Source organism: Brevibacillus antibioticus, from assembly GCF_005217615.1.
In the GTDB taxonomy this organism is placed as follows: domain Bacteria; phylum Bacillota; class Bacilli; order Brevibacillales; family Brevibacillaceae; genus Brevibacillus; species Brevibacillus antibioticus.
Genome location: NZ_SZNK01000001.1, coordinates 405,899 through 521,241 on the forward strand (window position 1 = coordinate 405,899; position 115,343 = coordinate 521,241).

Genomic DNA, 115,343 nt, shown 5'->3' on the forward strand with positions numbered 1-115,343 from the left:
CATTCAGAAGTCAGCTCTCGAAATCGTCGACGGTCTGTTTTTGAATCCTCTTGTGGGCGAAACGAAGGCAGATGACATACCTGCTGATGTGCGGATGAACAGCTATCAGGTATTGCTAGAAAAATACTATCCGGTTACACGGGTAGAGTTGGCCGTGTTCCCGGCTGCCATGCGTTACGCGGGACCGCGGGAAGCGATTTTTCATGCATTGGTAAGGAAGAATTACGGCTGCACTCATTTTATTGTAGGCCGGGACCACGCGGGTGTTGGTAACTACTACGGGACGTACGATGCCCAGCATATTTTCCGCCAGTTCCAGCCAGAGGAACTAGGGATTATGCCATTATTTTTTGAGAACAGCTTTTATTGCAAGACCTGTGGAAATATGGCCTCTACCAAAACATGCCCGCATGATAGCGAACATCATGTCGCGCTGTCCGGGACAAAGGTGAGGGAAATGCTGTCGCGCGGAGAGGCTCCGCCGCCTGAATTTAGCCGTCCTGAGGTTGCACGGGTATTGATCGAAGGGCTGCGATCGGTGTCCGTATAATCGGTTGGAAGAAAGCAGTTGTAAGAGAGGAGAGAGACGATGACTAGAGAGGGCACCGTGAATATCGTATGGCATCCGACGACGATAACCAAACAAGACCGTCAAAAGCGTGCAGGCCACAAAAGCTGTGTCTTATGGTTTACGGGGCTGTCTGGTGCTGGCAAATCGACGTTGGCCAATGCAGTCGAACAGGAACTCCATCAAAGAGGGCTAGCCAGTTACGTACTGGACGGTGACAATATACGCCACGGCTTAAACCGCGGATTGGGGTTTGGGGTAGAGGACAGACGGGAAAATATTCGGCGAATTGGCGAGGTTGCGAAGCTGTTCGTAGATGCAGGCGTGATTACCTTGACCGCGTTTATCTCTCCATATCGGGAAGACCGGGAGCTTGCGCGCAATCTGGTAGAGGCAGGAGAATTCATCGAGGTATACGTAAAATGTTCATTGGAAGAGTGCGAGCGCCGGGATGTGAAGGGACTATACGGAAAAGCGAGAAGCGGGGAGATTGATCAGTTTACGGGGATATCAGCACCGTATGAAGAGCCTGTTCAAGCGGAGTTGGTCATTGAGAGCGACAAGCAGACGATTGAAGAAGCTGCCCAGATTGTCCTTACATACCTGGAAAGGCACAAGATTCTCTAGTTTTATGGATATGGAAAAAAGCACGACGCGAGAGGCGCCGTGCTTTCTTCGTGAGGGAAAATATTACTTCTTAGTGGCCGTTGCTTCTTCAGCTTCCAGATCCTCAGTCATTTCTTCCATCCATTTTTGTTGATCAACCATGCCTTCAGCGATTGGACGAACAAAGCCTTTGTCGCTAAAGCTGTTGATTGCTTTTTGATCTTTCACCAGCTGTTCTACAGTCAGACCAGCATCTTTTGCTGGCGCAGCGAACTTGGTTGCTTTTCCGAAGTTGTATGCGTATTGATCAGCAGACAGACCGATTGTTACAGCTTGCTTCATTTCTGGCGCTTGGAAAGTTACGCTCAAGTCGCTTGTTTGTTTTACAGGCATTTTGTTGCTGTCGATGTAGAAGTCGAGGTTCCAAGCGAGCTTGTGGAAGCCTTCTTTTTTCATTTCTTCTACGATTTTTTCAGGTGTGTATACTTTACCTGTTTCATCCAACCATTTTTTTGCTTCAGCCATGCCTTCGTTTACCATCGCTTCCGCATTTGCGCGCTTCTCAGCTTCTGTAGTTTTCTTGCCCATTTCTGGATACAGATCTTCTGTCATGGAAGTAGTCAGTACCATCATATCGATCGCAAAATCTTTTACTTCTTTGCTAGCTACTGCATCGTTAGCTGTGAAGAAGAACATTTTTACCAATTCTTTTGCGTCGATTTTTACAGTTACATGAGTGGCTTCTACTTTTTCACCGTTCGGCAATGTAACGGATTGTTTGCCATGGTTTTTCGCGTCTGCCAATGTATAGCCGTATTTACTTACATACTTTTTCACAAAGTTGAAAGTAAGATTGTTCATTTTGTCTTGGTATTCCTTCAGCTTCGCAGCGTTAGCAGCATCGGAACCACCTAGCTGAGCCATGAAAGGATTCGATGCGTTCGAATCGATTACCAAGTATTTGCTGTCCAGTGGAGACTTCACGTAGAATTTATTTTCGTCAATGATTGTTTCTACGGATGCCTTTTTGTCACCTGTCCAGAGCTTGTTGTCGCGCAGGAGCTTGTCGTCTTTTACTTCCACTTGAAACTTCATAGTGTCCTGATCCAGCTGAGAGCCTTTTACTGTTACGCCTGCTTTCAAAGCAGACAACAACGCTTTGCCTTCTTTGTCAACTGGTTCTCCGAATGCTTCAGGCAATTTCTCAACGTCGCCTGTCAGCTTCAAGGAGCTTTCAAAATCATAGTTTGGCTTGTCGATTGTCGCTACGATAGAATCACGCACCAGGGATGCCTCGCCCGCACAACCGGTCAGCAATACTGTACCTGCTACCAGAAGGGCGCTACCTTTTTTCCACATGATGGGTTCCTCCCCTATGTATATTATTTTTTTATTCCCTTTTTCTTCTACGCACAAATAGAGAAAAGGTTTCGCAAAAACGGAAAAAAATCACAATCCGGCTAATTCTGCCCCGTTTTCATGGTAAGATGAAGGGGTAAAAGATGGTTAGTGAAGAAAGGGCGTTGCAACATGTGGTCGTGGCTTCAAAAGCTGATGAACTTTTTTCAGGGAGAAAGAGAAGAAGAGGTAGAGGAAGAAGGTCGCCCAGCAGGTACGAGTAACCCAACAGGTATTCCCGCTCCCCGTCAGCCTCAGGCGAAAACAAAAAACATATACCCAAAAGAACGGGTAAACAATCGAGATATAGAAGACAATGTGCGTCAAAGAAGAGAGCGTCAATTTCGTTTTCCAGTTGTCCCGGATGACTATTTGGACAAGAAGCGTAATCATAGCGTAAATCCTGCCGAATCGAATGAACGCAGTCGCCAGCAGGTGCCTCGTGAGCGATTCGAGCCCAAGCGCGAATCGGTGCGACCAGTAACTGAACGCGTGCTGGAAACCAAGACAGAGCCCGTTTTCGAGAAAAAGAAACCTGAGCTTGTCAAAAACAACAGCGAGATACCGCAGCGTCCAAACCGTGTGCCGCAAAAAGAAGCGGAAAAAGTAACGAGACCCGTTTTTTCTACAGAAGAAAAGCGTGCTTATCAGCCGTCTGAAATCGTTTCCCCTGTTTATGGGAAGATAACTCCGGCGACACGCGAGGCAGAGCATCGGATTCATACGACTGCGGGCATCATTTATCCGCGTCTGGAGCAAGAAGAGCATTTGCAGCAGATGAAGCAGTGGGAACAAGAGATAAGCGAGCGATATTTTCCAGAGGAGCAAGAGTCTGCTTCTTTTGAGCAAAATGAACCAAAGCATGTTGTAGTAGATGAATCTGTACATAACGAAGGAAAAGAAACTGCTTCGGAGTCTGCTGTGGAAACAGCTCTTGATTCAGAACGAGAGGTTGCTGCTTCCTTACAAATGGAAGAGACGGTAACAGAAGAAATAGCAGGAAAAATAATAGATACGGAGTCGGAGTCGCAAGCGACAGATCTACAAGATTCTGATTCTGATGCCTTTGAGCCAACAGTCGAAGAGACTGTAGCTTTGGAGAATGAGGAAGAAGAGGTACAAGCTGAAGAGATAGAGCTTGCAGATTCAATGGGGAGCGAGAATTCCGAAGAAGAGGTATCGGAGTCTATGGGGCAACCAGAGCCGACAGACTACTCTCAAACGATGGAAGAGCGACTAGCCCATGAGGAAGCCGAGCATAGACTGATCACTACACTCAGTGCGGTTGTGCAGGTAGAGAGTGAGAATGATGGCGATAACGTGGAGTCTCCTTCTGTTGGGGAGGAGAATCAAGAAGTCGAAACAAAGCTAGAGAGTGAAGGTGTCGAAGCGCCTGCCTATGCATCTGCAATTAGCCGTTTGCTAGAAAGAGCAGAAGTAGATTCATCTGAGGTGCTCAGTTCAGCAGAAGTGGGTTCGGTTTCCGAAGATACGCCAGAGCAACCAGAGCAACCAGAACCTACTGAGCCAACTGAACCTGAATCTATTGCTCAACAAATTGTGGAACCGATTGTGGAGCCTGTGGCACCGATTGTAGAACCAGTTGCAGAATCTGTTGCAGAAACGGTCCCTGTCCCTGCTCCATCCGCTGCACAGCCCGTGAACATGTCTCAGGCATCCATGACGAATCAACCGGCGTCAGCTCCGGTAATAGACTCGTCCAATGAAGCTGACCATGGAGCAGAGTCAGCACAGCCGCCATACGCCTTGCCGGATTTGGGACTGCTGAATCCGAGCCCGCCGGTCAGCGATGATGACGATGAGCATACCCAAATTCAAAAGCTGTTATTGGAAGAGACGCTCGCGAATTTCAATGTCAGCGCTCAGGTAGTAGGGATTGTCAAAGGCCCATCTGTGACACGTTTTGAGCTGCAACCGGCTCCAGGCGTAAAAGTGAACAAGATTACGGGATTGATTGACGATATCAAACTGAATTTGGCTGCCAAAGATATTCGCATCGAGGCACCGATCCCAGGACGCAATGCCATCGGAATCGAAGTCCCGAATATGTCCAGCCAGCCTGTATTAATCGAAAAGATCATCAGCTCAGACAAGTTTCAGGAGCATTCATCTCCACTGGCGGTGGCACTCGGTATGGACATTGGCGGCGAGCCAATTATTGCGGATATTAAAAAGATGCCGCACGGTTTGATTGCTGGCTCAACAGGCTCGGGTAAAAGTGTCTGCATCAACTCGATCATCGTGAGTTTGCTGTACAAAGCGACTCCTGAGCAGGTGCGATTGCTCTTGATCGATCCGAAAATGGTAGAGCTCGCCCCTTACAATCATTTGCCGCATCTGATTACGCCTGTCGTGACGGAGGCCAAGCAGGCAACGGCTTCACTCAAGTGGGCCGTGGAAGAAATGGAGAAGCGCTATGCACTGTTTGTAGATGCGGGTGTTCGTGATATTGACCGCTACAATCAGACGACAGATGATCAGCTGCCTTATATTGTGATTATCATCGATGAGTTGGCTGACCTGATGATGGTCTCGCCGCAGGATGTGGAGGATTGCATTATCCGGATCGCTCAGAAGGCACGTGCTTGCGGTATTCATTTGCTTCTGGCGACACAGCGCCCATCCGTAGATGTCATTACCGGAAACATCAAGGCAAACGTACCGACTCGTCTTGCTTTTGCCGTATTCTCCCAAGTTGACTCGCGTACGATTCTCGATCAATCAGGAGCAGAACGACTGTTGGGTAGAGGGGACATGCTGTTCCTTGAGAGCGGCACGACTCCGGTTCGTCTGCAAGGGAACTTTGTCTCGGATGACGAGATCGAGCGAATCACACACATGATCAAAAAGCAGAGAAAGCCTGCGTACATTTTCAGCAAAGAAGATTTGGAACAGCAGGTTGCATCGTTTGACAGCGGAGATGATCCGTTGTATCTAGAAGCGCTCGTGTTTGTGGCCGATCAGGGACAAGCTTCTGCCTCTGGATTGCAACGCCGTTTCCGCGTCGGATATAATCGTGCTGCCCGTCTCATCGAAATGATGGAGGCAGATGGGTACGTCGCAGGACAAAGCGGCGGTAAGGCTCGCGCTGTTCTTATTTCCAAGGAGGACGCACAAGCCGTAGTGGAGGGATCGTCGTCACTCCTGTAAAAAAACGAGGGTCTTGCATGGAGCAAGGCCCTTTCTATACGGACGAGTTGCCTAAATATTCAGTAAGGTAGTATGCTATAGGATAGATGTGAGAGGGAAAGGAACGATGACGATGAATCCGCTGGCGAAAAAGTATCAGGAGATTGACGACAAAATTGTCTTGTTCAATGAAGAGTATTATTTGAGCGTGGAGAAAATCGACATTACCGTATTGACGCTGGAAAAAAGGGAGTCGCTCTTTAACCAGCTGTACGATTTCGACAGTTCGGACATGGAGCTGGAGATCGATGTCTCCGAGGAAGACAAGGGCGTTTGGTACCTGCAATTGCTCGTACCGCATGTATTGACGCTGCCTGAGGCTGCCAAAAGACGCATCGAAAATGGAACGAATCAACTCACCCAGCATTTGAGTGAGCAGGCAGATGGGCTAGTGAGAACGCAATTGCTTGGGGAAGAAATTTATACCTATGTGAAACGATACAATCCGGATTTGGAGCGTATTGCCTAACAACAAACATCCATCTATCCCACAACGAGGGGCCAGATGGATGTTTTTCATTCCCTTTAGCTTTTGGCCGTTTTGGTCACTAACCAGGTGCAGGCAGTCTTATTTGTCGTAGTCGCAATCCATTCACAGGGTTGATTGTTTACAGGAGTGATCAAGCGCAGAGTATCGCCTTTGATACCGCCGTATTTGACGGAAGCGCTGGGGGCTGTTGCGACATACACAACACGTTCATTGATGGAAACAATTGGGGTAAAGGAAGAGTTTTCGGATTTGTAGCCGCTAGTGAGGGAAACAGGAACAGGGAGGTTTTTCATGGAGAGGGTTATTTTATCCGATGACTTGTGATAAAACATTTTTCCAGTAACCTGGCTGAAGTCGCCACCATCCACGGTGACTACCAATGGGTATGTTCCGGTGCCGTAGAGCATGATGGCGTGATCGGACCCGGAGTAACGGTTGTTTATGAGGGAGACATTTCCGCAGCGGTTCAATGAAATGTTTTGGGTCAGTCGAGGGTCAAACGAACAGTTTCTCACAGTAACTTGTCTCTCGGCGAGCACTTCCCATGGCTCCAAGCTCAAGGCATAGCCGCCGATGGAAGTCGCTGTATCATTGGCCTCGAAGCTACAGCCATCAAATACAAGCCCTACATCTGAATAATCCACGGTGAGACCAGTACCAACCGTCTTGGTACTTCCTTGTGCGGTCGTATGCAAGACCCAGCGACAATTGCTGAATGTCATGTTTTTCATAAAGTTCACCCGATTTTTCTGTTCAGGTGCCGTATAAAAAACCGAGGAGCTGATACAGCCTGTCATGCCAGTGAGACTGAAGCTAGCGAGCGAAACAAGATGACTACCTTGCACGACCATTGGGGAGGACAAATCTCCTTCCAAGTCGAGCTGTTGACGGCAAGAGATATTGGTCAGGTTTACGAACATGGGTGTGGCTCCATCGTACCCTTGATTGAGCTCGACCTCAAAACGATCACATGCTACATTCGCTGCATTCAGCCGCTCTAGGCCCCCCGTTACGGTAATATCTGAGCGTGTGCGCTTGCGGTTGTCGCTGTAAAAATCGGTAATTTGCACAGTGCGAACATAGCAGTTTTTTTCCCCGGCAAAGTAAAAATGGTCAGCGACTCCATCCGTACACCATACTTGTTGTAGTGCTACGTAATTGATATAGCTGCTAGGACCGCCACCACGAATGTAGAAATCGGTGCTATGCTCGTAATCGTAAGGGTCGGGTGGTAGCGGGTTTGCTCTTGCATTGGAATCGATCTTCAGGTTGGCGACCACAAAAGAATCAGCATCCCCACCCGCGGACGTAATCGAGAACAGCCAGCGCCAATCTGCGGCAGTTGAATTCGCTTTCCTTTTTATTACGGAAAAAGGACCGATTCCCTGCATCACTAGGCTTTTTCCTGCTCCTAGGATGACCTCCAGTCTGTTTGGCTCAATGATATAGGTGCCAGCAGGGAAAAATAATGGAATTTGCAGGTTCAGAGCAGCAGTCAATGCAGTCTGGATTGCTTGGGTATCGTCGGTCACTCCATCCCCCTTTGCTCCGTACGTTTTTACATCAATCCACATAAAAGCATTCCCCTCCAAAAAATGGGTAGACAAGATTGTCTTCTTTTCATTTCATTCAACCATTTCTCAAATGTTGACAACCATTTAGTAAAAAGGGCATGGACTCCATAAAAATGTGTTCCATAAACTTTGGGCAACGACTGGCATATTTGTCCTAGAACCTCCGTATGAATAAGCAAAGAGGTGGATAGTATGTCGATTTTGGTGACAGGTGCAGCTGGATTTATCGGTTTTCATGTAGCACGACGGCTTTTGGAACAAGGACAGACGGTGTGGGGGGTAGATAATTGCAATGAGTATTACGACCCGGTCTTGAAGAGTAACCGACTGGAAATTCTCCAAGCGTATCCATTATTTCGTTTTGTCAAAGCGGATATTGCAGATCAGAGCAAAATGGACGAGTTGTTCCGAGAAATGGAGCCGGAGACTGTCATTCACTTGGCCGCTCAGGCGGGCGTCAGGTACAGTCTGGAAAATCCTCATGCCTATACGACTTCCAATATCACCGGGTTTCTAAACATTTTGGAAGGATGCCGATGGTCGAGGGTCAAGCATTTGCTCTACGCATCCTCTAGCTCCGTCTACGGAGGGAATACAAAGCTACCCTTTGCGGAGTATGATCCCGTAGATGAGCCGGTCAGCTTGTACGCAGCGACAAAAAAAGCCAATGAACTGATGGCCTATACCTATAGTCATTTATACGGCTTGCCTGCGACGGGACTTCGCTTCTTTACGGTGTATGGTCCGTGGGGCCGACCCGATATGGCGCTTTATACGTTTACCAAGGCGATTTTGTCGGGAGAGCCTGTCCGCATTTTCAACTATGGCAACATGACGAGGGACTTTACGTATGTGGACGATATCGTCGAAGGGATGTTGCGACTGATGAATCGAATCCCCCAAAGGGAGGGGAGTAAGGCGCCGAATGAGGTCTTCAACATCGGGAATCACCAGCCAATCGATTTACTTACGTTTCTGACGATCTTGGAAGAGAAGCTGGGGAAAAAGGCAGTTCGCGACTATTTGCCCATCCAGCCGGGGGATGTTCCTGCTACCTATGCGTCAGTGGAAGCTCTGTATGAGGCGACGGGCTTTCGCCCAAAAACACCAGTCGATGTGGGGATATCTCGCTTCGTAGACTGGTACGTCAGCTATTATGGTGTGGCTCATGCGTAAAAAAGTGGGAGTAGTAGGTCTTGGATATGTAGGACTGCCTGTCGCGATTGCTTTTGGGCAAGTGCTTCCAGTGGTGGGTTTTGACATAGACATAAGACGCATACGCAGTCTGGAGAGCGGGATGGACGAAACCGGTGAGATGACTACAGATGAGCTGGAGCGAGCCAACATCACGTATACAGATGACCCTGCAAGTCTCGCGGCGTGCGATTTTATCATCATAACGGTACCCACTCCTGTCGATTCTGCAAAACGGCCCGATATGCAGGCACTCATTCTCGCGTCCAAAAGCGTTGGGCAACACCTGACTTCAGGGACCGTCGTCGTCTATGAATCGACAGTCTATCCAGGGGCAACAGAAGAAATTTGTATTCCTGTATTGGAACAAGCGTCTGGAAAGCTGGCGGGGATTGATTTTTTCGTCGGCTACTCACCTGAACGAATTAATCCGGGGGATCGGGAACGAAGATTGTCTCAGATCGTCAAGGTCGTGTCAGGGCAAGATCGCCAGACGTGTGAAACGATTGCCGAGATGTACGGGTTGATTGTAGAAGCAGGTATTCACAAAGCACCCTCGATTCAGGTGGCTGAGGCAGCTAAAGTGATTGAGAACACGCAACGCGACATCAACATCGCCTTGATCAATGAGCTCTCGATTATTTTTGACCGCTTGGGTATTTCTACGACAGATGTTCTCCAAGCCGCTCGGACCAAGTGGAACTTCCTTCCGTTCTCTCCAGGACTCGTCGGTGGTCATTGTATTGGCGTCGATCCGTACTATTTGACATACAAAGCGGAGAGTGTTGGTTATCATCCGCAGGTCATACTGGCTGGACGACGGATCAATGACGGAATGGGCAAGTTCGTCGCGACTTCACTCGTGAAGCAAATGATCTGGCAAAACATTGCGATTCAAGGCTCGCGAATTACGATCTTGGGCATCACCTTTAAAGAAAACGTATCGGATATTCGCAATAGTCGGGTCATCGACATTGTTCAGGAACTAAAGGAGTTCGGAGTAGAGGTCCAAGTGACAGATGAATTGGCTTGTCCAGAGCGGACGAGAGAGGAATACGGCATTCAACTGCGAGAGTGGGAAGACCTGCAGCCTGCCCACGGAATCGTATTGGCCGTACCTCATGAGCGATATTTGCATCTGGGATGGGAGGAGCTTGGTGGACTCTTGTATCAGGGGCAAGGTGTCATCGCAGATGTGAAAAGCGTGCTCAATCGCGAAACATGCCCGGCAGAAATTAGCCTGTGGCGTTTATGATGACCATTCTTTGAATAACGATCACCTGGAGCGGATGAATATGAGCTACCGGAAGAGAAGATTCTGGTTAAGCTTATCGGACGCAGGAATTATTAGCTTGGCTGTCTGGTTGGCCTGCCTGGTTCGATTTGATTTTTCTTTCACGGAGATAAGCGACTATCAACCTATGTATTTAATGATCGGCCACGTACTGTTCGTCGTGACAGGCATGCACTTTGCTCAGCTCTATCGACCTGTTTTTCGCTATGTTAGTGTTCGCGAACTGGTCTCGATCATTTTTGCCACGAGCTTTTCCGTTTTGGCTCTCTACCTGGTATTAAAAATGACGTACCTGCTTGGTTGGTCCGTCCGATTTCCCACCTCACTCTTTCTCATGACACTAGCCTTTGTTTTACTCGGGATCACTGGCTCCCGGTTTGTATGGAAGTGGTGGTATGAAGAGCGAGAGAAAAGAACGCAGGATCGCAGGCGCACATTAATTATCGGGGCGGGTAGCGCAGGTGTACTCGTAGCCAGAGAGATGAAAACCTCTCCTTTGTCGGAGCTGCGTCCAGTAGCCTTTATCGATGATGAGCCTGGTAAACAAAATTTGCGCGTGTACGGCCTGCCAGTTGTAGGGAATCGGGCTGACATTGCCCGTGTCGTTCAACGACTTTCCATATCAGACATCGTGATTGCCATGCCATCTGCTTCCCGGCAGACGATTAAGGAGATTTTCGATATTTGCAAAACGACGAGAGCGAGCGTCAAAATTTTGCCGCACGTAGCAGACATCATCAATGGAAAAATCACGATGAACATGATTCGGGATGTAGCGTTGGAGGATTTATTGGGAAGGGAGCCTGTTTCTGTCAATCTGGAAGAGATTACGGGGTATTTGCGGCAGCAAGTCGTACTTGTGACAGGAGCGGGTGGCTCGATCGGGTCCGAGCTTTGCAGACAAATAGCTAGATTTTGCCCGAGGAAACTTCTTCTCTTGGGGAACGAAGAGAACGGCATTTTTGAAATGGGCCTGGAGCTCTCGCGGTTGTTTCCTGAGCAGGAGACGGTCAGCTTGATTGCAGATATTCGTGACAGACAAAGAATTGCTTCGATTATGCATGAATATCGTCCCGCCGTTGTTTTTCATGCGGCAGCCCACAAGCATGTGCCGTTGATGGAGAACAACCCGTGTGAGGCATTAAAAAATAACATTCTGGGTACGAAAAACGTTGCGGAATGCGCGATGGAAACCAGCGTCTCTCATTTCATCCTGATCTCAACGGACAAGGCAGTGAATCCAACCAGTGTGATGGGTGCCACGAAAAGGATCGCTGAGCTTCTGATCCAGGGTTATAACCATTTAGGACTTACCCGGTTTGCGGCTGTTCGTTTTGGGAATGTCCTGGGGAGCAGGGGGAGTGTCGTTCCTGTTTTTCTCAATCAAATCCGGGCAGGTGGACCGATTACCATTACGCATCCAGATATGGAGAGATTTTTTATGACCATTCCTGAGGCTGCCCAGCTCGTCATCCAGGCGGGAGCACTCGCTCAGGGAGGAGAGATATTCATTCTCGATATGGGGAAACCGGTCAAAATTGTCGATATGGCCCTCGACTTGATTCGCTTGGCAGGCTTGGAGCCCGGGAAGGATATTCCGGTCGTATTCACGGGGGTTCGTTCGGGTGAGAAGCTGTATGAAGAAATTTTGACGGCGGAAGAAGGCTTGTCGTCTACTTGCCATAATCGCATCTTCATTGGGAAGCCGCTCGAATTTTCCTGGACTGAGCTCTTGGCAGGGATCGCCCGGTTGGAGCAAATTGCAGACAAGGGAGCGACGCTGGAGGACAAACAATCCATCATCGAGATTTTGCAAGGGATCGTCCCAGGCTATCAATCCACTTCTTACGTGAAGGAAGAGTCTACCCCAGTCCCTTATCCAGTGGCGATCGGATGAGCGTCAGCAAATGGAAGGAAAAGATCGCCACGTTAAAGTGGAAGCGGCTGCTGGCATGGGGAGGATTGATTTGTCTCATCAGCTTGAGTGGTTATGGTGTGTACATCTATCTGTCGGTAAAAGAAACGGCCAGCAAAATGTACCTCGATATTCGCACGAAATCTGTCGAGATACCTGTAGCGACGAAACCAGCAACTGTGAGGCAATCGCTGACCGTGAATTCCTCAGAAGCAACTACACCGCCTGCGGCACAAGTAGAGAACTCCGCTATCTTGCCCAAAGAACCGATCACCCTGCTGCTTCTTGGCGTTGATGAACGAGAGAATGACAAGGGACGCTCAGATGTCATCCTCGTACTCTCCGTCAACCCGAAAACGAAATCCGCGTTGCTCATCAGCATACCTCGTGATACGCGAACAGCTATCGCTCACAAAGGTACCCAGGATAAGATCAATCACGCCTATGCATTCGGCGGCGTGCAGCAGGCAGTAGACACCGTCGAGCAGTTTCTCCAATTTCCCATTGATTACGTGGTGACCGCGAATATGGAAGGATTCTCAGGTGTGATCGATGCGCTGGGTGGCGTGGAAGTTAACAACAAGCTTGCCTTTACTTATGCCGATTACACCTTTCCAGTAGGTCCCATCCAGTTAGACGGGAAACAAGCCTTGGTCTACGCTCGCATGCGTTACGAAGATCCGAGAGGCGACCTCGGGCGCAACGAAAGACAGCAGGAAATCATCAAGGCATTGCTGGACAAAGGGGTAACCCTTGCCGCGCCTACCCGATTGAATAACGTCCTTGCGACGCTGGAGAAATACGTGAAAACGAACATGACCTTTGATGTGATGAAACAGCTTGCCCTAAGCTATAGCACGGCAGTTACCTCGGTCGAGACGATTCGTTTGGAAGGAAAGGGTCAAATGATCAACGGAATCTACTACTATATCGTCAGCCCGCAAGAGCGTGAGAGGTTGACTGAGAGTCTTTCAACCTTTCAAAAACAAATCGAACCTCCCGTACAATTGCCGAAAGAAGGAAGTGACAGCATGGCGGGGCAAAGGGGGAAGCAGGATGAATGAGGAGCTTAATCTTCGTGAAATACTCCTGGTGCTGTTGAAGCGATGGAAGCTGATCCTTTTGATTACCTCTTTGTGCACCATCGGAACAGCGCTCGTGAGCTTCTATTTACTGACACCGATTTATCAGGCGAAGACGGAAATATTAGTGAATCGCTCGCTGGATTCCACCGTAGAGAGCATGCTATCCGTCGCGGAAATTGATTCTAATCTGAAATTAATTGAGACCTATCGCGTGATTATTGAAAGTCCGCGGGTGATGGAGCGTGTGCTCGAAGTGATCGGGGCGGGCGCTACGATGGAGGATCTGCTGCTTCAAACAAAGGTAGAGCCAGTCAAGGACTCGCAGGTCATTTCCATTACGGTAGAAGACCCGGATCAGGGCAGAGCTGTGCTCATCGCCAATACAATCGCGAAGACCTTTCAGGAAGAAGTCGTCAAAATGCTCAGCATGAACAACGTGCACATTTTGGCGGAAGCAAGAAACAATCCGGCGGCCATTCCAGTGAGCCCAAAACCGATCCTCAATTCGGTGATCGCCTTTGTCCTCGGGTTGGCAACGTCTATGGTCGTCGTCTTCTTGCTTGTGCAGATGGATACCCGACTTCAATCGGAAAAAGAAGTGGAGGAGTATTTAGGCTTACCTGTACTGGCAACGATTGCAGTGATTGACAAAAAAACACGGAAGGGATTTCGCCAGCCCAAGGTGGAGGAAGAGAGGAATGAGTATGAGAAGGCAGAAGCCTGATGATCGTTACCAAAAGCTGATCGCCCATTGGGAGCCGCTGTCTCCGCTGGTAGAGGGCTACCGTACCCTTCGCTTAAACATTCAGTTTTCCATGGGCGACAAGCTGATGCAAACGATATTAGTCACCAGTCCAGGGGCTTCTGAGGGAAAAACGATCACTGCTGCCAACCTGTCCTTGATGATGGCAAAGGATCACAAGAAAACGGTGCTGCTTGATTTTGACTTGCGCAATCCGCGGGTACATTTCACCTTTGATATGCCGAATCTGTACGGGATCAGTTCATACTTTTCGGATATGTGCCAGATTGCCGATATTATTCAACCGTCTGGGGTTTCAGAGCTGTCGATTATTACGGCAGGGCCGATCCCGCATACGCCAGCGGAAATGCTCGGGACGCCACGGCTCTTGGAATTGATGGCATACTTGCGCCACAACTATGAGTTTGTGATCGTCGACAGTCCGCCACTAATCGTAAGCGACGCAATGGTGCTGGCACGGGAAATGGACGGCTGTGTCATGGTCGTGGATGCAAGCAAGACGAAGCGGGATTCTGCTGTCAAAGCGGTAGACCAGTTAAAAGCGGCAGGAGCCAATCTGCTTGGTGTTGTTCTCAACAACAAAAAGGTAGGGAAGAGAGAAGGCTACTACGGATATGGGTACAACGCATAGCAGAAAGCGGGGCGTTTGTAGGCATGCATGCCCTCAAATTAGCTTGGCAACGACAATGGGGCCGTCTCAATAAAGATCGAGATGTTCACGAAGTGATTCGCGGCTCGGCCTTCACGTTTTTGTTTCGGCTCCTTGGCTTCGTACTGCTCTATCTCTTGCAGTTCTACATTGCCAGAGAGTATGGAGCCGAGAGCCTGGGTATCTATTCGCTGACGATCACCCTGATGAACATCGGAATGGTGCTGGCCGTTTTGGGGACGGATACAGCCATCATCCGCTTTCTCTCGGAGTTTCGCGCGAAAGGCTCGCTTTATCAGATTTCCGAAGTATTCAACAAAGTAGTGCTGTGGGCGACGTTGATTTCGATTGTGCTTGGGGTACTTTTGTATGTGTTCTCAGAGCAGATGTCTGCCTACGTGTTTGCAGGGGAGCTGCCAGCGGAGGCACTGCGAGTCGTCGCGTGGATGCTTCCGTTTGTGTCGCTCGCAAGGCTGTATGCTTCTGCGTTTCGGGCATTGCATCGGGTTGTCATCTCGATCACTGTCGATATCGTCGGTATGCGTTTTCTGCACTTGGCGTTTCTCTTCATCGCCATTCCTTTTTTTGAACCCAGTACGATGCTCTTGATTCAACTGCTCGCAGCTGCTGTACTCTTGAATGCTGTCTATGGGATGGTGCAGTGGTATGCGACGAGCCGAGGATTTCGTAACGGTATACAGCCGACCGCGGGAGAGCCTAGTGTTGGGCTGAGGGAAATTATTGCCGTCGCACTGCCCATGTATCTCAGTGCGTCGATGGAATTGATTATGACGTGGACAGATATGATCATGCTGGGTATTTTTACGGATGCCAAAACAGTTGGAGTATACAGTGTGGTCATTCGTCTGGCAATGGTAACGGGCTTTGCACTGATTTCCATCAATACGATCCTTTCTCCGAAGTTTTCTGAGCTGTACGCACGTAATGATATGGACGGCTTGAAAAAGATGATTGCGTTTGCCAATCGCCTCATTTTCTTCACCTCTGCTCCTCTCAATCTGCTGGTGGCGATATTCGCCGTTCCGTTGCTCACTTTTTTTGGCGAAGAGTTTGCGAGTGAGAGCCTCGTCCTTGTGATTCTGTGCATGGGGCAGTTTGTCAATTTTTGCACAGGCAGTGTTATCCCTTTATTGACGATGACCGGGCATCAAAAAACGGCCCGCAATATTCTTGTCTGTTCAGCTGCACTAAACATCATCGGAAACGCTTGTCTCATTCCGCTGTATGGAATTATCGGGGCTGCCATTGCTACTTCGATCAGTCTGATCTGTCGAGATCTTTGTGCTTCGTATTGGGCCTCCAAATTTTTTGGTTTTCGCACGTGGTACATCCCGTTTTTATCCGAAAAATATTCCGTCTCACTCCAGGAGACGAGGTCATGAAGAAGGTGGCTTACCGTGAAGGATGAGCTGTATCCGTCTATGCTTTGGGATAGTGAAGAGACACGCTGTTGCCGTGTGCAGGTGCAGAAGCCGTGGAGCAGGGAGGAATTTTGGTCGTACTACTTCACACGACGCCTCTCTATCTACGTGAGTTTATTGCTGACCCGAAAAACACAAATATCCCCCAACGCGATTACAATGGGGGGGATTGTCGCCGGACTCCTTAGCGCTGCAGCATTTATGTACGGAACGGCGGCATCCTTTTTGCTCGGATGGTTCTTCTGTCAGGTGTGCTACTTGGCAGATTGCGTCGACGGGGAAGTAGCACGAATGCGCAATCAGAAGAGCAAGGGAGGAGAATGGCTGGACATCGGGCTCAACTATGCGCTCTACCTGGTGTCATTCGGTGTGATATACGGGATCACGGATCATCACGCTATGCTGAGTCCATGGCTGCTTTATTTGAGCCTGCTCGCTATTTTTGCAGAGATTCTGGCGACCAATGGCTCCGATCTCGTATTCACACAGGGGAAAATCTCGCACGAAACAGTTTCCATGAGAAAGCGCAGCAAATGGATCGATGCTTTTGTCTTCCTTTTCCTTACCCAAACGGGCTATCAGTTGGGGGTGCTGGTTACCGCATTTCTGTGGGCAATCGGCGGTCAGATGCAATTTTTGCTCCTATGGACCTTCTACCACCTATTGGTCGGATTGGCCAGATCGATGTACAAGCTGAAGCTGAACATCAAATACGTCATGCCATCTCTGAAAGAAGGAGGGGACTTGGATGAAGGCACTGCTCATGGCAGCAGGTCTCGGGTCACGAATCAACGAGCAAATTGAAGGTATTCCCAAGTGTACAGTGGATATTGGGAACCAAACGCTCATTGAAAATACGATAGCGGAGCTAAAGCGTCACGGAATTGAAGAGATCGCGATGGTGGTGGGCTATCAAGCTAACGTGATTACCAAGCTCCTCAGAGATGAACCTATTCGTTTTTATCACAATCCTGTTTACGATCGGACGAATAGTATGGTATCCCTCTGGTTCGCCCGCGAGTTTTTGCAAGGAAGCGACTGCTTACTGTTGAACGCCGACGTTTACTTTGAATCAAAGGTACTGGAAGTCGTGTTGCAAGAGACCGTGAGTCCTGTCATGTTTGCTGATCCAGTCCGTCGCTATGAGGGGGATTATAAATTTGGCTATGAAAACGGACTGCTGCTCCGCCATGGAAAGGAGCTCTCGCTGGAAGAGACAACTGGCGAATACATTGGAATTGCCAAACTTCAAGAGAGCCTTCTGCCGATATTTTTGCGTCGATTACAAAGGTTGATACAGGAGAAACAGTATCATTTCTGGTGGGAAAATATCCTCTATTCTTTTTTGGGCGAAAGGAATGTGTATGTCGCACAAATACCACCCGGATTATTTTGGGCAGAGGTTGATACGTGGGAGGATTATCGGCGAATCCTGCAATTCACCAACCATCTGGCACATAGGTAAATGATGATCAAGGAAAAGCTCTCACCAGACAAGGTCCTTCTTTTTCTATACGTGGTGCTTAAGCCCTTCTACTTCTTCCCAAGTGGCAATCCGCAAATCGCCGATTTTATTATGCTCATCTTGATCGCCTACAGCTTCTTGTTTCGCCTGAGTCGCATCAACCGCAGACTCGGATTTTTTCTCTTCCTTACCCTTCTGTTTTTGTACGACATTATGATGGTGAATGGTATATGGGCGATTGCACTCGGCGGGGAAATGGATGTATTCAGCTCGACCAAGTGGTACATGTACAACGGAGCCGTGATGCTTGCCCTGGTTTTTTTGTTCAGGCGCAACGCACAAGAGTACGTCAAATGGGTCTTCCTGGCTACGTCCACTTCTTTACTCATTCAGGCATTCATTCTCGTGTCAGGACTGTCACCGGATAGCGACGAGTTCAGGCAATCGTTGTTCTTCAACAATCCGAACCAGCTCGGCTATTTTGGGCTTTTGTGCATGGGGATATGCCTGCTGTGTGCTCGCTTCGTATCTGTGAAGACCATTCCTCTCTTTATTGCGATCGGCACGGCGTTTAGCATCATTGCAGCATCCCTGTCGAAAGCAGCGATCATTAGTGCCGTAGGGATGTACCTCGTCTTTTTGCTCCTCTCCATCAAAGAACGAACGGGCTTGTTTTGGATGAATCTGCTTTGCGTGCTCGTCTCGTCCTTCGCTGTCTTCTTTATCTATTTGTACACGAACGAAAACGTGCTGAGCGACGCCTCTATTTACACACAAATCGAAGAACGAATGGTAACACTCGGTGAAGATTCGGATGACAATTTGGCAGCGCGGGGCTATGACCGGATTGCCAACCATCCGGAGTACATTTTGTTCGGAGCAGGGGAAGGGATGTACGAGCGATTTAACAGCAGTATTTCATTGGAACTCCATTCTACCTTAGCTAATCTGTTCTTTTCCTACGGCGTAACAGGGACGGTGTTGTTCATTCTCGTGATGGTGGGGGCGGTCCGTGGGCATCGATTGGTTGCTTGGTATCCACTTGTCTTCCAAATTTTGTACGGACTCACCCATAACGGAATTCGCGAAACGTTTTTCTGGATCATGCTCGCGCTGTATTTCGTGACAGCCGAAATCAATACGCGTCAGATCAAAAATGGCGGTGATCTGCTTGAAAAAAATCTTGCAAGTATGCGCAATTGACCGCTCTGTAGAAAGCTTGCTGTTTCCCCTGATTGAAAAGCTGATGGGTGAAGGCTACGAGGTGCATACCGCGTGTTCGGATACGGGGCGTTTTGATGTGCTAACAGCAAAGGGATTGACGCTCAGAAGTATCCCTATTAAGCGAAAGATCGACCCGATTTCTAATTTGGTGACGATCGGAGCATTGTATCGGTTGATGAAAAGGGAGAAGTATGATGTCGTGCATGTCCATACGCCGATTGCCGCTGTTCTCGGACGCGTGGCAGCAAGGCTGGCAGGAGTGCCATATGTCATTTACACAGCGCATGGCTATTTCTTTCATGAGGGCATGAGTAAAAGTACGTATCAGATGTACTACACGCTGGAAAAATGGTTTGCCCGGCATATGACAGACTATCTTTTGCTTCAAAGTCGAGAGGATTACGAATTGAGCGTGCAGGATGGCTTCTCCTCTCAGACGGAGCGGATTTTGCACATTGGCAACGGCGTTGATCTCACAGAACGCTTTCACCCGCGACACCTTACGAGAGAGAAGGTCCAGGCCATCAAGTCCTCACTGGGCCTGAGGGATGATGATGTAGTGATCACCTATGTAGGACGTATGGTCTCGGAGAAAGGAATTTTTGAACTGTTGGAAGCTTTTCGCAAGCTGGCGGGTGAATTTCCGCGCCTGCGCCTCTTGCTGGTGGGGGACGTGTCTTCCAGTGAACGCGATCAGCGAGGTCAAGACTTCGTGAGGCTTTGCCGACAGCATCCGCAAATCATTTTGGCTGGATTTCGCACAGACATCCCGGAGCTGATGGTTGCCAGCGATATTTTTGTTCTTCCCTCTCACCGCGAAGGGCTTCCTCGTTCCATCATTGAGGCGATGGCGATGGCGAAACCGATCGTCGCCACGAATATCCGTGGATGTCGGGAAGAAGTCAGGGACGGTGTCAACGGATTTTTAGTAGAACCGAAACAGGTATGTCCCTTGTATGCAGCCTTAAAAAAGCTCGTAGTTGATTCCAGACTCAGAGAAGCCTTCGGGCAGAACAGCCGCAGCATCGCGCTTGAGCACTTCGATGAGCGCACGGTCCTTGCGAAGCAGGCAGCGTTATTTGCCCAATTGACTAGCAACTGCGAGAAGAAAGAGAGCAGGAGAAAGGAGGCAGCGGAGAAGATTGGACAAGACGGGAGCATTCGTCATTTCCCTAGACTTTGAACTTTACTGGGGCGTCCGAGACAAGAGAACCATTCAGTCCTATCAGCAAAATTTGTTAGGTGTTCGTCAAGTGATCCCCGCACTTTTGGAGTTGTTTGCCAAGTATGAAATGCACGTCACCTGGGCTACTGTCGGTTTTTTGTTTTGCGAGTCTCGCAAGGAGCTGGCAAGTGTCGTCCCACGGCATCTTCCGGCGTATTCCAATGAAAAGCTGTCACCCTATCCCTATATGGATACAGATGCAGTTGGAGAGCATGAGCAGGTCGATCCGTATCACTTTGCTCCCTCTTTGATCAAGCTGATATCCACTTACCCACATCAATTCATCGGAAGCCACACCCTTTCCCACTACTATTGTCTAGAGCCGGGACAGACTCCCGAAGCTTTTGCTGCTGACCTTGATTCTTTTCATAGATTAACTCGCAAAAAAGGATACTCCCCTTCCAGCATTGTTTTTCCGCGAAATCAGGTGCAGTCTGCGTATTTATCATTGTGCAAGAAAAAGGGGTTTCGTTCCTATCGCGGCAATGAGCAGTCTTGGATGTACCACACAAGAGGAGCTGCCGAAGAGACATTGTTCAAAAGAGCTATGCGACTGATGGATGCGTATGTGAATCTCTCTGGCCATAACAACTATGTTTCATTGCAGCGTAGTCCAGAGGGAATGGTCGATGTTCCATCCAGCCGGTTTTTGCGTCCTTATCATCCTCGGCTACAGAGGTTGGAAAAATGGCGCATGAAAAGAATCAAATGCGACCTGACTCATACGGCCGAGCACAATCGTTTGTACCATCTATGGTGGCATCCGGAGAACTTCGGGAGCCACATGGAAGAGAATCTCTCCTTTTTGGAGGAAATCCTCCAGCATTATTCCATGTTACGCGAGAGGTACGGCATGCAGAGCCTCAGTATGGAGGAAGCGGCGGCGAAGTGGAATCATCAGGAGGTGCGGCATGAAGTGCTTGTTTGATCGTTGCGTATCCTTCCTGATGCTCGTCATACTGTCCCCGCTGATCTTGCTGGTGAGTCTGCTCATCCGCTGGAAGCTGGGGTCTCCGGTTTTGTTTGTACAAGAGCGACCAGGTTTGCATGGGAAATCGTTTTTCATTTACAAATTTCGCACGATGACCAATGAGCGTGATGAGAGTGGAGTGCTTCTCTCTGATGAGCAGAGACTGGGTTCATTCGGAACGCTTTTGCGAAAGTATAGCTTGGATGAACTGCCGCAATTATGGAATGTGCTCCGTGGTGAAATGAGTCTCGTAGGACCGAGACCGCTGCTGATGGAGTACCTGCCGCTGTACACGCCGCGGCAGTTGAAGCGACACGATGTAAAGCCGGGGATTACAGGCTGGGCGCAGGTCAATGGGAGAAATGCAATTGACTGGGAGCAAAAGTTCGAGCTGGACGTCTGGTATGTAGAAAATGGCAGCTTTTTTCTGGATATGCGGATTATCGGTCTGACGATCAAGCGTGTTTTTCAATCGACAGGCATAAATCAACAGGGCAGCGTCACGGTAGAAGACTTCAGAGGGAGTGAAAACACAGAGCGCGCTGGGAGGGAAGCATGTGAGCCTGATTGTACTGTCGGAACAGGATGATTGGACCGAATATTTGCGACGGTTTTTAAAGTTAGACGTGTCCTACACGAAAGAATTTGTGCAGCTATACGCCAAAATGGAGCAGGGCACGCCAGAGGCTGTTTTTTTCAAGAGTGGGGAGAACGAGGTTTTCTACCCGTATTTGGTCAGACGTCTGGATGGGGCGATTCCCGGCTATGCTGATTTGGTTTCGATTGGATACGGAGGGCCATTTGTCGTGGGAGGACAGACGGCTGCCCGATTGTTCCAGGAGCAATTCCACGTCTACTGTCGGTACAAAAACTATCTGACAGAAACGGTTCGCTTTCATCCGTTGCTGGGGAATGCGGAGCTGTTCGCGGATCAAATGCGACTGGATCTGGTGAGGATGGTAACGGCAGTCGATTTGCGCCCCACACTTGCCTATATTCGTGCCCACTATACGCAAAACGTCGGACGAAATATGAGGAAGGCCGTGGCAAACGACGTTCGGGTTACATTGGGCGGAATCGATCGGCTGCATTCTTTTATCCAGTTGCATCGGGAAACGATGGACCGTAATCAAGCTGCGGCGCACTACTACTATGCTCCGGAATTTTTTGGAGGACTTATGAAAAAAACAGCGCTGTGCAAGCCGCGACTTCTGCTTGCCATGCATGAGGATCGGCCGGTGGCGGGAGTGCTTTTGCTCAGTGGAAATCAATTCGCCCATTATCAGCTAGGGGCATCCCATACGGAAGACATGGCGCTTGGCGTCAACCACCTCCTCTTCGACGCCATGATCCAGCAGGCAAAGCTGGATGGAGCAGAACTGCTTCTCCTTGGAGGAGGAAATCTGGATGGAGATGGCTTGTTCCGTTTCAAGTCCTCGTTTGCAAACGGCAATCATTTTCCTTACTGGATGGGTAAGAAAGTTCACGATGAGGAAGTGTATCTGGCTTTGTGCCAAAAACTACAGGTCGATCAGGCTGGCGAGCAAGATTTTTTTCCGGCCTATCGCATTGGGGGGACGTCCAAATGAGTGCACAGCAGCGGATCTTTTTATCACCGCCACATATGGGGGAGGATGAGCGTGACTTGGTGGCAGACGCCTTTGCCTCCAATTGGATCGCACCATTGGGGGAACACGTCGATGCTTTTGAGCGAGAAATCGCCCGGTATGTGGGCGTAAAAGCTGCACTGGCTGTGTCCTCTGGTACGGCTGCTATCCATCTCGGGCTTAGGTTAGCGGGCGTCGCTTCGGGTGATACGGTGTTCTGCTCCAGCCTCACCTTTGTTGCCAGTGCCAATCCGATTCTGTACCAGGGAGCAACTCCCGTATTCATTGATTCCGAGGAAGAGTCATGGAACATGTCTCCGCAGGCATTAGAGCGAGCCTTGCGGGAAGCGGCAGGAGCGGACAAGTTGCCCAAGGCGGTAGTCATCGTTAATTTATATGGGCAGAGCGCAGATATGGGGCCGTTGATGGCGCTTTGTGAGCAATATGGGGTGCACGTGGTGGAAGATGCGGCAGAATCGCTAGGGGCTGTATATAAGGGGAGAATGAGCGGTGCTTTTGGTCATGTTGGGACCTTTTCATTTAATGGCAATAAAATCATGACGACTTCTGGTGGTGGAATGCTCGTCTCCGATGACGTTGAGACGATCGAAAAGGCGCGCTTCTGGTCGACGCAGGCGAAGGAGCCAGCAAGGCATTACCAGCACGAAGAGATGGGCTACAACTATCGGTTGAGCAACGTACTGGCCGCAATTGGCCGGGGGCAGCTGCGCGTTTTGGAGGAGCGAATCGAGGCCAGACGAGGGGTTTTCAAGCGTTATGAACAAGCCCTCGGACAATTGCCTGGTATTTCGTTCATGCCCGAGCCAGCGACAGGGCGATCCACACGATGGCTGACGGTGATGACACTGAATCCAGCAGACACAACGGTCTCTGCTGCCCAATTGATTCATTCACTGGGCAAAGAAAATATCGAAGCCCGTCCCGTGTGGAAGCCGATGCATCTGCAACCGTTGTTCGCACAGTGCCAATACTATCCGCACCAACCTGATGAGAGTGTATCCGATCGGCTATTTGCCCAAGGTGTTTGCTTGCCGTCCGGTTCCAGCTTGACCACTGAACAACAGGAGCGAGTCATCGGTGTGATCACGAACTGCCTCCTGAACCAGGAACAGGGGGTGCGCCATGTATAGTTATGAGCAGCTAGAAAAATGGCGCAGTCTCTGCTCGTCTTCTTTTTACGTACTCGATACAGTGAAGCTCTCCGAGAACTATCGTCGTTTCCAACGAGCTTTTACTCGACGCTATGAGCATGTAGTCGTCGCGTATTCCTATAAGACTAATTACTTGCCGTTTCTATGCCAAAAGCTGCATCAGTTAGGGGCGCATGCGGAAGTCGTCTCTCGATTGGAGTACGAATTGGCACGGAAGCTCGGCGTCGATCCTGCGTCCATCATTTTTAACGGTCCGCTCAAAACGGAAGAGGACATTCATCTTGCCTTGGAGCAGGGGAGCCTGATCAATCTGGATTCCTTTTCAGAAATCCCGTGGGTGGTGGCCTACGCCAAGCAGTATCCCGAGCAGACGTTTCGGATCGGGCTGCGGATTAATGTGGATTTGGCCAGGGGAGGAGTGAGTCCTCTGCAAAATGGGTACGAGGTCAGCCGATTTGGTTTTTGCGTCGAAAACGGCAATTTTGAAAAAGCCCTGAGCCAATTGGCTGTCGCCTCGAATGTGCATGTAGTCGGGTTGCATGGACACTTTTCCACCAATCGCAGTGTGGGTGTGTATCGCCAAATTACGCGCCATCTATGCCGTTTGGGGAAACAGCATTTGGGAGAGCGGCTTGCTTTTATCGATATGGGAGGCGGATTCTATGGCGAGCTCCCAGCCTCGTTCGGGATGACGGCTGCACCAACCTTTGAGGAGTACGCCGAAGTGATTACGTCAGTCATGAAGGAGGAGTTGGCAGAGCTGGATCATGCGCCAGTGCTGATTCTGGAGCCAGGTATTTCACTTGTGGCAGATGCTGTTGATTTCGTTTGCCAAGTCATCGATGTAAAAGAAAACAGAGGAGAGCGGTTTGTTCTCGTGGATGGCAGCATTCACAATATCAAGCCGACGATGCACGCGCGCACATTGCCAGCCCGGCTTGTGTGCAACCGCAAACCAGTTCCCGAAGCGAGCTATCATGTCGTCGGGTATACGTGCATGGAAAAAGATTATCTGCTTCAAGGCTATACGGGGCCTTTGCCTGATATCGGGGATTATTTTGTCTTCGGACACGTAGGGGCGTATACGCTTGTCTTTAATCCACCTTTTATTCGGGAGAGGCCACCGGTTCTCGCCATTGATGGAAAAGAAGCAGTCATTGTCAGGGGAAAAGAGACTCTCCAACAATTCATTCCCGAATCGGTTTATCGTTTTCACGTTGACAAGCAGGGGGTAGTGAACTGAATGAACGTACTTGTGACCAGTGTAGGCAGACGAGTCAAGCTGCTCCACTATTTTGTACGCGAATGGGGTGACACTGGCAAAATCATAGCAGTCGACTGCGATCCGACGGCCCCGGCCTTGTACGCTGCCCATCATCACGAGCAGGTGCCGCGTATCGATGATCCTGGTTATCTGGATGCCCTGCTGCACATTTGCCAACGATACGAGATCAAGGCAATCCTCTCTTTAATAGACCCTGAGCTGACGTTGCTGGCTGCGCATGCAGATCGCTTCTACATGCAGGGCATCGAGGTGATCGTGTCCAGCCGGGATGTAATTCAGATGTGCTTGGATAAGAGGGCAACGTATGATTTTTTGTCCGCGCACCAGATTCCCGCCATTCCCACCTTTACAAAGATGGACGAGGTACAAGCAGCGCTTTTTGCAGGGCAGATTACGTATCCATTGATCGTCAAGCCACGGTATGGAAGTGCCAGTTTGGGCATCACACGTGTGGAGAATGATCAGGAATGGTCCATGCTCATGGGAAAAACGGAGGATGTCGTCATTCAACCCTTCATACAGGCAGAGGAATACGGAGTGGATGGCTATGTGGATCTGATCTCGGGGCAGCTAGTGACACTTTTCGCCCGCAAAAAGCTGCGGATGCGGGCAGGGGAGACGGATCGCTCCCTCGCGGTAAAAGATCCGCGTTTGCTATCACTAGCGAAGGAACTCATTCGTGTCCTAGATCCGCGTGGGCCCATTGACATCGATTGTTTTTTGGTGGGAGATCAGTACGTTGTTTCGGAGATCAATCCCCGTTTTGGCGGAGGGTATCCGCATGCTCACGAAAGCGGGGTGAACAGCGTCCGTGCGCTTCTCCAAAACATAAAGGGTCTGGTGAATGTACCAAAAGTGGGGGAGTACAAGGAAGGAAGCATTCTGATGAAATACGATGAGGTCATGCTGTTGGAGTGAACGCAAAAATATATTTCAGGAGCAGGGCATGGGCAGGAAGCAATAACAAGACATAGACGGCGTACCTGCCCCCCTAAGACTCCCGTTCCCGTAATGGAAGTGCCTGTATATTCCTGAAATGTGCTACAATCGTACTTGGGCGTCTATCGCGATGCCTACTTTATCAGAAAACAGGAGTGTTACACACCATGATCATCCAGTTCATTCGTCTACGGTAATGTGAGGTACAGATCAACGTAATCCCGCATTTTTGTGAAAATGCTTGGGGTTTATTTGACTGTGCCTTTTTTCATTCACCGAAATACGAATGAATGGGGTGCTTTTTTGATGTCTACAACTATCTCCCAGCATGTGGGGATTTTTCGTTGTCCATTTTGCCAAGCAACTATGCGCAACGTACCTGCAACTAGTTTGGTATGCAACAATCATCATTGCTTTGATTTATCCAAGCACGGCTACGTTCACTTGGCTACGCGAACCTACAAAACAAAGTATGACAAGCAATTGTTTGCAGCGAGAAGGACCATAATGGAGCAAGGGTTTTTTGATCCATTGTATGATGTGTTGAGTGAAGTCATCCTGCATACGGCAGAACCTGAGGAAAGCCAGATATACGTACTGGATGCAGGATGTGGCGAAGGCTATCATTTGTCGCAGGTTCGGCAAAGAGTGATGCAAACAAGCGAAGTCCCCTTTATCGGAGTGGGTGTCGATCTCGCCAAAGAGGGAGTTATGCTCGCGGCGAAGAGCGATCCAGAAGTAGTTTGGTGCGTCGGGGATTTGACGAAGGCACCGTTTGCGGATAGACAGTTTCCTTACATTTTTAATCTCTTATCTCCATCCAATACGGATGAGTTTCATAGACTTCTGGCTGATGAAGGACGGATAATCAAAGTCATTCCAGAGGCGAACTATTTGCGAGAGCTACGGGAAGTCTTGTATCAAGAGACGCCCAAAACAAAATATGCGAATCATCGTACAATCGACCACTTCAAAACCAGCTTCCAGCTAGTCGGCAAGGAGCGGGTTCAGTATCAGTTCCGACTGGATGAAGGGAGTCTTGCTTCCCTGCTCCAGATGACTCCGTTGGCATGGGGAGCGACACCTGAGCAGTTGGAACAAGTGTCTGACTTGGTAGGAGTGGACTTGACGATCGACTTGGTTGTGTTGATTGGCAGGAAATAAAACAGCGACTGTCCTGAGCGGGAAAAATCCGTTCGGTACGGTCGCTTTCTTATTTTTAGATGGTCTTTGTTGACAGCGTTCTTTCTTTTTTTGAAAATAAGTATGAATAGTCGGAAAAATATCGGAGGGATAGTATGGGGGCTGATCAGGATAAGGCTTCCTTTTTGCGCGTAAAACCTTTTCTAGCGGATATCCAAAAGCATTGCTTGTCCCTCACGAAAAACGACTGGGATGCGGAAGATCTCCTCCAGGAAACATTGACGAAGGTGTACCGTTCCTTGCAGCAGGCTCCAGACAGAGAACTAACCAAGGCATTTTTGAGGCAAATTGCTACGAATGCCTGGATTGATCATTGCAGGAAGGGAAAGGCGAATGAGCATTCCACCCTGTTTGATGAAGCGATCTATTTGCACCAGTCCAGTTTATCCGATGCGTTTGTGCAAAGAGAGGTGTTCGAGCAACTGGCTGATCGTCTAAATGCCAGACAGATGGTGCTGATTCTCATGATGGACATTTTTTCGTTTACGGCGCAGGAAACAGCCACATTGCTGCATATGACCGTAGGGGCAGTGAAGGAAGGGGTGAAGAGGGCACGTCAGCGATTGTTCGTCTTGGCAGAGCGATCCAGGCAGGATGAAGGCCTGTCTAACAAAAAGAAATTCGACAAAGCTGGACATCGTGATTCGTCCGGATTTGTATCAAAAGAAGGGTTCGAGCAATTTTTGACTGCCTTTCGTGCAGGAGATGCCTATGCGATTTGTCAAACGTATCTGCGCCTCGCCAAACAGGGCGTGAGCGTGGAAAAGGTTTCGGGAGCGGGCGATCGCCTTTTCTTTGCTGTTCGTGACCCGGATGGACATTTGCTGCATTTTTTTCAAAAATGGTAGAGGTACCCGTTTCTTTTTGTTCTTTTCTTTCGTTTATGAGGGTGAAAGTACATATTTGAAATAAAGGAGCGAACACAAATGAGTATCCATGTGCGTAATTTTGCGGTTGTACAGCTGCCAGTCAAAAACTTGGAGGTATCCATAAAGTGGTACCGTGATGTGCTCGGCATTCCGTTTACCTTCGAATTTTCTCCTGGAGACAATGAGGCGTGGTTGAACGTAGGCGGAGTAGGTCTCGGGCTTATTCGTTGTCCGGAAGTTCCTCGTTTGGACTTTACCGATATGGCAGGACAGGCCCAGCCGATCATCTCCTTGCAGGTAGACCAAATCCATGAGGTTTATGAGGAGCTGAAAAGCAAAGGAATCGAAGTAAGTGAAATGACGTACAAACGAGGCGGAGGCTACAGCTTTCGATTTCGTGATCCAGATGGGCACTTAAATCACCTATGGGGTGGATGGCCTTCTGCTGAGGATGAGGAGAGAAACACATAGAGATACCCGATTCTATAAATGCCATCTGTGAGAGTTATGCAGGTGGTTATTCTTATCAACGGGGCTGCAGTGGGGAGAAGAATATTTCCAGTCTACGCTCCGGGCTACGTCCTGCCAGGGAGTGGGTACTGTCCGCTCCGCAGTAATTTGCGGGGAAATGCAAAAGTGGTAGCCGCTACGTCGCGTGGGCACGTTGCATTTCTTTTGCCCGCAAATCACTGCGAAGCTGGGTTGGACTTCGAAAGTCGCTAGGACTGGAAATATTCTTCTCTGGCGTAGCTAATGATTTGTCCTCAATCTTTCAAAGCCTATCTGAAAACCAACAGCTCGCAAGGAAACAGGAGAAATAAGCGAAGGTCTTTGGGGCACCTACCGAGGCGCAATGGCAAAAGCGAAACACGCCTTTAAGCGTCCACTTCTGAGAAGCATCCTTGAGTCTCTACTTTGGACGCGGTTTCGCTTTTTCCATGGTGCCGTGCAGTCAATCCCCCTAGCTGGTGACCCAAGAAGCTGGAGCGTTTTCTCCTGTTTCCTCCCACCACGACAGCCTGAAAGCGAGGCTTTTCACATGTAACTGTAGTGGGGAGAAGAATATTTCCAGTCTACGCTCCAGGCTACGTCCTGCTAGGATGTTCGTACTTTTTGACGGATGCCACTCCCAAAACAACTAACCTTGCTCTTGGGGTGGCATCCAAAACCATCTTCTCTTCTACCGTACAGTACTAGTACGTCCTTACTACTTCAAGTTCTGAAAGTCTACCGCTTTTTGGCTCATCAGGTAGGAAACAATCTCTTCCTCATTGGACACTTCGTCCGTAAACGTGACTTTGAAACAAACGTCATTTTCTCTCCAGAAATAGGAGATGAGAGTTGGATCCTCTGCCTTGCTCGACTCTCCAAAGCGCTTGTATTTCTCCGTTTTGAACACTTCATTTCCAGCGATTTTCAGCATGTTTACCTTAACTTTGTACGCTTCGTCCATAGCGTAGTGAAATGCTACATTCCCATTCTTTTTCATATCTTCGTATATTTTCGTGTCTTTGATTTGATCAAACGAGATTCTATCTTCCCACTTCAATCTTTTGTTTTTCTCAGCAACATCGTAGTTAATCCCAAGGAACAGGGTCTTATAATCTTCCTCATTTGCCGGCATGCTGAAATTTACTTTTGAGCTTATATCTGCTGCTGTAGCTTTGAACTGTCCCGGGAGCTCTAAAGGAAATTTAGGAGTAAACCCTATTGCTTTTGAGCCATGCTGTACATCTTCCGTATCGTGTAAGCCCATGACGTAACTGGAATAGCCTACATAGCGTTCTTTCATCGTTTGATCCGGGTATTTCACATTCGAGATCATTTTCACAATGTCTTCTTGAGGATCACTGGCAAAACTACCAATGTTATACTGTATTCCGTTATCTTGCCATAGATAGTAAACGTAGTTAATGTGGTTTTTGGGGCTAAGAAAAGTAACTTTCATTACATCTAACCCTTGGACATTCAAATTTTGCTCCTGTATTTTTTGTTCCTCATCCCCCTTTATTTGTTCATCCACGATTATTTTGTAAGCCGCTTCCAATCCATGTAGTCCGCTACTTGCAGAAAAGCTCACATCATTAGAGGATGGACCTCTAAATTCAATCTGAACGTGAGTTTCTTTATTGGTACGCAACTTTCTCTGATCGATATACATTCCTCTAAACTCATAGTCCATAGCAAGCACATCAGGAACTTTAAAGGCAAAACCAGTTGTCTGCATTCCTTTTGATAAACGGTCGTATGTTCGCTCATCCGAATCAAACAAAAGTCTAGCCTCTTGCTCTGTATTAGCCTGATCGGAAGCGACTGGCTTGACGGTACTCTCTACCTTCACTGCTGCATTCGTAAGGGTCACCGAACTCATCAAAGCTACGCACAAAACGGCAGCAACCGAGAGCTTGTAAGATCCTGCTTTAAAGCTTTTTATCATTTGAATTCTCCTTATCAGTTGATTCTTGTTATTTGCTTCGGTAAAGGGAAGCAAGTGAAGCGGCTGGCGCTTGGTAGAAAAACGCTGCAAAAATTGAATGATCGTCATCCCGTAGGGCACTGACTCATCTTCACCCAGAACATTCAACACATAAGCGTCACACGCAAGCTCCCGGTCGGACTTCATCTGTTTGACACACATCCAAATAAAAGGGTTCATCCAGTGAATGGCGAGAGCAAGTAGACCCAGCAGGTTCCACGCGATGTCTTTTCTTTTGTAGTGGGCAAGTTCGTGGGAGAAGACATGGGTAAGCGCAGAGGTGTTCGATTCCTTGCATATCTCTTCGGGACAGTAAATCCATGGATGGATCAACCCTGAGATATGCGGGCTTTTTCTATCGCTTCCTGAAAAGATAGGGATTGGTTTGGTGATGCCAAATCTTTTTCGGCAATCATCTAGGATGGAAATGACTTGTGGGTCGGTCACGACTTTGAGGCTACTCATTCTGCTTCTGGTTCGCAACAGGTAAGCACACATAAATCCAAGCAGGGAAATACATCCGATTAGCCAAACGATGGCTGCTATTTTAACGCCAAGGGTGTGAGTGTCCTCGATAGGGTCTGGATCGATTTTGATTGGGTGGGATATGGAGGGATCCAGAAGTTTTTGATTTTCTGGCTGTTTTGTCTTATCATTTTGAGGTGAGTTTGTTTGTTTGCTGTTTTGCTCTATCTCTTTTTGTGACGCGTCATTCGCAACAGGGGAGTGGGGGGGAACAGCATTTTTTATGCTGTCTACGCCTAGTTGCCAGATATTGAAGATGCTTACCGGACTGTCAGGGAGAAAAGGGAACAGAAGCCGTATTAACACAATCAGCCAAAGCGCGTGGTGAAGCCGAGCGCTTATTCGGTGATGAAAGAATTTCTTGATGGCTATCACCATGAAAGCGACGAGGCTAGCTCCAATGGTGGCATCAAAAACCCATAAAAAAATATCACATAGCATATTCATGCCTTCTACCTCTTTACAGTAAGATCTGCTGCTTTGTCATTCTTCTCATCTGTCATCGCCTCTACTGCCCATGTCTCTCTGCTTTTCATTCAGAATCTTTTGGAGATGCTCGATGTCCTTCTGGGACAACTTGACGTCTTCTAAAAAATTGGTCATCATCATGTCTGCCGCCCCGCTAAAGACTCTTTTCAAAAACGACTGGCTCTCTGCCCGGATGCATTCTTTTTCGGAAATCAATGGAAAATACTTATAGCCCCTTCCCGATTTTTCAAAACCGATCACCTTTTTCTTCAAAAGTCTGTTGATGAAGGTACGAACAGTTTGATCGGTCCACTCGATTTCATCAGGCAAGAGGAGTGCGATATTCTCAGCGTTTATAGGGTTGTTCTTCCAAATAATCTTCATGATTTCCCACTCTGCTTCCGAAATTTTCGGGAGATTGTGCATGTACTCACCTCCTAATCCATCTTTTGATTTACAAATGTAAATATAATCTGTTGGGTTAATATTACAAACGTAAATGGAATGTGTCAAGAGTTCTTTTCCATTTTTAACCATCTGTTGCTATTTACGTGTGTGGGCTCAGCAGCAAACTCAAAAATGGCCATTCCGCAAAGGATGGCCTTAAATCATGCTATCAACATTCATTCAGTAATCGCGTGCTGCGTCGAACCAGCTTTGAGCCATCTCCTCCGTGATAGGCTGGCCGATTTGGTGGTCAGACTGGCTTAGTTGCCATACAGCTTCACCAAGGTCTTCTCGTTCAGTGGTTTCGATACCTTTGAGGGTGTTGAAACGCACGGTGAAGGTGGTAATGGCTGCCTCCGCATCAGCAAGGCTGCGGGCTTGGGCCAAGGCCGCTTGTGCAACGTCATAGGTTTCATTAGCTAGCTTGGCCAGACGTTTCGGCCAGGACGAAAATGGGCGGCCAAACTCGGTCGTCCACCACTCAGGCTTCCGTAATTGGCTCACGGAAGCGTAGCTAGTCCACGGGCGGGTGTTAGCTCGCGCTTTCATTTGCTGCCTCAGCCGCTTGCCCGTAATCTCCTCCACGTTATAGGCGATAAATCTGTCAAGCGACGGCCACACATTTAGTGGCGGTAAGTCACCCAGATCAGGCATGAAGCGCAGCTCCAAATTCATTAACTGGGTCTGACGAGCTAGCAGCTCCAAATCGCAGAAATTCCCCCACAAACTCAGTGATGTAAGATTTTGAAATTTATTCAGGCATTCCAGCGAGATAGGCTGCGCTAGCGGTTCATTTCGAAGCGTCAGGCTCGTGACCTGGTGCAGCTCGCCCAGATCGGGTAGCAAGAAGGGCTCATGATTCTTGCGGCGGCTTGTGCGCGGTTTCAGTGTCAGAGAGGATGGCATGTCGCCATCGACGGAGAAACGCGATAGATCGCCAGCTACACTCAGACGGAAATATTCAGAGACCCGGGTCTTCGGGAGATTCAGATGCAAACGGCTATCAAACTGGTCCAGTTCGATATGCAAGCCGTGCAATTTGGACTGGCTGGCGTCGACGTCTATGTCTTTGGGCAGGATCGGAAACCATGCCATTTCTTCAATAGGGCGTTCTTTGGCCCAGTCGAAGAAGCTCGTGTCACTCCCTGCGTAGTACAGGACTCGCGGCCAAGGCGAGCCAGCTGGCGTGGCGAAAGAATCGAATACGTGCCAATTGATAGGCGTATAAGGATCGACGTGTAGGTCTGTTTTATTGCCCGCTTGTGACGGTCCAATGGAGAGGCTGCCTACGCCGGGCTTGAGAACAAGTGTGTGGCTGTGAGGGCCAGTCAGGTCGATAGGATAACGACCATCCTCTATGATAGAACCAGCAGGAGAACGAACTTGTTTATGAATTGGCATTTAACTCATCCTTCCTTCTTAACTCCTGACTTATCCACTATGTATCAACGATATCAATACCTTGGGGCATACTAAAAATATAGCATAGAAAGGGCAGTTACCGCGGTGGAGAGAAGAATATTTCCAGTCTACGCTCCGGGCTACGTCCTGCTGGGATGTATAGACTGTCCGCTCCGCAGCGATTTGCGGGGAAATGCAAAAGTGGTAGCCGTTCCGTCGCGAGGGCACGTTGCATTTCTTTTGCCCGCAAATCACTGCGAAGCTGGGTTGGACTTCGAAAGTCGCTAGGACTGGAAACATTCTTCTCTGACGTTGCTGTTCAATGATTCTCAATCTTTAAAAGTCACTTGAAAACCCAACAGCTCGCAAGGAAACAGGAGAAATAAGCGAAGATCTTTGGGGCACCCACCGAGGCGCAATGGCAAAAGCGAAACACGCCTTTAAGCGTCCACCTCTGAAAAGCATCCCTGAACCTCTACTTTGGACGCGGTTTCGCTTTTTCCATGGAGCCGTGCAGTCAATCCCCCTAGCTGGTGACCCAAGAAGCTGGAGCGTTTTCTCCTGTTTCCTCCCACCACGACAGCCTGAAAGCGAGGCTTTTCACATGCAGCTGCAGTGGGGAGAAGAATATTTCCAGTCTACGCTCCGGGCTACGTCCTGCTAGGATGTTTCGCATCATCGATGACAAGCCGGATTTTCCGTGATCAGGGCATTTTTGAAACCGTACTTTTTGACGGATGCCACTACCAAAACAACTAGACTTGCTCCTGGAGTGGCATCACAAACCATTTTCCGTTCTACGGTACAGCACTTGTACGTCCTTACTACTTCAAGTTCTGAAAGTCTACCGCTTTTTGGCTCATCAGGTAGGAAACAATCTCTTCCTTATTGGACACTTCGTCTATAAACGTGACTTTGAAACAAATGTCATTTTCTCTCCAGAAATAGGAGATGAGAGTTGGTTCTTCTGCATTGCTCGACTCACCAAAACGCTTGTATTTCTCCGTTTTGTACACTTCATTCCCAGCGATTTTCAGCATGTTTACCTTAACTATGTTCTTATCGTCCGCAGGGAGGAGAAATGCTACATTTCCATTCCTTTTCATATCTTCGTATATTTTCGTGTCTTTGATTTGATCAAATGTGATTCTATTTTCCCCGCTCAATCTTTTGTTTTTCTCAGCAACATCGTAGTAAATCCCAAGGTACATGGTCTTATAATCTTCCTTATTCGCCGGCATGCTGAAATTTATCTTTGAGCTTATATCTGCTGATGTACCTTTGAACTGTCCCGGTAGCTCTAAAGGAAATTTAGGAGTAAACCCTATTGCTTTTGAGCCATGCTGTACATCTTCCGTATCATATAAGCCCATGACGTAAAGGTATAAGCCTACATAGCGTTCTTTCATCGCCTGATCCGGGTATTTCACATTCGAGATCATTTTCACAATGTCTCCTTGAGGATCGCCATCGAAACTACTAATGTTATACTGTACTCCGTTTTCTTGCCATAGATAGTAAACGTAGTTTATTTGAGAGGAGTGTTGGCTAAGAAAAGTAACTTTCTTTACATCTAGCCCTTGGACCTTCAAATTTTGCTCCTCTATTTTTTGTTCCCCATCTCGCTTTTTTTGTTCATCCACGATTATTTTGTAAGCCGCCTCCAATCCATTTAGTCCGCTACTTGCAGAAAAACGAACATCAGGGAATGGACCTGGTTTTCTAAATTCAATCTGAACGTGAGTTTCTTTATTGGTACGCAACTTTTTCTGATCGATAAACATTCCGATAAACTTATAGTCCATAGCAAGCACATCAGGAACTTTAAAGGCAAAACCAGTTGTCTGTATTCCTTTTGACAAACGGTCGTATGATCGCTCATCCGAGTCAAACAAAAATCTAGCCTCTTGTTTGGTAGTAGCCTTATCGGAAGCGACTGGCTTGACGGTACTCTCCACCTTCACTGCGGCATTCGTAAGGGTCACCGAACTCATCAAAGCTACGCACAAAACGGCAGCAACCGAAAGCTTGTAAGATCCTGCTTTAAAGCTTTTTATCATTTGAATTCTCCTTATCATTTGAATTCTCCTTATCAGTTGATTCTTCTTATTTGCTTCGGTAAAGGGAAGCAAGTGAAGCTGCTGGCGATTGGTAGAAAAACGCTGCAAAAATTGAATAAACGTCATCCCGTAGGGCACTGACTCATCTTCACCCAGAACGTTCAACACATAAGCGTCACACGCAAGCTCCCGGTCGGCCTTCATCAGTTTGACACACAACCAAACAAAAGGGTTCATCCAGTGAATGGCGAGAGCAAGTAGACCCAGTAGGTTCCACGCGATGTCTTTTCTTTTGTAGTGGGCAAGCTCGTGGGAGAAGACGTGGGTAAGCGCAGAGGTGTTCGATTCCTTGCATATCTCTTCGGGACAGTAAATCCATGGATGGATCAACCCGGAGATATGTGGGCTTTTTCTATCGCTTCCTGAATAGATAGGGATTGGTTTGGTGATGCCAAATCTTTTTCGGCAATCATCTAGGATGGAAATGACTTGCGGGTCGGTTGTGATTTTGAGGCTGCTCATTCTGCTTCTGGTCCGCAACATGTAGGCGCCCATAAATCCAAGCAGGGAGATACATCCCATAAGCCAGGCGCTGGCAGCTATTTTTACGCCAAGGGTGTGATTGCCCTCGACTGGGTCTGGATCGATTTTGATTGGGATGGGGGGATCCAGAAGTTTTTGATTTTCTGGCTGTTTTGCTCTCTCTCTTTTTGTAACGCGTCATTCGCAACAGGGGAGTCGGGGGAAACAGCATTTTTTATGCTGTCTACGCCTAGTTGCCAGATATTGAAGATGCTTACGGAACTGTCAGGGAGAAAAGGGAACAGAAGCCGTATTAACACAATCAGCCAAAGCGCGTGGTGAAGCCGAGCGCTTATTCGGTGATGAAAGATTTTCTTGATGGCTAGCTCCAATGGTGGCATCAAAAACCCATAAAAAAATATCACATAGCATATTCATGCTTTCTACCTCTTTACAGTAAGGTCTGCTGCTTTGTCATTCTTCTCATCTGTCATCGCCTCTGTTGCCCATGTCTCTCTGCTTTTCATTCAGAATCTTTTGGAGATGCTCGATGTCCTTCTGGGACAACTTGACGTCTTCTAAAAAATTGGTCATCATCATGTCCGCCGCCCCACTAAAGACTCTTTTCAAAAACGACTGGCTCTCTGCCCGGATGCATTCTTTTTCGGAAATCAATGGAAAATACTTATAGCCCCTTCCCGATTTTTCAAAACCGATCACCTTTTTCTTCAAAAGTCTGTTGATGAAGGTACGAACAGTTTGATCGGTCCACTCGATTTCATCAGGCAAGAGGAGTGCGATATTCTCAGCGTTTATAGGGTTTTTCTTCCAAATAATCTTCATGATTTCCCACTCTGCTTCCGAAATTTTCGGGAGATTGTGCATGTACTCACCTCCTCATCCATCTTTTGATTTACAAATGTAAATATAATCTGTTGGGTTAATATTACAAATGTAAATGAAATGTGTCAAGAGTCGTTTTCCATTTTTAACCATAGGCTACTATTTACGTACGCACGGCTCAGCTGCGGCTCAATTCGGCCGGAATCGCAAGGGAATGTTCGTAACAATTTTTACAGTCCTTCACAGCAGCTTGAAAGAGAGGTGGTTCACATGTAGCTGCAGTGGGGAGAAGAAGATTTCCAGTCTACGCTCCGGGCTACGTCCTACTAGGAAGTGTAGACTGGCCGCTCCGCAGCAATTTGCGGGGAAATGCAAAAGTGGTAGCCGCTACGCCGTTTGGGCACGTTGCATTTCTTTTGTCCGCAAATCACTGCGAAGCTGGGTTGGACTTCGAAAGTCGCTAGGACTGGAAATATTCTTCTCTGGCTTAGCTATTCGATGATTTTCAATCGTTCAAAGCCTATTAAAAAACCAACAGCTCGTAAGGAAACAGGAGAAATAAGCGAAGATCTTTGGGGCACCTACCGAGGCGCAATGGCAAAAGCGAAACACGCCTTTAAGCGTCCACCTCTGAAAAGCATCCCTGAACCTCTACTTTGGACGCGGTTTCGCTTTTTCCATGGAGCCGTGCAGTCAATCCCCCTAGCTGGTGACCCAAGAAGCTGGAGCGTTTTCTCCTGTTTCCTCCCACCACAACAGCTGGAATAATGAGTATCAAAAGAAGACTAAAAGTATCGAAATGATACATTTAAATCTCATTATGATACGATTGCTACCAAAATAATAATCCTTCCACGCCTCGCACAGTTGGCACGATTCTTGCTTTATCAAAGTAGGATGAAACCACCCGAGGAGGAACCCATCGATGGATAAACGACCACCAATCTACGTTGTGAAAAATAAGAGAAAAAATAGCGAGAGTTCTCGCATTCCTACCTATTTGAGCGAAAAAGAAACCCGTTTTGCCAAAGCCTTTCATCAATCTCTCGCAAACTACGAGCCGACTCCCCTCGTTACATTGCCTGCATTGGCACGTGAGCTGGGAGTAGAACAGGTCCTTGTTAAAGATGAGTCCAAGCGATTTGGCCTCAATGCTTTCAAGGTTCTGGGAGCCTCTTACGCGATGGCTCGTTTCTTGTGCGAAAAGCTGGGGAAATCGACAGAAGAGATGACCTTTGAAGCACTGTGCTCCCCAGAAATGAGAGAGCAAATCGGAGAAGTCACGTTCGTCACGGCAACAGATGGCAATCACGGAAGGGCCGTTGCATGGGCTGCCAAGGCGCTCGGACAGCATGCCGTTGTATACTTGCCCAAAGGCTCCGCCCAGCAACGGGTAGATGCGATACGCGAGGCGGGCGCAGAAGTCCACGTCATTAATGGAAACTACGATGAAGCCGTGTGTCTCTCTGAACAAATGGCCAAGGAACGTGGTTGGCAAGTGATTCAAGATACGGCATGGGAAGGCTACACGACCATTCCCATGTGGATCATGCAAGGCTATACAACGATGGTTACAGAAGCCATGGAACAACTCTCAGCCCTCACTGACACCAAACAGCCGACGCATCTAATCTTGCAGGCAGGAGTCGGTTCCATGGCCGCCGCAGTCTTGGGACATTTCGTAGCGGCGCAAGCAAACAAGGACCTAATAACCGTGATTGTAGAGCCGCATAGTGCCAATTGCATGGTCCTCTCAGCAGAAAAGAATGACGGACAACCACATGCAGCTACGGGAGAGCTCGGAACCATCATGGCAGGTCTGGCATGTGGCGAGCCGAATCCAATGGCATGGGAGATCTTGCAGGAGCATGCAGACTTCTTCGTCAGCTGTGCCGATTACGTGGCGGCAAACGGCATGCGTATACTTGCGGCACCGACGGGAGGCGACCCTTCTATTGTGAGCGGGGAAAGTGGAGCAGTCGGGGTAGGGCTACTCGCTGCTTTGATGAGCAAGCCCATGTATCATCAACAGCGTGAGCAGCTTGGCTTGAATAAAAATTCCGTTGTTCTGTGCTTTAGTACGGAAGGTGATACGGATCAGGATATATACAGACGCATTATCTGGGAAGGAGCATGCCGAGAAGAGGAGGATATGACAAAATGAACGTGGCGATCAATCGAAACGAACTAATTTCATTGGTTGCAGAACTTAATCCGTATCGACTCCGTAAATCTGAAGATGAGACGTTTTAAGCAAGCGCCGAGCTGTCATTTTTGCGAGAGCCGTTTGAAGTCGGGCTGGCTTCTCCTGTGATGCGCTATAATGTAGGCAAGAGATTGACGGGAGGGGAAGCCAAATGCCCTTGCGAGATATTCAAGAAAGTGTGCAACAGATTGCTTCGGCTGTTGCATCCGTTCTGCGCGTAGAGGTAGAGATTGCGGACAGTCAGTTTTTGCGGATCGCAGGGACGGGGAAGAATGAGGCTGGGGTTTTGCGGACGATGGCAGGAGAGGATCATATATACCGAGAGTCGTTGCTCGCCGGGCATCCTGTTGTGATTAGGCATCCGGGGCAGGATGAGCGGTGTCGTCCCTGTATGCATTATGGAAATTGCACGGAGACGGGAGAGATTTGCTGCCCGATACAATTAGACAATGAAAATATAGGTGTGATCGGCCTGCTCGCTTTTGATGAGGAGCAGCGCGAGCGGTTGTTTACAGATGTGGATGCGATATTGACCTATTTGCAAAAAATGGCCGAGCTGATCGCCATTAAGCTAAAAGAGCACTATTTGTACGTCGAGCAGTTGCATACGGTAGAAAAGCTGCGTGTCGTCATGGATGAAATGGACAAGGCTATGTTTCTCGTCGATCAAGACAATCGGATCATTCAGGCGAACCAGCGTGCCCGTCAATATTTGCTGCTCGATCACGACGACAGTCAGGCGGTAGAATGGATCGATGCTATTCGTCGTGCAGATGTCGCGCAGTCTGCGCCAAAGCAGGTCGTTTTGTCTATCGGTCAGGAGGACAAGACATTTTTGTTTGCCATCAAGCCCATTCTACTGGCAGGAACGGTCAAAGAATGGGTGATTACGCTAGATGATGTACAGGAAGTCGTGCAAATCGCTAGGCAGGTGAGTGGATACTCGGAGCCCGACCCTTTTCGGATGATTGGTGGAAACAGTCCTGCGATTGTACAGGCAAAGGAAGTGGCAAGACGTGTAGCAGCCAGTGATTCGACGGTCCTGCTCCAAGGTGAAAGTGGAACTGGAAAGGAGCTCTTTGCCAGAGCGATTCATAAGGCAAGCCCGCGCCGTAACGAGCCGTTCCTTTCGATTAATTGCGCCGCAATCCCTGAGCATTTGATGGAAAGCGAGTTGTTCGGTTACGAGGAAGGCTCATTCACAGGAGCACGAAAAGGTGGAAAACCGGGTTTGTTTGAGGTCGCAGGAAAAGGCACACTGTTCCTCGATGAAATCGGGGATATGTCTATGCATTTACAGAGTAAGCTACTGCGCGTCTTGCAAGAAAAGGAACTGTACCGAATAGGAGGAAACGGCAAGCCCATACGCTTTGCGGCAAGGATCATTGCAGCGACCCATCTGGATTTGCAGGAGCGGGTAGACGCGGGGGTGTTTCGGTTGGACCTGTACTATCGCTTGCATGTGATTCCCATCCACTTACCCTCGCTGCGAGAACGTAGAGAGGATATACTGCCTTTGGCGAATGATATCCTATTGGGGCATGGGAATCGGGTGGGGAAAAAGTTGCTCGGCTTTTCCCAAGAGACGCAAAACGTCCTGTTTCATCACGATTGGAGAGGAAACGTCCGAGAGTTGGAAAATGTAATCGAATATGCGGTCAATATGGAAGCAACCTCTTGGGTTCAGCCCGCGAGCTTGCCCATTCGAACAGGAATGCTGCGTGAATCTTCCCCACATTCTTTAGAGGAAAGTCAGGGGCCATTTGACTGGCAAAAGCAAGGACTTATCCTGAAAGAATTGGAACGAGCAGCAATCGATACGGCGATGCAACAAATCCGCGATAGAAACGGAAGAAAAGAAGAAGCAGCTGCGCTATTAGGCATAAGCCGGGCAACGCTGTTTCGGAAACTGCGCGAGTACGGTATCACCTGATCTTTGCTGCTGGCCGATTTTTTGGGATTGGGCGGATAATGTGTTATGATGGTTTCGATACAAAAAATAGAATGGTAAAAGGAAGGAGTGCCAAAAGAAAATGAAAGAAGTTTTGGGATGGATTCGATCGATAACCTTTGCTGTCGTTTTCGCTCTTGTCCTCGGAATTTTTGTATTTCAACCGTTCAAAGTTGATGGGCATTCCATGGACCCTACCTTACAAGACGAACAGCGCATATATGTGTCTAAACTATCACACACGTTTTCTTATTTGCCAGATTACGGCGATATTGTCGTGATCGACAGCCGGGTAGAGCGAAACCGTACATTGATGGACGATATCATGGGGCATCCCTTGGTGTCGCTGGCCACAGGTCAAGGCGATGATCACACGATGTATGTCAAGCGGGTCATTGGAAGACCAGGCGACGTACTGGAGTTCAAAGACAACAAGGTGTATCGAAACGGTGAGGCATTGAACGAACCGTACATCAAAGAAACGATGGATTATGTAGCAGACGGAAAGATCACGGTTCCAGCCGATCATGTTTTTGTCATGGGAGATAACCGGAATCACAGCACAGATTCCCGCGATATTGGTTTTATTCCTCTGGATCATGTGATGGGAACCATGATCGAAAATCCTCTCAATAAGTAAAACGTGAAGGAGAAAAGGTTGTCCATTTATGGGCATCCTTTTTTCGATGAAACAAAACTCTTCTGTCCACGTCTTACGGGTAATGAATACGAGGGGGAAGAGGTGTAGTCCTTGAAAAAACAGTTTATCTTCACCAAGCTTTTATTGATAGGGATGCTTGCTTGTGCAACTACTGTAAGTGCACACTCTTCAAGTAACTCAAATGCGGGGTCCCAGCATCAGTTCATCCCGAACGCGAAACCAACAGACTGGCAAGACGCCAAGATCATGCCACTTCCAGGTCCCGATGAGTGGAAGACTCATGTAAGGCTTTTGAAGACGGACTGATAGCAGTCAATATGGTAAACTAATACCAGCCCATTCTCTTTAGGCTGGTATTTCTTTTGCTAGTTCATTAGGTAATGGTCGAGGAGGACGGCTTATGCCCAGCATTTTGATAGCAGATCGAGACCAGAACGAACGAATCGGGATCGGATGGCTCGTCAACAGCTATGCCATTCCGTATGACAGGGTGCATAGTGCCGGAACCATGGAAGACGTTTTCGAAATGATGGAAGCGCATACACCGGAAGTACTCTGTATTGAACTGGACATGATCGGGCGCGGGCAGTGGGACCGGCTGAAGCTTCTGGTGGATCAGTATCGTCCGACCGTTGTGGTGAGCACATCAGAGGCGACGTTCGAGCGTGCGATGCAGGGGATTGGACTTTTTGCACGTGATCTATGGCTGAAGCCACAGACACCGGAATACATCAGGAGAATCTTGACGAGATGCTGTCAGGAGCGCTTGGATCGGAAGCGAATGAACGAAGTGAAGGGAACGGGATCAGACAACAACAGGGATGTCTCATATCTTGACCTGTTTTTCCCTGGGCATACACAAGCCAAGTCTTATTCGCTCATGCTGGCTCAATTGGAGGATCCGAAGCGGCATCCGGAACTGCTGCGCTTTTTTGAGGAATATCCGTTTCGCGACAAACCAAATCTTTTGCCGTTAGGGGAGACCATTGTGGGTGTTTTTCCCATGGATGCTGCGGTCTCGCCTTCTACGCTCCACCAAATGGGCAAGCGTTTGCTGATGGACTGGGAAGCAAACAATGATGCGCCGCTCTTTTTGGTTATGTATGACGCAAGCAACCATGAGCAGAGCTTGAACGAAACGTATGCGGAAGCGAGCCAAGCCCTGCAAGTGCGCTTTTTCAAAGGATATCGGCAAGTGACGATCGTTGACAATCGTGTGAATTGGACGATGATTGACCCATTTTTGACACCCGCCGAACAGCGCACGTGGGTTGAAATGCTGGATGAAGGAAATCGGGAGGAGTTGAAGCAGTGGCTGTATACACACTTCTTTTACAAGGAAGAGCCTTATCCAGAGCCAGGACTGTTGCGTATTCGGCTGACGAGTATTTTGGCCCAAGTCAGACGGTACATGATATCACGTGGTCTTGACTCTGCACCTTTGGAAGAAGAGTATCACCGGGTTTTCGAAACGATTCTGTACTCGCCGATCTTGTATCGGATCGTAGTGGAACTGCTGCTGTTCATCAATCAGCTTCTTGATGCCGCTCATACTCCCATCGACGAGTCCCGTGTAGATGTCGTGGAACAGGCGATTCGCTATATAGAAGGACGTTACACCGATCCTGCGTTGCGTCTGGAGGAAGTCGCACGCTATATCGACCGTAGCCCTTCCTATTTCAGTACGCTGCTCGCCCAAAAGCAAGGAAGCTCTTTTCGCCAGATACTCACATCGTTGCGGGTAAAAGAAGCACGCCGATTGCTCCTTGAGACATCCATGTCTGTTCAAGAGGTGGCAGAGCGGTGCGGATTCATTAACGCCAATTATTTCAGTAAAATTTTTAAGGAAAAGACAGGGACAACTCCACGTTTGTTACGAAATCAGAAGAAAAGATAGAAATCGAAAGAAAAGACAGATTTTTTTGTCAAACCATGAATGCGGTTGCAAGTGAATCGAAATTAGAGGCACCAAATCGAAAGCGCGGTGCCTTTTTTGTCTTTCCGTGCTTTTTTACAATGGAGCTAAGAAATACATCCTTTTAGAAAAGCAGGTGGAAATGATGACGACGACACAAACCGTTGAGCAAATGATCCAAGCTTTTTCAGGTACCCAATTACATACAAAGGGATGGGTGCAGGAAGCGGCGCTGCGCATGCTTTTGAACAACCTCAATCCTGATGTAGCTGAGCGTACAGAGGATCTGGTCGTATACGGTGGGATTGGCAAGGCGGCACGGAACTGGGAATGCTTCGATGCGATTGTCAAAACATTGCAAACGTTAGAGAGCGATGAAACACTCCTCATCCAGTCTGGGAAGCCAGTTGCTGTATTCAAATCGCATACCGATGCGCCGCGTGTGCTGCTGGCAAACTCGAACCTGGTGCCTGCCTGGGCAAATTGGGAGCATTTCCACGAGCTAGACAAAAAGGGTTTGATGATGTACGGACAAATGACAGCGGGAAGCTGGATTTACATTGGGAGCCAGGGCATCGTACAAGGAACGTATGAGACGTTTGCAGAGCTGGCACGCCAGCATTTTGAAGGCACGTTGACCGGAACGATTACCGTCACAGCAGGCTTGGGCGGCATGGGTGGCGCGCAACCGTTGGCCGTATCGCTCAATGGCGGTGTGAGTATCAATATCGAGGTGGACCCGACCCGTATCCAACGCAGACTGGACACGAAATACCTGGATGTAATGACAGATAGTCTGGATGAAGCGATCCGTTTGGCGGAAGAAGCGAAACGCGACAAAAAGGGCATTTCCATCGGTTTGTTGGGCAATGCTCCCGAAGTGTTGAATGCCATGCTGGCTCGTGACTTTATCCCGGATGTGCTGACGGACCAGACCTCCTCGCATGATCCACTCAATGGCTACATTCCCATTGGCATGTCAATGGAGGAAGCAGCCGAACTGCGTACACGCGATCCGAAAGCGTACGAATCCCGCGCAAAAGCAAGCATCGCTGAGCATGTTCGCGCGATGCTTGCCATGCAGGAAAAGGGAGCAGTCACTTTCGACTATGGCAATAATATCAGGCAGGTGGCAAAAAACGAGGGTGTGGAGGATTCGTTCCGTTTCCCTGGCTTTGTGCCAGCTTACATTCGTCCGCAATTTTGTGAGGGCAAGGGGCCATTCCGGTGGGTAGCACTGTCCGGTGACCCTGAGGATATTTACAAGACAGACGAAGTCATTCTGCGCGAGTTTTCCTACAACACGCATCTTTGCAACTGGATTCGCATGGCGCAGGAGCGTATTCAGTTCCAGGGACTGCCTTCCCGCATTTGCTGGTTAGGCTATGGCGAGCGTGCGCGTTTTGGTCAAATCATCAATGAGATGGTGGCGCGCGGTGAGCTTTCGGCCCCTATCGTCATTGGGCGTGACCATCTGGACTCCGGTTCTGTCGCTTCGCCAAACCGCGAGACGGAAGCAATGAAGGATGGCAGCGACGCGGTTGCAGACTGGCCGATTCTCAATGCCATGATCAATGCGGTAGGTGGAGCGAGCTGGGTATCTGTTCACCACGGAGGCGGCGTTGGTATGGGCTACTCTCTCCACGCAGGAATGGTCATCGTGGCTGACGGAACACCAGAAGCAGCACGTCGTCTGGAGCGCGTCCTCACGACCGATCCAGGCATGGGCATCGTCCGACATGTCGATGCAGGGTATGAACTCGCGATTCAAACAGCCAAGGAAAAAGGCGTTACCATTCCGATGATGAAGGAGTAAGAGCCATGACAAAACCTGTATGGATTCGCCACGCCAGTCAGCTTGCCACGCTGGCTGGCGGCTCCTCTTCCCCGGTAGTAGGAGCGCAAATGAATGAGTTGTCGATCATCGAGGACGGAAGCATCTGGCTGGAAGACGGCGTTATCCGACGTGTGGGAACAGATGAAGAGCTGGCGTTTCACTATCGAGACCGTGCGCATGAGGCACAAATCATCGATGCTTCGGGCAAGCTGGTCACGCCAGGGCTGATCGATCCGCATACACATCTGGTGCACGCGGGCAGTCGGCAAAACGAGTTTAACATGCGGCTAAATGGTGCGACCTATATGGAGATTATGAACAATGGCGGCGGCATTCACTCGACCACCGCAGCAACGCGCGCAGCTACTCACGAAGAGCTGTTTGCCCAGAGCAAGCATCGTCTTGATCAATTTCTGTTGCATGGGGTCACAACCGTCGAGGCGAAAAGCGGTTACGGCCTGACTTTGGAAGATGAGCTGAAGCAGCTCGAGGTCGCCAAGCAGTTGCACGAGGAGCATCCCATCGACATCGTCAGTACCTTCATGGGTGCACATGCGGTGCCACGTGAATACAAGGAAAATCCGGAAGCGTTTGTAGATGTGGTCATCGAGGAAATGATCCCGGAGGTCGCTCGACGTAAGCTGGCTGTTTTTAACGATGTATTTTGCGAAAGAGGCGTATTCACCCCGGAGCAATCCCGCCGCATTCTCGAAGCAGGGGTCCATCATGGGCTATTGCCAAAGATTCATGCGGACGAAATCGAACCGTACGAAGGGGCAGAACTAGCAGCTTCGGTTGGAGCGGTATCTGCGGATCATTTGTTGCGTGCCTCAGACAAGGGGATTGAACAGATGGCAGAAGCGGGTGTTATCGCTGTGTTACTGCCCGGTACGGCGTTTTTCCTGATGGCAGAGTCAGCAAATGGCAGGAAAATGATTGATCGTGGCGTAGCTGTCGCGATTTCAACGGATTGCAATCCGGGCTCGTCTCCAACGGTTTCGCTCCCACTCATCATGAATCTGGGTTGCCTAAAAATGGGGATGACCCCAGCCGAGGTGCTGACAGCAGCTACCATCAATGCTGCTCACGCAATCCGTAGCGGGCATGAAGTCGGTAGCCTTGAGGTGGGGAAAAAAGCGGATGTTACGATTTTTGATGTTCCTGATTTCATGACCTTGCAATATCGGTATGGAATCAACCACGTAAACACGGTCATCAAAAACGGAACGATTGTCGTTGCCGAGGGCAGACTGGCGTAATACGAAAGAGAACAAAAGAAAAACGGATAGAAGTGGAGGGGGCCGGCTTGTCTTTGAAATGGGGGGACATGTATGGGCAATATGTCGAACAGCAATCTTGCGCCGCATCCTAGTCAGCAAGCCGTATCCACCACACATGCTTGGAAGTTTTTTGTTTGTAGCCTCATTGGTATCTTCGTCTTTTTTATTCCTGTTACCGTTAATGACACAAGCTCAATTATGCTCGATCACATCGTGACATGGGTTCGGCAATTCATGCCGGGTGCAATACCCGTGTACGCTTTGCTTGTGATTGTGCTTGGGGCCATTTATCCGTTTGTGACGGGGAGTTGGAAGCAGAGCAAAGTAAACCTCGTCTTTTCGGCGCTAAAAGTACTGGGTGTGCCTATCGCTCTGTTGATTTATTTTCAGGCGGGTCCTGCATGGCTGCTGGACAAGAATATGGGGCCATTTCTCTTCGAAAAGCTGGTGATTCCCGTAGGCATGGTGGTTCCAATCGGCTCCGTGTTCTTGGCTCTGTTGGTTGGCTACGGCCTTTTGGAGTTTATTGGGGTTCTGGTACAACCGATCATGCGCCCGATTTGGAAAACACCTGGCCGCTCTGCAGTAGATGCGGTGGCATCCTTTGTGGGAAGCTATTCGATCGGTCTTTTGATCACGAACCGGGTATTCAAAGAAGGCAAATATACGATTAAAGAAGCAGCCATTATTGCAACAGGCTTTTCCACTGTGTCCGCGACATTTATGATCGTCATCGCAAAAACATTGGATTTGATGAATTACTGGAATCTTTACTTCTGGGTGTCGCTCGTGGTGACGTTTCTCGTAACCGCAGTGACTGTGCGTATTTGGCCGCTGTCCAACATGAGCGATGCGTATTACCAGGACAACGGTGATCCTGAAAAAGTAATCAAGGAAAAACGGCTGAGCCAGGCGTGGATGGAAGCAATGGATGCAGCGGGAAAAGCACTGCCGCTTACACGGAACATTTGGGAGAACTTGCGGGATGGTTTTATCATGACCATGAGTATTCTTCCGTCCATCATGTCGGTCGGTTTGCTCGGGTTGGTGCTGGCCGAATTTACCCATTTGTTTGACTGGCTGGGCTACTTGTTCTATCCAATAACATGGCTCTTGCAAATACCAGAGCCAATGCTGGCTGCAAAAGCGTCAGCGATCGAAATTGCCGAAATGTTTTTACCCGCACTACTAGTGGTAAAAGCGCCTCTGGTCACCAAGTTTGTCATTGCCGTTGTTTCGGTTTCTACTATCCTGTTCTTTTCCGCTACGATTCCTTGCATTTTGTCTACCGAGATTCCGATTAGTATTCCAAAGCTTCTAGTGATTTGGGTAGAGCGTACAATCCTGACGCTGCTGTTTGTTACCCCACTGGCTTTCCTGCTTCTGCCATAATCATAAAAAGCGAATGGACAATTATGGTATGATGGTGGCAGGTTCGAACAAGCAGAGAAAAGAGGGGCTAGTCATGTCAGGATTCGGAATTTTCCGTGATGTTATTACGTCAGAGCAGCAGCTGCGCGAAATGGTCGGAGAGCCAAGTCGTCTCGTACAGAACAAGGCGATACCCCAACTGGATGACCATAGCCGCAATTATATTGCCCAAGCGCCATTTCTCATCATTGCCACAGCAGACAAAGATGGTCATTGCGATGCTTCGCCACGCGGAGATGCACCTGGGTTTGTGCATGTCATCGATGATCACCATCTCGTCATCCCTGAGCGCCCAGGAAACAAGCGGATGGACTCCATCACGAACATTTTGGTCAATCCGCATATTGGGCTTATCTTTTTAATTCCTACGTTGGAAGAGACGTTCCGGGTGAATGGCAAGGCTTGCATTATTCGCGATGAAGAAATACTCGCGAAGATGGCGGTAAACGGGAAGGCGCCTACGCTTGGGATTGGCGTAAAGGTAGAGGAGTGCTTCGTCCACTGTGCGAAGGCATTTATGCGCTCTGGTCTATGGAAGCCGGAGTCCTGGCCGGCAGAAGGGACGACTCCTAATGTCGCACAAATGCTGGCGGATCATGTGAAGCTTCCGGGTGTGACGGCAAAAGAAGTGGCAGAGGGCTTGCAAGACAGCTATACGAATCGATTGTACTAATGTCAAAAGTGAAACGACAGCCATTTATTTTGCGTGGCTGTCGTTTTATCATGTTATTCGCGAACAGGATCATCTACCAGCCACCCTGCCCCGATTTCACCCCAGTAGTAACACGCCAACGAATACGATTGCATATTCGAATAGCGGATGTGTTCCGGGATAATGAATGCAGGATTTACGCCACCTGTTCCGCCTGTGGGTGTACCTTTGGTGATGCCGCGGAATATAACCTTGATATTATAGTTGGGCAGATTGGTCATGCTCCCCAATCTTTGAATAGCCCTTTGCTTGAGATCGCCTAGTTCGGCAGCCGCTCGGTTTTCCATTTTGGTGTACGGCCAAGGATTTTCTGGATGATACTTTTGAATGACGATGACGTATTCATCATATTGACCGGTATCGCGTCGTTTATCCAATTGACCGATCGCCTCGTGAATACGTGCGTTAATTTGTAAATCATCATGGGAGCTGATCGTCTTGATCTCCATCGCAACGCGTTTTTCCACGTGTAAAACATTTGAATTCTCTTCGTCTTCGTCCATCATGTGGACTGTCTCATCGTTGTCGTTTTCTTGCTCCTCCCAGTAGCTGTAATCGATGTCAGGATCATTGTCCTTATCCTGACCGAAAAAAGGCGTGATTTCCTCTCCCAAAAGGCGCTGAGCCTCTTCAAGTTCTGTATAGTTCCCGCCTGTAACTGAAAAAATATCGGAAATTTTGGAATGCAGACTATAGCTGAAGCGCACTTTGTCATTGAAGGTTAAGTAGTCAACATTATCAAAAAGTTCACTGACTGTGCCGTCATGCAAGTCATTGGTTTTATCCACATGCTTAACCCACATTCTTCGTGCATCTTTTAAAGCTTCATCCCAAGTACCTTGTATAATGGGGGATGAAATAGAACCAGAAGCATCCGTACCTGTACCATCCGTCATGGTACCAGCAGCAGCCAGTGACCCATAGCGATCCGCTTCCGCTTCGAGAGCAGGATCGTCATTGATCGGCAAGCTGGAATCAGGAACGTTCGCTTTTACCCGTCCTTGTCGTTGCTGAACCACGTGTGTCAGCTCATGACCGAGTAGCTGCTGACCGCTTTGCGTCTCTGGCTGATACGTCCCCGGGGCAAAGTGAATGTCATTCCCTTGGGCAAAGGCAACCGCCCCGATTTGGGAGGCAACAGACGATTCTGGATGAATCTGTACATCTGAAAAATCAGTGTGAAAAGCATTCTCCATTTTTGCTTGGACGGAATCAGGGAGGGAGCGACCGCTGCCGGAAGAGAGATTCTCCGATTTTTGTAAGGGAGTCTTCGCGAACATGCGCTGCACAGCCTGATTGCCAAGAGTCTTTTGCAGAGAAAGGATGTGGGAAGAGTGACTCGTCTTTCTTTGGACCTGATTCATTTGGAGCATGGGCCTGGAAACAGGTGCACCCGATTTTTCATGGGTCGCACCCATAGACGGCTTGCTAGTTTCATAGCGTCGCATGATTACACCCCCTCTACTTTTGTCACGTCCAATTGTACGGGTTCTTTTTGCTGTGCTTGATAGAAATAGAGATACAGAAACGGGTCGATTAAATAGCTCGTGATAGCGCCAGTACGGTTAGCGTACGTGGAGGATGTCTTAGGCAAAATGGCCGCTTTGCTGTCGAGCTCGTTCCGATCTTCTTTGACGATCGAGATGACCTGTGGGTGATAGACGTGGACAGCAGTGACAATTTGCTTGCTAGGGTGTCCAGGTGCTGGTTCAAGTGTAAAAGCCATGTTCATTTCACGATAGGCCAGCTTTTGCGGCGATAGGGTGGTAATCTTCGCTGGTGGAACTTCGGGTGCTTTTTGTTCGGCAGGAGGAGGGACAGCACCTTCGACTTCCTTCGGTGTGTCATCGTCGGGCTTGCCCATGATTTCCTCCAGCTTGCTCCGGGAGATACCAATGAATCCTGGCAAATAAATGCGCCCCTCGCGAAAAAAACCTTTATATAGAGGCAAGCCTTCCTTGTCGTAGAGCACCCCGATGCCGTCGTAGGCACCTGCCCGAAATTGCCCGTGATACAACAGAGCGTCTTCAGCAGAACGAAGCTCTCCCGTTCCGTGATAATGCCCTTCGGAAAAACCGCCTTTATACAGTGTTACGCCACTTGCTTCTTTCAGCTCGCCCTGTCCGTGATACACACCCAGCAAAAAATCACCTTGATAGACGATGCTGCCACTGGTGGAGAATTTGGTTCCGGCTCCATTGAAGTGCCCGTTTCGAAAATGACCTTCATACACGAGCTTGCCATCCCGATCAAAAAGACTTCCGGCCCCGTTGTATCTGCCGTCCACAAATTGCCCTTTGTACTGCACGAGCCCGTTTTCGTAGTAATCGGTACCTTCGCCCCCGTAGAATCCATTGTCAAACAGTCCATCGTAGAGCAGCTTTCCATCCTTCGTAAAAAGCCTGCCAGCTCCGTTGTACACGCCGTTTTGAAAAGCGCCCTCGTATTTGATTGCGCCGTTTGTGTACAATTCCTGACCGGCTCCATCCAGCTTCCCATTTTTAAAATCTCCCTGAAAAACAACTTGCTGGTTGTCGTTGTAAAACGCTCCTTGACCTGCGTATACGCCATTATCAAACCCGCCTTGATAGACGAGAACGCCTTTCCGGTATCCTCTGCCGAAGCCCTGCGGAGTGCCGCTTTTAAATTCTCCGCTGTATAGAAGCTTCCCATTGTCGTCATAGAGCTCGCCTTTTCCGTCATACAGACCATCGACCAGCTGGCCCGTATAGATCATCGTGCCTTCCGGGTTGTAAATGATCGCCAAACCCGTGTCGGAAATCTGTTGATTGGGAGTTTTTAAATGAATGACGATGGGACGTTGCAAAAAGCGGTTAAGAGCATCGGGAGGGTTGATGAAAAGAAAGTAGGCCAGGACAAGGAGGAATAGTCCTGTCAAAATGAGAAAGCGTTTGGCAATGTAAAAACGGCCGATATGCACGTAATCGTTGAGTGAAGTTTCTTTTTTGGTGAATAGTCCGGCAATGCCGTTCTTGATCCAATCGAGGGCTTGCTTGGGGAGGGCGGCTCCTTTTTTTATCCAATCCTGCCCCCATTTTTTGAGCGGATGGGTGAGCGGGTCGACAATCGTTTGTTCCGTTAGCTTTTGGAGTTGTTTGTCCATATCGTAACCTCCCTACCTGTCAGGGAACCTGAATCGTCGCTTGTCCGGGGTTCGTGATCGAAATGACGCCACCCCAACTGCACATGAGCTTGGAGGTTTGATTGAGGGCGGGCATGTTGGCTACGAGAACAGTAGGGGAGCCAGGAACCCAAGGGGCGGCAGTGACAGGAACGCAGGGGACAGGAGTGAAAACGCCCAGCTTCGCCGCTGTGGCTGCTGCGACCTGAGGGTTGGACATCGTATTGCACATCCCGAATGGAAGGACGTTTACCATCGGTTTATTGTCCATAATGTTTGCGATCGCCATACTGGTTGTGACGCGATTCACCGGGAGCACCATGAGTGAACTGGGAGCAGCACCGAAGCTGCACTGTAGCATGGCTCCTCCGCAGACGAGTTGTCCCATGAAGCCAACTCCTTTTCAAAAGTCATCTGGTAAGATATTGAAAATCAATCTGTATAGTAGTATAAATGTCAAATAGAGAAGATGTATAGCGAAATTTGTAATTTTTAGTATAATGTTGCTTGGTATCATTTTCGAAAATACGTTTTCGAGAGATGGGAGAACCGCAAACGATGGGAAATAACAAGAAGTATTCCTGGTTGACTGGACTGCTGATTGTATTTGTTGGGATCGGCTTGCTGCTCGCTTGGAACATGGATCGAAGCGGGAAGCAGGACGAACCGTTTCAAGGGATCAACAGCATCGCGGTCAATAGTCAAAAGGATGTCGTCCTCATAACGGATGGACACCAAAAGCTGACTACCCTGTACCCCGATCGGACGCTACGGTACCAGCAAGTCCTGGAGCAAAATCCAGAAGAGGGCTTGGAAAATTTCACAGAGGTAGCCATCGACGAAGAAGGATTTGCGTACGTGCTGATCACAAAGCTCGATAGCTTTGGCTTGCGGACTGTATCCGAGAGAATCGTGCGAATGTCGCCAGATGGAGAAATCGAACAAGTCGTGTATGAAGATTCCTATGGAGCGAACAGCCCGTACAAGCGAATTGGCAAGGTACGCTCCCTGCAAGTCGCAAAAGATCGTCTTTATTTTTATGTTTATCAACATCCTGAAGTGATTGCCTATCAATTTGTACCCTCTGATTCATCCCCCACACAACTCTATCAAATCCAATTGCCGAATGAAGTATACGTTAATGAAATCACAGGAGTAGACCCGCGTCATACCTATGTCACTACCAAGCGTGGAGAGTTTTTTCAGGTCGATGTTCCCCAAGGAAGCGGAGAAGCTCAAGTAAAAGGTCCGCTCTACATTCACTCCGAACGCTCGGAAACGAATCGTACCGTCCCCGATCATGTCAAAGTGGGGCCAGCAGGTCGTCTTCTTTTCTACAATTCTGATCAAAATGTCATGGAACGCTTCGATCCCGCACATCCAGATGAAATCGCCTTGATGGTGCCTTCCAAAACATTCGAGCAGATCAACTCGAGCGATAGCAGTGCCCTAACGGCGTTTGCTGTAACTCCTAAGTATGACATCGTAGTCGTCACAGATAGTCAACTCGCCTTCCTGGATCAACAAGGAAATGTGATGACCAAGCTCACGGCTCCGTCTGTATCCGAAAGAGACCGCTTGAAGGAATGGGCCTGGTGGATCGGATTGGGTGTGGAAATTCTCCTGTTTGGTGTCATTCAGTTTCTGTTGTTTCGCCTCTTCCGGATTCCGTTGATTATCAAACAAACGATTGTGATCGCCCCACTCATTGTTGTCCCTGTATTCCTTCAACTGGAGGGAACGAAGCTGACCTTCTCGTTTATGGAGCAGGAAAATCAAACCGATCTTCGTCTCCAAGCCTATGTGATTTCTACGCTGATTGAAGGGGACAAGCTGGATGGAATCAACGGGGCCATTGATTACATGAATGCGGACTATCAAGCAGTACAGGCCAACCTGAAAAAACTGGAGGTCCCAGATGATGTGAATGTGAACAGGGGGCTGTATAAAACGATTTACAAATACAAAGATGGCGAATTGTTTCTCATGATGGATGACAATGACAGCGCAGAAGTGTTTGAGAATGTGGCCATTGATGACGAGTTCCGCAGTGTGGTCATGAAACGGGAAATCGTCTCGGGTAAAGCTCAGGATCGGACAGGCTACTGGATGTACGCGATGGCCCCGATATACAACTCTTCAGGCAAGCTATCCGGTGTGTTGGAGCTAGGCAGGGAAATGAACGGGGTCCGCATACAGCACAACGAAATGTCCCGTGAGCTCGGCCGTGGCGCTGCGCTGGTCTGGTCGATTTGTGCGAGTCTATTTTTCCTTTTCTCGTGGCTGACATACCGAAACATCCGCAATCTCCAAACGAACGTCTCCCATATGGGAAAAGGCGACTACAGTGTAGTGGCCAGGGTTCGCTCCATGGATGAAATTCAAAAGCTGGCAGAAAGCTTCAACCAAATGGCGAAGCGCATTCGTCAGTACATCTCGAATATCACGAGGATGAGCGAGGCGAACAATCGCTTTGTGCCGCAGCAGTTTATCCATTTTCTCGGGAAGGAAAGCATACTCGACGTAGAGCTGGGCGATCAGGTGGAGCGGGAAATGGCGATTATGCGGATGAGTCTGCAATCGTTTCATGCCATCTCTCATCGTCTGCGACCAGAGACGACCTTCCGTGTCATCAATGCGTTTCTCAAGCGGTTTGCTCCGATTGTGAACGAGAATCAAGGAATGATTACCGAATATCTCGATCCCGGGGTGCTTGCTGTCTATCCAAGAGAGGCAAAAGATGCGTTGGATGCGGCGGTACAGATGCGCCGTACGTTAGCAGACTATAACGAGCAACGGGCGGAAAAAGGATACGATCCGATTGAATTACGGGTTGCGCTGCATCATGGTTCGCTGATGCTAGGGATTATTGGCGAGGCGACGCGTCTGGAGGCTGCGATCATATCGGATCATGTCCGCATGGTGGAGAAAATGGAAAAGATGGCGGAAACGCTCGGGGTCAGCATCCTGATGTCCGATTCGCTGTTTGCCGAGATGGGAGAGAGCACGCCGTACCGATATCGTGATTTAGGCTGGGTGCATATTGAGGGAGAGGCTCAGCCGATGCATTTGTACGACGTGTACGAGGGGGACGCTGAGCAGATTCGTGCGCACAAGGAGGAGACGAAGGAATTGTTTGAGCAAGCAATTGCGATGTATCAGAATGGGAGGTTTCACGATGCACGCTCCGCTTTTCTGTCCGTCATTAAGCAAAACCGTTGGGATCAGGCGGCGCGGCAGTATTTCTACTTATGTGACGAATACGCGCAAAAAGGAGCCGAACAAGATTGGTCTGGCGAATTGAAAATATCGTAGGAGCGGTGAAAAAGCGAGATGACTAGTCCCGAACCGAATCACAACCAGTGGAACTATTACGAAGAGATGCTTCGATGGCTGGATATTCATCTGATGCGCTTGTTGGCCGTGCAAGCACAGCAGGGGGATGATTATCCGCTTGATCAAATGAGGGGGGTGATTGTCACAGAGGAAGAAGTCGTACAATTGCTCGAGGCAGCCCCGCCAGCAACACAGCTATGGGAAGCCTTCACAGAGCGGCTGGTCGCATGCGAGGAACGACTTCATGCCCTGCACATGCAAGAAGCGGGTAGCGTACCGATTCTGGAAGTGGCAGACGCTTTTTCACTCAATTACTTCGAGCTGGGCTGTTTATTTCTTTGCCTGGCCGTCGAGCTGGATCGGAAGTACGAAAAGCTGTTTGGCTACCTCCTCGATGATATTACGTGCAAGTCACCTACTCCCGAATTGGCGATGCAGCTATTTTGTCGGACAGCGACCGAGAGAATAGAGGTCTGGACAGCGTTTGCGCAAAAAAGCAAGCTGGGACGACTGCTGCTTTTTACCGAGGGGGATATGGGTGGCAGCGGCTCATGGCTCTCTCGGCCGTTAAAGCTGGATGAACGTATGCTGCACTTTTTGACGACAAGGGATGGAGGTGATGCCCGTCTGCCGCCTTGGCTATCCTGGAGCTTGCCAGGTCAAGATTTGGAACCCTTGGTAGGGGAGCGCGCGTTTCATTTGCAGGAGCGCTTTGAAAACTTGTGGGAAACGGCAGGAGCAGATACAGAGCGGCTTCTCCTGCATTTGCACGGTCCGACTGGCGTTGGTAAAAGGCATCGAGTCAAGCATCTGTTTCATCGCGTCAGGCGACCGATACTGTTCGTCGATGCAGAGCGCTTGATCCGCGAGGAAGCTTTTTCACGAAGATTACAGCAGGTATTGCGGGAGGTACAGCTGCGTCGGGGTGTGCTGTGCTTGCATCAGTTCGAGGTTTTTCTGACAGAAGAGGTCCAAACAGTTGGGCGCAAGCAGCTGGTGATGGATGAACTCGAAAGCTTTTCAGGCCCCATTGCCATTGTAGCGAAAAGTCAATGGAAGCCGGAAAGCGCTCTGGGGAAGCGGATTTGGCTGGAAATGGAGGTGCCTAGTCCAGATGAAACGGAAAGGAGGCGATTATGGGAGACGGGCCGTGTAGGCATGAGCTTATCTCAGGAGATTGACATAGGCGTTTTGGCAGGGAAATTCAAGCTGAATGCCGGGCAAATCAACCAGGCGCTGCACAGAGCAAATGAGATGGCGATGCAGACGAAAGACAGGATCATTACGAAAACGCATCTCCATGAAGCTTGCTTCCTGCAAATGAGGCATGGGCTAGAAAAGCACGCCTCTCGTTTGAGTCCCAAATACAGCTGGGAAGATCTGATTTTGCCTGAGGAGCAACTGACTTTGTTGCGGAACGCCTGCAATCAGGTGACCTATCGCAATGTTGTTTTGGGAGAGTGGGGATTTGGGAGAAAACTCTCTTATGGTACGGGCGTCAGCATGTTGTTTGCAGGTCCTCCGGGTACGGGCAAGACGATGTCGGCTGAAGTTGTCGCAAATGAATTGGGTCTGGAACTTTTTAAAATTGACCTGTCGCAGGTGATCAGCAAGTACATTGGGGAGACGGAAAAAAACCTCCACCACATTTTCTCAGAAGCGAGAATCGGCAATGCCATCCTCTTCTTCGATGAAGCCGATGCCCTTTTTGGCAAGCGCTCAGAAGTGAAAGATTCGCATGACAAATACGCAAATGTGGAAACGGCCTACTTGCTGCAAAAGATGGAGGAGTATGAGGGGGTCTCCATTTTGGCAACGAATCTCCTGCAAAATTTTGACGAGGCCTTCATGCGTAGAATCAACTACGTGGTCAAGTTTCCTTTTCCCGAACCATGCTATCGCGAAGAGATATGGCGTAGCATGTTCCCGGCCGATACACCGCGAGCTGCTGACATCGATTTTGAGTTTCTCGCGTCCAAGCTGCACATTGCGGGGGGCGGGATCAAAAATGTGGTTCTCGCTGCCTCTTATTTGGCTGCATCGGAAGGCACGCGCGTTTCCATGCGTCATTTGATTGCGGCTGCAAAGCAGGAGTTAAAAAAGACGGGTAAGCTGCTATTGAAAGAGGATTTGGGGGAGTATGCCAACAGGTAGTGCGTATTGGAGGGATTCGTAATTTTACAAAATTAGATAAAAAATTCATGCAAAACCATTAATTTCAATGTTATGATAAGTATATTCTGTCAAATAATGTCGAGGTGAACGGGTATCAGCCAGTACACCGCCATTGCTGAAGTAGGAGAGACGCTACTCGCTCTTTTGCGAAAAGAGATGACGCCGGAGCCGATTAGCCAACCTGAGCTGATTGGTCTAAGCTCGCCTGCTCAGCCAGGAGATTTGGCGTTAGCCTTGTTTTTATACGAAATCCGGGAAAGTCAGGAGAGGCAGCACATGATGATCAGTGAAGGTACTGATCAGTTGCGATATCCCCCAATGACGGTCAATCTATCCTACATATTGACCGCCCATTCCCCAGCAGAACAGCATACCCGCATGCAAGACGAGCACCGCATCCTCGGGCGTGCCATGCAGGTTCTCTACGACAACGCCATTTTACGTGGCGATCAGCTTCAAGGCTCCCTAGCAAACATGGATACAGAGCTTCGTGTCGTCGTGGAGCAGCCTCCCGTTGATAAACTCATCCAACTCTTTCCACATGTTCCGTACAAGCTATCCATCGGCTACTCGGTAGGGCCAGTTCATATCGATTCCACCCGAGTGCGTTCAACGAAGCGCGTGTTGGAACGGGATATTCGCATACGAGGGGAAGGTCATGGTTAATGGATCAGCATTTCCAGGTGCGCATTCGTTCCGTACTCTCGTATGCCGTCCGTCTGGTGGACATGTATACAAGAGGAACCCCTTTTGGCTCGAGCTTGTCTGTTCGCTTGGCGAATCATCCACAAGTGCCTGTATGCAAAGGGGATGGATGGTATATCTTTACGGACTTGCCTGATGGGATTTACACGCTCACCATAAGCAGCCTGGAGTATATGGATCAGTCCGTTTCTTTCTCGACCACTGGGAGCACATCTTACTCCGAACGAATCATTTACTTGCATCCGAGTCCAACCTATCCATTCAAGGTAGGAGACTTCCTTGTTCGAGGGAGAGCTTGCGTGGAGGATGGTTCCCCAGCTGAAGGAGCCTATGTGCAAGCCGTCATCTCGTATGAGCGAGATGCTCCGGTGAGATTGGCCGAGGATGCTGACAAAGAGGCCACGGAGCTAATCGTAGCCAGTAAAAAAGGTCAAGTCGATTTGGCTGACGCTTTTCTTCTCGAAACACCCACATGCAAAGGGACGATCATTCGTTTTGCAGGTCCCCCAAGTGGTCGGGTTTATCCCTTGACCGAACCTCTTTCTTTTGCCTACCCAAGAGGCACTGTCTTACTCCCACTGCTCGAAACGAACTGCGACGACAGAGGAGAATTCGTAGTTGCCCTTCCGTTGTTTCTAGAAAAAACTCATGCGCGTATGAAAATTGAAGTGCGGCAGGAAGAAGCCGCTGGTTTTGCCGAGCTTTCCATTCAAGCCGGTACGAACCACTCCATAGGTATCATCCAAATGAACAGACCCAAATAGGGTGATCCGGCAGTTGTTTGGTGTCGGTCCAAGACATCCTGCTGCCTGATTATAGAGCAAGCCTCACGTATCAAATCGGATTTTTCCAAAAGTGGCGAAGCAAGTGATGAAATTAATCGGAGGGAGGGACTGATTGCAGGTTTCTGCTGCTGATACATGCGGAACCCTCCAATCAGGTTACGATGCCAGAGTACTTATCACCAGGGGTGTATGTCGAGGAGTTTGATAGCGGCCCCGTTCCCATGGAGGGAGCGAGTACGAGCACGGCCGGTTTTATCGGGCTAGCACAAAAAGGACCCGTTGCGGGATTGCCTGAGCTGATTACAGGTGTCAATGATTTCCGCAAGTTGTTCGGTTCCTATTTGTCTGAGAACGCGTTTGGCGAATACCGTTATCTCGCCTATGCGGTAGATCACTTCTTTCTGAATGGAGGCTCCCGTTGCTATGTGATGCGGGTAGCGCCAGCAGATGCGAAGCCAGCTTCCAATGAAGGCAACAGCGAAGGAGCTGTCCTTCGGATTATGGCAAAAAACCCGGGGGCTTGGGGAAATCAGGTTCGTGTAAATCTGATTCCGTCGAGCAAGGCAAAAACGCAGATTTACGAGCAGCTAGGTGATGCTCCTAAGTACCGTGTGAAAAATAGTGCAGGCTTTCAACCAGGTGATGTCGTTTCTTTCTCTGACGGTGAAACCAAGCAGTACAGCGAAGTGGTTTCTTCCCAAGACAATGTGATCGAGCTGTCAGCCGTGCTTACAGGAGACGTCATCGATAACAATCTGCTGCCGGTCAAAATTTTGTCCACATGCGAATTCACGGTGCAAGTCTTCTACAACGATGAGGCCGAAGAGTTCGACAAATGCTCGCTCAATGTCTCTGCTGCCAATCATGTCAGCAAGCTGCTAGCCAAAAGCAATATCGTAGAGGTCGAAGCGGGTGCCGCCCCAGCGAGCTCAGAAGTCATACCGCCTTTTACCGTCATTTCAGGGATGGCGGAAGAAACCCAATCCGAGGGCGGAAAGACGGAATTCGGTCTGTATCAAATCTCATTGGCGCAGGGCAGCGACGGTTCTGTCGCCAATCTGTCAGCGGGCGAATACATGGGGGAGGATCATGGACCGGGAAAACGTACCGGAATCCAAGCCTTCATCGATAATGACGAAGTGAGCATTATGGCTATTCCTGGCGTGACAGACCCAAATGTGCAGCTCGCGCTTGTGGCTCATTGTGAAAACCTGAAAAGCCGCTTCGCCATCCTCGATATCCCACGTGACAAGAAAAAAGTAAGCGATGTGTTGACGCATCGCAATATTTTCGACACGCAATACGCGGCTATCTACAATCCTTGGCTGCAAGTGTTCGATCCGTTGGACAAGCGCAACATCTATATTCCGCCATCAGGCTCCATGGCCGGTATTTACGCGCGCTCCGACAATACCCGAGGCGTCCACAAGGCCCCGGCAAACGAGGTCGTACGCGGCTGCACAGGACTGGATTGCCAGTACAATACGGGCGAGCAGGATATTTTGAATCCGAAGGGAGTCAACCTGATTCGCGCGTTTACAGGTCAAGGAATTCGCGTCTGGGGTGCGCGGACGATGTCATCCAACGGGCTATGGAAGTACATAAACGTGCGCCGCCTGTTCATTTTCCTCGAAGAATCGATCAAAAACGGGACAAACTGGGTGGTATTTGAGCCAAATGACGAGCGGTTGTGGGCACGCGTCCAACGCACGATCGATTCTTTCCTGACGCGTGTCTGGCGAGATGGTGCGTTGATGGGCTCAAGCCCGCAGGAAGCCTTTTACATCCAAATCGGCAGAAGCACGATGACGCAGGATGATATCGACAATGGCAGATTGATCTGCGTGATTGGTGTAGCACCTGTCAAACCAGCAGAGTTCGTCATCTTCCGTATTACGCAAAAAACATCCGATCAGCAATAATTCACGGCGAAAAACGGTGTGAAGAAAGGGGTACAGTATGGCAGATCGCAAGGATCCATACCGCAAGTTTCGGTATCGGGTAGAGATGGACGGGATTCAGCAGGCTGGCTTCAGTGAGGTTTCGGGCTTTGATGCATCTGTGGATGTAGTCGAGTATCGCGAAGGCAATGAGGTGATTACACCGCGCAAGCTCCCGGGCTTGGCGAAGTATGGGAATATCACGCTGAAATGGGGCGTGACGGATTCGATGGATTTGTACAACTGGATGCAGGACACCATCCAGGGCAAGGTCGCACGCAAAACGGTAACGATCATTGCCATCAATGAAGCTGGAGATGATGTCGCTACATGGAAGGTCATCGAGGCATGGCCGACCAAATACACGGCGCCTGATTTTAACGGTACGTCCTCCGAGGTAGCGATTGAGCAGTTGGAAATTGCCCACGAAGGAATGACACGCACGAAATAATAGAAGATCCCGACGCCTAAGAGTGGCAAGGAAAAGGTTTTTCTTTGTCACTCTTGCTGGCCGAGGGTGATGAGGAGGATGACATCATGGCATTTAAAACGGAATACGAATTCGAGCTCCCGCGCGGCTATGTGGATGAAGAAGGAAACCTGCACAAGCAGGGTGTCATGCGCTTGGCGACGGCAGCCGACGAAATTTTGCCGATGCGTGATCCACGTGTCCAGCAAAATCCAGGCTACTTAACGATTATTTTGCTGACGAGAGTGATTACCAAGCTGGGAGATGTACGGGGAATTGACACAAGAGTGGTGGAGCGGCTGTTTACGGCGGATCTCGCGTACCTGCAAAACCTGTACAGACAGATCAATGAATTGGACAGTTCGATGTTCAAGACATCTTGCCCGAAATGCGAGCATGAATTTCAGGTAGACATGGCTTTTTCAGGGGCGCTGGAGGGAGTATGAGTGGATACCCCGTCGACAAGATCTATGAGGAAGCCGCCTTCATCGCCTACTATTTTCACTGGCCTCATGACGAGATCATGTCGATGGAACACAAGGAACGGCGGCGCTGGTGTGAGGAGATATCCGCCATCAATCGCAAGCAAAATGACGAACCCGAAAATGTTTTTGATGTGTTCAAGCGGAGGTGATTCTGGTGTTCGCCAATGAGAATCCGTATTACACTAACCTCCGATTTCGTGTGGACTTTCTTCCGTTTGGCTTGGAGATGGATGGCATCTGGGTCGCTGGATTTAGTGAAGTGTCCGGACTGGCGGTCGAAACAGAGTTGGAGGAGTACCAAGAGGGCGGCGTGAATCATTTCGTCCACAAGCTTCCGAAACGCAGCAAGTTTCCCAACCTGGTCTTCAAACGAGGGTTTGTGAGATCAAACGAGCTGTGGAGATGGTATGAGGAGTTCCACTTTGGTCCGCCGGAAAAGCGCAAACGCAAACAGGGAGCGATCATTCTGATGGACCCAAACGGAAATGACGTGGGGGCTTGGGCATTTGAAGGGGCTTATCCGGTCAAATGGGTTGGACCGGAGTTTCGGGCCACGCATGGAGAAGTGGCCATCGAGACATTGGAAATCGTGCATCACGGCTTAAAATCGTATTTTTAAGCCTTATCCCGTCTGCAAGGAGCAAAAGAAACGATGATAACGATCAAGGCGCTCCCACCTTCGCGTCGTCCATCACTGCTGCCAAGGGCGTCCAGCCAAGGGTTTGCACAGAGCATCATGCAGAAGTATCGGCACGCGGAAGGTCGCGATCCCGGCTACCTTGCTTTGATCCATCGTGATTTTTCGCCAAGTATCGGAGAGCAGGAAAACCACTTTCATCAAACCTTCATACATGTACGCATGCGAGTACAAGTGGACTCCTACCTCGGATTGAATCGAGAAATGTTGACGAACGGACAGGCGGGTTTACCAGGGTCAAAAGAGCGTGCGGTGATCACGCAAGCATCGGGAGCAGGACGAAAAGTACGACCAGCTGCTTTCATACATGAGCTTTTTCGGAAGTGGGAGTCATCCAAATTAATCGGGAAGGTTTACCTGTCGCAGATCACAGTTGTCTCACATGGAAGAGATCGATATCGCTGGTCCAGGTATGTTCAATCTTCGGTTCAGCGAGGAGGCTCACTTGAGAAATGGCTGCCGCTTGGGCGGTTCAAAGAGCAGATACACCCGGCCGATTTTGCCTCGCCTCTTTTGAAAGCAATGGTTTCAGACAGCAAGGAAACCGTCCGTGAAAGTTTTTGGACGCCTGAGACTCCCTATGTTTCGCCGGAATTATGGGTACAAACAGCACGAATGGGTGATTCTGGTGAACTCAGGAGCTTGCAATATGAACGTGAACGGATACGGACTGAATCAGCAACAGGAGTAGATGCGATTTCAATTCCACGTCTCAGAGCGACGCGTTTTGGCGAAGTCCGATTCGAACAATCTGGAGTCCGCTCCTTTTTGCAGTTGATCCGCAAAAGGATAGAACCAGAGATGGGGACGCGGTCTTTTCCTGATTTGCTAAAAAGATCAGAAGGACAGGCTGCGAGTTCATTCTTGGATCGCTCGGTGTGGACAGTGCAAGCCGGAATTGGTGGCAGAGACATCACGAGACGAATCGTTCATGAAAGTGAAAATATTCATTGGTCTGTAGCTTCCCAGCAGACTGAACTTTGGGGTCGCTGGTGGAAAAACCTGAGTCTGTACTGGCAGTATAGTCGAGAAACACCGCTACCAAGGACGATGATCGCGCATCCACGTCTACGTGTTCTACAGCCGATTGTTTTCCCGAGAAGCCGCCAGCATTCGCAAGCAAAAAGCGAGTGGATGCTAGAAACACTGTCTGACGTTACTTTTATCCCATTGGAACAGAGGATACTTCAGAGCAATGAGCTTTCGAGGATGTTCACGTCCTTAATGCCAAGCATGCTTCATCCAGCGGATACTGGTCGGACCAAACAACAGGCAGTAAGGGAACGGTTTAAGCAGCTGTTCCATTTGGCTAAACAGTTTTCTCAGGCAGAAAGCGAACGCGGGCTAGCGCAGAAGCAGCCGCATCGCATTACATTACACCCGTTGCAACTGCTTCCTTTCGAATCCAGCGCAACAAGGAATAAGCGGACATACGAGTTACTTCAACAACGGATATTACAGGAAGCCAGGTTGAACGAGAATGTCAGGGAGCAGTCCATTCGTTTTCGTTCAATCCATGAACAAACTCATTTTGGCAAAACGAGCGTGATTCCGGCGGTGTCTCGTGCTTCGTATCAACAGCTTGACATGCTACAGCAAGAGTGGCGGACGGGGTTGTCACTACACGTTTTGCGCCCGGTGCAAGGGCTACCGTTTCAATTGCGAATGGCACAAGCTCGAACAGTTCCGCTTGTCTCGCAGTCAGTTGTCGGGAAGTCGACGGCTGCTTATTGGTTTAATAGGTTCCAGTCCGGCAATGATCCTGTTTTCTTTGAAAAACGAGGATGGTTGAACCAGCCGTGGATGAAGGAATATCTTGCAACTTATAACGAAATCGAGCGTGAGCCAGCTGGTATAGCTAATACTGCACGGTTTGTATGGGAGCGCTTCGTGCCTGTCTTCCGTGTGAATCGCTTCGCCCCTATCTTCCACATAAATCGCAAACGCTTGCAAACGTTACAGAATCGTATCGTCAGTACTACCTATCACAAGACGAACGGGAAGTCTGTGATGGAGTGGGAGCATCTTCAACAGATGGCGGCAAAACAGCTCAGAACAAAGGAGCTCCATACTACTAGATCTCATTTACTAAGGAACCTTCTGTATAAGCCGGAGAATCAATCTCTGCATCCTGCTGCAAGTACACCAGAAGGCATCTCCCAACTATTTTTCCAGCCAGCTATTCATTTTCTGCAAAATAAGCACGTTTTCCAGATGTCGTACGAGATGGTACATCAGCTACTATCGTTTCAGGGTGGAAGGAACAAGCAGTCAGATGTCGCTTTCACTTTTTCCAAGAATCAAGAAAAGTTCAGCCTGCCCGAACGAAAAGCGACGATCTCGATCGTACACGAGCATGAGCATAGTCCAATACGGCACACCGTCTTCCTAAATAATGAGCGGAGCATAAGTGGATCACTCGTTCATACTCGTCGTCATGATCAGGAGGCACTTTATTTCTGGCTGAAACGCTTTGGTCCTGCAATGCTTCGTGCCACAGAGTGGATTGGACTTGGAGGAGCAGATCATCAGCGATTGTACAACACGTCTGCGAAGCCGCTTTCTATGAGTGAAGACGTCTTTGACAGGAACTCATTGCGACGGATAGCTGCTGGATGGAGTGCGGAACTAGGACTTACGATCCTCTTGCAAAAAAGAGCGGGGCTGGCGGCTTTAACCGAGTTTGCAAAGCTCGCATCAACAAGTGGGTTTGCAAAGCTAGGCACCTCAAGCACAAGTAGGAAAGCTCCGCCAAGCAATGAAAAGCAATTGAATGATCGGTCAAGGTCTCGCGTGGGCGACAGCAATCCATTACGAGAAAACCGCCAATCTCGTGAAAGCCGCCGTTCCGGCTTCTTGCAGGAGACAGCCAGCTTGTGGACGAACATCGTTGCCCTACGTGTTCACCCCTATCTTCAATTCATGGAGCAAATCAGAAAAGCAATCCAGACTGATTTCCGGACGAAAGCATATGTACAGAACCATCACGCACTCTCGACTGTTTTGAATCGACACGATGCACAAATGGTTGTTCAGAAACAATGGGGACTACCCCATAGCCTTTTGCATGGTCAAAGCATGTGGACACCCGACAGTTTCATGCATGAGAGTGGAAGAAGTCGTGCAATCGAGCCACTCCAACGAAAAGATCGAGTGAGCAGCTTGGAGGCATTATCTCACCACCATCCAATCAGCTCGGTTCCACTCTCGAGAGAAACATCTATTGATTTTGTCTTGGACAGACTGCATGCCAGACAGCTTAGTCGCCGCAGACTTTTTCAACAAACCAACCATGATCAGACTCAGACGGTCAACCAGAGGACACAGACGATCAACCGGCTAACGAGTGATAAGACACAGGAGCTCGAGGTTCGAGACATTAGACTTACGCCGCTCCAAAGACTAGGGCTATTCAATCTAAAGCCAACAGCATTGACGATGCAGTCTTCACTCCTGCAACGAATGCAACAAGCGCAAAGAACACCCGGAGAATCCGAGCAGCGTTCCCTGTCCGAAAACGCAACCCATATTCATCGCCGTGCGTTACGCAAAGAAGACAGCCACACAAGCCCTGTTGCTACCGTTCAGTCGCCACCGTCCATGGAGTATTTGCGAAAAGGCCTCCCTCCTCAAGAAACCGCAGTGCAGCAGGCGACAACACTTCCACCCCAGCGACAAGTCGATCTACACGTGCAAGAGAGGACTGGCAATCAGACGTCGTTGTCCCTACAAGAGGTGGATCGATTGATGGATAAAATGATGAAGGAGCTGGACAAGCGCCTCACGCAAGAGCGGCAGCGACGAGGTCTATAGCAAAAATTTCCGTACTCACAGACGACTATTTCTTCGGTAAAGAGAGGCAAAAGCCAATGATGGGTCAGGAGAAAAAAGCCAAAATTTTAGTAGATCGCAACGGACAAGGCGACTTCAAGGAGAGTATTTCCGTTCTCTTTAACCCTTCGGAATACAAGGTAGATGCTTCCAATAACTACTCATGGCAAAAGATATTGGGGCAATCGGTACCAGTCGGGATGTTCACGAGCGGTGATATCGAGACATTAACGGTCGACTTGTTTTTTGATACATACGAGGCTGGAGTAGATGTGCGTGCCTTCACGAATGAGGTGCTGGGACTGATGGCCGTAGAAAAGAAAATCAGTACGCCGCCCCTATGCAAATTCGTCTGGGACAGCTTTCAATTCACCGGTGTTGTCGAGAAGGTTTCGCAGCGGTTTACGATGTTTCTCGATCAAGGGACACCGGTACGAGCTACGTTAGGCGTCACCTTTAAAGGCACGAGCGTGAAAAAGTCTGCGGACGATATCGGAACTGCAAGAGAAAAAGTCGCACAACAAACGGTCAACCAAGGAGACCAACTGTACTTGATGGCGTATCGCTCGTACAATGATGCGTCGAAATGGCGTAACATTGCGAACGCCAATCAAATTGACAATCCCAGACTTCTAAAACCGGCAAGTACCCTGCAAGTACCACTTGTGAGGTGACGAAGGAATGAGCGAATTGAAATTGACGACAGACCGCCACTCCTTCGATGACCTGCGCCAAACGTACAACAACTTTCATTCGCCAGCCTTGGAAATACTCGTTGGAGGGAAAAAGCTGATCAGCCAGGTCGGTGTCGCCATTACCAAAGCGACGATCAACGCCAGCTTGGAAGGCAAAGCAGATACGTTCTCGTTTTCGGTAACCAATGCATTTGATACGGCAGCGTGGGAGTTCCGCTGGGTAGATGACTATTTGGTTCCTGGCAACGAAATTGAAATTCAGCTGGGCTATGGAACCGAGCTATCCAGCCTCTTCTACGGACATATTACAGCCGTTTCGTTTTCATGCGAGGAGACGCCTACCATAACGGTAAAAGGGATGGACAAATCGTTCCTGCTAATGGTCGATAACAAGTCTACCGCCTGGAACAAAAAGAAATACAGCGATGTCGTGAAAGAGCTGGGACAAAAATACGGCTTGTCGACGCATGTGGATGATACGGTTCAGACAATCGAGACCATTACCAAGACGGTGTCCGAGACTGACTTTCAGTTTATCAATCGTCTTGCGAAAATTTGTAATTACGACTTTTTTATCGTCGGGAAGAACTTGTATTTTCGTAAGCCACTGAGCAACATGACGCCGGTCCTCACCTTGATCTGGGGAGTCTCCTTGCGCAGCTTTTCCGTCGATGTCAACATTGCTTCTCAAGCCTCCTCCTATACGGTGCGATGGGTAGACAAGGACAAAACAACGGTGCTTCAGGAAGCGAAAGCAACAAGCGCAGATATCGGGAAGCTCGGGACGAATTCGAAGACAAGCGCTGATCTGCTGCGAGCAATCGGTGATTATTTTGATAAATACGAGTCTACGAAAAAGCTGGACTCACCTGAGGAGATAAAAGCAGTCGCCAAGGCACGCCTGAATCAACTCGCCATGAACCTTCTCGACGGCAACTGTGAGGCCATTGGTCTGCCAGAAATTCGTGCTGGCCGCTATATCATGCTTGAGGGCATGGGGAAAAAGCTGAGTCAGCCTTATTACATCACATCTGTCACACATACCATCGATGTGGCATCCGGCTATGTCACGACGTTTCAAGTGAAGGGAAATACGATATGAGCTTTGATCATTGGTTCTATCAGGATGAAATCACAGAAGAAGAACGGGCGAAGATCCACGGTGTCATTGTCGGCGTTGTGACGAACAACGAAGACCCGGAAAAGCTCTCGCGGGTGAAGCTGAAGCTGCCTCTGGTTGATGACGAGCGGGAGACAGACTGGGTGCGAATCGCCACGCTTTTTGCAGGAAAAGATCGCGGCAGCTTATTCATTCCGGAGGTAGGCGACGAGGTGCTGGTCGCATTTCACTGGGGAGATGTACGCGAGCCATTTGTGATCGGGATGTTATGGAATAAGGAAAACAAAGGCCCGGAAATGGGGGAGAAAAACAACATCCGAAAAATAACGACCCGAGCAGGCCATGAAGTGATTTTTGGCGATGATCCCAATGACGGGAAGATCACGATTGCCACGAAAAAAGGACAACAGGTGGAGCTGTCGGACAAGGATGAGAGTATTGTGCTGACGGAGAGCAGTGGAAACAACCAAATCTCCATCAAAGGCGGCAGCGCCAATGAAGTTACGGTGAAGAGCGGCTCAAGTACGATTACGTTGAATGCAAAAGGGCAAGTGACCATTCAGTCAGACACATCGCTGACAATCAAGTCCACCCAGCTGAATCTGGAGGCGCAGGGAGCCATGTCGATTAAAGCAGGAGCGTCCCTGAACATCAAATCTGACGGAATGGTTGCCATCAACGGTTCGGTGATCAAATTGAATTAATTCATGGGGGGATTCCATGCGGCAGCCATTCGGTGAAAAAGGATGGAAGTTCCCTATTCAGGTGGACCAGGCTACAGGCCGTATTCGTTTGTCCGACTACGAGGATGACATCGCAGAAGCCATTCGCATCATTCTTTCCACAGCAAAGGGAGAACGTGTGATGCGACCGAAATTCGGGAGCAGATTGCAAGGCTTCATGTTTGATGGCACGGACGGGACGAGTTTGGCTCTGCTCCAATCGGATATCGCAGAAGCGATCATGATCTGGGAACCGCGTGTGCGGGATGTGCAGGTGGAGGCCAAGGTCGACAAGACTCATTCCGAAACGGTGAACGTTACGATCAGTTATACGGTACGTGCGACAAACAAAGGACATCAGCTGTTGTATCCAGTTCACCGTCTCGGTCCACATGGATAGCGAAAGAATCACAGTCGCGTGAAAAAAAGGAAGGGAGGTGGGTAATGTGAAGCCACCTTTGGTCGATCCGCGGGATATGCAGGCAGTCATCCGAAAAATGCGCGAAATGGTGCCCTTCTACACACCGGAGTGGCGCTTTACGCCAGAAGATCCTGATGCAGGTACGGCTTTATTTTTCCTTTTCGCAGACATGCTAATGAATAATCGTGAGCGCTTGAATCAAGTGCCGGAACGCAATTTTATCGCTTTTCTCAATATGCTCGGTGTCGGAATGGCTCAGGCACGACCAGCAGAAACCTTTTTGACATTTGAATTGAGTACAGGCGTGCAGAAGCCAGTGTGGATTCCGGCAGGGACAAAAGTTTCGGGACAGTCTTCCCTTGGCGATGAAGTGGTTTTTGAAACCGATCAGCCTATGCTGGCTACCCCCTCTCTCCCAACAGACCTGTTGTTTTCCAATGGCAGTCGAGACTTTTTAACAGATGCAACGAGTTGGCTTGGAACAAATGCACCGCTCCCTCTCTTTGACTGCAAGGTTTTGCCTAATCAGCAGGAGCATTGCTGGTATTTGGGGCATGAGGACTTGTTTTGTTTAGGGGAGAGTGCTTCGATCCAGCTCACGATGGTTTCCGATCAGGAACGCTACCTGGAATCCCTGCTAACAGAAAAGCTGACGAATCCGGAACTGGTCGAGTGGACGTATCTGTCAGAGGGCGAATGGGTTTTGTTCGACAAGATCGAGGCGGATCAAAATCGGCTGCGCTTGGAAAAAACGCAGCGGAAAAAATGGGAGTCTAGTCACGTGCAAGGAATCGAAAACCGTTGGCTCCGCTGTAGAGTGAAGCCAGGCATGATTCATGAGTGGATGAAAAATGGCGGGAGCACCTCCCTAACCCAAATCCAGCTGAAGACGGATTATTTGCCAACAGATGATCCGGAGGGCCTTGCACCCGACATGCTTTTTTCCAATGATGTGCAGGTTTCAGGGAGTGGCTGCCTTGCATTTGGCGAGCAGCTCGCACCGTATGGCATGTTTTTTTTGTCCTGTGAGGAGGCGTTGACGAAGCCGGGAAGTACGGTTGCCCTTCGTTTTCGGATGAAGACGGTGGCTTATCCCGCTACGCATCTGTCACAACCGGAACCGAAATGGAAATGGATCATGAAGGAATCTTCCTTTGCCCCTCCTGCGACGACACCCGTCACGGTCAGTAAGGTGGTATGGGAATACTGGAATGGCAGCGGATGGATGGTGCTCCTGTCAGGAGAGGATTGTGAGAAGCTGTTTGCTGGAACCGATTCAGATGAGGTGATTGTGATTGCCTTTTCGTGTCCAGATGATTTGCAGCCGACAACTGTGCAATCCCAGTTTGGTTATTGGATTCGTGTCAGAATTCTTCAGGTGGAGGGCTTATATGGTCCGAATCCTGTATACATGGCCCCGTGGCTGGAAGACATGCGCCTGACCTACTCGTACCGAGAGTCCCTGCATGAGCCGGAAGCGATTCTCACACAGAACGACTTGGATTGGCAGCGACCTGTCGGTACAGGCAATGATCAGGGTAGCTTCCAGCCGTTTTTGCCATCCGAATGTTTGCATCCTGTTGTTTACTTTGGTTTTGAGCACCCACCATTACAAGGACCGCTCTCTTTCTACTTTTCTTTTCTACCCATGGAAGAATCCCCGGGGACTGCTCCGGTTGTGCAATGGGAATACAAGCGCGGAGATAAAGGAACAACGACTTGGGCCAAGCTGCAAACGATTGATCAGACCGCTGGCTTTACGGAAAGTGGCACCGTCCGTTTCGCTGGTCCTTTTGATATGGAAAAAAGCAAACTGTTTGAGCGAGAGCGCTATTGGATTCGCGCCGTTAACGTAGACGATCGTCTTGGAGTAGGCGCTTCGGATGCACGATATCCCGTGCTAAGCGGCTTTTATCCGAATACGATACGAGCCATTCAGCAGGAGACGATTCGCAATGAAATGGCAGAGCGGATAGCAGAGGGACCACAAGCTGAGTACAGACTCACCCGCCATCCCGTCATGGGCGAAGAGGTATGGGTAGATGAAACAGGCTTCTTTTTGCCTAGTGAACGAAAGAGCTGGCTGGAACATCCAGAAAATCGGGTGGAGATTCTCCACGATTCTGAAGGGAACGAGCAAAAATGCTGGGTTCTGTGGAAGCAAGTAGAGCATCTGCATGATTCTGGCCCGGATGATCGCCATTACTGCTTGGAGAGTGCTACGGGAAAAATTTTGTTTGGCAATGGTCGACACGGTAGGGAGCTTCCACAAAACGGACTCGGTTCCGTGAGGGTGACGTATAAGGTCGGAGGGGGAGCAGCAGGAAATCTTCCGGCCGGGCAATTGAATCAACTGGAACAATCGATTCCGTTTGTCCAAGCGCTCAGCAATCCGGTGCCTGCGATTGGGGGAAGCGATCGGGAAATGCTGACGGAAGCCTTGCAGCGCGGTCCTCAGACCATCAAGCATCGCTATCGAGCGGTAACGGCTGAGGATTTCGAATGGCTCGTCCGTGAAGCGCAGCCGGGGATAGCCAAAGTGAAGTGTTTGCCGAATCGGAACAGCCGCCTGCAAAAAGAAGCAGGGCATGTCACTGTGATCGTATTGCCCGCAGCGGGATGCTTTGGCACACAATTTCTGGAGCTTCGGCGTTCTGTCACGAACTACTTGCTTACACATGCGGCAGCGACGGTAGCCTCCCCCGAGCGGATTCATGTTAGGGAGCCTGTCTACTTGGAAATTGCGGTGACAGCAGAGCTGGCAGTGGGATCTTTGGAGGAAATCGTTGAGGTGGAGTTGGAGACACTCGGCAAGCTCGCACAATTCCTTGACCCAATTTCAGGAAATCTGCATGGTGGGGGATGGGAAATAGGACAACGTGTGCACCCGTCGCTCTTGTTTGCCTTGTTGAAATCCGTAAAGGGCGTCCGCTTTGTGGATCATCTGACCTTGGCTGTATTTCGGACGGGAAATGGGCATCGAAAGGAACTACTCGTTTCTGAATACGAAACGATCATACATGGGATCGTCACAGAGGGTGCGCATCGAATCAGCGTCCGCGTTCACGAAGGACAAGCTGCCTACCCACCCAAACATTGAAAAAGGAAGTGTACGCTATGCTTCCATCCAAGAATCTAGATGATCGCCACTTTGAAGAGATGGTAGAACAAGCAAAAAACGCGATCCCCAAGCTACAGCCAGAGTGGGGCGATCACCGTCATCACGATCCGGGCATTACGCTTTTGGAGATGTTCGCGTGGTTGATGGAAATGCAGCAATACTATCTCAATCGGATCACAGAAAAGAACGAACGCAAATTTTTGCAGCTCATGGGTGTGCACCCAAAGAACCAGTCGTGTGCGACGACGGATGTAACGTTTTTCGACGTGTCAGAAGAAGCGATTCTTCCGGAGAAGACGAGATTATTTGCGGGGAATCTTCCTTTCGAGACGGAACATTCGCTTGTTCTGGTACCGGCCAGCCTCGAGCGTGTGCTGGTTCATACAGAAAGCGGGACGGCGGATGTAAGTTCATCCAATGCGCATAACGGTGTTTCCTACTACGCATTTGGCCAGGAACCGAAGACAGGGAACAAGATTTACTTGGGGTTTGATCGGCCGTTGCCAGTGGGGAAGGCAGTCTCCATTGGATTGCGACTGTTTGAAGACTATCCTGTCCCAATTGTCCCGCTTACGCCCACATCCCTTTTCGTTCCATCGGCCAGTCTCGTTTGGGAGTACTATGGACAAAACGAACGAACGCAAGAATTGGGATGGAGCCCGTTATCACGAGTCTCGGATGAAACGATGAATCTCTCCTTCTCGGGACGAGTCCTGATCGAGCTTGACGGGGCAATGAAGCCGCTGATGTTTTATCCCGCCAATGATCGGCCTCGATTTTGGCTCTGTGGGACATTGCGTGCGGGTCGATTCGAATTGGCTCCTCGCATGGAAAAAATCGAGCTGAACACCGTGAGCGTCATCCAACGCGAAACCTTCAGTCAGGTGTGGGAATTCGATGCAACAGGTCAAGTGGATCAGATGGTCGTCCTTGCAAGCTCGCTATCGTATGAAGGCACTGTGGAGGTTCAATGCCAAAAGGGGCAACATTGGCAAAGTGGATGGGATCAAGATGAACCAGACCAAGCCGAAACAGGTGTATTTTCGTATCGTGTTTCGCGCGACCCAGAACAGGGCACAACGATGCTTCGGTTTGGGAGTGCAATCCCTCGGGGCCACAGAAATATTCGGGTTATCGCCTATCGGAGTGACTTTGCAGGGCAGCGATACATTGGAGAAAGCAGTGGATTGCCACATCAATTGTTTCGGCTGAATATCCAATCGATCTTGCCAGAAACGTTTGTCATTCAGGTGGCGCGTCAGGTCGAAGGCAGTCCATTTCCTATTTGGGAAGACTGGTCGCTGGTCACTGATTTTGACCGTTCGGGACCACAAGACCGCCATTTTATGCTGACTGATGCGGACGGGGCAGAAATTGCGTTTGGCAACAATGAGCACGGAGCCATTCCCGAAAGATTGGAAGGCATGGCGGGTATTCGGATCATCTCTTGTCAGACAGGACAAGGGACGAAGGGGAATGTACAGGGAGGTCAAATTACCCGATTCCTTCCGCTCGCCCGGCAGCGAACCACCGCACAGGTGACGAATCCCCGTCCAGCCAGTGGGGGAAGCGAGCGCGAAACGATTGATCAGGCCAAGCGCAGGATGAGAATGGAATGGAAAAAACCGCAGCGGGCCGTTACAGCAGAAGATTATGAGGTCATCGCGTTATCGACTCCCGGATTGCGAGTAGCCCGCGCGAAGGCAATCCCCCTGTACAAAGTAGGGGAAATGGAAGCTTCCGAGAAAAACGCTGCCGCTCAAATGACGGTCGTCATGGTCCCATTCAGCGACCAGCTGACACCACTGCCAAGTGAAGGCTTCCTGCGAACCGTTCGCCACCAATTGGAACAGCGAAGGCTGCTGACGACAGAAGTCCATGTGGCTGCTCCAGCCTATATCAAAGTGACCGTTTTTGCGACAATCGTGGTGGAGCCTGCGTTTGTTGACAAAAAGCAGATGGTGCTACAAGCATTGCAGCGATATTTGACTCCATTGGATCTACACCATCCTTCGACTCACCAAGGAAAAGGCTGGGAATTTGGTCGGCCTGTTTATAAAAGCGATCTCTACGAGGTGTTAAACCAGATAGAGGGTGTGCTGTACGTGACGGATTTGTGGGTTTCCGCAGAGGGCACAGGCATCATCAGGGATGAAGGGGGCGATATACAGATTCCGCGCCATGCGCTGGTGTACTCAGGAGAGCATGTTCTGGAGCTCGTTGTGGAAAGAGAAAGATAGACGGGAACAAACGGAGGAGTGGACGTGGATACAATGAATCGGTTCTTTTCCCTGAACAATCCGTCTGATTGGCAGCGGGGGGCCTGGTATAACCTTCACGTCTCCAACGAGGGGATCGCGCTGAACAAATCGCCCGAATATGTGATCGATCATGTGCATCAGGCTGGGACGACACATCACTCTCGACTCTTGGATTTTGCCATGGCACGTGTTGGCTCTTTGCTTTGGCTGGATGAGGGCGGGCATATCACGCATTACGATGACAGCAATAACTTCAAGGAGACTGTGTTTCGCGCTGGACGGGGGTTGTTTTCCAAAGACTCGTTTCTCGTCGCTGACGATGAATATGTGTTCATCATCGACCCCGAAGCAAGGAGAAAAGTCGGAGCGTATTCCATAGCCAACGGCCAGTGCGTTTGGGGATGGGAAGATGGGGAGGGACAGCGGCTTTTTCCTTTGGATGCAGGGCTAGATGAAGAAGGACGTCTTTACATCACGACACCTGTGGTTGTAGATCGAGACAACGAACGGAAGGAAATCGCGGCGGGAACACAAGTCGTCGTCCTTCGGCTGAATCGAGCAGGTAAAATAGACGCTACATACACGCATGACGAATTAAAAGTAACAGAGACAGCTACCCTTCGTGAGATTAGGCGAAGGAGGTTGTTTCGCCTGTCCGTTGCCGAATCGGGCATGACCTATCTATTTTTGGCAAAGACGAATCAAGTGTTTCGGTTCTCTTTGGAAGGTTCCGATGTGTGCACTCTAGTGATCCCGTCAGGCACCAAACCCGCGGGATTCGCAGTGGGTCCAGGTCCCATTCTCTACGTGGGTGATAGTCGTTCCATCGATTCAGCTCATGATCATACCCGATTCATTTTGCGTTTTCAACCAACGGGAGAAGCACTTGCGCCATTAACCAACTACCACGGACGGGCAGACAAGATCGTTTTTGACAAGCAGCAACGGCTGTATGTTTGGGACGCACAAAAAAATGTTCTAACCATGTTAAAGATCGTCTCGCGGACGTCCAACCTGGATGCGACCGGAATACCGATGGGCATCTACTTCTCTCGGGCATTGGATAGCGCGGAATTTGAAACGATGTGGCATAAATTCAAGCTGGATGCAGACATACCAGAGGAAACGCAATTACTCATCTCGACGTTTTCGTCTGATCGGAAAGAGCATGTGATTCATGGAGCCGTACACAACCTGGATGATTTTTTGCTGGCACCCGACATGGACTGGAAAACCAAGCTGCAAAGGACGGCTAATCTATGGTCGGAGCCGGTAATCAACGCCTCAGATGCGCTATTTCATTCCGTAAAAGGCCGCTATTTATGGCTCAAAATCGAATGGCTCGGAACTGACTGCCACTCCCCATTACTCAGGAAAATGCGGATATACTCGCCGCGCGACACATTTTTGCGTTATTTACCAGCGACTTATCAAAGCGATCCTGCCAGTGCTGACTTTTTGGAGCGCTTTCTCGCTCTTTTCGGGACGTTTTACTTGGAGCTGGAGGAACAGATTGATACCATCTCACGTTTGTTCGATCCTGATACGACACCTGGAGAGTTCGTCCCTTGGCTCGCTACCTGGTTAGGGATGGGCAGGGAAGAGCATTGGACGGAGGCACAGCGCCGAGAGCTGATTCGTCGCGCACCAGAGCTGTACGCAGAGCGGGGCACTCGTGCGGGATTGGAAAAGATGGTAGAGCTGTATACCGGGGAGCGTCCGATGATCGTGGAGTATTTCCAGATTAGAGACATGAAGGCGATTCCGGAGCTGCACGAGCTGATCTCTTCCTTGTACATGGATCATCCGTATCAATTTTGCCTGATCGTTTCACAGGAATGCGCGAAAACGGAGCGGGAGCAGTCGGTTCTGCAAAGGATTTTGGAAGATCAAAAGCCTGCTTTTACAGAGGCGAAGCTCATCGTTCTGCGCCCGGGCATCTACGCCGATTTCCATAGCTACGTGGGGATTAATTCTTATTTGACAGAGCCGTCGTTCCTTACGCTTGATCAAAATTTATCCATGCCATACAACACGGTGCTAAGCGGGAAGGATCGCAGCAGACGAATCGATTATGACACGAGGATTGGCCTGGATGCAGAGCTGGAGTAAGAAGCCGAGATTTTTACGCAAAGTGAGGTGTTCGAGTTGAAGAATCTGCGTTATTTTCCACATGAACGGAATGTGTATTTCAAAGGGAAGCTGTTGACCGTCAGAGATTTCGAATCAGAACAGCGCTATTTCAATGACAAACGTCGACTCACCAATCGGTTGCTTCACGGGGGTGGAGTGGTATGCGGTTTGCAGGTGATCGCTGTGGACGAAAAGCAGATATCGGTCGAAGCTGGAGTCGCTCTCGATTATCTCGGGAGGGAAATCGTGCTTCCTGAACCGGTGAAGCTGAAGTTGTCCATAATGGAAGGCTTTAGCAACAACGATTACGCAAAAAATGTGTACGTCTGCTTGGCCTATGATGAAAAAGGCAAAGAACAGGTTTTCTCCGTCTCCGAAACCGTCGAGCAGGAAATGGCTGAATACAACCGAGTGGCAGAAGGATATCGGCTTTTTATAAAAGAGGAGGCACCACATCCTGCTTCCATCGAAGGGGTGCAACTAGTAGAGCAAAGAGTGCTGCTCTATGCAGATCCACAGGTGCGGATTTGGCAGGCGACTCCGCGATATGTCAATCCAGGTGAAGTGTTTTTCATGCAGTTGCACATTGAGAAGACGGTACAAACCTCACGCGTTCAATTCCACTATAAGCTGGATGCGCCAGGGCTGACAGTCTTGGAAAGCAGCGATGGTAGCGTCTCCTTCTTAGAGCCTGTTGACGCGAAAGAGACCGATTACGTTGTCTCCATTCCGATCAAAGCTGGCTGGGATCGCGGTATGGTAGAGCTGGGGGTGCTGGGTGGAAAGGCAGAGGTTCGACTCGGGGATCGCTTGGTACATACCGATCTCGTCTCTGTAGGGAGAATCGAAATCACGCCAGATGATCTAGAAGAGCGGCTTGTGTCCGATTACTACAGTCGCAAGCTGGATCAGGTGACACATGCGAACGAACAGCCTTTTCTTTATTTGGCAAAAGTATGCTTGCTGCAAATGAATGCGACTTATGTGATTGAGAAGGTCGTTCCCGTGCCATTTGGTGAGTACGTGTATACACCAGCGCTTTTGCAAAAGCTTGCGTTGCGTGCGCAGAAGGGAAAGCCAGTCGAGCAAGGGTCCCATGCGGATTCCTTTCGGGTGACCACGCGTGTGAAAGAAATCGCAGCAGGCGATAAGCCGCAGTTTGATGTGAGCTACGATAATCTGGCGTCCGTCTACCGGTTTGAGCTTGGTCTGCCCCGGTCTGGAAAGGCAAATGAACAAGTAGCCACGGGCTTGGTGGAAATACCGATTGAGCCATATTCGTCCAACTGGCCGTTTGGGGTCAAGATCGGCAATCGCTATTTTTCTGAGGAGCTCACGCACTCCCTCGGAAAAGGGAACGTGTATGTCAGTGCAGGTATCGAGGATTTTCATGCAGATGTGATCGATGAGCTGCTTTCCCAACATGAGCAAGTGATGTACGGGCATAGCAGTGTTTTTGATGATTCGGAGTATGCGACAGATGCAGCACATTTTGCCGTAGGGGTCATCGTTTATCCGCAAAAAGGAACGTTTCGGATCGGCGTCCAGGTGAAGGGACCTGTTCAGACAGATCGGGTAAGGATCAGGTGGTGGGCGATCAAACCGCTGGCTGCTGGGATAGAGGACGTGGTGCATCAAGATTTACAAGAGTAGCAAGGTTTGCTTCATTGTGTATTTATGCTACACTTTCTTAATGTAAGTACATATCAGCGTTAGACGGGAGGAGATCCAATGGCAACACCTATCACAGATCATTCCGTTTTGAACAACGGGGTGAAGATGCCCTGGTTAGGTCTGGGTGTCTGGAAGGCAAAAGACGGAAACGAAACGTTGGCCGTCCGTTCCGCGATTGAGGCGGGCTATCGCAGTATAGACACGGCAGCGATCTACGGTAACGAAGCCGGCGTAGGCGAAGGAATCCGGCAAGCCGGGATTGATCGCGATCAATTGTTCATCACGACCAAGGTGTGGAATGCGGATCAAGGCTACGAGTCAACGCTAAAGGCTTTTGATGAAAGTATGAAAAAATTGGGTATCGATACGCTGGATTTGTACCTGATTCACTGGCCCGTAAAAGGCAAGTACGTAGATACATGGAGGGCCTTGGAAAAGCTGTACCGCGATGGATATGTACGTTCGATTGGCGTCAGTAATTTTCATAGCCACCACCTCGAGGATTTACGCCAACATAGCGAGATCATTCCGGTTGTCAACCAAGTCGAGTATCATCCATTGCTTACTCAAAAAGAATTGCATGCGTATTGCAAAGAGCACCATATTCAACTAGAAGCATGGAGCCCGTTGATGCAAGGCAATCTCGATCACCCTCTCTTGGTGGAATTGGGACAAAAATACGGCAAGTCTCCTGCACAAATTGTGCTACGCTGGGATTTGGAAAACCAAGTGGTCACGATTCCGAAGTCGATCACACCAGAGCGGATTCGCCAGAACGCAGATGTTTTTGACTTCACCCTCTGCGCAGAGGATGTAGAAAAAATCACTGCCCTAAATGACAACAAGCGTTTTGGGCCAGACCCAGATCATTTTGATTTTTAAACGGACAACGATAACGCAAAAAAGGGGAGCCGCAGCAGGTCGGCTACCCCCTTTTTCATTCCTGGATTTGATCGGACCTCGGATTCGCTCTTTACTATGCTTTATTTTTTCGTATACTGAAAAGTAGCATATTCGTTTCATCAGATGAAACGATCGGAACAAAGTAGGAAGCAGGTGTCAAACACTTATGGAAGAAGAACAAAAAGCAAACGTTCGAGCAGTCGATCGGGCTTTGGATATCCTGCTCTGTTTTACGGACGCTACGGATCTGGGCCTTAGCGAGATAGCGAGTCGACTCTCCTTGCATAAAAGTACCGTGCATCGTTTGCTGGCAACGCTAGAGAACAAAGGGTTTCTGATACGAGATGTTCAGACAGAGAAGTATCGACTTGGGTTTCGGGTTTGGGAGCTATCCGCCAATTTGTCGCAAAACGATGATCCAGCGACATTACTGCTACCGGAGATGGAGCGATTGCGGGATCTGGTGGAGGAAACGGTCAGTCTGTACGTGCGGGATGGAAACGAGCGGATTCGCGTACAGGCAGTTCAAAGCAAGCAGCCGATTCGCAGGGTGGCGCCCATCGGAGCACGTATGCCACTCGCGGTGGGGGCATCCAGCAAGGTACTCGTTGCCTACGCGGAGCCATTCATTTTGCAGGAAGTCATCAGCGATCCGAATTGGCCTGACTTTGTGAACAAGGAGTCTTTCATTGAGCAATTGGATCAAATCAGGAAGCAAGGCTTCGCGACTAGCGTGGAGGAACGGGAGCTGGGGACAGCAGCCGTAGCCGTCCCGATATTCAACCGCAACGGACAATTGGTAGCGTCTATTGCGGCGTCGGGTCCTTCCAACCGCCTGACTCCTGAAAAAATGAGCCAATATGCACCTTACATCATGGAAGCAGCCTATCGCATGGGAAAAATGATGAAATAACGAATAAGCCAATCCAAACACACTCAGAAAGTGTTTGGATTGGCTTTATTTTTGGAACGATCACAACGTATTCATTGTCGCACGGTTAACACCACGTTACCTTTCTTATGCCCCAGCTCCACATAGGAGTGGGCCTCCGCTGCTTGCTCTAGCGGATAAATACGATCGATGATGGGACGCAGTTTGCCAGCCTCGATCAGCTCCTTTAAAAACCTCAAGTCTTCCGCGTTTTCCTTCGTAGCTCCGCCAATCACTTTCTTACGGCTCGTCATGTTCGTCCATAACCCGCGAACGATTGGCAGAGGACTAAAATGAACCGCACGCAGGTAGAAGCCGTTCGGTGTCAGTCGCTCGACGCATGACTGAAACGGACTCTTTCCGACGGTATCGAAAATGATATCGTAGACCGTACCGTCGTCCTCGAAGTTCTCTTTTGTATAATCGATGATTCGGTCGGCCCCCAACGATCTTACCAGTTCCACATTCGATGTGCTGCATACTCCGGTCACTTCCGCACCGAAATGCTTGGCGAGCTGCACCGCATACGTCCCGACGCTGCCAGAAGCGCCGTAGACGAGCACGCGCCTGCCGCGCTGGATAGTGCCCTTCCGGAGAAATTGCAAGGCCGTATAGGCACCGACGGGAACGGCAGCTGCTTCCTCAAACGACAAATTCGAAGGCTTCAGCGCGATACAACCGTTCTCAGGTAAGCATTTGTATTCGGCATACGCGCCGAAGCCGTTTCCGCACGCAGCATAGACGGCATCCCCCGGCTTAAACTTAGAAACACCACTGCCTGTTGATTCGACCACCCCGGCTAATTCGAAGCCGAGAATCTTGATTTTCCTCGGTTTCCACAGACCATTGAACAGACGTGCCAAGAAAGGATCTGCCTTGCGTAAACGCCAATCCCCCGCTGCGGCAGTTGCAGCATAGACTTTGATTAATACCTCGTCGTCCTTTGGTACAGGCTTGGTGACCTCTCGAAGCTGCAGGACATTTGGCGGCCCGTATTGCTCGTATACGATTGCTTTCATCTCTTCGCCCTCCAATTAGCCTTGGCTGTTTTCCTATTTTATACGGGGTGATTTGATTAAAGTTCTATTTTTATTTTTTGAATGAGAGTGCTGATTTTTAGTTACTCGAATAAAAAACTTTACTAAAGTTAATTTATATACTAAGATAATCGAAAGTAGAAATATGGAAAAAGGAGTCCAAGATGGCAGAAGCATTAACCCTACGTGAGAAAAAGAAAGCAAAAACCAAATTCGCCCTTCTGGACGCTGCCTTGGAGCTAATAGGCGACGGGAGCTTCCGAGATGTACTGGTGGATGACATTTGCGAACGAGCAGAGGTGTCGAAGGTCACATTCTTTAAATTTTTCCCGCAAAAGGAAGAGCTCTTGGTTTATTACATGAGCATTTGGCAAGCAGAGTGTTTCATTGAGCTGCAGAGTACTGACAAAAGAGGCTGGGAGGCGGTGCGGCATATTTTTGCCAAGGTTACGAGCGATGGTGTGAAGCAGCCGGGGATCATGCTTAGCCTTATCAGCTTTTTAGCCGAGCAAAAAATGCACCCGAGTGTCCCGCTTCTATCTGATGCCGAATTGCATTTGCGCTTCCCCGCACATGAGGAAAGAGAAGCCATTAGAGCTACTGATCTACATCAACTGTTCCGAAAGTGCGTGCAAGAAGCAGCCGAGGATGGTCAGCTGGCTCTTCACCTGTCGGAGGAGGAAGCCGTTATTTTGCTATTCTCGATGTTTTACGGAGCCTATCTAACGGCACATTTGTTTCATGTGTCTGATTATATGGCGTGTTACGAGCTGCATCTCAAATCACTGATAAGGTAGGGGAGTCGGATGGCAAAAGTAGTTCCGGGGCGTTTTACAGCACAAATGGAAGGATCTTTCGTCGTATTTATCATCGGGATGCGAATCAATCGTATGCTTGCAGTTCACAAGTGGATGCCAGTAGCCAATGCGATGGGAGGCATGATGCGAGAGTTGTATCAGCACCCGGAGCTCGGATTATTGGGGCACACTTCGCATTTTAATCTGCGTGAAATCACCCTGATCCAGTACTGGCGATCCTATGAGCATCTGGAAAATTACGCGAGAAAAAACCACAATCATCTGAGCGCGTGGAGGAAGTTCAACCAAGCGGTAGGAACGGATGGAACGGTTGGGATCTTTCACGAGACGTACTTGGTCGATGCAGGAAAATACGAATGCCTATACGGAAATATGCCTGTCTGGGGATTGGCGAAGGCGGGTGAGCATCTACCGGCTGTGGGAAAAAGGGAGACGGCACGCCGACGTTTGGGCGGTGAGAACGAGCCAGCCCTTCCTACTCCTACTCAATAAGAGAAGATACCTCGGAAGCAATTACATTCTGTCGCAAACAAGCACAAGGTCGCCCCGATTTTGCTGTGGGCGACCTTTTTGATGTCAAAAGTCAGGCAGACGATCCAAATTGTTTTCCTTGATTCCATCTGGCTCACTCCGCAGAATGTCTCTGCCATACTTGTGAAATACGTCTACATGAGCCAGCTTGCCAGCCTTTGCATCGTTGAGTGCGGTGATATAGTCGAGCTCGCGGCCTGTGTCTGTTTTAAAGGCGATCAAGTCTCCATCTTCGTTTTTCCTGACGGCCACGATTTGCTCTTTTCCGGTATTCGTCAGCGGACTGTTATCTTCATTTTCCTGGATCGCTTGTTGTTCTCCGGCATTTTTGTACGATTCATAAATTTGTTCAAAGTTTCGTTGATCCATGTATCATCCCTCCTCATCAGTAGGGTGCCTAAAATGGAGGAGAACATGTATTCGTTGTGGTTTTCGGGAACTATGCTCGCTGTGCACTTAGAGGAAGTAAGGTCGCTGCTATCCGCACCGAAACCCGCCCTTTCTCTAAAAGTTGCCTCACTCGGTTGTCAGGCGCAGCAGCCAGTCTTTCAAGTCGACGATACGCAAAGTTTTGGGCCCCGTCGTTGTCCCGGTTACCAGCAGGGGAACGAGTGAGTCTACCTCGTGCAAGGAACCGTGTGCCGCTCCGCCGATATGAGTGGGAGAGCTTTCGGTGATGAGCTCATGCCCAGGCTGAACAGTAACGACCACATATCTGCCTTCATGCGAATTCATCGCGCCGTAGAGCCTCGCCAAAGCGTCCGGATATTTCCCATACGTGATCCGGTTCTTGGTAATGGTCAAATCGAGCAGACGCGGATCACCGCTGAAGGTCCATGTTTGACCATATGGATCGGTAAAGGGACCGTTTGGTTGGTAGGAAAACTGTCGGTTGATCTTACCTGCTGATACGATAATCTTTTGGTTTTCCTTACGCGCAATGATGTCCAGCTTCGGTTCACGCTGCAAACGACTTACGATATCGGATAACGGAATACTCGAGTCCAAGGCATAAATATAAGCCATCCGTTCATTGGGCGAAATCACGACTTGGTCAGTATGGGTGACAGGCTGACTGATTTTGGCTATACGATAGTCGGTCAATAAACTGCGCAAGTCAATGGTAGCGGTCTTGCGATCATTCAGAACAGGGGTCTGTCCACTGTCTCCCATGACGATCCACCGCGCTTCTTTGATTGCCTTGTCCCACGAGCCAAATGCATCGAGTACGGTCTGAAGCGCTTTATCCGCTTTTTCAATCCCTTCGATCGTAGCGGGTCCCTTCTTATGTACTTCCATATCATTTTCCGGCAAGTAGGTGATGGTAAGAGGGGGGAGCTTCTTGTTGGCGATGAGATAGGCAGCCTCCTGCGCGGAAAACTCATCGTTCATCCCGTATTTTCGCCAAATGCGCTTTTCACGCTTTTGATTCGGATCAAGCTGGGCAAATGCTGCATACGACATCAATTTTGGTCCGGTCACATTCAGTTCACTTGGCAAACGTGTGCCGAAATCAATGAGACGAGGGATTTGTAAGGTGTGGGGCGTTTTGCCTCGCCATAGAATCGCATTGATGGAAGCGGTATCCTTGCCTTTTTCCGCCAATTCTTCATGGATGGTCTTCGTATGCGGGTTGAGCTGGACCAGGTTTAGTTGATGAAGGATATCTAGCAGCACTTGTGGCTGATCGATCTTCAGACCTTCTTTGGGACCATACCCGTAATAAACCATCCGCTTTTCCTTGTTGCTGAACCAGGATAATCCCGGTACATGATGCTGATTGGCATACGTACCTGTAAGGAAGGTGCTGTCGATCGTTACCGACATGGTAGGAAAAGAACTGACAACTTGCGGGTAATAGCGCCCGTTTGCAAGCAAATACCCCAAAGCGGGAGCGCGGCCTTGCCGGATCGCTTCTTGCAACGGTTTGTCCATTAACGAATCAATGAGAATGAACAGGACAGGCTTTTGTGATTCATTTCTCTGGGCTGAGGGTTGAGCCTTAAGGCTTTGCTGACGGATTTGGGAAGCTGAGTCTGGCTTGCAGCTGATCAAAGCCAGACTCAGCGCCAACAGGAGAGGGATGGCGTATGTGAATCGCGACTTCATGTTTCCATTCCTTTCCGCGAATTCGTTTTCCCTATTTTTTGTTTTCGCGGAAAAATTATTCTCCAAGCCTGCTTCATTTACCCTTCTGGCAACAGATGAGAGATCTCTACAACCACTCCTTTTTCCAAAAAGAGACGCGGGATACGATTACTGAGGGTGGCAACGACTTCATAGTTGATCGTTCCGAGCATTTCGGCAATCTCATCGACAGGAATCTCGCGGTTTCCTTGCTTGCCGTAAATCACGACTTCATCGCCTTGCTTTCCACTGCCTTCTCCCAAGCTGACCATCATTTGATCCATTGTCACTCGCCCTGCGATCGGCAACCGTCTGCCTCGATACAGAACAAATCCCCGATTAGAGAGAGCGCGCGAATATCCGTCGGCATAACCGATTGGAACCGTCCCAAGGACCTCTCCGCGCTTTGCTATGTATGTAGCGCCATAACTGATGGTAAACGGCGGCGTCAGCATTGTCTTCACATAGGAAAAGCGCGATTTCAGGCTGAGAGCAGGAACGAGCTTGACGCGATTGAGTTGGCGGATATAAGCGGATGGGTACAGCCCATACATGCCGATTCCAAGGCGGATCATATCGGCGCTGTATTCGGGAAAAGCAATGGTAGCCGCGGTGTTGCACATGTGTACAGTTGGAAGCTGGAAGCCTCGTTCCTTCAGATAACGAAGATACTGAACGAATAACTCGTATTGCGCTTTGGTCAATGTGTGATCAGGTTCATCCGCAGTGGAAAAATGGGTGAAGATTCCGGTCCATGAAAGCGAAGAGCTGGAGGTTAAGGCCTTCACGACTGAAAGCAACGCAGAGTTTGTCCGTACGCCCAAACGTCCCATACCTGTATCGATGTTGATATGGATGTTTAGGCGATTTGAGAAAGCTGTTGATTTGACCATTTTATCGGCTTTTTTGATCCAAACAGTCTGGAAGGCAGACAGCTCAATATTCCAGGCGACCGCTTCTTTGACACGCGAAAGAGGCGTGAATCCCAGCACGAGAATAGGGGCTACAATTCCCGCCTTTCGCAAGACGATGCCTTCTTCCAGAATGGCGACAGCGAGGGAAGTAGCCCCGTACTCAAGTGCATGGCGTGCTACTCCGACAGAACCATGGCCATAGGCATTTGCTTTTACAACCGCCATGATTTTCGTCTGTTTAGGAATATGTCGGCGTATCGCCTGAATGTTTTTCTTGATGGCATCGAGATTTACCTCAATCCAGGTTTCGCGAAACAACTGATCCATCCCGAATCCCTCCCTTTTTCTGGGAAACAATCCCTCTTTCATGCGTATTCACCGCATCTTCCACTTAAGCGTGGCCTATCAGGAAGGAAACGTAAAAAGAGCAGACTGCCGAATACTCGGAGTCTGCCCTTTTTGTTGGGTGGGTGCTGATACGAACTTATTTTTTATTCGTTTGCTTACGCGTTTACTGGTTTGCCTTCATCCAGCAATTGACGCAGAACCGTTTGCAGAATACCACCATTGCGGTAGTAGTCTACGTCTACCATGGAATCGAGGCGCACGATTGCTTCGAATTCGAAGGTGCTGCCGTCTTTCTTAGTAGCTTCTACTTTTACGCGTTGGCCAGGTTGAACATCATCGGAGAGACCCACAATGTTGAAGGACTCAGTACCGTCGATGCCCAGGGACTTCCAGCCTTGGTCACCAGCGAATTGCAGAGGCAGAACGCCCATACCAACCAGGTTAGCACGGTGGATACGCTCAAAGCTCTCAGCGATAACCGCTTTGATACCCAAGAGGAATGTACCTTTTGCTGCCCAGTCACGGGAAGAACCAGTACCGTACTCTTTACCAGCTAGTACAACGAGTGGAGTACCGTCTGCTTGATACTTCATGGAAGCATCGTAGATGGACATTACTTCGTCAGTTGGCAAGTATTTGGTTACGCCGCCTTCAGTTCCAGGAGCTACTTGGTTGCGGATACGGATGTTGGCAAATGTACCGCGCATCATTACATCGTGGCTACCACGACGAGCACCGTAGGAGTTGAAGTCTTTGCGTTCTACGCCGTTTGCTTGCAGATACAGACCTGCTGGGCTAGTTGGCGAGATGTTACCCGCTGGGGAGATATGGTCAGTAGTCACAGAATCACCGAACAGTGCGATCGTGTTCGCTGCTTTGATGTCTGCGATTTTCGCGATTTCTCCAGCCAGGTTTTGGAAGAATGGCGGTTCTTGGATGTACGTGGATTTTTCATCCCACTCGTACAGGTCGCCAGTTGGAACGTCGATTTTGTTCCAAGCTTCGTTTTGCGTGAACACTTGGCCGTACTCAGCGCGGAACAGAGCAGGATTCATCGCTTTGTCCATTGCAGCTGCGATCTCTTGTGGAGAAGGCCAGATGTCTTTCAAGAATACAGGTTGACCGTCTTTGCCAGTACCGATAGGCTCTGTTGTCAGGTCGATATCTACAGTACCTGCCAGTGCGTAGGCGATAACCAATGGAGGAGAAGCGAGGTAGTTCGCTTTTACCTGTGCATGGATACGACCTTCGAAGTTACGGTTACCGGAGAGTACCGCTGCAACTGTCAGATCTTCGTCTGCGATAGCTTTGCTGGTTTCCTCTGGCAATGGACCGGAGTTACCGATGCAAGTGGTGCAACCATAACCTACTACGTTGAATCCGATAGCATCCAAGGAGTCGATCAGACCAGCGTCAGTCAGGTATTGCGTAACTACGCGGGAACCTGGAGCCAGGGAGCTTTTTACGAAAGCAGGCTTTTTCAGGCCTTTTTCCACAGCTTTTTTCGCCAGGATACCAGCACCCAGCATTACGCTAGGATTTGATGTATTGGTACAGGAAGTGATCGCTGCGATTACAACCGCACCTGTTTTCAGCGTAGCTTTTTCACCATTTGGATAAGCAACTGGTGCGCTAGCTGCGATTTTCTCTTCAGAGAGACCAAATCCGCCTTTTTCGATCGGCGTACGAAGGCTGTTATTGAAGGATTCCTTCATAGATGTCAGCTCTACGCGGTCTTGAGGACGTTTTGGACCAGCCAAGCTAGGTACGACAGTGGACAGATCCAGTTCCAATGTTTCGGAGAATACTGGGTCAACAGTCTCGTCAGTACGGAAGAGGCCTTGTGCTTTGGTGTAAGTTTCAACCAAGGAGATGAGGTCTTCTTCACGACCGGTTTGACGCATGTAGTTGAGTGTTTCAGCATCTACTGGGAAGAAGCCCATTGTAGCGCCGTACTCAGGTGCCATGTTAGCTACGGTAGCGCGGTCAGCCAGCGAGATGTTGGACAGGCCTGGTCCGTAGAACTCCACGAATTTACCTACAACGCCTTTTTTACGCAGCATTTGCGTAACAGTCAGAGCGAGGTCAGTTGCAGTTGCACCAGCATTCAGTGTGCCAGTCAGTTTGAAACCAACTACTTCTGGCGTTACGAAATACAGAGGTTGGCCGAGCATTCCTGCTTCTGCCTCGATACCACCAACACCCCATCCAAGAACACCAAGACCGTTGATCATAGTGGTGTGGGAGTCAGTACCTACGAGAGAGTCAGGGAAAGCAACCAATTCGCCATCTACTTCACGAGTAGCGATTACAGTTGCGAGGTACTCCAAGTTTACTTGGTGAACGATACCAGTAGCTGGAGGAACCGCACGGAAGTTGTCAAACGCAGTTTGTGCCCAACGCAGGAAGCGGTAGCGCTCTTGGTTGCGTTCGAATTCCAATTTCATGTTGTTGTCCAGAGCGGACGCGTTACCGAAATCGTCAACCATGACGGAGTGGTCGATAACGAGGTCAACTGGAACCAATGGGTTGATTCGTTTTGGATCTCCACCAGCGCGCTTCATCGCGATGCGCATCGCTGCCAAGTCAACTACAGCCGGTACACCGGTGAAGTCTTGCAGAACGATACGAGCTGGCATGAGAGGTACTTCTTGGTTTTCGTCGCGGCCTTTTGTCCAGGTCGCCAATTGTTGTACGTGTTCTTTGGTGATCGCACGGCCGTCGAACTGACGTACAGCAGCCTCGAGCAGAACTTTAATGGAGAACGGCAGTTTGGAAACATCGCCCAATCCTTGTTCTTCCAACCCTTGCAGGCGATAGTAAGCAAAAGACTTGTCGCCTACTTGCAGGGATGACTTTACTTTGTAAGCATCTTTGTTAGCCAATGTATACAACCTCCCTATAATATCTTGGAGTTTCATCTGGTGAAACGTTGTTTCGTTTCTTCATTACGAACCTATTATATACGATTTGTTTCCCGGCTTCTACCCCAAATTCATCATTTATATACAAAAATCACAGGTAAAGAAAATTGGATCAGAAACGTCTTCTTATTAGAAAGAAGATAATTGCACGCACTTCAATATTATCCCGTTTATATTTCGTTTACATTCATGCAGTATCTTATCACTTGTAAGTGAAAATGAGGAGGAAAAAGGGGAGAAATCAACGAATGGAACAAACCAATCGCGTAGCGAAATGGGGAAACTGGCGGCCTTTTTTTCGATTAATAAGGGGAACAAAGCCATCCAAGCTAAAAATCGGTGTCGCATTGTTCATGAGCATCGCCACCACACTGGTGAGCTTAGTGATTCCACTGTTTACGAAGGATTTGGTGGACGGTTTTTCCCTGTCTACGATCACCACACCACAAATCATTCTATTGATCGTTGCCTTTGTCGCACAAGCCATTGCAGGCGGGTTATCCATCTACTTATTAAATCATGTCGGCGAGAGTGTGGTGGCCTCACTCCGTGAACGACTATGGAAAAAACTGCTCGTCCTGCCGATCTCTTATTATGATAACAACCGGACAGGTGATACGATCAGTCGAATGACCAACGATACTGGCGTTGTGAAAAGCCTGATTACGGAGCACCTGTCGAGCTTTTTCACAGGATTGATCACGATTGTTGGTTCTGTGGTGACCTTGCTCTACCTCGATTGGCAAATGACATTAACCATGCTCGTTGCTGTGCCGCTGTGCATTGGGATTCTCATACCGCTCGGCAGTCAGATGTACAAAATTTCGAAAGGTCTGCAAAATGAGACTGCCAGCTTTACAACCATTATGAATCAAGTGCTCCAAGAGATGCGGCTCGTCAAATCTTCTAATGCCGAAACCCACGAACTGGGAATGGGAACAAAGGCAATCGGAAATTTGTTCCGATTCGGACTGAGAGAAGGAAGAGTCCAAGCCGTCATTGGACCGTTAATGTCCTTTATCCTGATGGTCCTGCTCGTGGTTGTGATCGGCTATGGTGGCATGCGGGTGTCCATGGGAGCATTGACAGCTGGTGAGCTGGTCGCGTTTATTTTGTATCTGGTGCAAATTGTCATACCACTGGGGCAATTCACACAGTTTTTCACCTCCTTGCAAAAAGCCATGGGGGCAACCGAAAGAATCATATCGACTCTGGACGCTGAAGAGGAAGATCTTCTCACAGGACGGACGCTTGAAAACGCAGGACTGCCCATCCATTTGAGCCATGTGAGCTTCGCTTATGAGAACGGGGAAAAGATTCTCGATGATGTCAGCTTTACGATTGGCGCCGGAAAAGTAAATGCGATTGTCGGACCGAGCGGCAGCGGCAAGACGACGTTGTTTTCCTTGATTGAAAGGTACTACCAGCCAATCAGTGGAGAAATCAGGCTGGGCAATGATCCTATCACGGATTTTTCCTTGAAGTCATGGAGAAGTCAAATCGGCTACGTGTCCCAGGAAAGTCCATTGATCGCCGGAACCATCCGAGAAAATATTTGCTACGGGATTTCACGGACGATTAGCGACGAGGAGCTGAAGGAAGCGGCAAAAATGGCCTATGCGGATCAATTTATTGAGGAATTGCCGAATGGCTGTGAGACAGAAGTAGGGGAGCGAGGCATGAAGCTATCGGGCGGACAGCGCCAACGAATCGGCATTGCCCGTGCACTGCTTCGCGATCCGCAAATCTTGATGCTGGATGAAGCGACCTCTAGTTTGGACAGCAATTCCGAGATGATCGTCCAGAAGGCGTTGCAAAATTTGATGAAGGGACGTACCACCCTTGTGATTGCCCATCGCTTGTCGACTGTGGTGGAAGCAGATCAAATCATCTTTTTGGAAAAGGGAAAAATCACAGGCATGGGTACGCATGAAGAGCTTTTTCAAACCCATGAGATGTACCGGGAATTGGCTAGTCAGCAATTGCTCGTAAAAGAGAGGGTGTAGAATGTGACCACGATTATGGTAGTCGACGACGATCCGCATATTCGCGAGCTCGTCAGCGTCTTCTTGCGCAATGAAGGCTTTACGATAGTGGAAGCCGTTGACGGACAGGAGGCACTAGACAAACTGGAATCGGTTGCCGCACAACTGGTAATTCTAGACATCATGATGCCGAATATGGACGGATGGGAGCTTTGTCGAAAGCTTCGCGAGCATTATGATTTTCCCTTGCTCATGCTGACTGCCAAGGGAGAGACCTCGCAAAAAATCAAAGGCTTTGAGCTAGGGACAGACGATTATTTGGTGAAGCCGTTTGATCCGCAGGAGCTGGTCGTCCGGGTAAAAGCGCTACTTAAGCGTTACCGGATTGCCGCTTCGCATCAGGTTCAAGCAGGAAATCTCCTACTAGATCGTAAAACGTTTGCAGTCGCCAGTGGCACGAAAACATGGACCATTCCACTAAAGGAGTTCGAGCTGTTGTTCAAACTGGCCAGCTATCCCGGGCAGACCATTTCCCGCGAGCAGCTGATCGAACAAATATGGGGCTATGATTTTGAAGGAAATGAGCGGACGGTAGACGTGCATATCAACCGATTGCGGGAGCGTTTTCCGGAAGCGATGTACGGCTTTTTGATCCGGACGGTTCGGGGACTTGGTTATCGTTTGGAGATTGTCGTATGAAAAAGAGGCGACAAGACGAGCATTCCTATATTTTGCTGAAAAAAATCGTAGGAGTTGTGGGCTTATGTGCTGTTTTTGCCTTGTGCGGGCTAGGTGCATACGGGATTACCACGTTCTTTTATGGCTATATGGGCTATCATCCCAATGATCTGGTAAAAGCGTTGATCCATTCCGTTTTGAACTGCCTATTGTTTATTGGGGTTGGGATAATTATTTCTTTCTTCACCATGTCAAGGCATCGAGGCAGGTTTCAACCATTGATTGATGCGCTCAGACGAATTGCCATGGGGGATTTTCGAGTCAATCTCGACATCAAGCTGGCGCATGAATGGGGGGAGCTGGTGGACGGCATTAACCATGTGGCGGAACAATTAAATGAAATGGAGAAGCTGCGTCAGGAGTTTATCTCCAATGTTTCCCACGAAATTCAATCACCGTTGACGTCCATCAGCGGGTTTGCTCGCGCCCTGCATAATGAAAGACTTCGCCCAGAAGAGCGCATTCGTTACCTGGAGATTATCGAGTCGGAAAGCAAGCGGCTGTCCAAGATCAGTGACAACCTGCTGAAGCTCACTGCGCTAGAGGGCATCCAGCATGATTTGGAGCGGAAGAGGTATCGGTTGGACGCGCAACTACGCGCACTCATCCTCACATGCGAGCCGCAATGGATGGCGAAAGAGATTGAGATGGACATCGACTTGGAAAAAGTCGAAATCGTCGCCGACGAAGATATGCTGAGTCAAGTCTGGACCAACTTATTTGGAAACAGCATCAAATTCACGGAGACAGGCGGGAAAATCAGCGTAAAGCTGGAGACGGTAAACGGAGAAGTGATCGTGAAAATAACCGATACGGGAATCGGGATATCCAAGGAAAATCAGGAGCGCATTTTCGAAAGATTTTTCAAGGCGGACTTATCGCGAAACAGAGCCAATTCGGGCAGCGGCCTGGGGCTGGCGATCGTGAAAAAAATAATCGATTTGCATCATGCTACGATTGTCGTTGAGAGTGAAGAAGGGAAAGGTACCACGTTTACGATTACTTTTATTCAAACGGCATAAAAAAGCTGCCCCTTCGTCCGGATGACGATTTGGGACAGCTTATTTTCATTACGGGTAAGCCAGTTACGCGCCGATATACTTGGCATGAAGCGAACGTGCCAGGCTGACGTCATCTGTGCCTTGCACGAGGACGCGACCATCCGGGAAAATGACGAGCGTGTACGTATCGACACGGAAACGCAGCAAAAACTTGTTTTGCTCGATTTGTCCCAAAGGGGAAAGTCTATCAGCCAATGCGTTCAGATCAAGTGTCATGGCAGCTGCGGGCGAGATTTGTACCGTGTCTCGACCGCAAAGCGAAACGGCTTGTCCATCTTGGGTATCCGGCTGCAAAAACGAAAATTGCTTCTGCCCACATGTCGGACAGTCGTCTCGGCGGGCATTGACCACCTTGATTTGCTGATGGCGGTTATGCCAAATCTCAAAGTGCTCCAAATTCAGATTAAGCTCATTTGTTGCGCCGACTAACAGCTTGAATGCTTCTGTTGCCTGATAGGAGGCGACGATGTGAATGATCGGTCCGATGACGCCAGCCGTGTCACAGGTAGGCATCTCGCCTGGATTTGGCGCTTCAGGGAAAAGACAGCGCAAGCAAGGCGTGATTCCCGGACGAATGGCGGTAAAGGTTCCGGTCGCACTCACGGCGCCACCGTACACCCACGGAATGCCATGTTTGACGCAAACATCGTTCACGAGGTATCTCACCTGAAAATTATCTGTCGCATCCAAAACGAGATCGACATCTGCCAGCAATTCCTCCGCATTGTAAGCGGTGAGGTCTGCGACGATCGGTTCAATGGTAACGGCTGAGTTGATCTTCGTCAGCTTGGCGTGAGCGGCGATTGCCTTTGGTAAATGCTCGGCTGCATCGGATTCATCGTAGAGCATTTGGCGCTGCAGGTTGCTCGGCTCGACGAAGTCGCGGTCAATGATGCGGACAAAACCTACTCCAGCACGGACCATATGATTGGAGAGAACCGTTCCGAGGGCTCCCATGCCGACAATGGCTACACGGCTTTGACCGAGCTTTTCCTGTCCACTGCGCCCGATCGGATGAAACAATATTTGACGGGAATAGCGAGTATCCAAGGGGTTACTCCACCTTTCCTTCTGGCATCGCGAGCGGATTCCACGGTCCTTGCTGATGTCCCTTCCATTCGCTTCCATCTTCCCACATTTCTTTTTTCCAAATCGGAACGATCTGCTTGAGTCGTTCGATGGCATAACGGCCTGCTTCAAACGATTCGTTGCGATGCGCTGTTGCAACGGCACAAACAACCGCAATCTCTTCCACAGTCAAATGACCGATACGATGGTGCATCGCGACTTGCGCTCCTGGCCAGCGTTCCTCGATCTCAGCTGCGACCTGCTTCATTTTTTCAACCGCCATAGGCGCATATGCTTCATAGGACAAATACACGGTGCGCTGACCATGGGTAAATTCCCGAACAGTTCCGACAAAAGTAAGGATCGCACCCGCATGCGGGTTGCTCACCAGACGAACGAGCTTGTCCGCAGAAATAGGCTCCTCGGTAATAGCGAAGCGCGGGTCTTCTTCTCCGCCGCTTACTGGAGGTAAGAGGGCAATCTCGTCGTCGGCTGAAATGACCTGATTTTTCGCTGCATATTCATGGTTAATGGAGACAAAGCAACTGCCCAAAAGCGCAGAGAGCGCTGGATATTCTTTTTCCACTGCTTGCAGAAGATCGCTAACGGTCGCGCCTTCAGATAGGGTCAACTGTACTTCCCGGGCATTCGCACGTTCAGCGAGTCCGGCAAATAACAAGATCGTAATGGTCAAGACAATTCCTCATTTCCCTGGATGATACGACTCTCTAGGCTAGACGATATCATAAACCGATCAAAGTTGCCAACGAATGGGGTGTTACAATCAGCGGTTGATTCTAAGGGGCGAAGCCTGCCTGACTCAAATAAATCTGATCCGGGGGAAAAACACGTAATAGCCGATCGTAGACGATCCGATAGGCGGAAGAATCATACCATTGTTCCAGTCCCAGCTGTTCATAGAGAGCGGGAATGCCGTTTCTTTTCGTTCGTTTACCGCCGCTGCCATCTCCCATATAAAAGTCGTCGACACAGACGCGTCTGACTAAGGGGCGCAAAATCTCTGGGAATGACTCACTGCTCGGTAAAACAGGGGCAAGCGTTGCTTGTGTAGGGATGCCTGCTTCCGCCAAGCGCTGGAGTGTTTTGAGCCGCGCTTGAATAGGGGGAGCTTGTGGGCTAAAGTACCTGCGAATCTCCTCCAAATCGGTCTCGACGGTCATGCTGACGCGGACGCGATCACCCAGCAGTAGCAACAAATCGGCATCCCGCCAAACCAAGGGACTTCTCGTCTGCACCAGCAAAAAATCAGGTGGATTCTCTACCATGACTTCGAGTAAAGACCTCGTTACCTTTTCTGTTTGTTCGATGGGTTGGTATGGGTCTGTACTCGAAGACATGAAGATGGTCACCTTTCCTTTTTTCTTAGCCCGCATAAGCTCCTTGCGCAATAAATCGGCAGCTTGCTGCTTGATATCTACCCACGTGCCCCATTGTTCGTTGCGAAACAAAGAGACAGGCATTTGCCGAACATAGCAATAGGAGCAGGCGAAAGAACAGCCTGTATACGGATTGAGCGAATGGGTGTAATCCGCAAGAAATCCGCTTCCTTTATTAAGGAGAGTTTTCGGCATTTTATAGGAAAGGATGCTTTTCATATGGGGCGTTCCTCACTTTGCATCATGAAAAATAATTCCGAGGCTGTAGCGGGTGCCAGAAGTAATCGTGCTGACACCGTGGCGCAACGTGTTTTTATAGTAGCCTCGCGTTCCCTGCACAGGACGGTAGGATGTCGGGAAAATCAGGCCTGCGCCTTGATCCAAGGTTATCACATGTCCCCGGCTCTGCGCGCGCGGTCGTTGCTCCATCAGCAGAAATTCTCCGCCGTTGTAGTCCTTCTCCTTCTGATTCAAGGCAAACACGACTTGAAACGGGAAGAACACCTCGCCGTACATATCCTGATGTAAACAATTGTAGCCACCCGTTTCGTATTTCAAAATCAATGGAGTAGAACGCAGTTGACCCTGATCGTGACATTGCGCCAAAAATTCAGGGAGGGTAGCAGGATAGATAGCTTCGCGTCCAAGCATTTCCAGCCACTGATTCGCAGTCTTCGCAAGCATCGGATAAAAGCCTTCGCGAAGCTCCTGCAAAAGCGAGGGAAGGGGAGCCTGATAATAGCGGTACTCTCCTTCACCGAAACGGTACCGCGCCATCTGGATCGTATTGCGAAAAAGCTCATCCTGTCCGTACGTAGCGATTAATTCTTCGCACGCATCCGCGCTTATTAAGGAAGGAAAAGCAGCATACCCTTGTTCGTTCAACTCCTGTTGCAGGGAATGCCAGTCAAGTGCTGCGATCCCTTCTGTCAGTGAACTAGCCATGCTTCACACCCCGATTCGTCCTTTTCTCCAGATCAAGCAGAGCTGTCTTCATGGGCAGTCCTCCCCGATAGCCAGTTAGTGAACCGTTTTTACCGACAACGCGGTGGCAGGGGACTGTAATGAGAACCGGATTGGCACCGATTGCGGCACCGACAGCACGAACAGCAGCAGGCTTTTCAATGCTGTTTGCAATGTCGGTGTACGATGACGTTTGACCGTATGGGATTTGGCGCAGTGCCTCCCAGACAGCGAGCTGAAAAGGTGTTCCGGACAAGTCGCAATCCGTGGAAAAATGCTCGCGTGTTCCTTGCAAATACTCCATCAGTTCTGTTGCAAAAGGCTTTAGCCATGGATCGTCTTGCACCAGCGTACTTTGTGGGCGATGCTTTTCAACCCACGCTTCCAATTCAGCAAAAGGCTGGTTGACCGAGCCGACATAACAAAGTCCGGCAGCCGTTGCAGCCAAATAAATGGTCCAATCACCAAGCACAAGCATTGACCAGCGTACCGTCTGATCCTTCATCGTTTCCATATCCAAATGCCTCCTTTGAGCTGTGTACGCACAGTATACCTCCAGCACCTGTTCTTTGTACGTTTTTGGGAGTGGATGAGCAAGATATCGAAACCCTCTACATTCCCATTGCTTTTATCCATCGGTGGGAGTAAGGTAGGATGAGATAGAGGAGGAACGATACTCGTATGACTGATCAATTAACACATTTTAATGAACAAAATCGAGCGCGGATGGTGGACGTATCTGAGAAGGACGTCACAAAACGGGTGGCAGTAGCTGAGAGCCAAATTAGCATGAAACCTGAAACCCTCACCCGAATCCGCGAAGGTCGAATCGAAAAGGGCGATGTACTCGCCGTTGCGCAGGTGGCAGGTGTCATGGCTGCCAAAAAGACGTGGGAAATCATTCCGATGTGTCATCCGCTGCCATTGACTGGCATCGACATACAATTTGCTTTTGTAGATGAAACGACGCTTGCGATTACAGGAACCGTGAAGACGACAGGGAAAACAGGCGTCGAGATGGAGGCGTTGACCGCTGTCAGCGTAGCGGCTTTGACGGTGTATGACATGTGCAAAGCGATGGATAAAGAAATGATAATCGGTCCGACCAGTCTGCAATTCAAAACAGGCGGAAAAAGCGGCGATTTCCATCGGGGAGAGAAGTAAGGCATGAGGCAAAAGTGGGAAACCTACCCGAGCAGCATTCGTTTATTGGCGATTGCTGCCGTCATTTTTTCTACCGGAATGGCGTGTATTTGGCCGCTAGTTACGATCTATATTCATAACCATCTCGGAAAGCCGCTGACTGTAGCCGGCTTCTTGTTGCTTTTAAATCAAGGTGCATTCCTGATTGGGAGTGTTGTCGGCGGGATGATGTTTGACCGCTGGGGCAAAATGCGCACCATTGTTGTTGGCTCCATCGGCGGAATGCTTATCTCCGTCTGTTTAGGTGTTACACAAGATTTTACCGTATATGTCCTACTATTATTATTGAATGGATTGTTTTGTGGATCCCTTTCTCCCGTTATGAATGCGCTGGCAGTGGTTTTATGGCCGGAGGGAGGCCGTAAAGCAATCAATCTGATTTACGTCTCCCTCAATGTGGGTGTAGCTGCCGGTTCTGCTTTAGGCGGCTTCTTGGCAAGTGTTTCGTTTGCTTGGACGTTTTTCGGAAATGCGATTTCACAAGTAATTGTGCTGACGATGTTCATGCTCATTTTGCCGCGTCAGTTAAAACTGGCAGAGCAAAAACGTCAATTGCAGACAACTACTCCCGAACAAGCAGAGGACGAACTTCTACGAGAACCTCAGCAAGAGGCCAAGGTCATATGGGGAGCATTGCTGCTCTTATGCGGGGGGCTATTAATTAGCTGGATTGTCTATGTACAATGGACGACGGTGCTGTCGACCTACATGCAATCCATGGGGATTTCACTCCGTCAATATAGTCTGTTGTGGACGCTGAACGGCGGCTTGATCCTGTTTGGTCAGCCATTGATCGCATGGGTCATTCGACGCTTTGCCCGTACGCTAAAAGCACAAATGCTCTTGGGCGCATATATCTTTGCCTTGTCGATGTTAATTTTGTCTCAATCAACGGTTTATGCAGGCTTTGTGGCAGGTATGTTCATCATGACACTGGGAGAAATGCTCGTGTGGCCAGCTGTTCCGGCAGTAGCTGCACAGTTGACGCCAAAGGGACGAGACGGCTTCATTCAAGGGCTAATTGCAGGGACTGGATCAGCAGGACGGATGATCGGACCATTGCTTGGCGCTTTCATTTTCCAATCGATTCATGCACAGGGACTATTGTTTGTAATGGCAGGCTTGTGTTTGTTGTCTGTGGCATTCTTCGCTTTCCACACATCTTTTCAAAAAAGAAGGCATCAAGTTTCGGTACAAAATCAAGCATCTTGACACGGTTTGCGTGCTCAAGTAGTATGATATAGACGAAAAAACAGTATATTCCGTGTGTTTGACTTATTCAGAGAGGTGGAGGGACTGGCCCTATGAAGCCCGGCAGCGGATCTGTTCCATGTGATGGACAGATGCTGTGCCAATTCCAGCAGGATTATTTCCTGACAGATAAGGACGTGACCAAGCTGATCTCCCCCTTTTTCTGTATGGAAAAAGGGGGTTTTACTGTATTGGCCCAAGAAAGGAATGGAAGAAAGATGCGCATTCAACCCTCCGATATGATTGATCGACTCCCTACCCAGTTTTTTGCGACCCTGGTGGCAAAAGTAAACAAGGTCATTGCGCAAGGCCATGACGTCATTAACCTGGGGCAGGGCAATCCCGATTTGCCGACACCGCTGCATATTATTGAAGAATTACAGGCGCAAGCGGCACAACCACTCCATCACAAATATCCGCCTTTTCAGGGACGCATGGAACTGAAGCAGGCAGTGGCACATTGGTATAAGCAAGAATTTGATGTAGACCTCGATCCGGAGGAAGAAGTAGCGATTTTGTTCGGCAGCAAAACCGGACTCGTAGAGATTTGCCAAGTACTCATGAACGCAGGCGATGTTGCACTGGTTCCAGACCCAGGCTATCCGGATTATTGGTCGGGAGTAGCTGTCGTAGGCGGACGGATGGTCATGATGCCGTTGAAGGCGGAAAATGACTTCTTGCCAGACTACAGCCAGCTGTCCCAAGCTGATTTGGATCGAGCGAAACTGATGTTTCTTAACTATCCGAACAATCCGACAGCAGTCAACGCACCACTGGAGTTTTATGAGGAAACCATTCGTTTTGCCCGAAAACATGAAATCGTTGTCTGCCACGACTTCGCCTACGGAGCAATCAGCTATGACGGGAAAAAGCCGGTCAGCTTCATGCAGGTTCCGGGTGCAAAAGAAGTGGGCGTAGAATTTTATACCTTGTCCAAAACGTACAACATGGCAGGCTGGCGTGTGGGTGCCATGGTAGGTAATCGCGAGCTGGTTCGTCTGATTAACCTCATTCAGGACCATTACTTTGTCAGTCTGTTCGGAGCGGTACAGATGGCGGCAGCCAAAGCGATGACGGATTCGCAGCAGTGCGTCCGCGATCTCGTCGCTGTCTACGAAAGTCGCCGCAATGCCCTCTACTCCAATCTGCATCGGATTGGCTGGCAGGCTCCGCCATCTCAAGGTTCGTTTTTTGCTTGGCTTCCAGTTCCCAGCGGCTTCACATCCGTGGAGTTCTCTGACCTGCTTTTGGAAAAAGCGCATGTCGTCGTAGCACCGGGGAATGGCTTTGGTCCGACAGGTGAGGGCTATGTGCGAGCGGCTTTGCTATCCAATGAAGAGCGTCTCGCGGAAGCGGTCCAGCGAATCGAGCGGTTAGGGTTATTTACGAAAACAAAATAAAAGCGAGTCAAATTGGCCACACTACCATATATGGAGTGTGGCTTTTTCTTCTAGAATAAAAATCATTCTCATTATTGACAGATAATGATTTTCATTATACGATGTCATTGTTAATGATAATTAGTCTCATCGAGAGCGGGAGGGTACCATGCGCTATCAGATTAACGGTTACACGGATATGTATACGGTGATCGCCAACGAGCGAAAAATCGGCGGAGCCATTGAAGCAGGCCAGATTCGCTTGCGGACGGGAGAAGTTTACGCCAATGCTGTTCTCACTCGTTTGGAAATGTCAGGTGCGCATTTTTGCTCGATCGGATTTGTTACGGAAGAAGGCAAAAGGCTGATTGTTCATGTGAATGATATCAGCATGATCGCTGATGCTCGTCACGTCAACGTATGTGAGCTGACGAACGAATGCATGAGAGTAGAGAAGTCAGCAGAAAGACTGAAGCGATTGAAGCGACTCTGTGAACTGAATGAAGGCAGCTGTACGCCGACCTTCCAGGAAGAGGCATTGCTGTTGGCAAGCGATATCGGTATGGAAGAAGCGTCTAATCATGTCGATCTCTCTTTCCTTCCACAAACAGAGAAACCACGAGTGTTCCGTATTGCTTAGGAGTATATAGATCATACATATGGACCCCTTTTCGTTTGATACGAAGAGGGGTTTTTTGCATGCAGTGTGTGAAGACTATTGGTTGAACAACCGCTCGACATAGTCAAAACCTATCTGCTCATAGCTAGCAAAGATTGGACTTACGCTGTTGACAGTGATAAAACAAGGATAAGCAAAATCAAGGGGGAACGGAACATGGAGTACTCATTTTCAAAATCTGTCGAAGCACTATCCTCCTCGGCTGTCCGGGAAATCTTGAAGCTGACCCAAGGCAATCAAGTGCTCTCGCTCGCAGGTGGACTGCCAGCAGAGGATTCTTTTCCAATCGCAGAGATGCGCGAAGCGTTTAACCGTGCGTTCGATCAAGGAGCAAAAGCTCTTCAATATGGATTGACTGATGGATACGTACCGCTTCGTGAGTGGATTGCATCCCGCATGAAGCAAAAGCATATGAACGTCGGTGTAGATAATATGATCATCACTACGGGCTCTCAGCAAGCAGTAGACTTGCTGTGCCGTGTATATTTAGACGAAGGCGATGTCGTTCTCGTTGAAAATCCTACTTATTTGGCAGCCGTTCAGTTATTTCAATTCCGGGGAATCAAAGCGATCCATGTAGACGGTGACGCCGATGGGATGGATTTGGATGATCTGGCGAAAAAAATAGCCCAGTATCGCCCGAAAATGGTGTACGTCATTCCTACCTTTGCCAATCCGACAGGAAAGGTATGGAGCCTCGAACGCCGTCTCGGCTTGCTTCGTCAATGTAAGGCGCAAAACATTCTCATCCTGGAAGACGATCCATATGGAGAGATCCAATTCGATGGGGAAGCACCGTACCGCTCGGTTTTCTCACTGGATGAACATCCGACCGATTCTTGTGTAGTGTACACCAGTACCTTTTCCAAAATTGTCGCGCCAGGCTTGCGTACCGGATGGGCCATTGGAGATACACGCGTGATTCAAATGATGGTGAAGGCGAAGCAAGCAGTGGATTTGCAGTCGAGCACAATTGACCAGTACGCTCTGTATGAGCTGTTGTCCCGCTTTGATCTGGAGCGCCACATTGAGAAAATCCGCGAGTCCTACAAGGCGCGCATGGAGTGGATGCATGAGCTCTTGGTTGCGCAAAACTGGGAGGGCGTACAGTGGGAAAAACCAAGAGGCGGGATGTTCCTCTGGGTGAACCTGCCTGAGCACGTCGATGCAGAGAAGCTGCTGGCCCGATCCGTAAAGGAAGGCGTGGCATTCGTACCAGGGAAGCCGTTTTATGCAGCCGAGCCGCAAGTCAATACGATGCGCTTGAACTATACGCTCTTGAACCGGGAAGACACGGAGCTTGCGATTTCACGACTGGGCAAAGCATTCCACGCCTATAGTGAATCACTGGTGACAAATGTGTAATGGAAGCAAAAAGACAACCAATCTCCTTGAGCTGGTTGTCTTTTTTAATGCATGTTTACAGGGAAAGCTCCCTTTGCGCCCGATCCAGCCATTCATTCACAAGCTCTGTAAACAGAAGCGGCTGCTCAATCTGTAAGTTGTGTCCGGCACAATCGAGAGCGGCAAAAGAAGAGCGAGGATAGCCTTCGATGATATTCCAAATATCGCGATAGCCGACAGAATGATCTTGTTTGCCCACAACAAAAAGACTCGGATGTGGGAAGGGGGTCGTATCCAATGGGAAGGACACGCCATACGCTTGTCTGATTTTCGTGAGGAAAGAAGGGTCAGACAGCATGTAGCCGTCGACAATCTCCTTTTTATAGCGGTTCCAAGTATATTCAGTAGCTACTACTGCCATCGACTCAAACTCCGCTCGCTCTGTCTCACTCAACTTCTCCCAGAGCGAAGGTTCCTTTACTAGGACGGGTTTATCCGGCAGTGTGCGCTTTTCTTTATCAGGAATGATGTTCGGGCAGATGAACAGGGCGCCCTTCACTTGATCCCGGCGCTTCTCGATAACTGCTCGTGTAAGATATCCGCCGTATGATTCACCCGCAATGAAAAAAGGTTCACCTGGAATGAGTTGATCGATGAACGCGAGGACAACCTCCAGAATATCGTCCGTAGTGTGGATATGTTCGTAGTTTTCCGTTTGTCCCATTCCGGGCAGGTCTATGTATAGGCGTCGGTATCCCGGACGTTTCTCAAAAATTGGTTCCAGACAACCAGTCATGCATCGGTGATCAAGTGAAAAGCCGTGAATCATTACGACAGGAAAACCGCTTCCGATCTCCTCATAATAAAGGTTGACGCCATTGACCTCGCATCTCATAAAAAGCCCCCCAATGACACTTGTGTCAGATTGTTTCGAAAGTTTGTAACGCACGTTCTTATTATAAGTGATCTGGTACATATTTCAAGGATGAAAAAACACACCCACAACGAGAATCGTCAATGGGTGTGCCAAAGGGCTTCCTATTCTTCTGTTTCTTCCAAGGTGCAAATGGCACTTGGACGCTTGATCCGCAATACAACGCACTCATATACACGGAACAGACTGTTCATTTGCTCGTCTCCGAGGAATGCAGAGTCGAAGTCTTCTGCAATCGCCAGGTCGAGATTGTGACGGCCAGTCGCTACCAAGACGCCGGAACGGCCTTTAATGGTAGGAGATTGGAAGACACCATCTGTAACGAGATTGCGAACATGCTCGATCTCAAGTACGTTGGTGCCTTTGTGCACGCGATGCAAGAGAGAGTAGAGCTCAGGAGAAACAACCAGTGCATACGGACCGCTGTGTCCCATTTTCAACAGCTTGTTGCGTGCTTCCACGATATCGGCAAACGCATTGCCAGATTCCATCCAATCGCTCTTCAGATGAGTGAGGCGGCCTTTCACGTTCATCAGACCAGGAAGGTCGAATTCCGCAGCACCGTTGAAGATCAGATCGTCTTCCATCAGTGCACCACCAGCAGCTGCGTTGGCAGCCGCGCTCATGTCCAAAGGCATGCCCAGTGTACGTGCCTGGGCAACATCGCGCCAGTAGAGCATGAAATCCTTGTACAGGATCGGAATCGTCATGCTGACACGGCGGCTAGGCTGTGTCATTTCGAGAGATTCTCCGCGCAGGGAGAGACCGCCAAAACGGGATTCTTCATATACATCGTTGGTAATGGTTTGGATGCCTTCACCCAATGGTCCATAAATATCGATAAAGCGACGTCCTACCAGCTGGCGGCGAGCCATGTCAACGACAGTTGCGTCCAGTTGGTTCCATTCGTCAGTCGTCAAGGGAGAGTCTGGGTATTTACGAAGCTTGTCCATAGTGTAACCTCCATGTTATTTCAGGATTTCCGATTCGCTACATTCCTTTCAAGCTGCCAACTGTCAGTCCTTTTTTACCGGAAACGGCAGGGGCGGAATGCTTGATCACGGAAGCAACACCGTGAGGAGCGGAAGCCGAAGCTTTCAAATGATCGACCTGGTGAATGTCGTGCCCCTCATCGTGATCAGTGAGATCAGGATGAGCCGCATCAGAGAATCGTTGGCTCATGTTCGCCATGATTTCTTTGACTGTCAAATAGTCTGTATGCGTCTTTTCACGCATGCCATCTAGGAGCTGACGTGTTTCGTCATCCTTGAATTCATACAGGGAGAGCTCCAGATGCTCGCGGAAATTGTGCAGTCCAAAACGTTCCAGATTCACATCGGACAGCATTTGCGAGAGGTCGCGATCACTTAGCTGATCCAGGCTTTTTCCTGAGGACAGCTTCTCCAGGTGGGGAACCAATTCCTGCAAGCGACCCATGCGCTGTTCTTCTTCTTCCAAAATATGATGGTAGTAAAGGCGAGTATGCTCGTCCGTTGCCGCGTCGATAATCGGCTGGATAACGCCCATGAAGCTGTTGATGTAACCTCTGGTGCGATCAAAAATGGCGTGCAGCTGTGTAATTTCTTGCACTCTACGCCACCTCCTCATTACAATCTATTTTTTCATTATACCGTTGGAAAAAACACCCGGGCAACACTTATGTACATTTTCCTATGATTACGAAGAATATGGTGCGGTGTAATTTGGAAAAGGGGGTGGGAACGCTAGAGCGCCGTGGCTTTGCCTACAGGCTTCGTTTCTAGTTTTGTTTTTTGACAAAAAAGTTATCATGGAGAGTATTGTCAAAGGCTGTTGGGAATGATAATATTTATCAATAAGAGTGATATTCATTATCAATTAGCATTCTGAGAAGATAACATAAATCCTACATTCACTTAAATTTAAGGAGGTAACAAGTTATGTCATCCATTTTAGTAATAGGCGGAGATCGCCTGGGCAATATTATCGAACTTTTGCAAGGTCAAGGCTTCAAGGATATTCACCACGTAACTGGACGGAAAAGCTCGCAAACTGGGGTGAAAATTCCAGCTGGTATCCACATGATTTTGGTGTTGACTGATTTCGTCAATCACAACTTGGCCAAAACGGTGAAAAACCAAGCCAAAGATCGCGAGCTGCCCATCGTGTTCTGCAAGCGTTCGTGTTCTGCGATTGCCAAAGCTTTTGATCTCACTGCGTAAATACATACTCTCCAGATGGGGCAGACTACGATCGTGAGTCTGACACCAACGGAGGAATGACGATGGAACAGAATCGTTTGGGTGAACTGCCTATCGCACAGCTTACGGCCGCTCAGCTGCAACAATTAAAACAGGCAGAAGAACAAATCAACGTAGAAGGTCCAAATGTATATCTTATTGCATTAGAGAAGCAATCCCCGTCCTCTTAGACGGGGTTTTTTGTTGAAGCGCGTGCTTCTCACTTGAATACGTATTGCTCCAGTTGGGTTTTGAGGGCATCAATCCCGATGGCGAAGCCCAAGCATTGGCTGGATTGAATGATGAAGGCATTGAGACCAACGACTTCCCCATTCAAATTAATGAGTGGACCTCCGCTATTTCCTGGGTTAATGGCAGCATCCGTCTGAAAAATTTCTTCGTACATACGCTTCGCAACCTGTAATCGACGGTTTTTAGCACTAATGATTCCCGCTGTCACAGAATTTTCCAAACCCAGTGGGGAACCGACGCTGATGACCCATTCTCCTACTTTTGTATGAGAGGAGTTGCCTAGTGGCAACGGATATAGCTTGCAGTCTGCATCAATTTTGATGACGGCGTAATCCCGGACTCGATCGGCTATAATGCGTTTGGCTTCAAACACTCTACCGTTATATAGCTTCACGAAAATGTTTTTGGATTTGCCGATGACATGCTCGCTCGTCAAGATATACCCTTTCGGATGAAAAAGAAATCCGGAGCCAAAGCTTCGTTCCATGGGTGGAGAATTATCTTCATGATCAATGAGGCTGCGAATTAACGAATCCACGTCTTTGGAATGGGGAGCATCCTCGGTTACGATGGAGACTACTCCCTCTTGAACTCGCTCGACAATGGGAACGAAGAAATTGAATGGGTGCAGACTGCTGCTGCTCACAGGGTACTTTACCCGCGTATACTGGGACCATTTTTTACTTTTCACCGATCTCTCCCCCTACAGCAGATAGGTATGTATCATCTTATGGGGAGTGGGGAGGGAAGGGACGCCCAATTTCTAGTCACGTGAAGGATATATCATTAATTTTGATTGATATAATAAAGAAATAGCATTGGTATAATTATTTAAATCCATTTATAATAACATGTAGTTAAAGAATATTTTGAACATAAAGGCTAAGTCCTAGCCGCTAGAGAGAGAAAAAGAACGGTAACGGAGGATGCGAAGAGATGGATGTTAAAACGATCATACTGGGTTTCTTGAGCTATGGGGAAATGAGTGGCTATGATATTAAGCAAGCGTTTACAAATAGTATTGGATCCTTTTATGACGCTAGCTTTGGTGCTATTTATCCAGCATTGCGCAAACTGGAGGAAGAAGGCTTCGTGACGAAGCAAGAAATCATTCAGTCTGGCAAGCCGAACAAGATTTTGTACCGCATTACAGAAGCCGGGAAACAATCTTTCCGTCAAGAAATCCAGACGCCGATCTTGCCGCCAGTATTGCGTTCAGACATGCTGGTTAAGATTTTCTTCGGCAAGAGCCGCACGATCGACGAACAAAAGGATTTGCTAGAGGGCTGCTTGGATACACAACGTCAATTGCTCCAACAAAGTAAGGCCTCTTATAAAAAGCTGGAAATGAATTTTGACGAATATCAACGTTTTTGCTGGGAATATACCATACATCAACTGGAGTCAACGATTTCCTTTATGGAACAAAAAATGACTTCCTTGTTGAAACAACCAGCTTATTCCGTTTAGTCACATAAAGCGAAGGGCTCATGTCTTGTGAACAATGAGCCCTTCGCTTATTTTCATTTATTTAAGGTTTTCTGGATTGAGGCATTCGAGCTCTGGTACAACGAAACGTCCGTCTTTGCGAATTAGGCGATCGTCAAACCAAATTTCTCCACCGCCCCACTCAGGACGCTGAATCATAACCAAGTCCCAGTGAATGGAGGATTTGTTTCCGTTAAACGCTTCATCATATGCCTGTCCTGGTGTGAAGTGGAAGCTTCCATCGATTTTTTCGTCGAAGAGGATGTCTTTCATCGGATTTTGGATATACGGATTCACGCCGATGGCGAATTCCCCAACGAATCTGGCACCTTCATCGGTATCAAAGATTTCATTGATCTTCTCTGTATCGTTGGCAGTTGCTTCGATGATTTTGCCATCCTTGAAGGTGAGCTTGATATTGTCGTATGTAAAGCCTTGGTAAGGAGATGGCGTGTTGTACGCGATCGTACCGTTGACGGAATCACGGACAGGGGCAGTGAATACTTCTCCGTCAGGGATGTTGGCTTCACCTGCACATTTGATTGCCGGAATATCTTTAATGGAGAAGGTCAGATCAGTGCCAGGCCCTACGATACGTACCTTGTCGGTTTTCTCCATCAGCTCGACCAGGCTGTCCATGGCTTTATCCATTTTACCGTAATCAAGGGTACACACTTTGAAATAGAAATCTTCGAAAGCAGCGGTGCTCATATTAGCCAACTGAGCCATGGATGCATTTGGATAGCGAAGCACGACCCATTTGGTATGCGGTACGCGAATATCCAGTACAGGACGCGCTAGCAGCTTGGAATGCAGCTGCATTTTGTCTCCAGGCACATCGGAGAGCTCACTAATGTTGTCGCCGCCGCGGATGCCAATGTAGCAATCCATTTGTTTCATGAAAGCCACATCTGCTTCACGCATGATACCCAATTGTGTTTCGTTGGCACCCATCAAGAGCTCGCGCTGAACGGATTGGTCGATCAGTTGGACAAACGGATTTCCTCCAGCTTCGTATACCTTGGCAATTACGGCTTTTGTCAGATCCGTAACGTTGCCAATGGAGTAAATTAAAACGTTTTCACCAGGCTTGACAGTCACGGAATAATTAACGAGGACATCAGCCAGTTGTTCAATTCGTGAATCTTTCATAGGAAGGGGATCCCTCACTTTCCATATCATTCTTTTCCATTGTACACAACTCAAACAGAAAAAAGCTACCCACTGACGAGGGTAGCTTGCGGAGGAAACGCGCTTGAAGGATTCGGTACTTCATGTATATGCAACGACCTACTGAATATGGCTATATCTTCGGGGAAGAACGATTAGTCGCAGCTGCACCCGATAATAACCAGCAGGATGAAAAGAATCAAAACCAGAGTGAAGCCGTCGAATTCTCCATTAAAGATGCCGCTCATCGAATAAACATCCTCCTCATATGTGTGTTAAGCCTCTTGTGCTTACATCTACAACATATGGGTGAGCGCATAGGACCGAACCGGGCATCCGCCCATTTTTGCGAAAATTGTTTTGGTAATCTCTTATTTTTCAACCTCTTGCATTTCTCGATGTTTATTATTCTGAAAAGCAGGAAAAGCTAGAGGATACCAAAAGACTTTGCAAGTATGAAAGGATGTTTATGTGATGCAAAGATCAATATCAAGCCTACAGCATGATCTGGTCCAAATTACGATTAATGTTGGAGAAGACTTTAAATCCATTGTGTGGAAAGCGCAGTACGATATGGACTTTAATACAGAATGTCTCTTTTGTTTCTCCGAGCAAATTACTGGCTACCGTGTCGAAGATGAAGACGGAAAAGCGGGGAAAGTCGCTGTTTGTCCGCATTGTGAAAAAGTAAACGCTATCTACGCGTGAGATTGAAGTTTTGATCGTTAAAAGAAAGACGATGCCGATTGTTGGCACCGTCTTTTTTCTTTCATTTTTTAGTAAGGTACCGATGTGCCAACAAAGCTGGTGAGAAGAAAAAGCACAGAGCTCGCAGACCTTGACAACGCCTACCCAGTCGAAACTTCAAAAAGGGGACCCGGTTGTCGAACACTTCATCCCTGAGAAACAACCGCCCGTAGGGTGGCTTTGGATCGACGGTCCCCTTTTTGAAGTGGAGACGGACAGTCAATCCCCCCTGCGGGCGGGTCAGAGTCGAAGAGAACTGTGCTTTTTCTTTTCCTCCACTATGTTGACTCTAGTTTATATCTGGCTCTATATCCACCAAGTACCACCTGCTCTCTAGCAGGATTGAAAGGAGGACTCTCGAATAGTATGAGAGACATACATATAGATAGGTAGGGGTGAACACCGTGCAAAAGAGATGCACCCGCTGTGGGAACGAAATGGAGATCGTGCTGCGCAACGTCGTGTACAGGAAACGAGTGAAAATCATGAATGTACCTGTACAAGTCTGCGTGGACGAAGATTGTGACCATTCCCAAGTGGTAGATGTGATTAAGGATGATTTGAAGTCACTCATGGAGGAACTGGGCCAACATCCGCAGCGCCAGGCAATCGAATTCGAAGAAATGTCAGAGTTATCCAACTTATTGGTATTGATTGCTAATGAGAAGGTGAATTCGACCGTAAGAGAATTACTTGGTGAAAAAGTCAACGAGCTATTGGATCTGTTTTTGTTGGCGCAGTCCCTTGGCGATGAAAAATGGATGCTGGAGCTACGCGAACGTCTAACGAAAATTATGGTGTAAGGATTAAGAGATGCCTAGAAGATAGGTATCTCTTTTTTCATTTCTCCATGCACCGCAAATATAGACTTTGCTGCTTGGACTTATGTATACTGATAGGCACATAACATAAGGAGAGATGAACATGTCACAAAAACAGCTTCACTCCATAGAAGAACTGGATGAGTTCGTAGCAAAAAGTGGGAAAAAGCTCTTGTTTAAGCATAGCACGATTTGCCCAATCAGTACGTCCGCTTATGATGAGTTTCAGGCGTATTTGCTGGACAATCAAGTGGAATCTGCGGTCATTCTGGTACGAGAGGATCGCCCTGTCTCCAACGCCGTAGCGGATCTTTTTTCCATCAAACACGAATCCCCGCAAATCTTTTTGCTGGAGAACGGGGAAGTAAAATGGCACACGTCTCACTGGAAAATCACAAAGGACGCGATTGGCCAGGCGCTCAACGCGTAATCAAAAAGCCGGGACACCCGATAAGCGAGGTGAATCCGGCTTTTTGTATGGAGAAAAAGAGCGGTGGAGAGACTATTCCCAGAATAGCTCTAACTTGTCTCCACTTTTCAATTCTGTCTGGAAGTTGGCTAGTTCGCCATTGACGAGCATGACGAATCCGGAGATACTCTCACGGTCGGGCTTTTCTAAGGAAACATCGACAAAACGGAAGACGTCACTAAACACAGGTGTAGACGCAGGTGAGGATTTTACCGTGATGTCGGCACCTTCACTCACGGGATCAGAGGCATTCGCTGCTCTTCCGTCTACGGTAATGGTTACCTGTGCGACAGGCAATACGACCCGTTCACCATTGAAGTGTACGATCATTGTCTCCTGTACCCATTCTTCCAAGGGGATGACCTCTTGTATGGAAGGGGCGGGGACTTCATCCAGCTGATAGACGAGAACATCACCTTGCCGGACGATATCTGTCACGGTTGCTGGTCTTCCGTTCAGCTCGATCACCTCGACATGGGATGGAATCGAATAATCTTGTCCATTCACACAAAAATGCAAGCCTGATTCCGCGGACGTTTTCAGTTCTGCGAGCTCCAGTACTTCATAGACAGTGCGGGGAAGGCGGATGTCCACCTCGGCACGATCAGAGATCAAGGTATCGAGAGTACTAACTGCTCCGTTAACATGTACGACTGGACCGAGCGAGTAGGGACGATCATTGCAGATCACCTCAAGCGTGTCCAGCTCATCGAATAAATCTTTGGCAAACACACGTGCATCATCGCCGTTTGTACCAGCCACAACGGTGATTTGGTCCCCGTCATTGATTGGCGCGTCGAGACTGACGCCCTCCCCGTTGCGCTGAATCACCGGCGCTGTACCATGACCACCTGGAATCATTTTCATCCGTCCGTTTACGGTAACGGTCATCGCCAATCCGGGGCGACCATACAGACGGCGGATATCCAGTCCGGATGCAATGAGCGCATCACCCAACGTCATTTTTCGCAAGTCGAATATGCGCACAGGAGTGTCATTGACTGTAACCGTTACATAGCGCAATGGATGACGGCGAGCAGCAACAGCAATGCCGACTGGCGTTACAAACTCAGGTCCACTGAGCGCCGGATTGTCTCCGACGTATTGTTTAATCGCATCTCCGCCTCTAACGGCAACACGGGCGGCAGGAATATTCAAAACCTGAGCGACTTTTCCAGTAAGCCCAGGGGTGAGGCTGCCACCGCCGATCAGCATGACCGCTTGTGGAGCTTTTCCGTTGAGCTCCAATATTTTGAAGGCAATTTTATCAGCGAGTTGCTGGATGTCTGCTTCAATCGCACTGGTTACCTCGGCAGCGCTCATCGTATGCTCTATGCCAAGAATGTCTGAGAAAGTGACGGACTCCTCGGTGGATAAGAGGCGCTTCACTTCTTCTGCCATCGGAAAATCCATGAGAAAGGCATTCATGAGCGAATCCGTGATTTCATCGCCGGCAACAGGCACCATGCCGTAGGCAGTAATCGCCCCTTCCTCAGTCAGCGCGACGTCAGAAGTACCTGCCCCAATGTCCACTAATGCGATATTCAGTCGGCGCATCGTCACAGGAATCAGGACATTAATGGCCGCAATCGGCTCCAGTGTCAACGCCTGCATTTCCAGATCGCATCGTTTCAGAGCAGCAATTAGCGAGTCGACAACCACGCGTGGAAGGAAAGTTGCGATCACATCTACGCTTGCTATGTCACCCCGTTGGTCAATCAGACTGCCGATCAACTCTCCATCCAGATGGTAGTGGACGACGCTGTAACCGACGCAATAATAGCGGGTGACGTCTTGATCCTTTAGCTCTTGAGCTAATGCGGCTTGGGCCTCCTGTACAGCAGAAAACTCCAAAGCGACAACATCTTCGCGCGAGATGAAGGCATGTCTGGCTAACGGCATGTCCACACGTACGCGGCGGGTTCGCAATGACCGACCGGCAGCAGCGACCGCTACCTGATGCAGCTTGCCGTATTTCCCCTCCAGCTCTTCTTTTATTTGTTGAATCACCTTAGCTACGGCGACAATATCGTGAATTTGCCCATCGAGCATAGAGCGTTCATCGTGCTCTCGAATGGCGCAGTCCAATACGCGGTACTGCTCGCCGGTCGTTTCCACGATCAGGCCGACGACGCTGCGCGTTCCAATATCTAATGAAAAAATGAGCTCAGGGGCTGTGATGTCAGACAAAAGTAGGTCACTCCTTGTAAGAGGTTGTTCATAAAGTCTTTACAATACTTATCGGTGATTTTGGACTGTATCGGAAAGGAACAATCACTTTTAGCTAGAACATATATCCAAAACTATTCGATTTGAAAGGGAAAGAATCCTGTCGAATCAAGGAATCTTCTTCGTTTTGACGAATAATTGGAAAAGATAAAAAAACAGAAAAAATTTACTTTCGCGCTTTTTGGCGCTAAACTGCTGACAAGGGTGTTTGAATCGATTATAATTACCCTAATTTATCGATAAATCCCTATAAAAAAAGAGGAGAGTGGAGAGAGATGGCACACGATCAAATCGAAACCATGCGCAAGCAGATAGACGAGATCAACCTGCAAATTCTTGAATTGATCAACAAACGAGCTACCTTGGTTCAAGAGCTCGGCAAAGAAAAAGAAAAACAGGGCAGCAACCGTTTTGACCCAGAGCGTGAGCGCCAAATGCTCAATCTGCTCGTTGAAAACAATAAAGGTCCTTTCAATGACAATGCGATTCGTCATTTGTTCAAACAAATATTCCAAGTTTCCTTAGATCTGCAAGACGACGATAAGAAAAAAGTACTCCTCGTTAGCCGTAAGAAAAAGGCAGAGGATACGGTTATCACGGTAAAAGGCGTAGAGTTCGGAGGGAAAAATCCGATTCTGATCGCAGGTCCTTGCTCCGTGGAAAGCTACGAGCAAGTAAGAGCAGTAGCAGAAAACCACGCAAAACGCGGACTGCGCACACTGCGTGGCGGTGCGTACAAGCCTCGTACCTCGCCATACGACTTCCAAGGTCTGGGTGAAGAAGGCTTGCAAATTCTCAAGCGTATCGGGGATGAATTCAACCTCGTAACAATCAGTGAAATCGTGACGCCAGCGGATCTTGAGATGGCGACGAAATACATCGATGTTATCCAAATCGGGGCTCGCAATATGCAAAACTTCGAGCTGCTGAAGGCGGCAGGTCGTGTGAACAAGCCGATCCTCTTGAAGCGTGGCCTCGCTGCTACGATTGAAGAGTTCATCTACGCGGCAGAGTACATCCTGTCCGAAGGTAACACACAAGTCATGCTGTGCGAGCGTGGAATCCGCACCTACGAAAAAGCGACACGCAATACGCTCGATATTTCTGCTGTACCACTCCTCAAGCAGGAGACGCACTTGCCAGTGTTTGTAGACGTGACGCACTCTACAGGTCGTCGTGATCTGCTCTTGCCTTGCGCGAAAGCAGGTTTCGCAGTCGGTTCTGATGGTATCATGGTAGAGGTTCACCCAGATCCAGATGTGGCACTGTCTGATGCGAAGCAACAGTTGAACATTCCACAGTTCAACGAGTTTGTTGATGAACTGCTCGCTTCCGGCCTGTACAAAGGCGATATAGTGCCAACAAGAGTATAAGAATACCTTTCGGGTATAGTTAAAGGGTCCTTCCTGCGCGCGGGAGGACCTTTCTCATTTGACGAACCATTGGCGACCAAGTAAGCTAGAATTACGTGCTGATATTGGTGAAGGAGGATAGGCCATATGGAAGACAACCATCAATGTTGCTCGACTGATCGGTCCACTGAAAGGCCGGATAAAATCAAGTCTAATCTCATCTCCCGTCTCAATCGAGTAGAGGGACAAGTTCGCGGAATTCGCGGAATGGTAGAAAAGGATGTCTACTGCGACGACATTCTTAATCAAATTGCGGCTGTGCAGTCTGCACTGAATGCGGTTGGGAAAATGCTCCTCGAAGGACACATGAAAAGCTGTGTGATGGATCGCATTCAGCAAGGCGATCATGAAGTGATTGATGAGCTTTTGAAAACGATGAACAAACTTATGAAGTAACGGGTGCGCAAGCCGTCAAAAACGATTGCATCGGCATACGGCTTGTCGTATCATAGGTGCATATATTTATGAAAACGCTTATGAAAACCAGAAAATAGGGAAATGAGGGTGCATGATGCCGGTTACTATATACGATGTAGCAAGAGAAGCGGGGGTGTCGATGGCGACAGTTTCCCGCGTAGTCAACGGGAATCCCAACGTAAAGCCTTTGACCCGAAAAAAGGTATTGGCTGCGATTGAGCGCTTGGGATATCGACCGAATGCGGTTGCTCGTGGACTCGCTAGCAAAAAAACGACAACAGTTGGTGTCATCATCCCGGATATCTCCAGCTTGTTTTTCTCTGAATTGGCGCGAGGGATTGAAGATATCGCTACCATGTACAAATACAACATCATCCTGTGTAACTCTGACCAACGGATGGAAAAGGAATTGCAGCTCATTAATACCTTGCTCGAAAAGCAGGTGGACGGGCTTCTGTTTCTAGGCGCAGAAATCAAAGAAGATCATTTGCAGGCTTTAACAAGCACCTCTGTACCGACTGTACTCGCCGCGACTCGCGATGCGGACAACGTCCTACCGTCGGTTAGCATTGACCACTTCCAAGCCGCATACGATGCGACGGAAGCACTGGTTGCACGCGGGCACAAGCGCATTGCGATGATCGCAGGTCCTGCAAATGATCCATTGGCAGGGTTGATGCGCTACGAAGGCTATAAAAAGGCATTGAAAGATGCGGGTATAGAGCTGGATGAAGAGCTGATTGCGACAGGCAACTACTTTTATGAATCTGGCTTGTCCACTACAAAAGCTTTTCTTGCTCTTAAAAATCCGCCTACGGCGATTTTCGCAGCGAATGATGAGATGGCCATTGGCGCGATCCATGCCATTCAAGATTCTGGTTTGAACGTGCCAGGTGACATCGAAGTTATTGGTCACGATAATATTCGTCTGGTTGAAATGGTACGTCCACGACTGACTTCTGTCGTACAGCCCATGTATGATATTGGTGC

General features: G+C 49.1%; 100 protein-coding genes and 1 riboswitch (2 of these 101 running past the window's edge). Of the genes, 71 read left to right on the forward strand and 29 right to left on the reverse strand.

Annotation, left to right across the window (positions count from 1 at the left end; genetic code table 11):
- Positions 1–550 carry the final stretch of a sulfate adenylyltransferase gene (gene sat / locus E8L90_RS01895; RefSeq protein ID WP_137027759.1) on the forward strand. The gene continues 590 nt to the left of window position 1, outside the view, so the window shows 550 of its 1,140 coding nt (coding positions 591–1,140); its start codon lies beyond the left edge, outside the window; its stop codon occupies positions 548–550.
- 39 nt (positions 551–589) lie between these two features.
- Positions 590–1,195 carry an adenylyl-sulfate kinase gene (cysC, locus tag E8L90_RS01900; RefSeq protein WP_137027760.1) on the forward strand — a complete coding sequence of 202 codons (606 nt, stop codon included), beginning with the start codon at positions 590–592 and terminating at the stop codon, positions 1,193–1,195.
- 63 nt (positions 1,196–1,258) lie between these two features.
- Here the strand turns inward: cysC and E8L90_RS01905 are convergent, their stop codons facing one another.
- Positions 1,259–2,533: a hypothetical protein gene (locus E8L90_RS01905; protein WP_137027761.1), complete on the reverse strand. Its 1,275-nt coding sequence runs from the start codon at positions 2,531–2,533 to the stop codon at positions 1,259–1,261.
- Between the two features lie 171 nt (positions 2,534–2,704).
- Here E8L90_RS01905 and E8L90_RS01910 point away from each other — a divergent pair, with 171 nt between their 5' ends.
- Together E8L90_RS01910 and E8L90_RS01915 are read left to right on the forward strand one after the other, a co-directional pair.
- The gene (locus E8L90_RS01910; RefSeq protein WP_137027762.1) at positions 2,705–5,743 is read left to right on the forward strand and encodes a DNA translocase FtsK; all 3,039 of its coding nucleotides are present in this window, start codon (positions 2,705–2,707) and stop codon (positions 5,741–5,743) included.
- Positions 5,744–5,855: 112 nt separating this feature from the next.
- Positions 5,856–6,251 (forward strand): hypothetical protein, encoded by a 396-nt coding sequence (locus E8L90_RS01915; protein WP_137033230.1) that lies wholly within the window; start codon positions 5,856–5,858, stop codon positions 6,249–6,251.
- Positions 6,252–6,307: 56 nt separating this feature from the next.
- Here E8L90_RS01915 and E8L90_RS01920 read toward each other — a convergent pair whose 3' ends face one another.
- Positions 6,308–7,846 carry a glycosyl hydrolase family 28-related protein gene (locus tag E8L90_RS01920; protein WP_064201139.1) on the reverse strand — a complete coding sequence of 513 codons (1,539 nt, stop codon included), beginning with the start codon at positions 7,844–7,846 and terminating at the stop codon, positions 6,308–6,310.
- A gap of 192 nt (positions 7,847–8,038) precedes the next feature.
- On the opposite strand from E8L90_RS01920, the gene E8L90_RS01925 reads away from it, so the two are divergent.
- From E8L90_RS01925 to E8L90_RS02020, 20 genes are all read left to right on the forward strand, one after another.
- Complete coding sequence (locus E8L90_RS01925) at positions 8,039–9,022, forward strand: NAD-dependent epimerase (protein WP_137027763.1); 984 nt, start codon at positions 8,039–8,041, stop codon at positions 9,020–9,022.
- Complete coding sequence (locus E8L90_RS01930; RefSeq protein ID WP_244297135.1) at positions 9,015–10,295, forward strand: nucleotide sugar dehydrogenase; 1,281 nt, start codon at positions 9,015–9,017, stop codon at positions 10,293–10,295. Before E8L90_RS01925 ends, E8L90_RS01930 begins: the two co-directional genes overlap by 8 nt.
- A gap of 40 nt (positions 10,296–10,335) precedes the next feature.
- A complete protein-coding gene (locus E8L90_RS01935) occupies positions 10,336–12,231 on the forward strand; it encodes a polysaccharide biosynthesis protein (protein WP_137033232.1) in 1,896 nt (631 codons plus the stop codon).
- On the forward strand, positions 12,228–13,313 hold the full coding sequence (locus tag E8L90_RS01940; RefSeq protein WP_137027765.1) for an LCP family glycopolymer transferase: 1,086 nt from the start codon (positions 12,228–12,230) through the stop codon (positions 13,311–13,313). The genes E8L90_RS01935 and E8L90_RS01940 overlap by 4 nt, the downstream gene beginning before the upstream one ends.
- Positions 13,306–14,058 carry a YveK family protein gene (locus E8L90_RS01945; protein ID WP_137027766.1) on the forward strand — a complete coding sequence of 251 codons (753 nt, stop codon included), beginning with the start codon at positions 13,306–13,308 and terminating at the stop codon, positions 14,056–14,058. Before E8L90_RS01940 ends, E8L90_RS01945 begins: the two co-directional genes overlap by 8 nt.
- A complete protein-coding gene (locus tag E8L90_RS01950) occupies positions 14,033–14,728 on the forward strand; it encodes a CpsD/CapB family tyrosine-protein kinase (protein WP_137027767.1) in 696 nt (231 codons plus the stop codon). Before E8L90_RS01945 ends, E8L90_RS01950 begins: the two co-directional genes overlap by 26 nt.
- Positions 14,729–14,751: 23 nt before the next feature.
- The gene (locus tag E8L90_RS01955; RefSeq protein WP_137027768.1) at positions 14,752–16,149 is read left to right on the forward strand and encodes a flippase; all 1,398 of its coding nucleotides are present in this window, start codon (positions 14,752–14,754) and stop codon (positions 16,147–16,149) included.
- A 15-nt stretch (positions 16,150–16,164) separates the two neighbouring features.
- Positions 16,165–16,992 carry a CDP-alcohol phosphatidyltransferase family protein gene (locus E8L90_RS01960; protein WP_137027769.1) on the forward strand — a complete coding sequence of 276 codons (828 nt, stop codon included), beginning with the start codon at positions 16,165–16,167 and terminating at the stop codon, positions 16,990–16,992.
- Positions 16,937–17,653: a phosphocholine cytidylyltransferase family protein gene (locus tag E8L90_RS01965; protein WP_137027770.1), complete on the forward strand. Its 717-nt coding sequence runs from the start codon at positions 16,937–16,939 to the stop codon at positions 17,651–17,653. Before E8L90_RS01960 ends, E8L90_RS01965 begins: the two co-directional genes overlap by 56 nt.
- Entirely contained in the window at positions 17,654–18,856 is a 1,203-nt protein-coding gene (locus E8L90_RS01970; protein ID WP_137027771.1) for an O-antigen ligase family protein, read from the forward strand. It abuts the gene before it with no gap.
- Positions 18,816–20,060, forward strand: a complete 1,245-nt coding sequence (locus tag E8L90_RS01975; protein WP_244297483.1) for a glycosyltransferase family 4 protein — start codon at positions 18,816–18,818, stop codon at positions 20,058–20,060. Before E8L90_RS01970 ends, E8L90_RS01975 begins: the two co-directional genes overlap by 41 nt.
- A complete protein-coding gene (locus E8L90_RS01980; protein ID WP_137027773.1) occupies positions 20,020–21,030 on the forward strand; it encodes a polysaccharide deacetylase family protein in 1,011 nt (336 codons plus the stop codon). The genes E8L90_RS01975 and E8L90_RS01980 overlap by 41 nt, the downstream gene beginning before the upstream one ends.
- Positions 21,014–21,661: a sugar transferase gene (locus tag E8L90_RS01985; RefSeq protein ID WP_137027774.1), complete on the forward strand. Its 648-nt coding sequence runs from the start codon at positions 21,014–21,016 to the stop codon at positions 21,659–21,661. The genes E8L90_RS01980 and E8L90_RS01985 overlap by 17 nt, the downstream gene beginning before the upstream one ends.
- The gene (locus E8L90_RS01990; protein ID WP_137027775.1) at positions 21,630–22,661 is read left to right on the forward strand and encodes a GNAT family N-acetyltransferase; all 1,032 of its coding nucleotides are present in this window, start codon (positions 21,630–21,632) and stop codon (positions 22,659–22,661) included. The genes E8L90_RS01985 and E8L90_RS01990 overlap by 32 nt, the downstream gene beginning before the upstream one ends.
- On the forward strand, positions 22,658–23,830 hold the full coding sequence (locus E8L90_RS01995) for a DegT/DnrJ/EryC1/StrS family aminotransferase (RefSeq protein ID WP_137027776.1): 1,173 nt from the start codon (positions 22,658–22,660) through the stop codon (positions 23,828–23,830). The genes E8L90_RS01990 and E8L90_RS01995 overlap by 4 nt, the downstream gene beginning before the upstream one ends.
- Positions 23,823–25,094: a type III PLP-dependent enzyme domain-containing protein gene (locus tag E8L90_RS02000; RefSeq protein WP_137027777.1), complete on the forward strand. Its 1,272-nt coding sequence runs from the start codon at positions 23,823–23,825 to the stop codon at positions 25,092–25,094. The genes E8L90_RS01995 and E8L90_RS02000 overlap by 8 nt, the downstream gene beginning before the upstream one ends.
- The gene (locus tag E8L90_RS02005) at positions 25,095–26,054 is read left to right on the forward strand and encodes an ATP-grasp domain-containing protein (protein ID WP_137027778.1); all 960 of its coding nucleotides are present in this window, start codon (positions 25,095–25,097) and stop codon (positions 26,052–26,054) included.
- Positions 26,055–26,381: 327 nt separating this feature from the next.
- Positions 26,382–27,239, forward strand: a complete 858-nt coding sequence (locus E8L90_RS02010) for a putative RNA methyltransferase (protein WP_244297136.1) — start codon at positions 26,382–26,384, stop codon at positions 27,237–27,239.
- A gap of 134 nt (positions 27,240–27,373) precedes the next feature.
- The gene (locus E8L90_RS02015) at positions 27,374–28,126 is read left to right on the forward strand and encodes an RNA polymerase sigma factor (protein WP_137027779.1); all 753 of its coding nucleotides are present in this window, start codon (positions 27,374–27,376) and stop codon (positions 28,124–28,126) included.
- A 78-nt stretch (positions 28,127–28,204) separates the two neighbouring features.
- Entirely contained in the window at positions 28,205–28,618 is a 414-nt protein-coding gene (locus E8L90_RS02020) for a VOC family protein (protein WP_137027780.1), read from the forward strand.
- Between the two features lie 736 nt (positions 28,619–29,354).
- On the opposite strand, the gene E8L90_RS02025 is transcribed toward E8L90_RS02020, so the two are convergent.
- From E8L90_RS02025 to E8L90_RS02045, 7 genes are all read right to left on the reverse strand, one after another.
- A complete protein-coding gene (locus tag E8L90_RS02025) occupies positions 29,355–31,595 on the reverse strand; it encodes a M56 family metallopeptidase (RefSeq protein WP_137027781.1) in 2,241 nt (746 codons plus the stop codon).
- 45 nt (positions 31,596–31,640) lie between these two features.
- A complete protein-coding gene (locus tag E8L90_RS02030) occupies positions 31,641–32,042 on the reverse strand; it encodes a BlaI/MecI/CopY family transcriptional regulator (protein ID WP_137027782.1) in 402 nt (133 codons plus the stop codon).
- Between the two features lie 201 nt (positions 32,043–32,243).
- Positions 32,244–33,464: a leucine-rich repeat domain-containing protein gene (locus tag E8L90_RS02035; RefSeq protein WP_137027783.1), complete on the reverse strand. Its 1,221-nt coding sequence runs from the start codon at positions 33,462–33,464 to the stop codon at positions 32,244–32,246.
- A gap of 824 nt (positions 33,465–34,288) precedes the next feature.
- On the reverse strand, positions 34,289–36,196 hold the full coding sequence (locus E8L90_RS02040) for a M56 family metallopeptidase (protein WP_341870826.1): 1,908 nt from the start codon (positions 36,194–36,196) through the stop codon (positions 34,289–34,291).
- Entirely contained in the window at positions 36,130–36,402 is a 273-nt protein-coding gene (locus E8L90_RS31050) for a hypothetical protein (protein ID WP_279633705.1), read from the reverse strand. The genes E8L90_RS02040 and E8L90_RS31050 overlap by 67 nt, the downstream gene beginning before the upstream one ends.
- On the reverse strand, positions 36,332–36,484 hold the full coding sequence (locus E8L90_RS30570; RefSeq protein WP_244297560.1) for a hypothetical protein: 153 nt from the start codon (positions 36,482–36,484) through the stop codon (positions 36,332–36,334). The genes E8L90_RS31050 and E8L90_RS30570 overlap by 71 nt, the downstream gene beginning before the upstream one ends.
- Positions 36,485–36,529: 45 nt before the next feature.
- Positions 36,530–36,931, reverse strand: coding sequence for a BlaI/MecI/CopY family transcriptional regulator (locus E8L90_RS02045; protein ID WP_137027784.1), 402 nt, complete (start codon positions 36,929–36,931; stop codon positions 36,530–36,532).
- A gap of 883 nt (positions 36,932–37,814) precedes the next feature.
- Here E8L90_RS02045 and dpaL point away from each other — a divergent pair.
- The 8 genes from dpaL (at position 37,815) to E8L90_RS02090 (ending at position 48,843) form a co-directional block, all read left to right on the forward strand.
- Complete coding sequence (dpaL, locus tag E8L90_RS02055; RefSeq protein WP_137027785.1) at positions 37,815–39,053, forward strand: diaminopropionate ammonia-lyase; 1,239 nt, start codon at positions 37,815–37,817, stop codon at positions 39,051–39,053.
- 193 nt (positions 39,054–39,246) lie between these two features.
- The gene (locus tag E8L90_RS02060; protein WP_137027786.1) at positions 39,247–41,028 is read left to right on the forward strand and encodes a sigma-54-dependent Fis family transcriptional regulator; all 1,782 of its coding nucleotides are present in this window, start codon (positions 39,247–39,249) and stop codon (positions 41,026–41,028) included.
- 100 nt (positions 41,029–41,128) lie between these two features.
- Positions 41,129–41,686, forward strand: a complete 558-nt coding sequence (gene lepB, locus E8L90_RS02065) for a signal peptidase I (protein WP_137027787.1) — start codon at positions 41,129–41,131, stop codon at positions 41,684–41,686.
- Between the two features lie 421 nt (positions 41,687–42,107).
- A complete protein-coding gene (locus E8L90_RS02070) occupies positions 42,108–43,604 on the forward strand; it encodes a helix-turn-helix domain-containing protein (RefSeq protein WP_137027788.1) in 1,497 nt (498 codons plus the stop codon).
- 163 nt (positions 43,605–43,767) lie between these two features.
- Positions 43,768–45,438, forward strand: a complete 1,671-nt coding sequence (gene hutU / locus E8L90_RS02075; RefSeq protein WP_137027789.1) for a urocanate hydratase — start codon at positions 43,768–43,770, stop codon at positions 45,436–45,438.
- A gap of 5 nt (positions 45,439–45,443) precedes the next feature.
- Positions 45,444–46,718, forward strand: coding sequence for an imidazolonepropionase (gene hutI / locus E8L90_RS02080; RefSeq protein ID WP_137027790.1), 1,275 nt, complete (start codon positions 45,444–45,446; stop codon positions 46,716–46,718).
- Between the two features lie 72 nt (positions 46,719–46,790).
- Entirely contained in the window at positions 46,791–48,131 is a 1,341-nt protein-coding gene (locus E8L90_RS02085; protein WP_137027791.1) for a YjiH family protein, read from the forward strand.
- A gap of 73 nt (positions 48,132–48,204) precedes the next feature.
- The gene (locus E8L90_RS02090) at positions 48,205–48,843 is read left to right on the forward strand and encodes a pyridoxamine 5'-phosphate oxidase family protein (RefSeq protein WP_015892470.1); all 639 of its coding nucleotides are present in this window, start codon (positions 48,205–48,207) and stop codon (positions 48,841–48,843) included.
- Positions 48,844–48,896: 53 nt separating this feature from the next.
- On the opposite strand, the gene E8L90_RS02095 is transcribed toward E8L90_RS02090, so the two are convergent.
- Genes E8L90_RS02095 through E8L90_RS02105 form a run of 3 tightly spaced genes read right to left on the reverse strand, consistent with a single transcriptional unit; the run spans position 48,897 to position 52,412 of the window.
- Positions 48,897–50,330 (reverse strand): eCIS core domain-containing protein, encoded by a 1,434-nt coding sequence (locus tag E8L90_RS02095; protein ID WP_137027792.1) that lies wholly within the window; start codon positions 50,328–50,330, stop codon positions 48,897–48,899.
- A gap of 2 nt (positions 50,331–50,332) precedes the next feature.
- Entirely contained in the window at positions 50,333–52,006 is a 1,674-nt protein-coding gene (locus E8L90_RS02100) for an MORN repeat-containing protein (RefSeq protein ID WP_137027793.1), read from the reverse strand.
- A gap of 19 nt (positions 52,007–52,025) precedes the next feature.
- Positions 52,026–52,412 carry a DUF4280 domain-containing protein gene (locus E8L90_RS02105; RefSeq protein WP_137027794.1) on the reverse strand — a complete coding sequence of 129 codons (387 nt, stop codon included), beginning with the start codon at positions 52,410–52,412 and terminating at the stop codon, positions 52,026–52,028.
- Positions 52,413–52,582: 170 nt separating this feature from the next.
- Between E8L90_RS02105 and E8L90_RS02110 the strand changes: the two genes are divergently transcribed.
- The 20 genes from E8L90_RS02110 (at position 52,583) to E8L90_RS02205 (ending at position 80,410) form a co-directional block, all read left to right on the forward strand.
- Complete coding sequence (locus E8L90_RS02110; protein WP_137027795.1) at positions 52,583–55,339, forward strand: adenylate/guanylate cyclase domain-containing protein; 2,757 nt, start codon at positions 52,583–52,585, stop codon at positions 55,337–55,339.
- A gap of 18 nt (positions 55,340–55,357) precedes the next feature.
- Positions 55,358–57,514 carry an ATP-binding protein gene (locus E8L90_RS02115; protein WP_137027796.1) on the forward strand — a complete coding sequence of 719 codons (2,157 nt, stop codon included), beginning with the start codon at positions 55,358–55,360 and terminating at the stop codon, positions 57,512–57,514.
- A gap of 132 nt (positions 57,515–57,646) precedes the next feature.
- Entirely contained in the window at positions 57,647–58,201 is a 555-nt protein-coding gene (locus E8L90_RS02120; protein ID WP_279633706.1) for a Pvc16 family protein, read from the forward strand.
- Positions 58,201–59,004: a carboxypeptidase-like regulatory domain-containing protein gene (locus E8L90_RS02125; RefSeq protein WP_137027798.1), complete on the forward strand. Its 804-nt coding sequence runs from the start codon at positions 58,201–58,203 to the stop codon at positions 59,002–59,004. Before E8L90_RS02120 ends, E8L90_RS02125 begins: the two co-directional genes overlap by 1 nt.
- Before the next feature lie 182 nt (positions 59,005–59,186).
- Complete coding sequence (locus E8L90_RS02130; RefSeq protein WP_137027799.1) at positions 59,187–60,947, forward strand: phage tail sheath subtilisin-like domain-containing protein; 1,761 nt, start codon at positions 59,187–59,189, stop codon at positions 60,945–60,947.
- A 37-nt stretch (positions 60,948–60,984) separates the two neighbouring features.
- Positions 60,985–61,416, forward strand: a complete 432-nt coding sequence (locus E8L90_RS02135; protein WP_007721341.1) for a phage tail protein — start codon at positions 60,985–60,987, stop codon at positions 61,414–61,416.
- An 86-nt stretch (positions 61,417–61,502) separates the two neighbouring features.
- Positions 61,503–61,880: a phage tail assembly protein gene (locus E8L90_RS02140; protein WP_137027800.1), complete on the forward strand. Its 378-nt coding sequence runs from the start codon at positions 61,503–61,505 to the stop codon at positions 61,878–61,880.
- Positions 61,877–62,068, forward strand: a complete 192-nt coding sequence (locus tag E8L90_RS02145) for a DUF6760 family protein (RefSeq protein ID WP_007721336.1) — start codon at positions 61,877–61,879, stop codon at positions 62,066–62,068. The genes E8L90_RS02140 and E8L90_RS02145 overlap by 4 nt, the downstream gene beginning before the upstream one ends.
- 5 nt (positions 62,069–62,073) lie before the next feature.
- Positions 62,074–62,538, forward strand: coding sequence for a phage tail protein (locus tag E8L90_RS02150; RefSeq protein ID WP_137027801.1), 465 nt, complete (start codon positions 62,074–62,076; stop codon positions 62,536–62,538).
- Between the two features lie 33 nt (positions 62,539–62,571).
- Complete coding sequence (locus E8L90_RS02155) at positions 62,572–66,429, forward strand: hypothetical protein (RefSeq protein ID WP_137027802.1); 3,858 nt, start codon at positions 62,572–62,574, stop codon at positions 66,427–66,429.
- A 56-nt stretch (positions 66,430–66,485) separates the two neighbouring features.
- Positions 66,486–67,121: a CIS tube protein gene (locus E8L90_RS02160; protein ID WP_137027803.1), complete on the forward strand. Its 636-nt coding sequence runs from the start codon at positions 66,486–66,488 to the stop codon at positions 67,119–67,121.
- A gap of 7 nt (positions 67,122–67,128) precedes the next feature.
- Positions 67,129–68,244, forward strand: coding sequence for a phage late control D family protein (locus E8L90_RS02165; protein WP_137027804.1), 1,116 nt, complete (start codon positions 67,129–67,131; stop codon positions 68,242–68,244).
- Complete coding sequence (locus tag E8L90_RS02170) at positions 68,241–68,966, forward strand: phage baseplate assembly protein V (protein ID WP_137027805.1); 726 nt, start codon at positions 68,241–68,243, stop codon at positions 68,964–68,966. The genes E8L90_RS02165 and E8L90_RS02170 overlap by 4 nt, the downstream gene beginning before the upstream one ends.
- Before the next feature lie 16 nt (positions 68,967–68,982).
- Positions 68,983–69,384: a GPW/gp25 family protein gene (locus tag E8L90_RS02175; RefSeq protein ID WP_137027806.1), complete on the forward strand. Its 402-nt coding sequence runs from the start codon at positions 68,983–68,985 to the stop codon at positions 69,382–69,384.
- 46 nt (positions 69,385–69,430) lie between these two features.
- Positions 69,431–72,505 (forward strand): putative baseplate assembly protein, encoded by a 3,075-nt coding sequence (locus E8L90_RS02180; protein WP_137027807.1) that lies wholly within the window; start codon positions 69,431–69,433, stop codon positions 72,503–72,505.
- A gap of 17 nt (positions 72,506–72,522) precedes the next feature.
- Positions 72,523–74,766 (forward strand): putative baseplate assembly protein, encoded by a 2,244-nt coding sequence (locus tag E8L90_RS02185; RefSeq protein WP_137027808.1) that lies wholly within the window; start codon positions 72,523–72,525, stop codon positions 74,764–74,766.
- Positions 74,767–74,799: 33 nt separating this feature from the next.
- Positions 74,800–76,899 (forward strand): phage tail protein I, encoded by a 2,100-nt coding sequence (locus E8L90_RS02190; protein WP_244297485.1) that lies wholly within the window; start codon positions 74,800–74,802, stop codon positions 76,897–76,899.
- Between the two features lie 27 nt (positions 76,900–76,926).
- On the forward strand, positions 76,927–78,573 hold the full coding sequence (locus E8L90_RS02195; RefSeq protein ID WP_244297138.1) for a hypothetical protein: 1,647 nt from the start codon (positions 76,927–76,929) through the stop codon (positions 78,571–78,573).
- A 78-nt stretch (positions 78,574–78,651) separates the two neighbouring features.
- Complete coding sequence (locus tag E8L90_RS02200) at positions 78,652–79,476, forward strand: aldo/keto reductase (protein WP_137027811.1); 825 nt, start codon at positions 78,652–78,654, stop codon at positions 79,474–79,476.
- Between the two features lie 187 nt (positions 79,477–79,663).
- On the forward strand, positions 79,664–80,410 hold the full coding sequence (locus tag E8L90_RS02205) for an IclR family transcriptional regulator (protein WP_137027812.1): 747 nt from the start codon (positions 79,664–79,666) through the stop codon (positions 80,408–80,410).
- 71 nt (positions 80,411–80,481) lie between these two features.
- Here E8L90_RS02205 and E8L90_RS02210 read toward each other — a convergent pair whose 3' ends face one another.
- Positions 80,482–81,447: an NAD(P)-dependent alcohol dehydrogenase gene (locus E8L90_RS02210; RefSeq protein ID WP_137027813.1), complete on the reverse strand. Its 966-nt coding sequence runs from the start codon at positions 81,445–81,447 to the stop codon at positions 80,482–80,484.
- Positions 81,448–81,629: 182 nt separating this feature from the next.
- Here E8L90_RS02210 and E8L90_RS02215 point away from each other — a divergent pair, with 182 nt between their 5' ends.
- Both E8L90_RS02215 and E8L90_RS02220 read left to right on the forward strand, forming a co-directional pair.
- Complete coding sequence (locus E8L90_RS02215) at positions 81,630–82,262, forward strand: TetR/AcrR family transcriptional regulator (RefSeq protein WP_137027814.1); 633 nt, start codon at positions 81,630–81,632, stop codon at positions 82,260–82,262.
- A gap of 9 nt (positions 82,263–82,271) precedes the next feature.
- The gene (locus E8L90_RS02220; RefSeq protein ID WP_087346465.1) at positions 82,272–82,775 is read left to right on the forward strand and encodes a DUF4188 domain-containing protein; all 504 of its coding nucleotides are present in this window, start codon (positions 82,272–82,274) and stop codon (positions 82,773–82,775) included.
- An 84-nt stretch (positions 82,776–82,859) separates the two neighbouring features.
- Here E8L90_RS02220 and E8L90_RS02225 read toward each other — a convergent pair whose 3' ends face one another.
- The 4 genes from E8L90_RS02225 to acnA all read right to left on the reverse strand — a co-directional run bounded on the left by E8L90_RS02225 (position 82,860) and on the right by acnA (position 89,088).
- Complete coding sequence (locus E8L90_RS02225; RefSeq protein WP_016742071.1) at positions 82,860–83,183, reverse strand: DUF3892 domain-containing protein; 324 nt, start codon at positions 83,181–83,183, stop codon at positions 82,860–82,862.
- Between the two features lie 147 nt (positions 83,184–83,330).
- The gene (locus E8L90_RS02230; RefSeq protein WP_137027815.1) at positions 83,331–84,923 is read right to left on the reverse strand and encodes an alkaline phosphatase family protein; all 1,593 of its coding nucleotides are present in this window, start codon (positions 84,921–84,923) and stop codon (positions 83,331–83,333) included.
- 77 nt (positions 84,924–85,000) lie between these two features.
- Positions 85,001–86,182: an alanine racemase gene (gene alr / locus E8L90_RS02235; protein ID WP_137027816.1), complete on the reverse strand. Its 1,182-nt coding sequence runs from the start codon at positions 86,180–86,182 to the stop codon at positions 85,001–85,003.
- A gap of 176 nt (positions 86,183–86,358) precedes the next feature.
- The gene (gene acnA / locus E8L90_RS02240; RefSeq protein WP_137027817.1) at positions 86,359–89,088 is read right to left on the reverse strand and encodes an aconitate hydratase AcnA; all 2,730 of its coding nucleotides are present in this window, start codon (positions 89,086–89,088) and stop codon (positions 86,359–86,361) included.
- A gap of 287 nt (positions 89,089–89,375) precedes the next feature.
- On the opposite strand from acnA, the gene E8L90_RS02245 reads away from it, so the two are divergent.
- Genes E8L90_RS02245 through E8L90_RS02255 form a run of 3 tightly spaced genes read left to right on the forward strand, consistent with a single transcriptional unit; the run spans position 89,376 to position 92,872 of the window.
- Positions 89,376–91,133, forward strand: a complete 1,758-nt coding sequence (locus tag E8L90_RS02245) for an ABC transporter ATP-binding protein (protein ID WP_137027818.1) — start codon at positions 89,376–89,378, stop codon at positions 91,131–91,133.
- Positions 91,134–91,148: 15 nt separating this feature from the next.
- The gene (locus tag E8L90_RS02250) at positions 91,149–91,811 is read left to right on the forward strand and encodes a response regulator transcription factor (protein ID WP_208759454.1); all 663 of its coding nucleotides are present in this window, start codon (positions 91,149–91,151) and stop codon (positions 91,809–91,811) included.
- Positions 91,808–92,872 carry a sensor histidine kinase gene (locus E8L90_RS02255; protein ID WP_137027820.1) on the forward strand — a complete coding sequence of 355 codons (1,065 nt, stop codon included), beginning with the start codon at positions 91,808–91,810 and terminating at the stop codon, positions 92,870–92,872. Before E8L90_RS02250 ends, E8L90_RS02255 begins: the two co-directional genes overlap by 4 nt.
- A gap of 63 nt (positions 92,873–92,935) precedes the next feature.
- Here the strand turns inward: E8L90_RS02255 and E8L90_RS02260 are convergent, their stop codons facing one another.
- From E8L90_RS02260 to E8L90_RS02280, 5 genes are all read right to left on the reverse strand, one after another.
- Positions 92,936–93,961: a ThiF family adenylyltransferase gene (locus E8L90_RS02260; protein ID WP_137027821.1), complete on the reverse strand. Its 1,026-nt coding sequence runs from the start codon at positions 93,959–93,961 to the stop codon at positions 92,936–92,938.
- Positions 93,962–93,965: 4 nt separating this feature from the next.
- The gene (locus E8L90_RS02265; protein ID WP_016742078.1) at positions 93,966–94,673 is read right to left on the reverse strand and encodes a molybdenum cofactor biosynthesis protein; all 708 of its coding nucleotides are present in this window, start codon (positions 94,671–94,673) and stop codon (positions 93,966–93,968) included.
- Between the two features lie 103 nt (positions 94,674–94,776).
- On the reverse strand, positions 94,777–95,595 hold the full coding sequence (locus tag E8L90_RS02270) for an SPL family radical SAM protein (RefSeq protein ID WP_137027822.1): 819 nt from the start codon (positions 95,593–95,595) through the stop codon (positions 94,777–94,779).
- 12 nt (positions 95,596–95,607) lie between these two features.
- Positions 95,608–96,321 carry a 2OG-Fe(II) oxygenase gene (locus E8L90_RS02275; protein ID WP_137027823.1) on the reverse strand — a complete coding sequence of 238 codons (714 nt, stop codon included), beginning with the start codon at positions 96,319–96,321 and terminating at the stop codon, positions 95,608–95,610.
- A complete protein-coding gene (locus E8L90_RS02280; RefSeq protein ID WP_137027824.1) occupies positions 96,314–96,853 on the reverse strand; it encodes a methylated-DNA--[protein]-cysteine S-methyltransferase in 540 nt (179 codons plus the stop codon). Before E8L90_RS02280 ends, E8L90_RS02275 begins: the two co-directional genes overlap by 8 nt.
- Before the next feature lie 167 nt (positions 96,854–97,020).
- Here E8L90_RS02280 and moaC point away from each other — a divergent pair, with 167 nt between their 5' ends.
- The 5 genes from moaC (at position 97,021) to E8L90_RS02305 (ending at position 102,216) form a co-directional block, all read left to right on the forward strand.
- Positions 97,021–97,503, forward strand: coding sequence for a cyclic pyranopterin monophosphate synthase MoaC (gene moaC, locus E8L90_RS02285; protein WP_137027825.1), 483 nt, complete (start codon positions 97,021–97,023; stop codon positions 97,501–97,503).
- A 3-nt stretch (positions 97,504–97,506) separates the two neighbouring features.
- Entirely contained in the window at positions 97,507–98,754 is a 1,248-nt protein-coding gene (locus E8L90_RS02290; RefSeq protein ID WP_137027826.1) for an MFS transporter, read from the forward strand.
- A gap of 60 nt (positions 98,755–98,814) precedes the next feature.
- Positions 98,815–98,929, forward strand: a riboswitch (SAM riboswitch).
- Between the two features lie 82 nt (positions 98,930–99,011).
- Complete coding sequence (locus tag E8L90_RS02295) at positions 99,012–100,193, forward strand: pyridoxal phosphate-dependent aminotransferase (protein ID WP_137027827.1); 1,182 nt, start codon at positions 99,012–99,014, stop codon at positions 100,191–100,193.
- Positions 100,194–100,341: 148 nt separating this feature from the next.
- Positions 100,342–100,812: a hypothetical protein gene (locus E8L90_RS02300; protein WP_016742085.1), complete on the forward strand. Its 471-nt coding sequence runs from the start codon at positions 100,342–100,344 to the stop codon at positions 100,810–100,812.
- A gap of 195 nt (positions 100,813–101,007) precedes the next feature.
- Positions 101,008–102,216 carry an aminotransferase-like domain-containing protein gene (locus E8L90_RS02305; RefSeq protein WP_137027828.1) on the forward strand — a complete coding sequence of 403 codons (1,209 nt, stop codon included), beginning with the start codon at positions 101,008–101,010 and terminating at the stop codon, positions 102,214–102,216.
- 55 nt (positions 102,217–102,271) lie between these two features.
- Here the strand turns inward: E8L90_RS02305 and E8L90_RS02310 are convergent, their stop codons facing one another.
- The 3 genes from E8L90_RS02310 to E8L90_RS02320 form a co-directional block, all read right to left on the reverse strand.
- On the reverse strand, positions 102,272–103,090 hold the full coding sequence (locus tag E8L90_RS02310; RefSeq protein WP_137027829.1) for an alpha/beta fold hydrolase: 819 nt from the start codon (positions 103,088–103,090) through the stop codon (positions 102,272–102,274).
- A 143-nt stretch (positions 103,091–103,233) separates the two neighbouring features.
- Complete coding sequence (locus E8L90_RS02315; RefSeq protein ID WP_137027830.1) at positions 103,234–104,082, reverse strand: family 1 encapsulin nanocompartment shell protein; 849 nt, start codon at positions 104,080–104,082, stop codon at positions 103,234–103,236.
- A 37-nt stretch (positions 104,083–104,119) separates the two neighbouring features.
- Positions 104,120–104,719 (reverse strand): IMEF encapsulin system ferritin-like cargo protein, encoded by a 600-nt coding sequence (locus E8L90_RS02320; protein ID WP_137027831.1) that lies wholly within the window; start codon positions 104,717–104,719, stop codon positions 104,120–104,122.
- A gap of 329 nt (positions 104,720–105,048) precedes the next feature.
- Here E8L90_RS02320 and E8L90_RS02325 point away from each other — a divergent pair, with 329 nt between their 5' ends.
- Positions 105,049–105,330 (forward strand): DUF2325 domain-containing protein, encoded by a 282-nt coding sequence (locus tag E8L90_RS02325; RefSeq protein WP_016742090.1) that lies wholly within the window; start codon positions 105,049–105,051, stop codon positions 105,328–105,330.
- 62 nt (positions 105,331–105,392) lie between these two features.
- Complete coding sequence (locus tag E8L90_RS30050; protein ID WP_167497571.1) at positions 105,393–105,539, forward strand: hypothetical protein; 147 nt, start codon at positions 105,393–105,395, stop codon at positions 105,537–105,539.
- Positions 105,540–105,568: 29 nt separating this feature from the next.
- Here the strand turns inward: E8L90_RS30050 and E8L90_RS02330 are convergent, their stop codons facing one another.
- On the reverse strand, positions 105,569–106,291 hold the full coding sequence (locus tag E8L90_RS02330) for a S1C family serine protease (protein WP_167497572.1): 723 nt from the start codon (positions 106,289–106,291) through the stop codon (positions 105,569–105,571).
- A 245-nt stretch (positions 106,292–106,536) separates the two neighbouring features.
- Here E8L90_RS02330 and E8L90_RS02335 point away from each other — a divergent pair, with 245 nt between their 5' ends.
- Positions 106,537–107,070, forward strand: a complete 534-nt coding sequence (locus E8L90_RS02335; protein ID WP_137027832.1) for a PadR family transcriptional regulator — start codon at positions 106,537–106,539, stop codon at positions 107,068–107,070.
- Between the two features lie 57 nt (positions 107,071–107,127).
- Here E8L90_RS02335 and E8L90_RS02340 read toward each other — a convergent pair whose 3' ends face one another.
- Both E8L90_RS02340 and E8L90_RS02345 read right to left on the reverse strand, forming a co-directional pair.
- Positions 107,128–108,240, reverse strand: coding sequence for an aminopeptidase (locus E8L90_RS02340; RefSeq protein WP_137027833.1), 1,113 nt, complete (start codon positions 108,238–108,240; stop codon positions 107,128–107,130).
- Between the two features lie 173 nt (positions 108,241–108,413).
- Entirely contained in the window at positions 108,414–108,506 is a 93-nt protein-coding gene (locus E8L90_RS02345) for a YjcZ family sporulation protein (RefSeq protein WP_017250455.1), read from the reverse strand.
- Positions 108,507–108,732: 226 nt separating this feature from the next.
- Here E8L90_RS02345 and E8L90_RS02350 point away from each other — a divergent pair, with 226 nt between their 5' ends.
- The 3 genes from E8L90_RS02350 to ytxJ all read left to right on the forward strand — a co-directional run bounded on the left by E8L90_RS02350 (position 108,733) and on the right by ytxJ (position 110,256).
- Positions 108,733–108,966, forward strand: coding sequence for a hypothetical protein (locus E8L90_RS02350; protein ID WP_137027834.1), 234 nt, complete (start codon positions 108,733–108,735; stop codon positions 108,964–108,966).
- 443 nt (positions 108,967–109,409) lie between these two features.
- Positions 109,410–109,808: a hypothetical protein gene (locus E8L90_RS02360; protein WP_137027835.1), complete on the forward strand. Its 399-nt coding sequence runs from the start codon at positions 109,410–109,412 to the stop codon at positions 109,806–109,808.
- A gap of 121 nt (positions 109,809–109,929) precedes the next feature.
- Positions 109,930–110,256, forward strand: coding sequence for a bacillithiol system redox-active protein YtxJ (ytxJ, locus tag E8L90_RS02365; protein ID WP_137027836.1), 327 nt, complete (start codon positions 109,930–109,932; stop codon positions 110,254–110,256).
- A gap of 72 nt (positions 110,257–110,328) precedes the next feature.
- Here the strand turns inward: ytxJ and E8L90_RS02370 are convergent, their stop codons facing one another.
- Positions 110,329–112,485 (reverse strand): cell division protein FtsA, encoded by a 2,157-nt coding sequence (locus E8L90_RS02370; protein WP_137027837.1) that lies wholly within the window; start codon positions 112,483–112,485, stop codon positions 110,329–110,331.
- 314 nt (positions 112,486–112,799) lie between these two features.
- On the opposite strand from E8L90_RS02370, the gene E8L90_RS02375 reads away from it, so the two are divergent.
- The 3 genes from E8L90_RS02375 to ccpA form a co-directional block, all read left to right on the forward strand.
- A complete protein-coding gene (locus E8L90_RS02375) occupies positions 112,800–113,897 on the forward strand; it encodes a bifunctional 3-deoxy-7-phosphoheptulonate synthase/chorismate mutase (RefSeq protein WP_137027838.1) in 1,098 nt (365 codons plus the stop codon).
- Between the two features lie 126 nt (positions 113,898–114,023).
- Entirely contained in the window at positions 114,024–114,332 is a 309-nt protein-coding gene (locus E8L90_RS02380; protein WP_007720961.1) for a metal-sensitive transcriptional regulator, read from the forward strand.
- Positions 114,333–114,447: 115 nt separating this feature from the next.
- On the forward strand, positions 114,448–115,343 hold the 5' portion of the coding sequence (gene ccpA / locus E8L90_RS02385; RefSeq protein ID WP_017250448.1) for a catabolite control protein A. Its footprint extends 115 nt past the window's final position; 896 of the gene's 1,011 nt are visible here — the first part of the coding sequence; its start codon is at positions 114,448–114,450; its stop codon lies beyond the right edge, outside the window.

Excerpts from the sequence above, each read along its gene's own strand:
- cysC (WP_137027760.1), top strand. The coding sequence starts at position 590 with ATGACTAGAGAGGGCACCGTGAATATCGTATGGCATCCGACGACGATA.
- E8L90_RS01905 (WP_137027761.1), bottom strand. The coding sequence starts at position 2,533 with ATGTGGAAAAAAGGTAGCGCCCTTCTGGTAGCAGGTACAGTATTGCTG.
- E8L90_RS01910 (WP_137027762.1), top strand. The coding sequence starts at position 2,705 with ATGTGGTCGTGGCTTCAAAAGCTGATGAACTTTTTTCAGGGAGAAAGA.
- E8L90_RS01915 (WP_137033230.1), top strand. The coding sequence starts at position 5,856 with ATGAATCCGCTGGCGAAAAAGTATCAGGAGATTGACGACAAAATTGTC.
- E8L90_RS01920 (WP_064201139.1), bottom strand. The coding sequence starts at position 7,846 with ATGTGGATTGATGTAAAAACGTACGGAGCAAAGGGGGATGGAGTGACC.
- E8L90_RS01925 (WP_137027763.1), top strand. The coding sequence starts at position 8,039 with ATGTCGATTTTGGTGACAGGTGCAGCTGGATTTATCGGTTTTCATGTA.
- E8L90_RS01930 (WP_244297135.1), top strand. The coding sequence starts at position 9,015 with ATGCGTAAAAAAGTGGGAGTAGTAGGTCTTGGATATGTAGGACTGCCT.
- E8L90_RS01935 (WP_137033232.1), top strand. The coding sequence starts at position 10,336 with ATGAGCTACCGGAAGAGAAGATTCTGGTTAAGCTTATCGGACGCAGGA.
- E8L90_RS01940 (WP_137027765.1), top strand. The coding sequence starts at position 12,228 with ATGAGCGTCAGCAAATGGAAGGAAAAGATCGCCACGTTAAAGTGGAAG.
- E8L90_RS01945 (WP_137027766.1), top strand. The coding sequence starts at position 13,306 with ATGAATGAGGAGCTTAATCTTCGTGAAATACTCCTGGTGCTGTTGAAG.
- E8L90_RS01950 (WP_137027767.1), top strand. The coding sequence starts at position 14,033 with ATGAGTATGAGAAGGCAGAAGCCTGATGATCGTTACCAAAAGCTGATC.
- E8L90_RS01955 (WP_137027768.1), top strand. The coding sequence starts at position 14,752 with ATGCATGCCCTCAAATTAGCTTGGCAACGACAATGGGGCCGTCTCAAT.
- E8L90_RS01965 (WP_137027770.1), top strand. The coding sequence starts at position 16,937 with ATGAAGGCACTGCTCATGGCAGCAGGTCTCGGGTCACGAATCAACGAG.
- E8L90_RS01970 (WP_137027771.1), top strand. The coding sequence starts at position 17,654 with ATGATGATCAAGGAAAAGCTCTCACCAGACAAGGTCCTTCTTTTTCTA.
- E8L90_RS01985 (WP_137027774.1), top strand. The coding sequence starts at position 21,014 with ATGAAGTGCTTGTTTGATCGTTGCGTATCCTTCCTGATGCTCGTCATA.
- E8L90_RS01995 (WP_137027776.1), top strand. The coding sequence starts at position 22,658 with ATGAGTGCACAGCAGCGGATCTTTTTATCACCGCCACATATGGGGGAG.
- E8L90_RS02000 (WP_137027777.1), top strand. The coding sequence starts at position 23,823 with ATGTATAGTTATGAGCAGCTAGAAAAATGGCGCAGTCTCTGCTCGTCT.
- E8L90_RS02005 (WP_137027778.1), top strand. The coding sequence starts at position 25,095 with ATGAACGTACTTGTGACCAGTGTAGGCAGACGAGTCAAGCTGCTCCAC.
- E8L90_RS02010 (WP_244297136.1), top strand. The coding sequence starts at position 26,382 with ATGTCTACAACTATCTCCCAGCATGTGGGGATTTTTCGTTGTCCATTT.
- E8L90_RS02015 (WP_137027779.1), top strand. The coding sequence starts at position 27,374 with ATGGGGGCTGATCAGGATAAGGCTTCCTTTTTGCGCGTAAAACCTTTT.
- E8L90_RS02020 (WP_137027780.1), top strand. The coding sequence starts at position 28,205 with ATGAGTATCCATGTGCGTAATTTTGCGGTTGTACAGCTGCCAGTCAAA.
- E8L90_RS02025 (WP_137027781.1), bottom strand. The coding sequence starts at position 31,595 with ATGAATATGCTATGTGATATTTTTTTATGGGTTTTTGATGCCACCATT.
- E8L90_RS02030 (WP_137027782.1), bottom strand. The coding sequence starts at position 32,042 with ATGCACAATCTCCCGAAAATTTCGGAAGCAGAGTGGGAAATCATGAAG.
- E8L90_RS02035 (WP_137027783.1), bottom strand. The coding sequence starts at position 33,464 with ATGCCAATTCATAAACAAGTTCGTTCTCCTGCTGGTTCTATCATAGAG.
- E8L90_RS30570 (WP_244297560.1), bottom strand. The coding sequence starts at position 36,484 with ATGAATATGCTATGTGATATTTTTTTATGGGTTTTTGATGCCACCATT.
- E8L90_RS02045 (WP_137027784.1), bottom strand. The coding sequence starts at position 36,931 with ATGCACAATCTCCCGAAAATTTCGGAAGCAGAGTGGGAAATCATGAAG.
- dpaL (WP_137027785.1), top strand. The coding sequence starts at position 37,815 with ATGGATAAACGACCACCAATCTACGTTGTGAAAAATAAGAGAAAAAAT.
- E8L90_RS02060 (WP_137027786.1), top strand. The coding sequence starts at position 39,247 with ATGCCCTTGCGAGATATTCAAGAAAGTGTGCAACAGATTGCTTCGGCT.
- lepB (WP_137027787.1), top strand. The coding sequence starts at position 41,129 with ATGAAAGAAGTTTTGGGATGGATTCGATCGATAACCTTTGCTGTCGTT.
- E8L90_RS02070 (WP_137027788.1), top strand. The coding sequence starts at position 42,108 with ATGCCCAGCATTTTGATAGCAGATCGAGACCAGAACGAACGAATCGGG.
- hutU (WP_137027789.1), top strand. The coding sequence starts at position 43,768 with ATGACGACGACACAAACCGTTGAGCAAATGATCCAAGCTTTTTCAGGT.
- hutI (WP_137027790.1), top strand. The coding sequence starts at position 45,444 with ATGACAAAACCTGTATGGATTCGCCACGCCAGTCAGCTTGCCACGCTG.
- E8L90_RS02085 (WP_137027791.1), top strand. The coding sequence starts at position 46,791 with ATGGGCAATATGTCGAACAGCAATCTTGCGCCGCATCCTAGTCAGCAA.
- E8L90_RS02090 (WP_015892470.1), top strand. The coding sequence starts at position 48,205 with ATGTCAGGATTCGGAATTTTCCGTGATGTTATTACGTCAGAGCAGCAG.
- E8L90_RS02095 (WP_137027792.1), bottom strand. The coding sequence starts at position 50,330 with ATGCGACGCTATGAAACTAGCAAGCCGTCTATGGGTGCGACCCATGAA.
- E8L90_RS02100 (WP_137027793.1), bottom strand. The coding sequence starts at position 52,006 with ATGGACAAACAACTCCAAAAGCTAACGGAACAAACGATTGTCGACCCG.
- E8L90_RS02105 (WP_137027794.1), bottom strand. The coding sequence starts at position 52,412 with ATGGGACAACTCGTCTGCGGAGGAGCCATGCTACAGTGCAGCTTCGGT.
- E8L90_RS02110 (WP_137027795.1), top strand. The coding sequence starts at position 52,583 with ATGGGAAATAACAAGAAGTATTCCTGGTTGACTGGACTGCTGATTGTA.
- E8L90_RS02115 (WP_137027796.1), top strand. The coding sequence starts at position 55,358 with ATGACTAGTCCCGAACCGAATCACAACCAGTGGAACTATTACGAAGAG.
- E8L90_RS02125 (WP_137027798.1), top strand. The coding sequence starts at position 58,201 with ATGGATCAGCATTTCCAGGTGCGCATTCGTTCCGTACTCTCGTATGCC.
- E8L90_RS02130 (WP_137027799.1), top strand. The coding sequence starts at position 59,187 with ATGCCAGAGTACTTATCACCAGGGGTGTATGTCGAGGAGTTTGATAGC.
- E8L90_RS02135 (WP_007721341.1), top strand. The coding sequence starts at position 60,985 with ATGGCAGATCGCAAGGATCCATACCGCAAGTTTCGGTATCGGGTAGAG.
- E8L90_RS02140 (WP_137027800.1), top strand. The coding sequence starts at position 61,503 with ATGGCATTTAAAACGGAATACGAATTCGAGCTCCCGCGCGGCTATGTG.
- E8L90_RS02145 (WP_007721336.1), top strand. The coding sequence starts at position 61,877 with ATGAGTGGATACCCCGTCGACAAGATCTATGAGGAAGCCGCCTTCATC.
- E8L90_RS02155 (WP_137027802.1), top strand. The coding sequence starts at position 62,572 with ATGATAACGATCAAGGCGCTCCCACCTTCGCGTCGTCCATCACTGCTG.
- E8L90_RS02160 (WP_137027803.1), top strand. The coding sequence starts at position 66,486 with ATGATGGGTCAGGAGAAAAAAGCCAAAATTTTAGTAGATCGCAACGGA.
- E8L90_RS02165 (WP_137027804.1), top strand. The coding sequence starts at position 67,129 with ATGAGCGAATTGAAATTGACGACAGACCGCCACTCCTTCGATGACCTG.
- E8L90_RS02170 (WP_137027805.1), top strand. The coding sequence starts at position 68,241 with ATGAGCTTTGATCATTGGTTCTATCAGGATGAAATCACAGAAGAAGAA.
- E8L90_RS02175 (WP_137027806.1), top strand. The coding sequence starts at position 68,983 with ATGCGGCAGCCATTCGGTGAAAAAGGATGGAAGTTCCCTATTCAGGTG.
- E8L90_RS02185 (WP_137027808.1), top strand. The coding sequence starts at position 72,523 with ATGCTTCCATCCAAGAATCTAGATGATCGCCACTTTGAAGAGATGGTA.
- E8L90_RS02190 (WP_244297485.1), top strand. The coding sequence starts at position 74,800 with ATGAATCGGTTCTTTTCCCTGAACAATCCGTCTGATTGGCAGCGGGGG.
- E8L90_RS02200 (WP_137027811.1), top strand. The coding sequence starts at position 78,652 with ATGGCAACACCTATCACAGATCATTCCGTTTTGAACAACGGGGTGAAG.
- E8L90_RS02205 (WP_137027812.1), top strand. The coding sequence starts at position 79,664 with ATGGAAGAAGAACAAAAAGCAAACGTTCGAGCAGTCGATCGGGCTTTG.
- E8L90_RS02210 (WP_137027813.1), bottom strand. The coding sequence starts at position 81,447 with ATGAAAGCAATCGTATACGAGCAATACGGGCCGCCAAATGTCCTGCAG.
- E8L90_RS02215 (WP_137027814.1), top strand. The coding sequence starts at position 81,630 with ATGGCAGAAGCATTAACCCTACGTGAGAAAAAGAAAGCAAAAACCAAA.
- E8L90_RS02220 (WP_087346465.1), top strand. The coding sequence starts at position 82,272 with ATGGCAAAAGTAGTTCCGGGGCGTTTTACAGCACAAATGGAAGGATCT.
- E8L90_RS02225 (WP_016742071.1), bottom strand. The coding sequence starts at position 83,183 with ATGGATCAACGAAACTTTGAACAAATTTATGAATCGTACAAAAATGCC.
- E8L90_RS02230 (WP_137027815.1), bottom strand. The coding sequence starts at position 84,923 with ATGAAGTCGCGATTCACATACGCCATCCCTCTCCTGTTGGCGCTGAGT.
- alr (WP_137027816.1), bottom strand. The coding sequence starts at position 86,182 with ATGGATCAGTTGTTTCGCGAAACCTGGATTGAGGTAAATCTCGATGCC.
- E8L90_RS02245 (WP_137027818.1), top strand. The coding sequence starts at position 89,376 with ATGGAACAAACCAATCGCGTAGCGAAATGGGGAAACTGGCGGCCTTTT.
- E8L90_RS02250 (WP_208759454.1), top strand. The coding sequence starts at position 91,149 with ATGGTAGTCGACGACGATCCGCATATTCGCGAGCTCGTCAGCGTCTTC.
- E8L90_RS02255 (WP_137027820.1), top strand. The coding sequence starts at position 91,808 with ATGAAAAAGAGGCGACAAGACGAGCATTCCTATATTTTGCTGAAAAAA.
- E8L90_RS02270 (WP_137027822.1), bottom strand. The coding sequence starts at position 95,595 with ATGAAAAGCATCCTTTCCTATAAAATGCCGAAAACTCTCCTTAATAAA.
- E8L90_RS02275 (WP_137027823.1), bottom strand. The coding sequence starts at position 96,321 with ATGGCTAGTTCACTGACAGAAGGGATCGCAGCACTTGACTGGCATTCC.
- E8L90_RS02280 (WP_137027824.1), bottom strand. The coding sequence starts at position 96,853 with ATGGAAACGATGAAGGATCAGACGGTACGCTGGTCAATGCTTGTGCTT.
- moaC (WP_137027825.1), top strand. The coding sequence starts at position 97,021 with ATGACTGATCAATTAACACATTTTAATGAACAAAATCGAGCGCGGATG.
- E8L90_RS02290 (WP_137027826.1), top strand. The coding sequence starts at position 97,507 with ATGAGGCAAAAGTGGGAAACCTACCCGAGCAGCATTCGTTTATTGGCG.
- E8L90_RS02295 (WP_137027827.1), top strand. The coding sequence starts at position 99,012 with ATGCGCATTCAACCCTCCGATATGATTGATCGACTCCCTACCCAGTTT.
- E8L90_RS02300 (WP_016742085.1), top strand. The coding sequence starts at position 100,342 with ATGCGCTATCAGATTAACGGTTACACGGATATGTATACGGTGATCGCC.
- E8L90_RS02305 (WP_137027828.1), top strand. The coding sequence starts at position 101,008 with ATGGAGTACTCATTTTCAAAATCTGTCGAAGCACTATCCTCCTCGGCT.
- E8L90_RS02310 (WP_137027829.1), bottom strand. The coding sequence starts at position 103,090 with ATGAGATGCGAGGTCAATGGCGTCAACCTTTATTATGAGGAGATCGGA.
- E8L90_RS02315 (WP_137027830.1), bottom strand. The coding sequence starts at position 104,082 with ATGGACAAGCTTCGTAAATACCCAGACTCTCCCTTGACGACTGACGAA.
- E8L90_RS02325 (WP_016742090.1), top strand. The coding sequence starts at position 105,049 with ATGTCATCCATTTTAGTAATAGGCGGAGATCGCCTGGGCAATATTATC.
- E8L90_RS30050 (WP_167497571.1), top strand. The coding sequence starts at position 105,393 with ATGGAACAGAATCGTTTGGGTGAACTGCCTATCGCACAGCTTACGGCC.
- E8L90_RS02335 (WP_137027832.1), top strand. The coding sequence starts at position 106,537 with ATGGATGTTAAAACGATCATACTGGGTTTCTTGAGCTATGGGGAAATG.
- E8L90_RS02340 (WP_137027833.1), bottom strand. The coding sequence starts at position 108,240 with ATGAAAGATTCACGAATTGAACAACTGGCTGATGTCCTCGTTAATTAT.
- E8L90_RS02345 (WP_017250455.1), bottom strand. The coding sequence starts at position 108,506 with ATGAGCGGCATCTTTAATGGAGAATTCGACGGCTTCACTCTGGTTTTG.
- E8L90_RS02350 (WP_137027834.1), top strand. The coding sequence starts at position 108,733 with ATGCAAAGATCAATATCAAGCCTACAGCATGATCTGGTCCAAATTACG.
- ytxJ (WP_137027836.1), top strand. The coding sequence starts at position 109,930 with ATGTCACAAAAACAGCTTCACTCCATAGAAGAACTGGATGAGTTCGTA.
- E8L90_RS02375 (WP_137027838.1), top strand. The coding sequence starts at position 112,800 with ATGGCACACGATCAAATCGAAACCATGCGCAAGCAGATAGACGAGATC.
- E8L90_RS02380 (WP_007720961.1), top strand. The coding sequence starts at position 114,024 with ATGGAAGACAACCATCAATGTTGCTCGACTGATCGGTCCACTGAAAGG.